Below are 80,998 nucleotides of genomic sequence, written 5' to 3'. Positions count from 1 at the left end.
GAGCTGATCGGGCACCTCATCAGCTGGGCGCTGCAAGTCGTGTTCACCCTCGGCATCGGCATGACCTGGGTCGTGCCACAAGTCATCAACGCCGTCGCCAAGACCGCCTCCAAGATCGCCGACCTGGTGAAGCGGCTGGTGACGGCGTTGAAGGCGCTGATTCCGCTGCTCAAACGCGCCGGGGACCTGTTCTCAGACGCGGCGAAAGCGCTGCGGAAGATCAAGCCGGGCAAAACCGCGCCACCGCCCAAGCACACCGACATCAAGAGCGGACCGAAGGACATCGGCGGGCCCAACGGCAAGGGCGGCCCGGACGCGCCGCCACCGAAGGGTGACGGCACCTCGCCGTCGGGGGCGAAGGGAGACGGCACCAGCACTTCCGGCGCCAAAGGCGACCCGCCGCCGAAGAGCGACCCGCCTCCCGGCTCCAAAGGCCCCGACGACAACCCGAAGGGCCCGGATTCCTCCCCCGGCGGCGGCTCGACCACGCCCTCCGGCGGCGGGAAGGGCGCCGGGAACGACGGCGGCAAGCCGCGCGGCGGCGGGCTCGCCGACCAGAACGGCTCCCCCAAGGAGAACTCGACCCCGACCGACTGCCGCCCGGGCAGCGGCGACCCGATCGACATGACCACCGGGCGGATGATGCTCGCCCAGACCGACGTCGAGATCGACGGCGTGCTGGCGCTCGTTCTGGACCGCGCCCACTTCTCCGGCTACCGCAGCGGCGTCCACTTCGGACGCTCCTGGGCGTCGACCGCGGACCAGCGCCTGGAAACCGGAACCGACCGGGTCGACTTCGCCGCCGAGGACGGCACCCTGCTGGTCTACCCCGTCCCGGGCGCCGCGGCCGTCAAACCGGTCGAAGGTCCCCTGTGGCCGTTGCGGCGGCTCGGGGACGAGTACGTCATGGAGCAGCCGGACCTCGGCCGCACCCTGCACTTCCCCGCCGGCGGGGACACCGGGTGGCTGGCGGCGATCTCCGACGCCGACGGCAACCGGATCGTCTTCGACCGCGACCCGCACGGGACGCTGCGCGAGGTGCGGCACTCCGCCGGGCACCGCGTCGCCGTCACCACGGCCGACGGCCGGATTACCGAGCTCACCTCCGTCGGCACCCGCGACGACGACCGCGTCACCCTCGCCCGGTTCGCCTACGACGAGCGGGCGAACCTGGTGGAGGTGCTCAACTCCTCGGGCCGGCCCTACCGCTTCGGCTACGACGACGCCGGCCGCATCACCAGCTGGCAGGACCGCAACGGCCGGGGCTACGCGTTCACCTACGACGAACTGGACCGCTGCATCCACGGCACCGGCCCGGGCGGGGTGCTCGCCTACACCTTCGCCTACGACCGGGAAAACCGCGTCAACCGCGCGACCGACTCGCTCGGGCACACCACCACCTTCGAGCTGAACGAGGAGTTCCAGCTCGTCCGCGAGACCGATCCGCTCGGCGGCGCGACGACCTACGACTGGGACCGCCACGACCGGCTGCTCGCCGTGACCGACCCGCTGGGCCGGACCACCCGGTACGGCTACGACGAGCACGGCAGGCGGACGTCGGAAACCCGCCCGGACGGGAGCGTGCACAGCGTCTCCTACGACGGGCGCGGCCGCCCGCAGGCCACCGTCGAACCGGACGGCGCGGTCTGGGCCCACGAGTACGACGAGACCGGCAGGCTCGTCGCGACCACCGACCCGATGGGCGGGGTCCGCCGCTACGGCTACGGCCCGGGCGGGGCGCTCAGCTCGTTCACCGACGAAGAAGGCCGCACGACCCGGATCGACTGCGACGGCCTCGGCAAGCCCCGGACGGTCCTCGACCCGGCCGGCGGGCGCACCGCCTACACCTACGACCGGCTCGGCCGCGTCGAGTCCGTCACCGACCCGGCGGGCCACACGACGACGTTCGCGTGGACGGTCGAGGGCGAGCTGTGGAAGCGCGTCGCCCCGGACGGTTCCGTGGAGCGCTTCACCTACGACGGCGAGCTCAACGCGACCGAGCGGACCGACGCCGCGGGTGCGGTGACCCGGACCGACTTCGGCCCCTTCGACCTGCCCGTCTGCGAAATCGCGCCGGACGGCAGCCGCACGCGGTTCAGCTACGACACCGAGCTGCGGCTCGTCGCGGTGACCAACGCCGCGGGCGCGCAGTGGCGGATCGACTACGACGCCGCCGGGCGGGTCGTGCGCGAGACCGATTTCGACGGGCGGGTCGTCACCTACCGGAGGGACGCCGCCGGCCACCTGCTCGAAAGCGCCACCGGCACCGGGGAACCGACGACCTACACCTGGGACGCGCTGGGCCGGCTGACCGGGAAACGCCGCGGGGACAGCGTCACGACCTACGCCTACGACGCCGCGGGCCGGCTGGTGCGCGCGACCAACGCCGACGCCGACCTCACCTTCGCCTACGACCGCCTCGGCCGGGTGGTGGCCGAGACGTGCAACGGCCGCGAAGTCCGCTCGGGATACGACCGCAGCGGGCTGCGGACCGCGCGCCGCACCGCCTCGGGCGTCACGAGCACCTGGACCTACGACGCGGCGAGCGCACCGGCCGAGCTGGGCACGGCGGGCCGGACGATCCGGTTCGCGCACGACCCCGCCGGCCGCGAGATCGGCCGCGTCTTCGGCACCACGACGCTGACCCAGACCTGGGACGCGAACGACCGGCTCGTCGAACAGGTCGTCGCGGGAGCCGACGGGCGGCCGCGGCAGCGGCGCGCCTACCGGCACCGGGCGGACGACGTCCTCGCGGGCGTGGACGACCTGCTCTCGGGCCGCCGCGAGTTCGCGCTGGACCGGCTGGGCCGGGTCACCGGGCTGCAGCGGCCCGGCGGCAGCGAGCGGTACGCCTACGACGCGGCGGGCAACATCGCCGTGGCGGAGTGGGCCGCCCACCCGGCCGCGGGCCCCCGCGAGTACACCGGGACGCTGGTGCGGCGGGCCGGCGACGTCGAGTACCGCTACGACGACCTCGGCCGCCTGACCTGGCGGCAGCAGCCGGGCGGCCCGGCCGGCTGGAGCTTCGCCTGGAACGCCGATGACCGCCTCGCGCAGGTGCGGACCCCGGACGGCCACGAGTGGCGCTACGCCTACGACGCGCTGGGGCGCCGGGTCGCCAAGCGCCTGCTCGGCCCGGACGGCACGGTCACCGCCGAGACGGTGTTCGTGTGGGACGGGATCGTCCCGGCCGAGGAGATCGTCACGACCGGCGGCGCGCCGGCCCGGATCACGACCTGGGACTGGGAGCCGGACCGGCCGGTGCCGGTCAGCGTGCTGGACCGCCGGACCCGCGCCGACGGTGGCCTCGACGAGCAGTTCCACGCCGTCGTCGCCGACCTGATCGGCAGCCCGGCGGAGCTGGTCGACGAAGCCGGCCGGATCACCTGGCACTCGGCGCAGACCCTGTGGGGCCTGGAAGCCGGCGGCCCGGCGCCGACGCCGCTGCGGTTCCCCGGCCAGTACTTCGACGCCGAGACGGGCCTGCACTACAACGTCAACCGGTACTACGAGCCGGAGACCGGGCGCTACATCAGCCCGGACCCGATCGGGCTCGGCGGCGGCACCAACCCGCACGCCTACGTCCGCAACCCCACCGGCTGGCTCGACCCGGTCGGCCTCAAGGGCGGCAAGGGCAAGTGCAAGGGCGGCAAGGCGAACAACCCGGTGCTGGCCAACAACCGCCCGGGCCAGCCGGTGTTCCACGGCAACGCGAACGTGCCGGTGACGGAGATCAGCGACAAGAAGTTCGTCGGCATCCTGGAGAACCTCGCCGCCGGCCGCGGCGAAGGCGCGCGCCGCGCGAAAGAACTGCTGAAGCAGATGCAGGAAGGCCGCGGCTGGCAGCAGACCGCCGGTATCCACCAGGGCGGTCTCGGCGGCGCGGCGGGCGGCGCCGACCCGCGGCCGCACATCACGGTGAACGTGGGCGGCCGCGGCTACCACGTCCACGTGGGCAGCTCCAACGGCAACCTCTTCGCCCAGGACATCACGCCCAACCCGATCCGCTGAGAGGAGCGGGCACCCACCGCGGGTGCCCGCTCCTCTCGATCCAGCGCGGTTGGATACCTCCTCACCGGTCTTGTCGGCGGCAAACGGTTTGCGCTACGGTGACCTGGGAGCGCTCCCAGTCAGGCGAAGTTCCGCACCCTGCTCGCAAGGAGGCGACGCATGGCTGTCTGCGCACGAAAGCCTGGCGGGCCGGCATCGCGCCGCGTCCGGACCGGCTCGGCTCCGCGAAGAAACCGCTCGGCCTTCCGAGCGCTGTGCACAGTGGTGCTCGCCGGCTTCGGCGTCGTGCTTCCGGCACCGGCCGCCTCGGCCGCCACTGTGGACACCAACGCCTCTTACGTGCTGGTCAACCGCAACAGCGGGAAGGCACTGGACGTCGCCGGGAGCGCCACCTACGAGGGCGCCCGGGTCACCCAGAGCACCCGCGACGACCGGGCCTCCCAGCAGTGGCAGTTCGTCGACTCCGGCGGGGGCAACTACCGCATCAAGTCCAAGCACAGCGCCAAGGTCCTGACCTTCCCGTCCACCGCCGACCGGGCCGGGCTGGTGCAGAACACCGACGCCGGGCGCGCCGGGCAGCAGTTCCGGCTGGCCGACTCCGCCGGCGGCGACGTGCGGCTGCTCAACCGGGCCAGCGGCAAGGCCGTGGACGTGCTCGGCTCCTCCACCGCCGACGGCGCTCGGGTCGTCCAGCTGCCCGATACCGGCGGCGCCAACCAGCGGTGGCAACTGATCAAGCTCGCCGCCGACACCACACCGCCGACCACGCCGGCCAACCCGCGCACCACGAACCTGACGTGCGCCACCGTGACGTTCTCGTGGTCGGCGTCGTCCGATGACACCGGGGTGGCTTTCTACGACATCTTCCACGACGGGCAGCTCATGACCTCGGTGCCGGGCACCGCGCTGTCGGCCGAGCTGACCGTCGCGCCGGGAGCCACCTGGGGCCTGTACGTCAACGCGCGCGACGCCGCGGGCAACGTCTCGCAGGCCAGTCCGACGGTCACCATCACGGTGCCGCAGTGCCAGGCCGACACCGAGCCGCCCAGCACCCCCACCGGCGTGACCGCGACGGCCTCGGGCACCACCGTCACCGTGCGCTGGTCGCCCGCCACCGACAACGTCGGCGTCACGGGCTACGAGGTGCTGCGCGACGGCACCGTGGCCGGCTCCACCAGCGGCTCGGCCACGACCTCGTTCACCGACAGCGGCCTCGCCGCGAACACCCGCTACCAGTACCAGGTGCGAGCGCGTGACGCCCAGGCCAACCGGTCGGCCCCGAGCTCACCGGTCGCGGTCACCACCGGCGCCTCCTGCGCCACGGCGGTCTGCTCGGTCACCAGGGTCACCACCGAAACCGACCTGCCGTGGGGGCTGACCACCCTGCCCGACGGACAGGTGCTCTACGGCCGCCGCGACGCCTTCGAAATCGTCCGGCTCGACCCCGCCACCGGCACGAAGACGGTGGCCGGGCGGATGCCGGACGTCGCGGGGACCGACGGCGAGGGCGGGGTGCTCGGTCTCGCCGTGGCCACCGACTTCGCGGCCGACCCGTGGCTGTACGTCATGCACACCAGCACGACCGACAACTGGGTGGTGCGCATCCGCTACACCGGCGGGGTCCTCAGCGGCACCCCGCAGGTGCTGCTCACCGGCATCCCGCGCAACAAGTACCACAACGGCGGCCGGCTGCGGTTCGGGCCCGACGGCAAGCTCTACATCGCCACCGGCGACGGCCAGAACGGCGACTGGGCCCAGGACCTCGCCAACCTGGCCGGCAAGGTGCTGCGGATCAACCGCGACGGCACCATCCCTTCGGACAACCCCTTCGGCACGCCGGTGTGGAGCTACGGCCACCGCAACCCCCAGGGCCTGGCCTTCGACGCCCAAGGCCGGCTGTGGGAACAGGAATTCGGCAACAACGTCATGGACGAGACCAACCTCATCGTCCGCGGCGGCAACTACGGCTGGCCCCGCTGCGAAGGCACCACGGGCAGCTGCGCCGAAGCCGGGTTCGTCGCGCCCAAGCGCACCTACCCCGTCGCCGAGGGTTCGTGCAGCGGCATCGCCGTGGTCCGCGACGCCCTCTACATCGCCTGCCTGCGCGGAACCCGGCTGTACCGGGCCGAAATCTCCGGCGACAGCCTGACGAACGTCCAGCAGTACCTCACCGGCACGTACGGGCGGCTGCGCACCGTGGAACCGTCCGCCGACGGCGGCCTGTGGCTGACCACCAGCAACTACGGCGACAAGGACAGCATCGCCAACAACAGCAACGAAAGCATCCTCAAGGTCGAGCTCGGCCGGTGAACCCCGGCGGCGGGCCGGGACCACCGGCCCGCCGCCGTCCCCCTTGCGAAAGGAGAGCCGGCATGGCTCACCGCAGGACATCCCGGCACCGTCGCGTGTGGACGGTGGCGGCGACGGCGATCATCACCGCGGGCGTGGTGGCGCCCGCGGCGTCCGGCACCACCGCGGCCGGACCGTGCACGCCGGGCGCGACCTACGGCTCGCCGTTGCCGAGCCAGGCGGTGACGGCCCGGCTCATCCGGAGCGGGTTCAACTTCCTCGAAGGACCCACCTGGGACCGGCGGACGGGCACCCTGCTGCTGTCGAACATGCAGAACGCCACCGGTCCCCAGGGCGTGCAGCCCTCGGCGATCCTCCGGTTCCGGCCGCCGGGCACCTTCGAGACCTTCATCGCCGGCTCCGGCAGCAACGGCCTGGCGATCAGCGCCGACGGGACGCGGGTGCTCGCCGCCACCCACGACAACCGCACCGTTTCGGCCTATAACCTGGCCGACCGCAGCCGGACGACCGTCGCCGCCGGCGCACCCGGCCACGCGTTCAACTCGCCGAACGACCTGACCACCGGCCAGGACGGCACCACCTACTTCAGCGACCCGAACTACCAGCGCGGCAACCGCGCCGACGAGCAGGGCGGCCGGACGAGCGTCTTCCGCGTCCGCGACGGGGTGGTCAGCCTCGTCGACGACACGCTGCCGCAGCCGAACGGCGTCGTCCTGTCCCCCGACGGCAAGACCCTCTACGTGGGGGCCACCGGCGCCGACACGATCGTGAAGTACACCGTCTTCCCCGACGGCAGCACCGGCAACCGCACGACGTTCGCGACCATGCGGACCCCCGACGGCGCGACCATCGACTGCGCGGGCAACCTGTACTGGGCCTCCTTCGACGAAGGCCTCGTCCACGTCTTCTCGCCGTCGGGTGCCCCGCTCGGCACCATCTCCGCCGGCCGCAACACCACCAACGCGGCGTTCGGCGGAGCGGACGGGAAGACCCTGTACCTCACCTCCGGGGTTTCGGGTGCGTTCGGCCTCTACCAGACGCGCCTCAACGTGCCGGGCAACCCTTACTGACGTGCCGAGTAGGCGCCCGCGTCGAGGTCTTCGATGAGGGTCGGCCCGGTGGGCGTCCAGCCGAGCAGCTCCCGCGTGCGCTCGCTGGTCGCCGCGAGGTCCATGGCGAAGAAGCCGCCGATCCAGCCGAAGTGGTCCTGGACGCCGGCCTCCGGGATCGAGGCGGTCGGCAGGTCGAGCGCACGGCCGATCGCCTCGGCGATCTCGCGGGTCGGCACGCCCTCCTCGGCGACGGCGTGCAGGCGCGCGCCGGCGGGTGCCTTTTCCAGGCCGAGGCGGACCATGCGGGCGGCGTCGGTCACGTGCACGGCGGCCCAGCGGTTGGTGCCGTCGCCCGGGTAGCCCGAGACGCCCTTCTCGCGGGCGATCGCGGCGAGGACGGCGATGAACCCGTGGTCGCCGGTGCCGTGCGTGGTCGGCGAGAACCGCAGGCTCACCGGGTGCACGCCGCGGGCGGCGAACTCGAGCGCGAGGTTCTCGGAGCCGCCGCGCGGGGAGTCCGGGCCGTGGAACGGGGAAGCGTCGGCTTCGGTGGCGGGCCGGCCCTTGGCGAGGGCGGCGATCCCCGAGGCCAGCAGGAACGAGCGGCCGCTGTTCGCGAGCGCCTCGCCGATCGTCTCCACGGCGGCCCGCTCGGCGGCGTTCGACACGGCCGGGTTGGCGAAGTCGTGCTTGTTCGCCAGGTGGATGACGGCTTCGGCCGCTTCCGCACCCGCGCGGAGGCTGCCGAGGTCGTCGAGGTCGCCGCGCCGGACGTGGGCGCCCTTGGCCTCGAGCTTCGCGGCGGACGCGGCCGACCGGGCCAGCCCGGTGACCTCGTGGCCGGTCGCGAGCAGCTCGTCGACGACGGCGGAGCCGATCCAGCCGGACGCTCCGGTGACGAAAACGCGCATTGCGTGACTCCTTCTCACGGTTGATGTCAGTGACCGACGTCAGTCGCTGACATCGCCACCGTACGCCTGTATGTCAGCTCCTGTCATCACTAGACTCGGCCGCATGGTGCGCTGGGAACCCGGAGCCGCGGAACGGCTGCAGAAGGCCGCGCTCGAGCTGTTCGCCACCCGCGGGTACGAGCAGACGACCGCGGCCGAGATCGCCGAGGCCGTCGGCCTGACCGAGCGGACCTTCTTCCGCCACTTCAGCGACAAGCGCGAAGTCCTCTTCGCCGGCCAAGAACGCCTCGAGCGGGCGTTCCTCGACGGCGTGACCGCCGCCCCGCCCGACGCGCCCCCGCTCGAGGTCGTCGCCTCCGCGCTGCGGTCGGCGTCGGCCTTCTTCCCGGACGAACGGCGCTCGCACTCCCGCACCCGGCAGTCGGTGATCGACCGGAACCCGGCGCTGCAGGAACGGGAACAGCACAAACTCACCGCGCTGGCCACCTCGGTCGCCGACGCGTTGCGCGCCCGGGGTGTCGGCGATCTCGCGGCCACCCTGGCGGCCGAGTCGGGAGCCACCGTCTTCGGGATCTCGTTCACCCGGTGGCTCCGCGACGGCGAGGAACGCTCCCTCGCCGCCATCGCGACCGAGGTGTTCGACGAACTGCTGGACCTGGCCGGGAAGGCTCAGGCCGGCCGGAAGCTGCCCAGGCAGGGGTAGCCCGGAAGACCGGCCTTCGCCGGTTTGCCCGCCGGCGGGTAGCCCAGCAGCCACAGCTGCCCGGTCACCGCGACGTTCGCGGCCAGCGAGACGTCGGCGACGAGCTTGAAGCGCGTCTGCCGCCCGTCCGGGTACCACGCCCAGCCCGTCAGCCGGACCGCGGTGCGCGCTCGCGGCACGAACGGCGTGTCGAGCGCGATCCGCAGTTCCACCCAGCCGTCCTCGGTGAGCGGACGGCGGATCCGCAGGCTGCCGACGGCCATCAGCACGCCCAGCATCAGGAAGACCGCGCTGCCGCCGGCGACGCCGCCCAACCCGGCCGCGTCCGCGATGCCACCGGATTCGTCCTCCAGCGACGACACGAGCGCGAGTCCCGCCGCGCCCAGCACCAGGAGCGTCACCCCGGTGACGGCCGACCGCCGGGCCTGGAACGCGCGGTGCGCGGCGAGCACCGGATCACGCGACGGCGGCGTCGGGTAGCGCGGGACGAACCCGGCAGGCACCGCCGCGGCGGGCGGGGCGTCCTCGATCCGCCCGGACCGCACCCACATCGCCCCCGGCGGGCGGACGAACACCCGCGGGCCCGTGCCGAGCACCCACAGCCGGCGCTCGCCGGCCAGCTGGACCCGCGGCCCGCCGGGCAGGCGGGTCCGCAGCCACCGGCCGTCCGGCAACCGCACCGAGACCCGCGAACCCTTGGTGCGCAACCCATCGGGAGCGACGTCGAGCCGGTGGTAGGGCTCGCCGAAGAGGCTCCGGATGCGCCGGTACAGGACCAGGACGTACGTCCACATCAGAAGCAGGCCACCGAACGTGCCGAAGTAGAGGTAGGGCAGCGCGCTTCCCCACCCTTCGACGACCACGAGCAGCACACCCAGCAGGACGAGCGCGCCGCTGAGTCCCATTCGGACAATGGTCAGCCCGGTCAATTCGCGGACAAACCCGGCAAACAGCGGTTCGGCCCCGGACGGCACATTCGGAAGGGGTTCGTGCACGCGGACTCCGCCCGCGCCGGAAGTGCCGTCCATGCCTTGTCCCCCATCGGTTCGTGTGCTCGGCCGCGGCAGCGTATCCGGCCACGGGCCGCTTACCGGAAACAGGTCGGGCAATTCCCGGAATGGGCGATCAGAGATCGTCGAGCCGCTGTTGCACGCGGCGGACGTCGTCGGTGCGGCCTTGCTCCCGGAACAGTTCCCGGGCCTCCCGCCAGATCGCCCGGGCCCGGTCGACGTCGCCGAGAGCGAGGTGCGGGTGGCCGGATGATTCCAGCACGCCCGGGGTTTCGTGCGTGTTGCCCAGATCGCGGAGCATGGTGATGGACCGCTCGTAGTGGGCGATGGCGCGCTCGTGGTGACCGCTGTGGTGCTCGATGTAGCCCAGGCTGTCCTCGGTGGCCGCCTCGCCGGTGGGGTCGTCCAGGCGCCGGTGCAGCGCCAAGGCGGCCCGGCAGTGCTCGCGGGCGGTTTCGTAGTCGCCGAGGCGGGCCGCGCGCCAGCCGACCGAGTTCAGCGCGTCGGCTTCTCCGATCGGCTGGTCGAGGCCGCGGTAGAGGTCGAGGGCCCGGCGCGCGTGGTCGAGGGCCTTGAGGTCGTCGCCCTGCCGGCTCCACGCCCGCGCGAGCAACCGGTGGGTGTGGGCCTGGTGGCCGGGGGCCCGGTGTTCCTCGGCGGCGGTGAGGGCCTGGTGCAAGTGGCGCAGGGCGTCCTCGTGGTGATCGAGGTGGCTGTGGGTCAGGCCGAGGGCCTGGTGGGTGACGATGACGAGGTCCGGGCCGGGCAGGTGCCCGGCGGCACCGGCGGCGGCCTGCCACGCGGCGAGGTGCTCGTGGCGGTGACCGCGCCGGTAGTGGAACGTGTGCAGGCCCCAGGCCAGGTGCCAAGCCGTGGCGTGCCAGTGGCGGCGGGCCGCGGTGTGCTGCGCGGCGAGCAGGTTCGCGTGCTCGGCGTCGCACCACGCCAGGGCCGCCGCCGCGTCGGCGTGCGGGTGCGCGTCGGCGTCGGGCAGGGCGAGCGGGATCGGGTCGCGGTGGGGGTTCAGCAGCCGGTCGGCGGCGTTCACCGTGCCGGTGTAGAAGTCCAGGATCCGGCGCAACGCCGTTTCCCGCACCTCGGCCGGCAGTTCGGCGGCGACGGTGGTGGCGTAGGCGCGCACGAGGTCGTGCATGCCGTACCGGCTGCCGGGGGTGCGCTCGAGGAGTGACGCGTCGGCCAGCGCACGCATCGTCGTGTGCGCTTCCCGCTCGGGCAGGCCGATGAGGCGGGCGGCGGCGGACAAGCCGATGTCGGGACCGGGCGCGATGCCCAGCAGGGCGAACGCGGTGCGCTGCTGCTCGGTGAGGTGCCGCAGCGACCACGACAGCACGGTCGGCAGGCTCGCCGTGGGGTCGGTGGGGTCTTCGGAGTCGAAGACCGCCAAGCCGAGGGCCCGGAGATCGGCGACGACGTCGTCGAGGGGCAGGCGCGGGTCGGCGACGGCGCGGGCGGCGACGAGCGCCAGCGCCAAGGGAAGGCCGCCGCACAGCTCGGCCAGCTCCGCGATCGCCGGCGCGGCCGTCCTCGCGCGGCCCGGACCGAGGGCGGTGGCGAGCAGGGTGCGTGCTTCGGCGTCGGTGAGCACGTCGAGGGGCACCGGACGGGCGCCGTGGCGGGCGATGAGCCCGCGCAGCCGGGTGCGGCCGGTGACGAGCACGGTGCAGCGGCGGCCGCCGGGCAGCAGCGCGGAGACCTGCTCGGTCGTGGCGGCGTTGTCGAGCACCACCAGCAGGCGCCGGTCGGCGACCAGCGTCCGGTACAGGCCGGCGCGGCGTTCGACGTCGGCGGGCTGCTGGTCCCGGCCGACCCCCAAGGCCTCGAGGAACCCGCCGAGCACGTCGACCGGGCGCGCCGGTTGCCCGGCCGGGCTGAACCCGTGCAGGTCGACGAACAACTGCCCGTCGGGGAACCGGTCGAGGTTGCGGTGCGCCCAGCGCAGGGCCAGCCAGGTCTTGCCGATCCCACCGGCACCGCCGATCGCGGAAATGAACGCCACGCCGTCGGCGGGCGCGAGGACGGCGTCGAGCCGGTCCAGCTCCTCCTGGCGACCGACGAACGGCGCGGGCGCGGCCGGCAGCTGCCGGGGAGGCAGCGGCGTCACCGCCACCCCGGGCCCGGGTGCCACGATCAGGCCGGGATCGGCGGCGAGGATCCGGCGGTGCAGCTCCTGCACCTCGCCACGCGGTTCGGTGCCCAGCTCCCCGATCAAGCGGTCCCGCAGCCGCCGGAAGTGGGCCAGGGCGTCGGCCGAACGACCGGCGCGGTGCAGCGCCAGCATGCACTGGCCGGCGACGCGCTCGTCGAGCGGATGCCGCGCGGCCCGGGCCAGCAGGCCGGCCACCAGCTCCTCCCCGTGGCCGGCGCGCAGCCGCGCGTCGACCAGATCCTGCTCGACCGCCCACAGCTCCTGCTGCCACCGGTCGCGCTCGGCCTCCACCCAATCGCCGCTCAGGCCGGTCAGCGGGGTTCCGCGCCAGAGCGCGACCGCCTCGGTCAGCAGAGCCACGGTGCGAGCGTCGTCGGCCTCGGCTTGGTCTCTCAGCGCGCGGAAGCGAAGCAGGTCGACCGCGGGTTCTTCCTGGTCGATTTCCAAGGCGTAGCCGCCGGAGCGGTGGGCGATGGTCAAGGCGCCGTCGAACGCCCCGCGCAGGCGGGAAAGGTGGCTGTGCAGCGTCGCACGGCCACGCCGCGGTGTGTCGGCGCCCCAGACCCGGCGCAGGAGGCGATCGGCCGGCACGAGCTGTCCGGCGTCGACGGCCAAGGCCGCCAGCACACACCGCTGCCGCGGGGTCCCGAGGTCGACCGGCCGGACACCGACCTGGGCCGTCACCTCGCCCAGCAAGGCGATCCGGATCGGTGCTCCCCCAGCAACAGCGCGGTGACCAGGCACATGCAGAAGTCTGGCAAGAGATCGACACGGGGGGCCGGGCAGGGTGACTTCCGAACCACCACCAGCGCAACGGAACCTTTCCCGCGTCCGGCGGTGTCCGTTCCCATGCGTGCCGCAACTGATTTCGCCGTTGACACAGGAGGAGATGCCGTGCCGCACCGGATCGACATGGGTCTGCCGCGGCGTGCCGCCAGGCCACCGGGGTCACCGGCAGGCGCCGGTGCCGGTGGCGTCGATCCAGACCGTGATGTCGTTCTCGCCGGTGCCGGCCGGGGTGGTTTCCACCACCCGCAGCGAATGCGCGCCGACGGTCAGAGCATCGGGTGCCATGATCGCGCCTTGCTGGAAAAGGTACGCCTCTTCGAAGTCGAAGAAGCCCGGGTCCAGGAACCGCTTGATCGACGTGCGCTGGGTGGCCAGCGGGGAGCCGTCGAGGAAGAACTCCAGCCGCACGGCGTTCAATTCCGCCTTGGCTTCCTGCATGGTGAGGGACTTGTCTCCCCCGGCGATTTCCGCCACCAGGATGACGTGCCAGTCGTCCTGGCAGAAGTGCCGGCCGTCGACCGGCGGCAATACGCGAATGGCCACCCGCCCGTCGATGTCGGCCGGAGAGCCTCTGCCGGCGGTGCCGTGGATCCGGCCGGCTGCCCCACCAGTGCCGCCGGCGTGCAGGACGGCTTCCGCGTCGCCACGGCTGGTGCGACCGGGAGCCGCCTGAGCGGGCGTACAATTCAGCACGCCGATCACCGCCGATCCGGCGACGATCGCGACCTTGAGAACAACGCCGATCCGACGATTCCGGTGGAAGAAGAACGGTTTCATCAGGCCTCCTCGGGACGTGAGTGCCATCCAAGTCGCCGGTCCCGGCGGATTGGTTACGGATAAAACGCCGACGGGGGGAGCGACGTGGCTCGGTTGCGCATTCACTTCACCGACTCCGACATCGCGCGGACCCGGCTGAAACTCGAGATCGACCTCATGTGGGAGATCGTCGGCAGCGTCCAGGTCCTGCAGCACGCGGACGGCGGGCTGTCCTTCGACTCCTGGCGCCGCCGGGTGTGCGGGGGCATGAGCCGGGACCGCGATCTGCGGGCGGCCGTGTCGACCCTGGTGACGGTGGCGCCGCACGCGGCCTACTTTCCGGATTTCCTCACTCCCGCCGTGGATGTGTGCGATATCGGCGAGAGTGTCGACGCGGTTCTGTCGACGCCGGCCGGCCGGCTCGGTGCCGAGATCCGCCGCCTCCGGCCGACCGGGAGTCCGGCGGCGCGGTGGCTGGGCGACCTCGGCCGCGGGAAGCCGGCAGCGCTGCGGCACCTGCGATGTGCCGTGCGCCTGTACTTCGAGGCTCTGGTCGAGCCGTACCTGCAGGTGATCGACCACGGGCTGCGAACGGAGTGCGCCGGCTGGATCCAGCGCTACCTGCGGGCCGGCCCCGAGGGACTGCTGGGGCGGCTCGGACCGGGCGCGAACTGGCAGCGGCCGGTCCTGACCGTCGACTACCCCGTCGATCGGGACCTGCACCTCGACGGCCGCGGCCTGCTGCTGATTCCCGGCTACTTCTGCCTCCACCACCCCGTGGCCCTCGCGGACCCGCTGCTGCGCCCGGTCCTCGTGGTGCCGCTCCGGACCGAGTCCCGGCTGCTGGCCGGCGCCTGCGGCGGTGATCACGTGAGCGCGCTGCTGGGCACCACCCGGGCCACGATTCTGCGCTCGGTCGTCGACGGCAGCACCACCACCACGCTGGCCCGGCGGATCGGCGTGACCCCGGCGACCGTCAGCCACCACACGACCGTGCTGCGGGACGCCGGGCTCATCACGACCGACCGGCACGAAAACTTCGCGACGCACTGCATCACACCGCTGGGGCTGGAGGTGCTGACGTCCGCCCGTGATCACGGTCGGGCGTGACCGGTGTTCACCGCCTTCGCAGCCGAGCCCGCATGCGCCGCCCGCCCACCAGGAGCGCCGCACCCAAGACCACCACGAGACCGGCGACCGTCAGCACCGCCCCCAGTGACGGCGGCGGGTCCGGCGTGGGTGCCGCGGCGACCGGGACATCCGGCTGCGCCTGCACCGCACCGCCGCCGTCCAGCGCGATCGCCGGGGGCCGGATCGCGCCCCACGGCTGCTTCTCGCCGGTGCCCATCGGGTCCGGTGGCGGGGTGACCACCAGCCTTCCGGGCAGCGTCAGCGTGCCGATTGCGTAGTCGGCGAAGACGCCCTGGCGGGCCGACACGCGCCAATCACCGTCGTGGGGCAGGGCGATCGCGGCCGCGTAGTGCGCCGGCTCGCGCAGGGCGACTCCGGGGAACGCGACGGGGTCGCCCTGCGCGGGCGTGAACACCAGCGCGGTCGCGCCCAGGTCTCCGTAGCTGGGGTGGGAACCGTGCTGCAGCACCCAATAGCCGACGGTGTAGGGCTGGCCGGCCCGGAAGGTGTCCGGCAGCGGGTCGAGGTAGGTGACCGCCCAGTTGCCCGCCACGGCCGCGGGCGCCGCCACCAGCATGGCCGTCAGAACGGCGGCCGGCACCGAGACTGCTCGTAGCTTCATGCCCGCTCTACACCGCGGAAGTCCCGCCGGTTCCGCGGGAACCTCCCGGCCGCGGCCGGTGTAGAGGAAGGTGGAACACCGGTAGGAAGGGGGCGGGTGACGGACGACGACGCAGTGGTGGCCCGGATCCGCGACGGCGATCCGGCGTCCTACGGGACGCTGGTCGACCGGTACACCGCGCTCGCCCACCGCACGGCCTACCTGCTGGGCGCCGGGCACGAGGCCGAGGACGTCGTCCAGGAAGCGTTCGTGAAGGCGTTCCGGGCGCTGCCGTCGTTTCGCGGCGGCGCGTCGTTCCGCGCCTGGCTGCTGCGCATCGTCGCGAACGAGACGCACAACCTCGTCCGCTCCCGGCGCCGGCGCGCCGCGACCGAACTGCGCGCCATGCGCCTGGAACTGGTCCGCGACGACGATCCGGCGGCCCGGGCGCTGACCGACGCCGCCGGCGAGGAGTTGCTGGAGGCGGTGCGGGCCCTGCCCGAGAAGCACCGGGCCGTGGTGATCTGCCGCTACTTCCTCGACCTCACGGAAGGGGAAACCGCGGAGGTGCTCGGCTGCCCGCGCGGTTCGGTGAAGTCGCGGGCGCACCGCGCGTTCGCCCGGCTGCGGGCGCAGCTGGCCGAGCCGGACAAGGAGGCGGTCGGTGACTGATCCCCGCGACGCCCGGCTCGCCGCCGCGCTGCGCGAGCTCGGCGACCGCCTCGACGTGCCGCCCGCACCCGATGTGCGCGCGGCCGTCCTGGCCCGGCTGCCCGCCCGGCCGCGACGCGCGATCCCGCGCTGGGCCACCGTCGCCGCGGTGCTCCTGCTGGTGTTCGCCGCCGCGGTCACGCTGTCGCCCGCGGTCCGCGCGACCGTGACCGACCTGCTGCGGTTCGCCGGCATCGAGCTGCGCAGCCAACCCGGCCCCGCCGTGCGCGGCCAGGGACTGCTCCCCGGTGAACGCTCGGTCGACCTCGCCGAAGCGCGCCGCCTGGCCCCGTTTCCGATCGGGGTTCCGGCCGCCGTCGGCGGGCCGGACGACGTCCGGATCGCCGACGACCCGGCGCGCGTCGTCTCACTGCTCTACCAGACCGGACCGGGCCGGCCGCCCGCCGCGGTCGAACCGGTCGCCGTCCGGCTCGACGAGTTCGACGGCCGGCTCGGCCCGGTCTTCGAGAAGTTCCTCGGCATGTCCGGCGGGCAGCGGGTCAGCGTCACCGGAGCACCGGCGATCTGGCTCGACCGGCCCCACGAGCTCATGTACGTCGACCGGGCCGGGCAGTGGCGCACCGAAACGGCCCGCCTCGCCGCCCAGTCGCTGATCTGGCAGCGCGGCACCGTCACCTACCGGCTCGAAGGCGCGTTCACCCTCGAGGACGCCCTGCGGATCGCGGCGACGGTGTCGTGAACCGGTCATCCGCCGGAGCCGGGCGGCCGGGCGCACGCGGCCAGCACGGTGCCGCCCATCTTGATCCGCAGCTGGGTCGAAGTGGCCTCGCCGAACAGCTGCCCGGTCGGTGTCAGTGGCGGCGGTCCGGGACAGAGGACGGTGCCGTTGTCACTGCGGTAGATGCCGAGCCCGGCGACCGCGGTGCCGGTGGACGCGAAGACGAAGAACGCGTCGCCGGTCCCGGTGCTGAACTGGACGCCCGGTGGGCTCACCGCCGCCGAGGGCGCGAGGACGGTGAGGATCGGCCGCTCGGTGGGCGGCGTGGTGGTGAAGTCCACCAGGGACACCGAGCGGCTGCCGGGGCCGCCGCCGGTCGAGGACTCCAGGATCAGGACGTGGTTGCGGGTGCCGATGAACATGTACCGCGACACGCCGAGGGTCTGGTGGAACACCGACCCGGTCGGGCCGCTGACGACCAGCCCCGCCAAGCCGGTGGTGGTCCTGGTGACGGTCCGGTCGGCCATCGTGGTGGCCGGCGCCGAGGACCAGGCCAGCGCGGCGCTGTTGGTGAACAGGCCGGGGGAAATGGTGATCGGGTCCGCGGCCGCCGCCGGTGTCCCGGCCGTGGCCGCGAACGTCAGGATGGTGCACGCCGCCAGGGCCACGCGACGGACCGGGCTCATTGGTGCGCCCAGGTGACCGCGAAGTTCTGCCCGTTCCGGCTGGCGTTTTCGGTCGTGGCGTAGGTGGTGGTCGCGTCCTGCTCCTGGATCTTCGTCCGCTGCCAGGTCGAGCTGGCGGTCATCGACCCGCCGTGTCCCGCGTCGTCGGAGGCGACCGCGTTGCCCATCAGCGCCCGGCCGTAGTTCGCCAGCGGGAACAGGTCGCTCGTCCCGAACCGGCCCGGGACCTCGACGATCCATTCGGCGCTGGTGCGGGCGCAGACGAGACCGGCGGCGCACGTCCGGGTGGTGGAGAAGCTCGTGTGCTTGGTGGCGTCGGCGACGGTGATGGTGAACTGCGCGGTCGCCGCGTCGTAGGCGACGTCGGCGCTGACGAGTCACCGGCGTCGATGGTCAGGACGGGCTGGATGGCGTTGGTGGGGAACATCTCCCACCACAGCTGGTAGACCGGGGTGCCGTTGACGCACCGGGCCGAGCTGCCGCCCTGTTCGACCGTGCCGTTGGTCCACCCGTCGAAGCCGGCCCAGAACACCGCCCAGGCGTCCGACGCCGGGCAGGTGACCGGCCGCTGCGTCCACGAGGCGTGCACGTGGGTGAACGTGGCAGCGGGGGTGGACAGCGAGGTGATGGCGTAACCGGCCCAGTTGCGCGAGGTGGCGTCGACCAGCGGGCCGGCGACCGAGGGAGACAGGCCGGAGTGCCGGGCCGGACCGGCGTATCCGAGGGGGGTGCTCGCGGCGCTCGCGGGTGCCGCGGCCCCGGCGCTGAACACGACCGCGACCGCCGCGAGGACGGTGAGCGGCCGGAGCCGTCGAAGTTTCATGGCGCCGACGGTCGCACGGCCCGTCGACAATCCGTCGACAGTCCGGTTTCAGGGCACGAGGACGGGTGGGCTGAGGGGCATCGCCCCCGAGCCGGGCGGGCCGACGGTGACCCCCGCGCGGTAGGTCCGGGTGACGCGGATGTCGTACACCGCCGATTTGAGGAACTTCTCGATCAGGCCCCGGTCGCGTAGAGCGTCGTCCGGATGATGTCGGTCAGGACCTCGACGACGTTCTCGTCGTGGTCCGGCTCGGTGCCGCGGACGAGGTGGCTGCCCGCACGTTCGACCATCCAGGTGAGGACGGCGGCGGTCTCGGCCGGGCGGACCGGCCGCATCACGCCGGCGGCCTGGCCGCGTTCGATCGCGTCCCGGGTGGCGTCGATGATCGCCTGCATCAGCGCCTGCACCTCGGCGGCGACGGCCGGGTCGTAGGCCGCGGTTTCGGAGATGACGGTGAAGGCGGCCGCGCGACGGCGGTAGACCGCCACGATCGCGGTGACGGCCTCCGCGAGACCGGCCTGGTCCGCCGTCTCCCACCAGGTGCTCGAGACCTCGCGCAGCTCGGTCAGCACGGAGCCGGCGAGCCGCCGGACCAGGTCGCCCTTGTCTTCGAAGTGGACGTAGAAGGTGGAGCGGGAGATCCCGGCCGCCGCGGCCAGCCGCTCGACGCTGAGCTCGGTGAAGCTCTCGCCTCGGCCGACGAGTTCCTCGGTGGCCGCGAAGAGCCGTCGTTCCAGCTCTTCGCGGCGGTCCTGCCGTTTGCGGCCGGCGGGCCGGGTGACTGAGGGCACGTCCGGATCATAGCGGGACAGGATATCCGGACATACTGTCCGGACACAGTGTCTTGACGGAGTGTCCGAGAAGGGCGCATGCTGGGCGGACGAGCCCGGGGAGGCGTTGTGAGAGTGTTGTGGATCTTGTGGGGTATCGCCGTGGTGAACGTCGTGGCGTTCTTCGTGAGCTTGGCCGAGTACCTGGTTCGGGCTCGCTTCACCAAGGTGGGTGTCCCGTCCGTGCCGCTGATCTCGCTCTTCTTCGCCGTCGGGACGACGCCGGTGGGTGGCGTCTGCGGTCTCCTGCTGATCGCGCTGACCGACGCCGGCGTCGGTCTCGTCGCGGGCACGGCGGTCGTGCTCGCCGGGCCCGCGCTCGTCCTCGCGTTGTTCGTCGACAAGTGGTGGCGTTCCTCCCGGCTCACGGTCGGCCGTGGGTCACCGCCGACCAGGCGTCGACCGCGCCGTGTCCGTAGAAGCCGTTGAAGGACGGGTCGCCCGCGCACGTTGCCGTGTACGAAGCGTCGCGGCCTTCGTCGAGGTAGTCGACCGTGCGCGGGACCGGGCAGGGGATCTTCGACGCCGTCCTCTCGAGGATCCGCTGCACGACGTCCGGGTCGAGGCCCAGTCCCCCGCCGCGGACCGGGTGGCCGTACTGCGACACGATCAGCGCCGCGACGCCGGCCGCGTGCGGGGCCGCCATCGACGTTCCCTGCAGCCACCGGAAGTAGCCGACCCGGCCGTCGGCGGCCGTCTGCTTCTCGATGCCGACCGAAGCACCCGCCGGGGTGATGTCGCCGGCGGCGTCGATGTAACCGGCCGCCAATCCGACACTGCGGGCGTAAGTCGAGAAGATCTCGTTGTCGCGGCTGTCGTACCACGGCGTCCCGAAGTAGTCGCGTTTGTACCCGCCGGGGGCGGACACCGAGATCCGTTCGAGGCCGTAGTTCGAGTAGTCCGCCTTCGCCTGGGACGGGCCGAACCCGGCCACACCGATCGTGTGCGGCCCCTCGAGCGGCAACGTCAAGCAGGTCGCGTTGTCCACCGTGCGCAGGTGCGCCCGGTTGGACGGGTAGTCGGGGCTCGTCGCGTCCGGCTGCGGCGCGCCCAGGTCGCTGTGCTGGTTGCCCAGGGCCACCACGATCGTGACGCCCTTGCGGTGGGCGTAGTCCAGCGCGCGCTTCGTCGCCTCGATGACGGTGCGCTGCTCGGCCTGCTCGGCGGGGGAATCCGCCGGGTTCGCCGGGCAGTTGAACAGCCACGGGTCGATGTAGAACGACATGTTCACGACGTCGATGCCCGCGTCGCCGGCGTAGGTCAGCGCGTCGACCGTCGGCTGCAGGAAGTAGAAGCCCGAGTCCTGGGCGGCGCGCAGGCTCACCAGGGTCACGTTCGGCGCGACCCCGGAGACCCCGAAGCCGTTCGCGGCCGCCGCGATGGTGCCCGCCAGGTGCGTCCCGTGCCCGGTGCCGTCGACGTCGACCGGGTCGACGCAGCCGCGGTACTCGCACGGCCCGTCGACCGGCACGCCGTTCTCGTCGGCGACGATGTCCTTGGTGAAGTTGCGCGAGCCGGCCAGGTCGAGGTTCGGCGCGAGGTCCGGGTGGGTGGCGTCGATCCCGGAGTCGATCACCCCGACCTTGACGCGCTTGTCGCCGGGCTGGACCGTGCGCGCCAGGTCCGAGCGCACGGACTTGAGGCCCCAGAGCCGGTCGTCGAGCGGGTCGAGACCGGCGGACGAGCCTTTCGGCTTGGTCACGCCGCGGCCGGCGTCCGGCTCGGCGACGTCGGGTTTCGGCGCGGTCCGCCCGGCTTTGGGCACGGTGCCGATCGACCTCGACCGGCCGGCGCCGAACACCGCGCGGTCGCCCGTGACCCGTTCGAGGAACCCACCGGCGGGCGCGCTCGCGGTGATCAGGCCGGCCGCGGCGTTGCTCGTGACGACCGTGCCGCCCGCCGCGCGGATGGCCTTCTCGGCCGCGGCCACGTCGTAGCCGCCGGCCTTCTCCCGGGCCAGGACGGAGAACTCGGTGGTGGGGCCGGACAACCGCGGCTGCGCCGAGCTGGGCACGGCGAGCGCGCCCAGCAGCGGCACCGCGAGGGCCAGTGCGAGAGATCTTTTCACGGCTGTTCTCCTGGATGACGCAATTCCAGCGTGCAGCACTTGACGCTGCCGCCCCCTTTGAGCAGTTCCGACAGGTCGGCGCCGATCGGCTCGAAGCCCCGCTCCCGCAGCTGCGCGCTCAGCCGCGTGGCGGCCTGGGGCAGGACGACGTGCTGCCCGTCGGAGACGGCGTTCAGGCCGAACGCCGCGGCGTCGGCGGCGGAAGCGATGACGGCGTCCGGGTACAGCCGCTCGAGCCGCCGCCGGCTGTCTTCGGCGAACGCCTCCGGCCAATAGGTGATCGTCTCGTCGTCGAGCACGGCCAGCGCGGTGTCCAGGTGGTAGTGCCGCGGATCGACCAGTGTCAGCCCGACCACCGGCAGGCCGAAGAACGCCGCGGCCTCTTCGTGGGCCCGGGGGTCGGTCCGGAATCCCGATCCGGCCAGGATCCGGGGTCCGGCGACCAGGAAGTCGCCTTCGCCTTCGTTGTGCCACCGCGCCTGGCGGACGTCGCGGTACCCGCGCCCGGCGAACCACTCCGCGTACGCCGCGGACTCCGGGCGCCGCTGCCGGTGGCGGAAGCGCGCGACCAGCACCCGGCCGTCGACGACGGTGGCCCCGTTGGCCGCGTACACCATGTCCGGCAGCCCGGGCCGCGGGTCGAGCAGGTCCACCCGGTGGCCCAGGTCGAGGTAGAGGTCACGCAGCCACTCCCACTGCGTGACCGCCAGCCCGGTGTCGGTCGGTTTGCCGGGGTCCATCCACGGGTTGATCGAGTACTCGACGTCGAAGTGGCCCGGTCTGACCATCAGGTAGTGCCGCACTGTTCTCCTCGGGTGATCAGGCCGTCTGCAACGACTTCGTGGTGCCCACCAGCCGCTTGACCAGCTGGTCGCGGATGCGGGGCGGGATGTCCGGGGCGAACCGCCGGAAGTAGCTCTCGGCGTGCGCCGGGCTGTCCATCAGGAACGGCAGGTCGAACACGACCAGCTTGCGCACGGCCAGCAGCGGGACCGGCGCGCGCAGCGCCTTGAACTCGTCGTTCCACAGGCCGGGCTGGTCGCAGACCGGGTGGAACTGCCCGATCATCAGCCCGTCGGCGACGAACCCGTCCTTGGCCTCGCGCTGCAGGTCGTCCAGCGGGGTCGCGTCGTGGTGGTCCAGCTGCGGCAGCACGAGCAGGATCGTCAGCAGCTCCCGGTGCTCCGGCGGGAAGCCGGCCGAAAGCCGCTCGTACCACGCGCGCAGGCTCTCGATCGCGGCGTGCGCGTCGACGTCGCCGCTCGGGGCGGTCAGCGCGGCCAGATGGAAGAGTCCTTTGTGGAGCGACGGCTGGGTGTAGGGGCACACCGGGCCGTTGCGGCCGAGATCCGGGTGGGCGGACACCAGGTACCGCCACGCCCAGGCGAGGATCTCGCGCAGGGGCGGGAGGTGCTCGGCCGGCACGGCACCGGTGCTCACCTCGGCCGCCGTCCAGATGCCCACCTTGTCGTCGCCGATCATGAGCCGATGCTTTGCGCGAAGGTGAAGAACCCGTCCGGATCGACCCGCTCCTTGATCTCCTTCAGCCGGGGGTAGTTCACGCCGTAGTAGGCGGTGCGCCAGTCCGCGAGGTCGGGGTCGGTGAAGTTCTGGAACGCGCGGCCGGACACGTGCGGCGCCATCGCCTCCCCCAGCTCGCCCAGCCAGCGGAGGTTGGCCTCGACCACGGCCGGTTCGTCGTCTTCGGCCCACGAGGTGTCCATGGCCAGCAGGAACATCGTGTCGCGGTGGACGAACGCGGTGTCCGTCGGGTCCACGCGGTTGATCGCGCCGCCCCAGGAGAACAGCGCGGCCCCGCCGCCGTCCGGGTTGCCACTGGCCGGACGGCGTTCGACGAACGACAGCATCGTGGCGATCGCCTCGTCGGGCAGCGGCCGGGTGGCGATGTTCGTCCGTGACGCGAACGCGCCCTCGGCGGTCTCGTGCCGCAGGTCGTCCTTGGCCTGCCAGAAGGTCCGGTCCGCGATGGCCGTGCGGGCCGGCGCGGCGACCGACAGCACGGGGTCGAGGATCTCGCGCAGTTCCGCGGCGGACCCGAAGTGCTGCCCGACGGCCGAGACGACCGGGTCGCCGCCGGCCTTGCTGACGCCGATCCGGGCCGCGAACTCGTCCGGGGCCTGCCGCACGGTGTCCTGGAGGACGGAGAAGACCTTCGCCGCGTCCGCGCTGTCCCACAGCAGGACGTAGGTGGCGCAGCCGGCCACCGGCCGCGCCTGGAAGGTGAAGGACACGTTGACGCCGAAGTTTCCGCCGCCTCCGCCGCGGCAAGCCCAGAACAGGTCGGCGTTGGTGTCGGCGTCGCAGTGCAGCAGCTGCCCGTCCGCGGTGACGATCGTGGTCGCGACGAGGGCGTCCGCGGTGAGCCCGTACACGCGTGAAGTGGCGCCGCACCCACCGCCGAGGGTGAGCCCGCCGATCCCGACCGTGTCGCTGTTGCCCAGTGCGAAGGCCATCTCGTGGGGTTCGATGGCGGCGTAGACGTCCGCCATCAGCGCGCCGCCCGCGGCGGTCACGAGCCCGGTCGAGCCGTCGGCGGTCACCGTGTTCAGGGCGCCGAGGTCGAGGACGAGCCCGGTGCCGACCGAGTGGCCCGCGAAGCTGTGCCCGCCACCGCGGGCGACGACGCCGACGCCGGTGTCGCGCGCCCACGCGATGGCGCGCTGCACGTCCGTCGCGTCGGCCACGGACACGACGCCGGCGGGGGTGATGCCGGCGAACCGTTTGTTGAAGGGCGTGCTCGCCGCGCGGAACCCGGCGTCGCCGGGCCGCCGGACGCGGCCGGTGACCGCGCGCTCGAGGCGTCGCCAGTCCTCGTCGGAGGGGCGCCGGGACACTAGCTCACCTCGTCGAGGTAGGAGACACCGGTGGCGGCGTGCGGGCCGTAGCGCTCCCACACCTCGCGCAGCCGGAGGTGACCGTCCTCGGCCACCTCCGGGGTGTTCACCGTGTGCCCGCAGATCACCTCGCCGGTGGCGAGCACCAGCGTGTACCCCAGGTGGAGGACGCCGTTCTCGCGCTGGGTGCCGGTGAGCGCGCCGCGCCGCACCTCTCCCCCGGCGAACTCCGCCCAGACGACGTCGTCCTCCTGCCGGTACACGGCCACGGCCTCGGCGCCGGGCTTGCGGAACTTCCGCCCGTCGTAGTCGATCACGCCGGTCCCGCCTCACCGGTGTCGTGCGCGACGAACTCGGCCGACATCTCGCGGTCCCACCAGATCGCGTAGTAGGAGAAGTCTTCGCCGTGGGCGGGGTCGTTGAAGAGGTGGTGTTCGAGGCCCGGCCGCAGGAACACGAGGTCCCCGGCGGCGAACGCGTGCCGCCGCCCGTCGCCGGTGACCACCTCGGCCCGCCCGGCCATGCCGATGAAGATCTCGTGTTCGTGGTGGGCGTGGGCGACCGAGGCGTCACCCGGGCGCAGCACGCACCAGGCCCCGCGGAAGGGGGCGGTCAGCCCGTCCCACGGGTACAGCAGCTTCATGTCCAGTCCGTAGGCCCGCGTCAGGTTCTCGGGTTCCAGCCTGCGGATGTCGAGGAGGGCAAGGTCTTGGTCAGTCACATCCCACTCCGATCAGCGTGGTCCGACGCCGACCGACGCTAGGTGCGGCCCGTTTCCCGGCGATAGGGGAACTGTTCCCGATCGCCGGTGAATTCGCCCCGCCCGAGGCCCGCGTCCCGCGCCAGCACTATCGCCTGTGCCCGATCGGCTACACCGAGTTTCGTGAAAATGGCCGACACACGATTGCTGATGGTCTTGGACGCGAGGCCGAGATCGCGGGCGATCACCGCATTCGAGCGGCCCGCGGCGATGCGATCGAGCACCTGCCGTTCCCGGGTCGTCAGTTGCGGAAAGGGATACGGTTCGGGACCGGCGGTGCGCACCAAAGTGCTGAACCGGGCGGCGATGGCCCGGCCGACGATCGCCTCGCCGGCCGCCACGACCCGCACCCCGCGCACGATCTGCTCGGCGTCGGCGCCCTTGACCAGGTACCCGCGCGCCCCGGCGTGGATGGCCGACCGGACGGCGGTGTCGTCGTCGGCCGCGCTCAGCACGAGGACTTTCGTTTCCGGCGACACCATGGCCACCCGGCCGATGACATCGACCGGCCCGGACCCGCCGAGCTGCGGATCGACCACCAGCACGTCCGGCCGGTGCCGGGCGGTTTCCGCGATCGCCCCGTTCGCCGTGGCCGCCTCGCCCACCACGAACACGCCGCCGGCGTGCTCGAGCGCGGCCCGGACCCAGTGGCGGACCGACGGCTGCGGGTCGGCGAGCAGCACGGTCAGCGGGGCGAGGTCGGGGTGTTCGACCGGCCACAGCCGGGCGGTGTAGCCGAAACCGGTGGCGTGACTCATCGTTCCCCCAAAGTGAACTGCTGCCGATCCGTCGCCGATCGGCTCCTCCGGTGAAAGCGCGCGCCGCGCCTTCCATATCCGACAGGAGAGTCTCTCCGTAAGGGATAATTGATCGCAATCAATTTCCTTGATCGCAATCAATTCGCCGGGGCCGGCGACCGGGACGCAAACGATCTCGGCGAGATTCCCGGAAGCCGGGGAAAGCCGTCCCTACCACCCGGGAAAGAGCGCTCCTTACGATCACCTCCGGCGGCACGCGGCACGCCGACCTATTCCCAGAAATCGGAGTGTATCTGTGACCGAAGTACAGGTGGGTTTGCTCGCGATCGGCGCCGGACCGGCGAACCTCGCGCTCGCGGTGGCCATCGAGGAGTCCGGGCACCCGGAACTCGCCCGGCAGACACTGCTGCTGGAGCAGGGACCGGACATCAAGTGGCAGCGCGACCTGCTGATGCCGTGGGCGCGCAGCCAGGTCTCCTTCCTCAAGGACCTGGTGACCCTGCGCAACCCGCGCAGCAAGTTCTCGTTCCTCAACTTCCTCCACGACCAGCGGCGCCTCGACGAGTTCGTCAACCTCGGGACGTTCCACCCCTTCCGGTGGGAGTTCTCCGACTACCTGCAGTGGGTTGCGAAGTCACTGGAGGAGGTGCGGATCCGGTACGACGCGAAGGTGCGGAGCATCGAGCCCGCGCGCGACGCCGACGGGTCCATCGTCGGCTGGGTCGCCACCCTCGCCGGCGGGGACACCATCCGCTGCCGCGACCTGGTCGTCGGCGGCGGCCGGGACACGCACGTGCCGGACGTCTTCGCCGACCTGCCGGAAGACCGGCTCATCCACAGCGCCCAGTACCGCCGCCGGATCGCGCAGCTGCCCGCGGACGCGCCGCTGCGCGCCGTCGTGGTGGGCGGGGCGCAGAGCGCGGCCGAGATGTTCATGGCGCTGCACGACAACCTGCCCAACAGCACCCGCACGATGATCGTGCGGTCGGTGGGCCCGCAGAACTACCAGACGAGCAAGTTCGTCAACGAGCTGTTCTTCCCGTCGTTCGTCGACCGGTTCTACGACAGCCCGCCCGAGGTCCGCCAGCAGGTGCTCGACGAGATGCGCCTGACCAACTACGCCGGCGCGGCCCCGCCGTTCCTCGACCACATGTACACCACGCTCTACCAGCAGCGCGGCATCGGGCAGCACCGGTCGGAGGTGCGGACCCTGACCGAGGTGGTCGGCGCCCGGGTGACCGGCGACGAGGTCGTGCTCGACCTGCGCGACCGCACCAGCGGCAAGGTGGAACCGCTGCACTGCGACCTGGTGCTGCTGGGCACCGGCTTCGACAGCCGGATGCCCGCGCTGGTGCGCGATCTGGCCGAACATGTGGGCCTGGCGGAGATCTCGGTCAGCCGCTGCTACCGGGTCGACCTCGGCGAGTCCGCCTGGGGCGCGGTGTACCTGCAGGGCGTCAACGAGGCCACGCACGGGATCGCGGACTCGCTGATCAGCGTGCTGGCCCACCGGTCCCACGACATCGTCGACGACCTGCTCGCCCGCCGCGGCGGCGGCGAGCGCGAGGCCGTCTGATGGACCGCCTCGTGGTGATCTCACCCGCGCCGACGGCGAACGGGGACCTGCACCTGGGCCACCTCGCGGGGCCGTTCCTGGCCGCGGACGTCTGTACCCGCTACGCCCGCGCGACCGGCCGGGAAGCCTTGTACGGCACCGGCATGCACTTCACGCAGAACTACGTCGTCGCCGCGGCCGAGCGCCTCGGCGTGGACCCGGAGGACCTGCGCGAGCGCTCGGCCGAGCAGGTCCGGCAGACGTTTTCCGCGATGGGCGTCGAGATCGACGGGTTCGGCTGCCTCGGCGACCGGTTCACCGCGATGGTGACCCGCTTCTACGAGCGCCTGCACGCCCGGGGCCTGCTGGAGCTGCGGACGGTGTCGTTCCCGTACCTGCCCAGCACGGGCGAGTACCTGATGGACGCCTACGTCACCGGCGGGTGCCCGTTCTGCCTCGCCGAGGGGTGCGCCGGGATCTGCGAAAGCTGCGGCCTGCCGATCGCGCCCGGAGAGCTGATCGGGCCGCGTTCGACCACGCGTCCGGACGAGCCGCTGGAGCGGCGCGAGGTGGCCATCCTCGTGTTCCCGGTGGAACGCTACCGCGCCGCGCTGGAGGCCTACTTCGCCCGGACGCCGATGCGGCCCGGCATGGCCCGGCTGATCGAGGCCGCACTGGCGCGGCCGCTGCCGGACTTCCCGATCACCCAGCCGGCGTCATGGGGCATCCCGGCGCCGTTCCCGGAGGTGGCCGGGCAGGTGTTCTACGCGCACATGGAAGGCATGCCGTGGAGCATGTTCACCACCGCGCTGGGCGCCGAGCGGCGCGGTGCGGTGCTGGCGGCCGACGACGAGCTCTGGCGGTCCGGCGCCGGCACGACGGTGGTGTACTTCCTCGGCCTGGACGCGACCTACCCGTTCGCGATCGTGGGCACGGCGTTGCTGACCGCGCTCGGCGAGCACGTGCTGCCGGCGCAGTACCTCACCAACGAGTTCTACGAGCTGGCGAGCGAGAAGTTCTCGACCAGCCGGGGGCACGTCGTGTCCGGCCGGGAGCTGGCCGCCGAGGTGCCGCGCGACCTGATCCGGTTCCACCTGTGCGCCACGAGCCCGGAGTACCAGCGCACGGACTTCACCCGCGAGGCGCTGCTGCGCGTCGGCGAGACGCGGCTGACGGGGCCGTGGAACCGGGTCGCGGCGGCGGTCGACCGGTGGGTGGACCGCGGTCCCCTGCCGGTGTCGGCCTCGGCGAGGCGGACGGCCCGGCGGATGGCGGAGCGGTTCGCCGACGGCTACGAGCTGCGGCGGTTCAGCCTGACGGCGGCGGCCTCGACGCTCGCCGAGCAGCTGGCCCGGTTGGACCGGCTGGCCGCGACGGTGACGTCGGAGACGGCCGGCGACCTGTGTCATCAGGTGGACGTGTTCCTGAGGTGCGCGGCGCCGATCCTGATCGACCTCGCGGCGGCGGCCCTGCCGGACACGATGCTGCCGGGCCACCCGGACGCGGACACGGTGACCCCGAAGCGGCTGCCGCGGCTGTCGGTGACGGTGAAGGCGGCCGAGGCGTCCGGCGTGACCGAGCCGGCCGGGCCGGTGATCGCGACCGGGCCGGCCGGAGTGGCCAGGGCGCGCACCGATCCGGCCGGGGCGACGGTGCGCTGATGGCCACGGTCGCCGTCGTCGGGGCCGGGGTCACCGGGCTCGTCACCGCGATCGGGTGCGCTCGGGACGGGCACCGCGTCGTCGTCTTCGACCGCGGTCCCGTCCCGAACCCCGCCGCCACCTCGTCCGACCAGCACCGGGCCTTGCGCGTCCTGCGCCCGGACGATCTCGACGGCACCGCGCGGATGGCCGAGGCCCGCCGCCGGTGGGCGGAGCTGGAGACGCTCCTGCGGGCCGGTTTCGTCCGGCCCGTCGGGGTCGTCACCGCGGGCACCCCGGACGAGCTCGAGCGGGCCTTCGACACCGCCCGCCAGGCCGGGGTCCCCGCCACCGCCCTCGCACCGGCAACCCTGCCGCCCGTGCTGTTCCCCCACGGGACCAGCGGCGTCTTCGACCCCGGTGGCGCCGTGCTGCTGGCCGACCGGTTCCTCCGCGCGGCCGTCGGCTGGCTCGCCGCGCACCCGGGCGTGACCCTGCGGCCGCGGTGCGCCGTCACCGGCGTCCAGGACCACCTCGTCATCGCCGACGGCGAAGAGTTCGGCGCGGACGTCATCCTGCTCGCGGGCGGGCCGTGGACCAGCGCCCTGGGCGGGCCGCCCGTCGTGCTGTACCGGCAGACCATGGCCTACCTGCGCCCGCCGCCGCACCTGGCGGCCTGGTGGGCGTCGGCGCCCGGGGTCGGCCGGATCGGGGCCGACCGCCGGGCCTGGCTGCTGCCGCCCGGGGGCGGGACCCTGCTCAAGATCAGTTCGGACGCGGTGTGCCGGGAAGTCGCCACCACCGAGGATCCCGACCGCGAACCGTGGACCGGCCGGCTGCTTTCGGAGCGGCTCCTCGCCGGGGACCACACCGTGGTGGCGACCAAGGACTGCCACTACGCGGCCGATGCCGTCACCGGCGGGCCCGTCCTCGCCCGGATCCGCCCGTCGGTGTGGGCCCGCTCCGCCTGCGGCGGCTCCGGGTTCGGCGCCGCTCCGCTCGTCGCCCGGGAAATCCTCGGCGCCATCGAAGAAGTGACCGACAAGGAGTGTGCGTAGTGGAGTTCACGATCGTGGGTGCCGGCATGGCCGGCGCGTTCCTCGCGCTCTCGCTGGGCAGGCAGGGACACGTCGTGACGGTGTACGACCGCCGGCCGGACCCGCGCGGGACGACCGTCGCGGCGACGTCGATGAACCTGGGCCTGTCCCGGCGCGGCCTGGCCGCCCTGGACCGCCTGGGGCTGCAGGACGAGGTGAAGCGGTTCGTCGTGCCGATGCGCGGGCGGCTGCTGCACAACACCGACGCCGGCCTGCGGTTCTCGCCCTACGGCGACGGCGGCATCCTCGCCATCCAGCGCCAGGACCTCAGTGCGGTGCTGGTGGACGCCGCCCTCCGGGAACCCGGGGTGCGGTTCGTCTTCGACACGCGGTGCACCGGCGTGGACCGCGACCGGCCGTCGGCGACCTTCGAAGGCCCGGACGGGAAGTCCTTCACGGTGGAACCGGACGTCGTGGTGGGCGCGGACGGCGCGTTCTCGGCCGTCCGCCGGTTCATGCACCACGAGCTGCGCGCGGAGTTCTCGCAGAGCTACCTGGAGTGGGGCTGGCGCGAACTGCACATCCCGGCCGCCGCCGACGGCAGCCACCGGATGGCCGACGACGTCTTCCACCTCTGGCCCCGCGGCGACACCATGATGTTCGCCCATCCCAACCGCGACGGGTCCTTCACCTGCTCGTGCGTCCTGCCGTTCCACGGCCCGGCCGGTTTCGACTCGCTGCGGACGGCGTCGGACGTGGAGGCGTTGTTCCGCCGGGAATTCCCCGACGTCCTGGCGCTGGTCCCCGACCTCGGCGAGGCCTTCCTGCGCCGGCCCACCTTCAACCTCGTCACCGTCAGCACCGCCCCGTGGACCTACGAAGGCAAGGTGGTGCTGATCGGCGACGCCTGCCACGCCGTCTACCCCTTCTTGGCCCAGGGCATGAACTCGGCCTTCGAGGACGCGCTGGAGCTGACCGACAGCCTGGCCGCGCACCCGGCCGATCCGGCGGCGGCACTGGCCCGGTACTACGCCCGCCGCAAGCCGAACACCGACGCGCTCGCCACCATGTCCCACCGCAACTTCGCCGAGCTCCGCGACACGGTCCGGTCCCCGGCGGTCCGCCTGGAGCGGGCCTGCGACACGCTGCTGGAGAAGCTGCTGCGCCACCGCTGGATGCCGTTGCACGCCATGGTCACCAACACCACGATCCCCTACCTGCAGGCCCAGCACCGGGCCGGCCGCCAGCACCGCCTCCTGACGTTCCTCGGCGCGACCGCCCTCTCGGCCGCCGCCCTCGCCGCGGGTCGCCGGCTCCGCCGCTGACCCACACCACGGAAAGAGGCCTTCGCCGAACCAGCGGCGAAGGCCTCTCTCCGTTTGCGGGAATGCCCTTACCCGGGACGGACCTCGATCCGCACCAGCCCGGCGGCTTTCTCCGCGCGCTGCAGGGCTTCGGCCGGGCTGTCCGCCTGGGCCATGACCAGGCCCGAGCGGTCCCAGGAGCTGCGCAGGCCGGCGAACCGGTGCCCGGGGCCGACCTGGAGGTCGACGAGGAACACGCCCTCCACCCGGCGGGCCTGCTCCAGTCCCACCACGGCCTCGATCACGCCGGGCTCCATCGGGACGAACCGGACCGCCGCACCGCCGGTCGCCCGCGCCGGCAGCTCGGGCGGGGTTTCGCCGCGCATCACGGCGAAGTACGCGCGCAGCAGCTCGATCGAGTAGGCGCGGTCGATGATCTCCATGATGCCGTCCCCGGCGATCCGGCCCGCGCACTCCACCAGGTACGGCACGCCGTCGGCGCCGACGATCCACTCGCAGTGGACGATCCCGTCGGCGAACCCGGTGGCCGTGACGACCCGGCGGGTCACCTCGGCCAGTGTTTCGGTGAGCTCGCCGGGGATGTCGGCCGGCACGATGTGGGCCAGCTCCACCGGGTACGGGCCGGGGTAGAGCTGCTTGCCCGTGACGTTGGCGAACAGCTGCCGGCCGCCGCGGACGAGCATCTCGACGCTGTACTCGGCGCCGGGCACGTACCGCTCGGCCAGCATCCGCAGGTCCATCGGCCGGTCCGGGACGAAGATGCCCTCGTCCTGCTCGACGCAGTTCGCCCAGGCCCGCTCGGCCTCGGCCGGGTCGCGGACGATCTGGGTCCCGACGGAGGCCTGCCGGTTCGCCGGCTTGAGCACCACCGGCCCCGGGCAGGCGCGCATGAACTCGAGCACGTCCGCCGGGCCGGTCACCGTGGTGCTCTCGGGGTTGGCCAGCCCGGCCGCCGCGCTGACCCGGCGCAGCACGGCCTTGTCCCGCAGGATGAGCGCGGCGCCGAGGCTCGCGCCCGGCAGGCCGTAGCGTTCGGCGAGCCGGGCGGCGAACGGCGTGGCGTATTCGATCAGCGGGATCACCGCGACCGGGTCCAGGTCCGGGTGGGCGGCGTGGAACTCGTCGGCCGAGCCGGGCCGGGCGTGTTCCCACTCGACCAGGTCCCGCACCAGCGCGGAGCCGGCCAGCCGCGCGCGCAGGTCGCGCTTGCGGACCACGTCCGGCTCTTCGACGAGGACCACCGAGCCGTCGGGTTCGGCGCCGGTGAGGGCCAGCAGCACCGGCGTCACGAACCCGACGACCAGGACGGGCCGCTCACGCATCGGCCTCGGACTCCGTCTTGGGCTTGTCCACGATGCCGAGCATGAACCGCATGGAGGGCCGGGCCCCGACCAGGTGCGCCCCGACCGTCTGGGTGACGCGGTCGCGCGCGGTCGGGTGCATGGCCATGGTCACCGCGTCGCGGAGCCACCGGTTCATCGGGTCACCGGAGCGGATCGCGGCGGTGCCGAGCAGGTCGCACAGCCGCAGCACGACCCGCTTGGCCATCTGGAACGCCTGCCAGCCGGTCAGGGCCGGGGCGACCCGCTCGTCGGGGGTGAGGTCGTCCAGCGTGCCGGTGCCGTCCGCGGTGACCTCCCACTGCCGCTCCAGGGCCCGGTACACCCCGGCCCGGGTGGTGCTGTAGTCGGCCTCGCACTCGGCCAGGGTGATCTGGATGTGCTCGTTGTCCTTCCAGGCGAGGCCGCTCATCCGCCACGGCGAGCCCTTCAGCATGTCGACGCGCTCGATGGTGAGGTCGCGGACGTAGTCCAGGGCGGCGCGCGCGACGCCGAGCGGGGCGCCGCACATGCTGCGCTGGATGACGTCGGGCTGCACCAGCGGCCCGTTGGGGACCTTCGGGTTGTCGAAGGTCAGGGTGTGGTTCTCCGGGACGAACACGTCGGTGATCGTGTAGTCGCTGCTGCCGGAGCCGCACAGGCCGAGGGTGTACCAGTTGTCGAGGGAGCGGATCTGCTCCTGCGGCACCATGAACAGGCGGGATTCGTGCGGGTTGCTGCCGTCGGGGCTGGCGTAGGGCTCGCCGTTCTCGAACACCATGGCGCCGGAGGCCACCCAGTCGGCGTGGGTCGAGCCGCTGCCGAAGCCCCACCGGCCGGTGAGCATGTAGCCGCCGGGGACGCGTTCGGCGTGCCCGGTCACCGGGAGCACCCCGGCGGAGTGCATGTCGATGCTGGTGAACATCCGGCGGGCTTCGTCCTGGTCGAGGAAGTTCGCGTGCAGGCCGATGTCCGAGCCGAGCTTGGCGCACCAGCCCACGGAGGCGTCGCCGTAGGACAGTGCCTCGATCACTTCGGTCTGCTCCATGGAGGTCATTTCGGGGCCGCCCCAGGCCCGGCTGAAGCCGATCCGGAAGACGCCGGCGTCGCGCAGCAGCTGCACGACGTCCTCGGGCAGGCTGCGGTTCGCCTCGATCTCGGCGGCCCGTTCGCGCAGGACCGGCGCGAGCGCCTTCGCGTTCTCGAGGATCTGCGCGCCGGTCAGCGGCACATCGGTGCGGGCGGGCTCGGTCATGGTCATGCGGAAACTCCCTCGTGTTCGTCGACGTCGAGCAGCCCGGCGGGCATTTCGAACGCGGTTCCGGGTTCCGGTGGGCCGACCGGGACGGCGTCGACCCGCACCGCGGCGGCGGCCGTGTCCAGGCGCCGGTCGCAGGTTTCGGGGTCGTCGGCCTCGCACACCACGAACGAGTGGCGGGCGAGGTAGCCGCCGGGTGGCAGCCGCAGGGTGGTGCCGGGTGCGGTCATCGGTGCCGCGAGGACCAGTCCGGGTACCTGCGCGCGATCGGTGGGGACGGTGATTTCGCGGACCCGGCAGTCGTGTTCCGGGTACCCGAACCGGATGCCGGCGACCGCGTTCCGGCTGCGGGTGATGACCGGCCGGTTCCCGGTGGCGACGGCGAAGAGGACTTCGCCGGGGTCGATGCCGGTGGCCGTCTTGCCGAGGAAGGGGATCAGGTCGCCGCCGAGGCGCCCGTTCACCTCGACGATCACCGGGCCGCGGTCGGTCAGCCGGACCTCGGTGTGGGTGATGCCGTCTTCCACGCCGAGCGCGCGGTGCGCCCGCACCAGGACGTCCAGCAGCTCGGGGTCGTGCAGCAGCGGGTCGCCGGCGTCGACGACGTGGCCGACCTCTTCGAAGTAGGGCTGGTCGCCGGTGCGCTTGCGGGCCACGAACATCGGCCGGTATTCGCCCTTGTGGACGGCGGCGTCGATGCTGATCTCCGGCCCGCGGACGAAACCTTCGACGATCGCCGCCCCGCCGTAGCGGCTCTGGTCGACGGTGGCCGCTCCCATCGCGACCGCGAACGCGGCGTCCAGCTCGGATTCGTCGCCGGCGAACACCACGCCGATGCTCGCGCCCATGGCCCGCGGCTTGAGCACGACCGGGTAGCCGATCCGGGCGGCCGCCGCGCGGGCTTCGTCGAGGCCGGTGGTCAGGGCGTACCCCGGCTGCGGCAGTCCTTCGGCGGTCAGCACGGTCCGGGTGCGGTTCTTGTCCCGGCAGCCGCGCACCCCGGCCACGCTCAGCCCGGGCACGCCCAGCTCGGCGGCGAGCTCACCGGCGGCGAGCACGACGGGTTCGTCCCAGCACATCAGGCCGACGACGTGGTGCCGGGCGGCGACCTCGCGGGCGGCGGCGAGCATCTCGCCGGCGTCGAACACGTCGACGTGGACGATGTCGTCGAAGTAGGCGCGCTGCCAGGTGGGCTTGAGGTTGTTCAGCAGCACCAGCCCGAGCCCGGCCCGGCGGGCGCACCGGTGGATCGACTCGACCAGGTATTCGCGGTAGGTCCGCAGTCCGCTGCCGATGACCAGCAGGACACTCTGGGGTTCGTTCATGCTCGCTCTCCCACGGCTTCCGGTTCGGGGACGGGCGCCGGCGCCGGGGGCGTCCGGAGACCGTAGATGTGCATCGAGCCGGCGGCGACGGACAGCAGCGCGCAGCAGGCCCAGAACACCGGGCCGCCGTAGCGGCTGAAGACGAACAGCCCGAGCACCGGGCCGGCCGTCGCGGCCAGGCCGGACAGCGTCTCCTTCGTCGCGATGTACCGGCTGCGCACCCGCGCCGGGAAGGTGGCCGGGTGCGCGGCCGTGCTCGGGCCGTGGATCATCAGCCCGGACACCGCGAACAGCGCGCCGGCGAGCACGAAGAACGGGGACTGCGCGATCAGCCCGTAGAGGGTGAACCCCAGCCCGCTGACCAGGTTGCCGGTCAGGCCGGCGACGTACTTCGGGATGCGGACGATGTAGGTGGTGATCTTCAGTTCGCAGGTGATCAGCACGACCGAGGAGATCACCAGCACCGTGCTGTACAGCCCGACCGGGTAGCCGGCGGAGACGATGTTCAGCGGCAGCACCGCGACCGAACCGGCGTAGACCATCATGCCGAACACGCCGGCCACCAGGTAGCAGAGGAACCGGGTGTCGCGCAGCATCGTCCCGTACACCGCACGGGCGCCCGCGGCCCTCGCCGGAGCGCTGCCGGGTTCGGTCCGGTGCCGGTCCGCGGTGCGCCGCGGGAGCAGGGTGAAGGCCAGCAGCGCCCACGCCGCCGCGGTCGCGCCGTCCAGCCAGAACAGCAGGTCCCAGTTCACCAGGATGAGCACGGCCGCCAGCAGCGGCGCCACGGCGGCGCCGATGTTCAGCGCGATGCGCATCATCGAGAAGCCCATGACCTTGTGCTCTTCGGGCATGGACTCCGCGAGCAGCACCGCGGCCGCCGGCCGGTACGCCTGGATGGCCAGCCCGGACAGAGCGACCACCGCGAGCAGGGCCGCGGGCACGCCTCGCACCAGCGGGATCGACGCGACGAGCGGCGCCGCGCAGGTCATCACGGCCACGATCGTCGTCCGGCCGCCGAACCGGTGGGTCAGCTCGCCGCCCAGCATGGCGCCGAAGATCGCGCCCACGCTGTAGGCGGCGAGGCAGACCCCGGCGAAACCGGGCGAGCCGCCCCGGAAGGTCAGGTACAGCACCAGGAACGTCTGGACGAACGCGCCCAGCTGGTTGACGAGCATGCCGGCCAGCAGGTACCTGACCGGGGCGGGGGTCGCCCGCAGCACCGCGAAGACGCCGGTCCGCGTACTGCCGGTCACCCGGCCACCTCCTTGGTCGGTCGCACAGTCACCTCCGTGGTCACGAACTCACGACGGCCGGCGGCGCGCGGGCGTCCAGTGAGTACACAGTGGACTGTGAGCGCCGCCGGCCCGGTGCACGAAGGCTAGGTTCGGCCGGTTCCCGGAGGGTAGGGGAACTATTCCCGGCGAACCGGGAATCTCGCCGTCGCTTCCGCGGCGAACACCTTGACCAGTTCGGGAATCGCGTAGCGACCGGCGGCGTCGGCACGCCGGATGAGCCCGGAGTCCACAATGGACTCCAACAGCTCGTCGGCGGTCTCGATGGTGACACCGATGGCCGCAGCGATGCGCGCCGGTGTCACGCTGTCGGTGGCAAAGTGGCGGACGGCCGCGCATCCTGCGGCGGGAAGGCTTTCGTACGCCGCGGTGAAGCGGTCGCGGACGTTGACGTCCCCGACGCTGAGGCTGTCCAGGAGCCGGTCCCGGCCGGTGGTGGCGGCGATCGCCCGTTCCGGGCGCGCGGCGATCCTGCGTCCGATGATGCTGACGGCCAGCGGCAGATCGCCGCAGCGCGCGGCGATGGCGTCGGCGGCGGCGTGTTCGGCGTGGATCCGGCGTTCGCCGGCGATCTTCCCGAGCAGCGCCAGCGATTCCGGGCGGGTGAACGCGGTCAGCTCGACCCGGTGGGCGTCCTCCAGGGCCGGCAGCCGGGCGCGGCTGGTCACGACGACCTGGCTGTGTGCCGACCGGCCGAGCAGGGGGCGCACCTGCGCCTCGGTGCCGGCGCCGGTGAGCAGGACGAACAGCCGGTGTTCGGCCAGCAGCGACCGGTACAGGTCGATCCGGTGCGCCGGGTCGTCGGGCACGAGGTGGGCCGCCACGCCCAGGGCGCGCAGGAAGCCCCGCACGATGCCGTCGGTCGAGCGGCCTTCACCGAGGTCGGCGTAGAGCTGCCCGTCCGGGAAGCCCGCGGTGATCTCTTCGGCCAGCCGCAGGGCGAAGGTGGCTTTGCCGGTTCCGATCGGCCCGGTGACGAGCACCGGCGCCGTCCCCGGTCCGCTCGCCGCGACGGCGTCCGCGAGCTCCGGTTGCCGGCCGACGAAGGTTCTCGAGCCGGGTGGTAGTTGCGCCGGCCGGACGGTTTTGCCGCGGGCCTTCGGTGGTTCGTCGTCTCCCTTCTGGCCGGCGATGCTCCGCCAGCGCTGTTCCCACGCGAGGCGGTCCCCGCCGCAGGCGGACACGAAGGCCAGTGTCACGGCCAGGGTCGGCAGCCGGCGGCCGCTGGCGGCACTGGACAACACGGACGGCGCGAAGTGCGCGGCCCTGGCGAGTTCCCGGTAACTGGCGTTCCCGGCCCGGCTCCGCAACGCCCGCAGTTCGTGAGCGAAGGCGGCGATCGGTCCGGCGGTGAGGTCCAGCGGGCGTTCCGGCCGACCCATGCCATCTCCCTCTGCCTGAGCTCATTGCTAAAGGGGCAACGAGCTTTACCACAGATACAAAGGGAAATCGGGCCGCCGCGGATGGCCCGATCGGCGTAACCCGGGTGGCAGGAAACGACGCCGTTTTTCCGGTCACCGCACGGGCCGCGCGGGGCTACGGTGGTGGCGCGGCCCGAAACGCCCGCCGGCTCAGGTGGATGTCTTCAACGGCCGGTGACATGTGCGCTGCCGACCGGGTGGCCTCCGCCGCGGCCGCGTGTATCAAGCGGTGGCCCGCCCGCTCCGGGAAGTGTGCCCAGGGAAATCCGGCCGCTCCGCGGCCAGCAGCGCGACGATCGCCGGCGTGTTGCGTACCCTCGCCAGGCACCGGGCGCGCGACGGGCCGATCGAGCCGACCGGAATCCCCAGCGTCGTGCTGATTTCCCGGTAGGACCTGGGTGGGTCGTCGAACAGCAGCGAGAGCAGTTCCCGGTCCTGCCGCGACAGCTGGGCGCAGGCGTTGCGGGCGGCGACCAGCCGCTCGGCTCCGATCACCGTGGCGTCGGGCGCGGGCCCCTCGGGGTCGGCGAACATCGTGCTCTCGGTGGGGATCTGCCGGTTCCGGTGGCGCAGCAGCCGCAGGCACTCGTGCCGGGCGGTGGTGCGCAGCCAGCCGGGCAGCGCGTCCGGTTCGCGGATCTGCGCCAGGTTGGCCACCAGCTGCAGCCACACCGCGCCGCTGATGTCCTGGGCGTCGGCATCGCCGATCCGGTGTTGCCGGCACACCGCGTGGATCAGCGAAGAATAGCGGGCGACCAGCTCCCGCCAAGCCCATTCCGCACCTCGGGCCGCATTTTCCAGCAATCGTCCCGGCGACTCGTCCCGCATGGTCCCTCCTCGAACTCGGCTGTTCCCGGGTTCACGATTCCGCCACGCCCTGGACGCCGACCTTGCAGAGACCTTGCGGTGCGGGCAGCATCGACGTGGCCGGTCCGGACGCGTCGAGCACGGGGAGTCCGCCGCATGGAGTTTCTGCTGTTCGGGGCGGTGCAGCTGCGCGTCGCGGGAGAGCCGCTGGACGTCGGGACCCCACGACAGCAGGCCATTCTCGCGGCATTGGCGGTCGATGCCGGGCGCCCGGTTCCGATGGAGACGCTGATCGATCGGGTTTGGGGTGAAAACCCGCCGGAAGAGGCGCGCAATGTCGTCTATTCCCACCTGAGCCGAATACGCCGGCTCCTCGATCGGGTGACGGAACTGACCGGCACGCCGGCCGGGGTCACCCGGAAAACCGCGGGTTACCTGCTGGAAATCGACCCCGGTGTCGTCGACCTGCACCGGTTCGCCCACCTGGTCGACCGGGGCAACGATCTTCGCGCCACCGACGCCGACCGGGCCGCCGCGTTGTCGGAGGCCCTGCGCGGCTGGCGGGGTGCGCCGCTGGCCGGCCTCCACGGTGATTGGGCCGAGCAGGTCCGCACGGCCTGGCACCGCCGCCGGCTCGACGCGGCCGTCGCCTGGGGCGAGCTGGAACTGCGGCTCGGCCGGCCCGGCGCGGTGATCGGCGCGCTGCCCGAGCTGGCCGCGGAGTACCCGCTCGCGGAGCCGCTCGAAGCGTTGCTCATGCGCGCGCTGCACGCCGCGGGACGGGACGCGGAGGCGATCGAGCGCTACGCCGCCGTCCGCACCCGGCTCGCCGACGCGCTCGGCACCGACCCCGGCGCCGAGCTGCGGGCCCTGCACGGCGAGATCCTGCGGGGCGAGCTGCCGCCCGGCCCGCCCGCCGCACCGGCTTCCATCCCCGCGCAGCTGCCCCCGGACACGCCGGGGTTCGCGGGCCGGGAGCGGGCGCTGCGCCGCCTCGGCGAGATCGAGAGCGAGCGGTCCCCCGCCCCGCGGATCGTCGTGCTGTCGGGCACCGCCGGCGTCGGCAAGACGGCCCTGGCGTTGCACTGGGCCCACTCGGTGGCCGACGAGTTCCCCGACGGCCAGCTGTACGTGAACCTGCGCGGTTTCGATCCGACCGGGTCGCCGGTGGCTCCGGCCGACGCGGTGCGCGGGTTCCTCGAAGCCCTCGACGTCCCCGACAACCGGATCCCCCGCACCCTCGACGCGCAGGCCGGCCTGTACCGGACGCTCCTGGCGAACCGGCGTGTCCTGGTCGTGCTGGACAACGCCCGGGACGCCGGGCAGGTGCGCCCGCTGCTGCCGGGCGCACCGGGCAGCGTGGTGCTGGTGACCAGCCGCGACCAGCTCACCGGTCTGGTCACGGCCGGCGCCCGTCCCCTCGCGGTCGACCTCCTGGACACCGCGGAGGCGCGGGCGCTGCTGCGCGGCCGGCTGGGCGCGGACCGGATCGCGGCCGAGCCCGCGGCGGCGGACGAGATCATCACCCTGTGCGCCCACTTGCCGCTGGCCCTGGCGGTGGTGGCGGCGCGCGCGGCGATCCACCCCGGGTTCGGGCTGGCCGCGCTGGCCGGCCAGCTGCGGGACGCGCGTGGCCTCGACGAGTTCGCCGCCGCCGACCCGGCGACCGATCCCCGGGCGGTGTTCTCCTGGTCGTACCTGCGCCTGGATCCCGCGGCGGCCCGGCTGTTCCGCCTCCTCGGCCTGCACCCCGGCCCGGACCTCGGCACACCGGCGGCGGCGAGCCTGGCCGGGCTGCCCGCGGGACGAACCCGGGTGCTGCTGACCGAGCTGGCGCACGCGCACCTGATCGCCGAGCCGGCCCCCGGCCGCTACACCCTGCACGACCTGCTGCGCGCCTACGCCGCGGAGCTGGCGTTCGAGGAGGAGTCCCCCGCCGGGCGGGCCGGGGCGGCGCACCGGCTGCTCGGCCACTACGCCCACACCGCCTACCTCGCCGACGGCTTCCTCGACCCGCGGCTGGAAGTGCCGCCCGAGCTGACCCCGCTGCCCGAGGGAGCCGAGCCGGACCGGATCACCGACCACCGGCGGGCGCTGGCGTGGTTCGAGGCCGAGCACCGGGTGCTGCTGCAGGCCGTCCACGCGGACGCGGAGTTCGACGCCCGGGTCTGGGAGCTCGCCTGGTCGATGCAGCGGTTCCTGAACATGCGCGGGTACTGGCACGACGAGAAGGAAGTGCTCACCACCGCACTGGCCGCCGCGCGCCGGCTCGGTGACCGGCGCAAGCAGGCCTTCGCCCACCTGCACCTGGGCGGCACGCACGCCAGGTTCGGCCGGCACGCCGAAGCCGGCACCGACCTCGGAGCGGCCCTCGAGCTGTACCGCGCGAGCGCCGACGTCGTCGGGCAAGCCCACGCCCACCGCCAGTTCGCCTGGCTGCTCGACAAGCAAGGCCTCGCCGCGGACGCGCTCCCGCACGCCGAACAGGCCCTCGAGCTGTTCCAGGCGGCCGGGCACCGAGCAGGCGAGGCGACGGCGCTCAACGCCGTCGGCTGGTTCCACACCCTGCTCGGCGCGCACGCCAAGGCCATCGAGTTCTGCCAGCGGGCCCTCGACCTGCAGACGCTGCTCGGCGACCAGATGGGCGCCACCCAGAGCTGGCACAGCATCGGCTACGCCCACAAGCAGCTCGGGGATCACCCCCGGGCGATCGCCTGCTACGAGCGGGCGCTGGAGATCGTGCACCGCAACGGAAACCTCGTGACGGAGGCGCGGGTGCTGATCGAGCTCGCCAACCTCCGCCACGAACTGGGCGAGGTCGAGGCCGCCCGGTCCGGCTGGCAACAGGCGCACGACATCCTCGTCCACCTCGCGCACCCGGAGGCGGACGAAGTACGGATGAGATTGGCCGAAGTACACAGTGGATAGACACCGAACCGGAGGAAGAAATGACCAAGAAGGACCCGTCGGCGGAACTCGCCGATTTCTGGCCGAATCTGAAGAAACTGGCCGAGGCGCTCCCGGAGAAGCAGCAGGAATTCCTGTCCGCGGTGCTCTGGTTCGCCTGGCTCGCGACGGCGAAAGAGGGCGCGGTCGAGCGCCGGATCACGGAGGCTTTCAGCTCCGAGTTCGACGAGTCCTTCACGCCGGAGCAGCAGGAGTTGCTGGTGAACTACCAATCCGACTCCTCGGCGGCGTTCGTGGTGCCGCGGTTCATCAAGGCATCGTTCATCCGGTAGCACCCGAAGCCGCCGCGTGCGGGGTTGGAGCCCGGCCATGACCACGTCACCCGTTGTCCTCGTTTCGATGCCGTTCCTCGACGCCGATCGGCCGTCCATCCAGCTCGGGCTGCTCAAGGCGATCGGGGAACGGCACGGGTTCCCCGTCCGCACGCTGCACCTGAACCTCGACTTCGCCGTCCGGATCGGCCTCGAGCGGTACCGGAAGCTCGCCGACCACCGCGGCCGGCAGCTCGGCGACTGGCTCTTCTCCGTCGCGGCCTTCGGCGACGCCGCACCGGACCCGGACGGAAAGCTGCTCGCCGGGCTCGGTGCCGAACTGTCCTACCTGGACGACCCCGCCGGGGCGGCACCGGACTGGCTGGCGGCCGTCCGGGACCGGGACGTGCCCGCGTTCCTCGACGCCGTCGCCGACGAGCTCGCCGGAGCCCGGATCGTCGGCTTCAGCTGCACCTTCCAGCAGAACGTGGCGTCGTTCGCGCTGGCCCGCCGGCTCAAGGAGCGCGATCCCGGGGTCGTCACCGTGTTCGGCGGGGCCAACTTCGACGGCGAGATGGGCCTGGAGCTGGTCCGGTCCGTCGACTGCATCGACTTCGCCGTGCTCGGCGAAGGGGACGTCGCGTTCCCGCGCCTGCTGGAGGCGCTGACGACCGGCACGGACCCGGCAACCGTCCCCGGGGTCGCCCGCCGGGCCGGCGGCTCCGGCGGCGAGGTCGTCTCGGCTCCCGGCGAGGCGCCGCACGAACGGCTCGACGACCTGCCGGTGCCGGACTACGACGAGTACTTCGAGCGAGCCGGCCGGCTGGGGCTGCCCACCGGGCACGTCGCCCTGCCGTTCGAGTCGGCGCGCGGGTGCTGGTGGGGCGCCAAGCACCACTGCACGTTCTGCGGGCTCAACGGCACCACCATGCGGTTCCGCGCCAAGTCGCCGTCCCGGGTGCTCGGCGAACTGGACCGGCAGGCGCGGCGATACCGGACGTTCCGGTTCGACGCGGTCGACAACATCATGGAGCCCGGCTACCTCAAGACGCTGGTCCCGGCCCTGGCCGAGGCCGGCCGGGAGTACCAGCTCTTCTACGAGGTCAAGGCGAACCTGTCCCGCGCCCAGCTGAAGCTGCTCGCCGCGGCCGGCGTCACGCAGCTGCAGCCCGGCCTGGAGTCGCTGAGCTCCGAAGTGCTCCGGCTGATGGACAAGGGGGTCCGGGCGGCGCAGAACGTCAACCTCCTGCGCTGGGCCCGCTACTACGGCATCTCCGTCGCCTGGAACATCCTCTGGGGGTTCCCGGGCGAACCGGCCGGGGCGTACGCCGAACAGGCGGCGGTCATCCCGCACCTGGTCCACCTCCAGCCACCCGCCGGCGCGTCCCGGCTCTGGCTCGAGCGGTTCAGCCCGCTGTTCACCCGGCCCGGCCGGTTCCCGCTGCGGGCGCGGGAACCCGAGCCCAGCTACCGGCAGGTCTACCCACCCGCGGTGGACGTCCGCCGGGTCGCCTACTTCTTCGAGTACGAACCCGAGGACGAGTTGCCCGCGGAGGTCTACGCGCCGCTGCAGGAGGCGGTTTCGGCGTGGTCGGCGGCCTGGCGGGCGGCCCCGGAACCGGTGCTGGTGTACCGCTGCGCCCCGGGGTTCCTGCAGATCTACGACGGCCGCCACCCCGGCAGCCGCGGCACCCACACCTTCCGCGACACGCTCGCCGAGCTCTACCTCGCCTGTGCGGACCGGCCCCGCACCGCCGCGGCCGTGCACCGCGAACTCGGCCTCACCGTGGGCGTGCCCGCGGTCGAAGCCGCCTTCCGGCAGTTCGGGGCGCGGGGGCTGATGTTCCTCGACGGGAACCTCGCCCTCTCCCTCGCCCTGCCCGCGACACCCGGCCGGTGACCCGTATCAAGCGCCTCCCCCGCGGCTCTGTCCGGCGGTAGCACTGCGCACGAGCGGAAAGGCACTCGACATGGACCCGTCGGTCATCATGGAGGCGGCGAACGCCTCAGCGAAACGGCTCAGCGGCTGGACGCCGTGGGAATTCACCTGGGGGCTGATCCGGAAGGGGGACTGCACGATGTTCGAGGGCGCCAAGTGGACCCTGTTCCCCGACGGGACCGCCGCCTTCGACGCCACGGTGACCAGCGGGGACGACGATGACGCCTGGGTCATCTGGCACGTCGACCTGCTCGACGCCAACCGGGCGATCCTGGGGTCGCTGGCCACCGAACACCCGGTCGGCGGCGACTGGCGCAAGTTCGTGCAGAACATGCCGAGCAGCGCCGAACGCTACCGGTTCCGGGCCTGGGCGACCTTCGACACCGGCCTCTGGGACGACATCGTCCACCTCAAGATGCATTCGAGCTGCTGACCGGCCGGTGGCCGGTTCCGCGGTGGCGGAACCGGCCCACGGGACCCGCCTTCTCAGCCGCGCACGTCCTGCCGGGACAGCTCGACCGGAGCCGGCGTGACCGCCAGCGCGTGCACCGCCACGCCCGCCGCCGTCGGCGCCAGGTCCGCCGGCAGCTCGTAGGCGTCCGCCGCGTCGATGTCGACCTGGTAGCCGAGGTCGCCGAGGGAAGCGACGGTGACCCGGCTGAGCGGGTTCGGGGCGTGGCCGACGAAACCGGTCATCAGCTCGTTGCCGAAGGTGCGGTCCCGCCAGTGCACGTCCCGGGTGCCCGGCCCGCCGGTGTCCTCCACCGGCACCCGCACCGGCTCGCCGGCCCCGAGCAGCAGCTTGTGGTACTCGGCCATCGCCGCCGGGCCGGCGAACACCGGGTCGCTGGTGCCCTTGCCGACCAGCAGGCCCTTGGGGCCCCAGAGTGAGCCGACGCCGAGGACGTGGCCCATCTCGTGGGTGATCACGTCCCCGAGAATGCCGGTGGCCTCCATCTTGGCCAGGTCGGCCCGGTCGAACGTCATTTCCCCGCGGACCGGCAGCAGCGCCCACGGTTCGGGGCCCGCCGGCCGCACGTGGGTGATGCGCGCCTGGCCGAGGATGTGGCCCTCGCCGTCGATGTCGGCGCCCTTGGCGACGATCAGCACGTCGTCGATCGGTTCGCCCTCGAACACGACGTCCGGCAGGTCGCCGACGATCACCGTCGCCCAGCGGTCGGCGGCCGCGGCGAAAGCGTCCTGCTGGACCTGGGTCAGCCCGCCGGCGAACTCGACGGTGATGGTGAACGGCGAGGTGGTGCCCGTCAGCAGCCGGGCGCGTTCGGCGTCGGCGCGGGCGTGGTGGGTCTTCGGTTCCGGCATGGTCGTTCCTTCCGCAGTGGGAGCTGTGCCGGACAGAGCCCGGAAACGTCCGGCAGATACACCGGCGTTCCCGGCGTATTTCCCCGGCGGCTCGCGGCTCCGTCTCGATGACGGAAGGGGACAAACCGTGAGCGTCCTGCTGATCCTTCTCGCGTTGTCGCTGGTGGCCGTGCTGCTCTGGCGACGACGCCGCCGCCGCGCGGACCGGCCCGCGGCGCTCCTCGCCGGCCCGCCCGGCGGGATCCCGGCGTTCCGGATCGTCACACTCGGGCTGCAGGGCTCGGGCAAGACGCTGCTGCTGACCGGGATCTACCGCCGGCTGCAGACCCCGGGTGACCGCGGCTTCTACCTGCGCGTGCCGCACGAGCAGCTGATCGAGCTGAACCGGTGGTACCGCAAGGCGGCCGACGTCCACGAAGAGTGGCCGCGCGGCACCACCCGCGGCGAACTGCGCGAGTTCGAGTTCAGCGTGCTGACCGACGTCGCCGGCGCGGCCGAACCCGTCGTCAAGCTCGGCTACCTCGAGTACCCGGGCGAACTGCTGACCGACCCGGACGCGCCGGGCTCGACCGCGCAGGCGACGCTGCTGGAAGCGATCGCCGACGCCGACGCGCTCGTCGGCATCATCGACGGCTTCCGCCTGCTGCAGGCCGAACAGGGCGACCAGCGGGGCATGCTGATGCTCGAGGCGTCCCTCGACGCGATGATCAACGCGATGCTGCCGGTGCGCAGCCCGATCGTCTTCGTCATCACCAAGTGGGACCTGCTCGACCACCTGCACCCGGACGAGAACGAGCGGCTGCGGATCGTCCGCGACCGGCTGATGCGGACGCCGGGGTTCGCCGACCTGGTCAAGGTGCACAGCGCCCGCCGGATCGTGCGGCTGATCCCGGTGACCGCGGTCGGGCACGACTTCGCCGTCTTCTCGGACGGCATGGTCCGGAAGAAGCCCGACGGGCACTTCCGGCCCGGCAACGTCGAAGCCGCGTTGTCGGTGGTCGTGCCGGACATCCTGCGCCAGACCGAACTCGCCCTCGACCGGGCCACCCGCGCGGAGCTGCTCGAGGCCGCGCAACGGCGGCTGCGGATGGGCCCGGCCGAGGCACTGCGAACCCTCGGCGGCTACCTCACCGCGCACGCCGCGCGGGTGCTGGCCTCCGCGGTCGGCGCGGGCCTGGTCGCCGAGTCGAGCCTGATGCTGCTGCTGGACACCCTGCGCCCGCACGACGACCCGGCCGAGCGCGGCGCCCGGATGGCCCGGCTCGGCGAGGCCGACCAGCTGGCCGAGCACTACGTCCAGGCCCGCCGGCGCGTGGTCGGCGAGCTGCAGCGGCAGGTCGCGGTGCTTGAAGCGAAACTGCCGGTGTCCCGCCTCGGCGGCGACCGCTGGGGCGACTGGTGACCGGCCGGGCGTGGCCGTTCCTGATCGCCCGCGGACGGCGGCGCGGCTACTCGGCCCTGCTGGTGCCGGGCTTCCTGCCGGAGCACGGGTTCCTCGAAGCCACCGCGACACCGCTGGACGACGTGCCATCGCGTGCCGCGCCGACACCGTACGGGGTGCTGGTCTGGGCCGAGCACGCCGTGACCGAGGTGGAATCCGGCGGCGAACCCCGCGACGAGTACGGCCGCCCGCTCGTGCTGCTGCACGGGTTCCTCTGCCCCGACGGCGATCCCGCGACGGTCACGGGCGCGTTGTCCCGGACGCGGGCCGTCGCGCTCACGGTGTACGGCCGGTTCCTCGCCGGCGAAGAGGACTTCCGGGCGGAGCGTTCGGAGCCGTTCGCGATCGACGTGGTGGCGCGCCCGCGCGTGTCGCCGGCCGAAGCGCCGGTGCGGTCCCGGCGCGGCCTCGCGTGGGCGGGCGCCGGCGGGCTGGTGGCGGCGGGCGCGGTGGCCGCGGTGGTGGGGTTCGCCTCCGGCGGTGCGGCGCCACCGCCGGTGTGCGGCGCCGACGTCGTTGCACTCACAGTCGCACCGACGTCTCCGGCGTCTCCGGCGGCGACTTGCGTGCGCGGGGGGACGACCGTGACGTACTCACCGTCGCCGTCCGGCCGCCCGCGGTGAACCGAGGTCAGGACGTCACGGCGAGGCCCTCGGGTTCGCTGCCGACGGGCACGGTCGCGACGACCGTGTTCGTCGCGATGTCGATCACCGACATCGAGCCCGACGCCGAATTCGTGACGAAGACGTAGCTGGTGTCGGGGGCCGCCGCCACGCCTTCGGGCTCGCCCTGCACCGGGATCGTCACCGGCGGGTTCCGGCCGAGCAGGGACACCGTGCCGGAGCCGGCGTTGGCGACGTAGACCTGCCCGCGCGGGGTGACCGCGACCCCCATCGGCACCTCCCCGACCGGTTGCGTCGTCATCAGCGTCGGCCCGGCGGCGTTGATGGCGTTCACGCTGTTGGCGCCGGTCGCGGCCACGTAGACGCGGTCGCCGGCCGGGCTGGTCGCGATCCCGGCCGGGAAGCGGCCCACCGGCAGCGTGGCCACGACCCGGTCGGTCCCGGCGTCGATGACCGACACAGTGGCCGCACCGTTGTTGGTGACGTACACCCGGCGCCCGTCCGGGCTGGCAGCCGGGCTGTGCGGGAACCGGCCCACCGGGATCTGCCGCACGACCGTGTTCGTCGCGGTGTCGAGCACCGAGACCGTGTCGGCCCCGAAGTTCGTCACGTAGGCGTGCGAACCGGCGACCGCCACACCGAACGGGTGCAGGCCCACCGGCACCGTGGCCACGGTGGAGTACGTGCGGGCGTCGATCACCGAAACGGTGTCGGAGAGCTCGTTGGTGACGTAGACCCGGTCCCCGCCGGGGGCCGCGCCGACGCCGACCGGTGACCGGCCGACCCGGACGGTGGCGACCACCTCCTGCATCCGGGTGTCGTACACGGTGACGTTGTCCGAACCGCTGTTGGCCACGAACACCTGCACCCGCGCGGGATAGGCGTGCGCGTCCGGGCCGAGCGAGGCGGCGGCCAGCAGCAGCGCCGCCAGTACCCCGCCGGCCCGCCCGGCGCGGGGGCGTCGCGCCCGCGGAATCGTCGTCGCGCCATTGCCGAATGACATAACCTTCTCCGGTTCAGCAGCCAACCCTGCCCTTGATCGAAAACGAAGGCTCTCGTGATCGGACGCCTTCGGGGAAGCCGGTCGGCGAAGCGCTTGTGGCGCGCCGTTTCCCGGGCCGGGATCACGCTAACCGACGGCTCGGCGAACCGGCCACCGGAACAAGATCATGATCGCCTTGACGAGTGAACCCGGCGCCGGGACCCGGTATTCGCCGCATAAACCTTTTCAACCCGACCGGGTGGCACGGACGTCGCGGAAAACGGGTCTCGGCGCCATTTCCGGTGATTCACGAAAACGAGGAGGAGCCCCAGCCGGTGCTCGGCTGGGGCTCCTCCTCGGATCACTCAGGTGCTAGCGCTGCAGCGTCAGCACGCCCGGGCGCCACGGGAGGCGGTTGTAGTCGCCGCCCGCTGCCGGGTCCTTGCCCTGGTAGAGGAACTGGAGGTTGCAGGGGTCGATGGTCTTGGTCTGGTCGGGGTTGGTGCGGACCAGGTCGCCGTGGCTGATGTCGTTGGTCCAGCTCGCACCGCTGTTGGCCTTGCCCGCGAACGGCCGGCTCTCACTGGCCGCCTGCGGGGTCCACGAACCGCTCAGGCTGTTCGAGGTGAACGACCGGAAGTAGCGGCCGCCCGAGCCCATCGCCTCGACGATCATCAGGTACTGGTTCTGGCCCTGGACCTTGTAGACCTCGACGGCCTCGAACAGGTTGGCCTGCGTGTCGCTCATGATCGTCGTGTAGTTCGACCCGAAGCTGCCCGGGAAGTTCCCGATCGGCATGCTCGCCCGGTAGATCTTGCCGTTGTCACCGGCGAAGAACAGGTACATGTTCGAGCCGTCGGCGATCAGGGTCTGGTCGATCGGGCCGGTGCCGGAGCCGGAGATGCTGCCGGTGAACAGCGGCTGCGGCGCGGACCACCCGTTGGGGTTGGTCGGGTCGCTCGACGTGCGGTAGATGAACGGCCACTGCCCCCACTGGTAGGCCAGCACCCAGATGTTCTTGGGCGCGAAGTAGAACAGCGTCGGGGCGACCGTGCCGGAGTTCATCCCGTTCTGGCCGGCCGAAGCCATGTCCGACCAGTTCGTGAAGGGGCTGAAGGCCATCGAGCCGTACGACCCGGACGAGTTGACCGTCGAGCCGTAGACCAGGTGCTTGCCGTTGTAGACGACGTTGGTGAAGTCCTTGAGCGACAGCCACCCGTTCTTCGGCTGCGCCAGCGCACCCGAGGAGGACCAGCGGTAGGTCGAGGGCAGGGAGCAGCCGGTGCCGCCGCCGGTCGTCGTCGTGGTGGTGGTCGGCGTGGTGCCGGACAGGCCGGTCCACTGCTGGTTGCTGCCGCCGTGGCAGGTCCACATGGCGACCGCGGTGCCGTTGGCCGTGCCGGCGCCGGTGACGTCCAGGCAGAGCCCGGACTGGACTCCGACGACCGAGCCGTCGGAGTTCACCCGCCACTGCTGGTTGGCCCCGCCGTGACAGGTCCAGATCTGCACCTTGGTACCGGCGGTGGTCCCGCTGCCGGCCACGTCCAGGCACTTGTTCCCGAACACCGTCAGCTGCCCGCTGGCGGTCGACGTCCACTGCTGGCCGGCACCGCCCGAGCAGTCGTAGATCTGTACCCCCGTGCCGTCGGCCTGGTTCGCGTTCTGGACGTCCAGGCAGCGGCCTGAACCGACGCCGCGCAGGGCGCCGGTGGCGTCGGCTTCCGCGGCGCCGGCCCCGAACAACGCCGTCACCGCGACCGTCGCCGCGGCGGCGGACACGGCCATCAGGTGCCGGCTCCTGCGGCTGATGCTTCTTCTGTTCATGACGATCTTCTCCCGGTCAGCTACCCGCCGTTGGACGGCCAGATCGGTATTCGTCCAAGCAAGACTGTTATCGCTAACATGCGTCGGGCAAGCCTGAACTTCCGGCAGCGTGATTGTCAATGCACGCGCACCGGCCCAGCCGCTTCCGGCGCCGGACCGGGCCGCTTTGCCTCCTCAGGACCACTGTCCGCGGTCCACAAAGGACAACCGAACCGTGAAACTTACACGGCTCGCCGCCCGTCGAAACTTTCGAGACCGCTGGTCACGGCCTCAGCGGCCGACCTTGCGATCGGCCCAGCCGATCACCGCCCGGAAGTAGTCCGGCGCGTTGGGCGCGTAGTTGATCGCGTGCCCGTAGCCCTGCAGCGCATACGTCGTCAGATCCACTCCGGCCGCGTAGTACGGCGCCTCCGACGTCTTGATCCCGCCCGCCGACGCACAATCGGTCGCCAGCAGCCCGCAGAACACCGTGTCCTGGCCCAGCACGACCATCACCGGGCGATTGATCAGCAGCGAATACGGCGCGATGATGCCGATCGGGAAGAGGTCGGCCGCCTGCTCGTAGGCCGAGGTGTCCTTGGTCGCCTCGTCGAAGGCGATCGCGCCGTCGACCTTGGGCCCCGGCGCGTGGAAGATCGCGTACCGGCTGCCCGGCGTCGTCGTCAGGTAACCGGGGTCGTAGCCGCCCGTGGCGAACCGCGGGTCGAGCAGGGCCGGATAGGTCGCGGCGAACACCGCCGCCGTCCCGGTCAGGTTCAGCTTGTGGGCCAGCCCGGTCACCAGCACCGCGTCGACGTCCCGGAACGTCCCCGCCTCGATGCTCGCGGTACCCGACCCGAACGAATGCCCGGCCAGGATCACCTTGCCGAACCGCGCCCCCTGCGAGCCGGACCGGACCGCCTGGATCACCTGGTGCACCACCGCGGCCTCGGTGACCGTCGTCAGCACCGCACTCGGCGGAGTCGTGCTGCCCCCGGTACCCAGCCGGTCGAGCGCCAGCGTGGCGTACCCGGCGTTGTTCATCGCCAGCCGGTACGACCGGATCTCCGGCTGGTACCCGATGTCCCAGTACGAACTGTTGTACGTGCCGCCGGGAATCAGCACCTGCACCGTGTTCGCACCCCCCGCGGGCACGCACAGGGTGCCGTGCATCGTCTGCGGGAGCGCCACGAGCGTCACCGGGAAAAACACGTCCCGGCAGCTCGCGCCCTCCGCTCTCGCGGAAACGGGCAGGAGCAGGAAGCCCAGAGCCACCAGCACGAGCACGATGCCCCGCCGGCGACGACCGGCGGCGCGCGTCATCCCACCACGGATTTCGGACACGGGAACATACCTCCGAAGGAAATCAGACGAACAAAACGATCGAAAAAACGGATCAGACCGCGCGCCGGGGCCGCACGGTCATCGGCATCCGATCGGGATAAGCCGCCGACGTCACCGTCAGGCGCACCGGCACCCCCGGCACCGGGAACAGCTCCCACCCGGCCAGCACGGTCGCCGCGACCAGCGTGATCTCGGTGTGCGCGAAAGCCTGCCCGAGGCACTGCCGGCCACCCGCACCGAACGGGATGTACGCCCCCCTCGGGACGCGCGCCGCCCGCTCGGGCAGCCAGCGATCGGGATCGAACCGCTCCGGGTCTTCGTGGAACCGCGGATCGAAGTGCAGCGAAAACGGGCTGAACATGACCTCCGTCCCGGCGGGCAGCCGCACCCCGCCGAGCTCGACGTCCCGCAGCGCCCGCCGCATCAGGATCCAGATCGGGTACATCCGCAGCACCTCGCCGACCACCCGGCGCAGGTACGGCAGCTTCCCGACGTCGGCGAACGTGGCCGCCCGGCCGGCCAGGACCTCGTCCACCTCGGCCCGCACCCGACCCGCCACCTCCGGGTGCCGCGCCAGCTCGTGGAACAGCCAGGTCAACGCCACGGCACTGGTCTCGCTGCCCGCGGTGAGCAGCGTGACCACCTCGTCGTAGACCTGGTCGTCGGTCATGCCCTCACCGGTGTCCGGATCCCGGGCCAGCATCAGCATGGACAACAGATCCCCGTGGTCCTCCCCGGTGACCCGCCACCCGGCGATGACCTCGTGCACGATCCCCCGGAGCCGGTCCACGGCCTGGTCGAACCGCCGGTTCGCGGGCACGACCGGCACGTGTTCGAGCACCCGCGGCGACAACGCCCGCACCATCCCCGCCTTGAGCACCACCGGGATCGACCGGCGGGCCTCCGCGACCGCCCTCCGCCCGAGCTCGGTCGCGAACAGCGTCTCCCCGACCACGGTGATGGCCAACCGCTGCATGTCGGCGTCCAGCCGGCGCACCTCACCCGCCCGCCAAGTACCGGTCAGCTCATCGGTGGCACGCACCATCGTGTCCGCATACGCCGCCAGCCGCGCCGCGTGGAAGGCGGGCTGCACCAGCCGTCGCTGCCGCAGGTGGAACGCACCTTCCGACATCACCAGCCCGTTTCCCATGAACGGCCGGAAACGGTCGAAGATGATCCCTTTCGAGAAGCTCGTCGCCTGGGTGACGAGAACGTGATTGACCAACTCCGGGCTCGTCAGGAAATACGTCTCCAGCGGACCGAGGAACAAGCGCACCATATCGCCGTGCGCACGCAGGGAAGACGTGAACCCGACGCGCCGCCGCAACAACGACGGAGTGTGTCCCAGCAGGAGCCGGCGGCCTGGTGCGACCGGGACGGTCATTTCCTCTCCTTGGCAGTCCGGAAGAGGACTGCCACCCTAGGCCCGATCGGCGGCACGCGACAGCACCCATCGGCTGAATTGCCGTCACACCTATGGCGTAATCGCGGACGCCGCGTGAGTGAGTATGTTCTTCGTTCGACGGTGAGCGAGGTGCACGATGACACAACATCAAGAAGAGGAATGGGTCCCTCCGGGTATCGATACGACGAAACCCAGCAGTTCCCGGACCTACGACTACCTGCTGGGCGGCGCCCACAATTTCCAGGCCGACCGCGCCGCCGCGGAACAGGCCGAAAAGATCATGCCCGGCATCCGGGACGTCGCCCGGCTCAACCGCGCGTTCCTCGGCCGGGTCGTGCGCACCCTGATGGACCTGGGCATCCGCCAGTTCCTCGACATCGGCTCGGGAATCCCGACCGTGGGCAACGTCCACCAGATCGCCGGCGAAATCGACCCGCGCTGCCGGGTCGTCTACGTCGACCGCGACCCGATCGCCGTCGCGCACAGCAAGATGCTCCTGCGCACCAGCGAAAACGCCACCATCGCGCACGCCGACTTCACCGGCCCCGACGACCTTTTCGCCGACCCGGACGTGCGCCGCCTCGACTTCACCGAACCGATCGGGCTGCTGATGGTCGCCATGCTGCACTGGATCCCCGACGCCAGCGACCCGCACACCCTGCTCGCCGAGTACCGCCGCCGCGTCCCGGCCGGCAGCTACCTGGCCATCTCGCACATGATCAGCGACCAGGAAGGCAACCGGATCAACACCGCCGTGGGCAACTTCAACCAGGCCCGCGGCCAGGACCAGGCGACCACCCGCACGTACGAGGAAGTCGAGACGATGTTCGGCGACTTCGAGCTCATCGAACCCGGCCTGGTCGGCTGCGCCTTGTGGCGCCCGGGCGGCCCGGGCGACATTTCGAATGATCCCTACACCAATACTCAGCTCTACGGCGGGGTGGCTCGAAAAATCGCGGATTGAACCGCCATATATGACGTTATACAGAAAGATTTGCTGCTCAGGCCGGGCCGAGCAACGCGATCGACGCGCGCACCGCGACCTCGGTGACGTCCCCGGCCCGGCCGCCGTCCTCCACCGTCGTGGCGATCAGCTCGCGCAACCCGCCCAGGAGCATGATCGACAGCTGCCGCGAAGGCGGGCTGATCCCCGCCGCGCGCAGTGCAGGTGTGTCGGTCAGCTGCTGGGTCATCGTGATGAACGCTTCCATCACGTCGCGCTGCAGTTCGCGGGCCGCGGCGCCCAGCGCCGGTACGTCGCGGATCCAGCTCAGCGTGATCGCCGGCTCGGCTTCGGCACAGGCGATCCACGTCTCGATCGCCTGGCGCACCTGGGCTTTCCACGGCGCCTGTGGATCCACCGCCTCGGAGATCTGCTGGATCATCGAGCGGTTCGCCTCCGCCAGGAGCGCGATCAGGCACTCTTCGCGGCTGGAGAAGTGCTCGTAGAACGTCCGGCGGGACGTGCGGGCGCGGCGGACGACGTCGGCGACCGTCGTGTCGCGGAAGCCCACCTCGGTGATCGACCCGGCCAGCCCGTCCAAGAGGCGCTGCCGGTGCCGGCGGGTGTCGACGTCCACGGAAGTCACGCTATACCCCTCCCTTGAAACGGGATGGTACACCGGCGTACCGTACCGACGGTACGTTCGCGTACCACCTTCCGGGAGGGTCGATGACGACCATGACACGCCCCGCGACGCTGCCACCGGGGCCCACCGCGCCACGCGCCGTCCAGGGCGCCTATGCGCTCACCCAGCCCCTGCGCGGCATGCGGCGGCTCAAGGACCGTTACGGGGACGCGTTCACGGTCAACGTGCCGATCTTCGGCAACGCCGTGGTGATCAGCAGCCCCGCGGAGATCAAGCAGCTGTTCACCTCCGGACCCGAACTCGTCGACAACCTCGAGGTCAACCTCGGGCGCGTGCTCGGGCCGCGGTCGATGTTCGCCCTCTCCGGTGACGAGCACAAACGGCAGCGCAAGCTCTTGGTCCCGCCCTTCCACGGCCGGCGGCTCGCCGCGTACGAGCGGATCGTCGAGGAAGAAACCGTGCGGGAACTGGCGAGCTGGCCCGAAAACCGCGCGTTCGCCACGCTGCCGTCGATGATGCGGATCACCCTCAACGCCATCCTCCGCGCGGTCTTCGGCGCCGAAGGGGCCGAGTTCGCCGAGCTGCGCGAACTGCTTCCGCCGTTTGTCACCCTCGGCTCGCGGCTGGCCGTGCTGCCCATCCCGAAGAAGGGCCGCTTCAACCCGTGGCGCCGGTTCGAACGGATGCGCCGCGAGTACGACGCCATCGTCGACCGGCTGATCGCCAAGGCGCGCGCCGAAGAAAAGGACGACGTCCTCTCGATGATGCTGCAGACCCGCTACGACGACGGGTCCGGGCTGAGCCGCGAAGAGATCTCCGACCAGCTCCTCACCCTCCTCACCGCCGGCCACGAAACGACCGCGACCACGCTGGCCTGGGCCGTGGAACGCCTCCGCCGCCACCCCGCGCTGCTCGCCGAGCTGTCCGAAGACCCGAAGCTCCTCGACGCCACCATCCTCGAGGTCCAGCGCACCCGCCCGGTCATCGACCTCACCGCCCGGCAGGTCAAGCAGGACGGCTTCCGGCTCGGCCGGTGGACCCTGCCGAAGGGGTACGCGGTCCTCGTCAGCATCGCCCTGATCCACGACGACGACGCCGTCTTCCCGCACGCGGCCGCCTTCGACCCGCACCGCTTCGAAGGCACGCGCCCGGACCTCTACCAGTGGATCCCGTTCGGCGGCGGCACCCGCCGCTGCCTCGGCGCCGCCTTCGCGACCATGGAGATGACCGTCGTGCTGCGGACCCTGCTGCGGGACTTCACGCTGGTACCGACGACCGAGCCCGGCGAACGCTGGCACTCGCGGGGTGTCGCCTACGCCCCGGCCAAGGGCGGCCGCGCGGTCGTGCGCCGCCGGACCACCATCGGAGGTGTTTCTTGACCGAGCAGATCGCCGAGGTCGGACGCGGGATTTCCCTGGCGTGCGAACGGATCGGGGACACCGGCGCCGAGCCGCTGGTCCTCGTCGCCGGGCTGGGCCAGCAGCTGCACAGCTGGCCGGACGCCTTCTGCGCGCGGCTCGCCGAGCGCGGGTACGAAGTCATCCGGTTCGACAACCGCGACGCCGGCCGCTCGACGCACCCGCGGTTCCGGCCGCCGAGCCTGCTCGGCATGCTCGCCGGCCGGTTCCCCGCACAGCAGTACGACCTGACGGACATGGCCGCCGACACCGCCGGCCTGTTCGACGCGCTGGACATCGAGACCGCCCACATCGCGGGCGTCTCGATGGGCGGCATGATCTCCCAGACCACCGCCGCGCTGTACCCCGAACGGATCCGCACCCTCACGTCGATCATGTCGACGACCGGGTCGCGCCTGCTCGGCCGGCCCGCGCTTTCGACGTTGCGGATGATGGGCGCGAAGCCGCCGAAGTCACGCGAAGAGGCGGTCGAGAGCGCCGTCCGGATGTTCCGGCACATCGGCTCGCACGGCTTCCCGTTCGACGAGGCGTTCGTGCGCGAGCTGGCCGGGACGGGCTGGGACCGCGATCCGACGTCCGGCGGCGTCGGCCGCCAGCTCGCCGCGATCATGAAGTCCGGCAACCGGACCCCGCTGCTGCGGAAGATCACCGCGCCGACGCTGGTGATCCACGGCGACCGCGACCGGATGGTGCACCCCACCGGCGGGGCCGCCACCGCCCGGGCCATCCGCGGCGCGCGGCTGGAGACCGTCCGCGGTATGGGCCACGACCTGCCCGAAGGCGCCTGGCCCACGATCCTCGACCTGATCGACCAGCACGCGAGGAGCAGCGATGTCACGACCTCGTAGTCTCACCGGCCGCCCGGTGGTCATCACCGGCGCGGCGTCCGGCATCGGCCGCGCGCTGGCCGGCCGGCTGTCCCGGCTCGGCTCGCCGGTCGCCCTCGCCGACGTCGACGAAGACGGCCTCAAGGCCACCGCGGCCGCGCTGCCCGGCAAGGTGCTGACCCGCGTCCTCGACGTCCGCGACGCGGCCGACCAGCTGCGGTTCGCCGCCGAGGTCCGCGACTGGCTCCCGGCGCCGCTGGCCGCGGTGTTCAACAACGCCGGCGTCGCGGTCACCTCGTCGGTGCTCGACGCGGTTCCCGAGGACGACGACTGGCTGCACGACATCAACTTCCACGGGGTCGTGCACGGCACGCGGGCGTTCCTGCCGATCCTCGTCGAGCAGGGCGAAGGCGCGATCGTGAACACCTCCAGCGTGTACGGCCTGCTCGGGGTGCCGTACCAGAGCGCGTACTGCGCGGCGAAGTTCGCCGTCCGCGGCTTCACCGAGTCGCTGCGGCAGGAGCTGCGCGGCACCGACGTCCGCGCGGTGACCGTCCACCCCGGCGGCATCACGACCAACATCGCCCGCAACGCCCGGGTGCGCCGCGATCCCGAGGGCCGGGGCCGCAGCCACGAGCAGATGGCCGCGCAGTTCGAGGCCATGACCATGACGTCGCCGGACAAGGCGGCGGCGATCATCCACGCCGGCGTCGACCGCGGGAAGGCCCGGATCCTCGTCGGCCCGGACGCCTACCTGTTCGACGCGCTCGCCCGGATCACCCCCACCCACTACAACGCCGTGCTGACCCGCGTGCTGCAGCGCGCCCGGCGGACGGAGACCGTCTGACATGACCGAACACCTCGACGTCCTCATCGTCGGCGCCGGGCTGTCCGGCGTCGGCGCCGCCCACCACCTGCGCACCGCGTTCCCGCGCAAGAGCTACGCGATCCTCGAAGCCCGTGCCGCGATCGGCGGCACCTGGGACCTGTTCCGCTACCCCGGCGTGCGGTCCGACTCGGACATGCAGACCCTCGGCTACCGGTTCCGCCCGTGGACCGACGCGAAGGCCATCGCGGACGGCCCGTCGATCCTCAAGTACGTCCGCGACACCGCGGCCGACGCGGGGATCGACCGGCACATCCGCTTCGGGCACAAAGTCGTCCGGGCCGCCTGGTCCACCGAGGACGCCTTGTGGACGGTCGAGGCCGAGCACGACGGGAAGCCGGTGGAGTTCACCGCGAAGTTCCTGTACCTGTGCAGCGGCTATTACGACTACGCGGCCGGGCACACGCCCGAGTTCCCCGGTCTGGAGGACTTCGGCGGCACGGTCGTCCACCCGCAGCACTGGCCCGAGGACCTCGACTACGCCGGCAAGAAGGTCGTCGTCATCGGCAGCGGCGCGACCGCGGTGACCCTCGTCCCGGCGATGACCAACCGCGCGGCGCACGTGACGATGCTGCAGCGCTCCCCCACCTACATCCTTTCGCTGCCATCGGAGGACGCACTGGCCAACCGGCTGCGCCGGCTGCTCGGCCCCCGGCTGGCGTACCCGATCGCGCGCTGGAAGAACGTCGCGGTCAGCACGCTGATCTACCAGCTCAGCCGGCGCCGCCCCGGCGTGGTGAAGAGGCTGATCCGCAAGGCCACGGTGAAGCAGCTGCCGCCCGGGTACGCCGTCGACACCCACTTCAAGCCGCGGTACCAGCCCTGGGACCAGCGGCTGTGCCTGGTCCCGGACGGCGACCTGTTCCGGTCCATCAAGCGCGGCGACGCCTCGATCGTCACCGACCGGATCGCGTCCTTCACCGAGCACGGCATCCGGCTCGAATCGGGCGGCGAGCTGGAGGCGGACGTCGTCGTCACCGCGACCGGGCTGCGGCTGCTGGCCTTCGGCGGCATCGAGCTGTCGGTGGACGGCGAACCGGTGAAGCTGCCGGAGACCATGGCCTACAAGGGCATGATGCTCAGCGGCGTGCCGAACTTCGCCTTCACGATCGGCTACACGAACGCGTCGTGGACGCTCAAGGCCGACCTGGTCGGCGAGTACGTCGTCCGGCTGCTGCGCCACCTCGACCGGAACGGCTACGACCAGGCCGTGCCGGTCAACGACGACCCGGCGGTCACCGAGCGGCCGCTGCTGGACTTCGACGCCGGGTACGTCCAGCGGTCGATCGACGAGTTCCCGAAGGCGGGTTCGCGGGCACCGTGGCAGCTGGGCATGAGCTACGCGCACGACGTCGTCAAGCTCCGGCACGGGCGGATCGACGACGGCGCGCTGCGCTTCTCGCGGCGACCGGCGGCGGGAGGGGGCAGACTGAGCGCATGACGCTCTCTTCGCCCGTCCGGGGCCGCTGACATGCACTCCGCGGGACTCGTGCTGCACCCCCGCCGCGACTCCGCGGCCGCCGTCGAAGCCGTGCTCGGCTGGGCGGGCAACCGGAACATCGAAATCCTCGGCATCGAAGACGAGATCGTGCGGCTCAACTGCGCGGCGGAGGGGGTGTCGGCCGAGGAGCTCGGGCGGCGGGCCGACCTGCTGGTCAGCCTGGGCGGCGACGGCACGATGCTGCGGGCCATGCGGCTGGCCGACGGGCAGCGCGCGCCGGTGCTGGGGGTGAACCTCGGCAAGCTCGGCTTCCTGGCCGAGGTCGACGTGCCCGACCTGCCCGGCGCGCTGTCCGCGATCGACGACCACGAGTTCACGGTGGAGCCGCGGCTGGCCGTGGACGCGGTGCTGCAGGGGCGGCGGATCACGGCGTTCAACGACATCGCGGTGGTGCGCGTGCCCGGCGACGGCAGCGCGGTGGTCGCGGTCCGGGTCGGCGGCCAGCCGTTCGTGAGCTACTCGGCCGACGCGGTGGTGGTGGCGACGCCGACCGGCTCGACGGCGTACAGCTTCTCCGCGGGCGGCCCGATCACCAGCCCGTCGGTGGAAGCCCTGCTGGTGACGCCGGCGGCGCCGCACTCGGCGTACAGCCGGGGCGTGGTGCTCTCGGTGCACGACGAGGTGACGCTGGAGCTGCTGCCGACCAGCGGCCGGCTGGCGGTGGAGGTCGACGGCCAGGTCGAGGGGTACGTCTCCCCCGGCGAGCGCCTCGACCTGCGCGCCCGGCCGAGCGCGGCGCGGGTGGTCCGGCTCGGGATGACGACGTTCTACCAGCGGGCCCGGCGCAAGCTGCGGCTCACGGACTCGGCCGAAATCCCCCAGGACGGCGACCACTGACGGTGTCCTGCGTCACAGCGCGGGCGCGTCGGCAATGGTCACGGAAAGGTCACGGGTAGCGTGCGCGGCTGCGCCTGAACCAGCCGAACCGCCCCGGAGTGTCTCCCTACATGCTGTGTCCCGCACCCGTCCGTCCCCGCCTGCGCGCCCGCCTGCTCGTCCCCGGGGCGCTCGCCGCCTTCGCCGGCGCCCTCGTCCTGCTCGCCGTGCTGCACGTCGACCGCAGGCTCGCGCCCCTCGACCCGGTCAGCACGATGCTCAGCGACTACGCGCTGAGCCCGGGCCGGTGGCTGTGGGACAGCGCGTTGCTGCTGACGAGCACGGGATCGGCGCTGCTGCTGGTCGCGCTCTACCGCCGTGGCCTCCTGGCCGATCCGGCGCTCGTCGCGGCGAAGGTGCTGTGGTGCGTGAGCCTGTTGGCGGTGGTGGTGTTCGCGAAGGACCCGCAGGGTGGCGCGATCACGGCGACGGGCAAGATCCACCTGTACGCCTCGGCGGTGACGTGCCTGAGCTTGCCGGTGGTCGGCTGGGCGCTGGGCCGCCGCCACCGCGACGACCCGCGCTGGCGCCGGTTCGCGACCTGGTCCCGGCGCCTGGCCCTGGGGGCGATCCCGTTCTACCTGCCGTTCATCGTCCCGTTCGCGGTGAACGTCGTGTTCGGCGGCCACCTGCCGACGGTGGCGACGGGCCTGGTCGAGCGGTTGATGATGCTCCTGGAGATCACGCTGCTGGGCGTGCTGGGGTATTGGGCCCACCGAGCGATGCACCCGGCGCGGCGGTCTTATGCCGGCCCCGGTGTTTCGCCCGCCTGACCGACCACGGGCGACGTCGTGCCGCCGGGTCGCTACGCCGCCTCACCCGGCTGGTCGCGGGTGCGGTGCAGGAGCCAGTCGCGGGCGGTGCGGATCAACGCGTACCGCACCGCCCCAGCCCGGCCGTGCAGCGTGAACAGGATGCGCTTGGCCGTCCGGTCGTGTTCCTCCCACCAGCCCGTGTCGGCGATCTTCTTCGTGTCGTCCTCGTACGCCAGGTGGTCGAGCGCGTGGTCGGGCACCGCCACCGCGAGCCGGTCGCTTCCCGGGTCCGGCGGGAGGCCGCGCGGGACGGCCCAGGACCGCAGCACGCCGTCCTCCTCCAGGCGGAGGTCGAAGTGGTGCCGGGGGCGGAAGTGCCCGTGGAGCACGAACGCCGGATGCCGATCGGTCACGGCGTCCACCCTGCCAGATCACCCGTCCTGGCCACGGCGGCTAGGCTCTCCGGTGATTCCAGGGGAGGCCGGGTGAACGTCGCCGGTGCGGTGCTGCCGGTTGCCGCCGGGGTGGCCCTCGTCGTGTTCGCGGTCCGGGTGGCGCGCGAGCCGCGGCGGCTGGGCAACGCCGTGTGGCTCGGCTTGGCGCTGCTGCTGACTTCGTTGTGGCTGCTGCGCGCCGCACTGCACCTCGAGTGGTTGATGCCGGTGCTGCTCGGGTTGCTCGGCGTCGTCGCGGTGCTCGTCGCCCTCGTGCTGCCGACCGCGCTCATCGCCAACGGGGTGCGGATGTGGCAGCGGGAAGGGCGCAGCGCGGGAAACCTGCTGTCGCTCGGCCTGGGCGCCGGGCTGGTCACGCTCGAAGCGCTGGCGTTCGCGCCACTGGGCCGGTGGGGTTCGGCGCTGGTGGCCGTCGCCGCCGTGCTGGCCGGGTACTTCGGCTTCCTCTTCCTGTCGCTGCTGGTCTACTCCGTGGTGTACAGCCGGATCGGGCGCCGCGGCGGGTTCGACGCGATCATCGTGCTCGGCTGCGGCCTGGACGGCGAGCGCGTGCCGCCGCTGCTCGCCGGGCGGCTCGACCGCGCGATCCGGCTCCACGCCCGGGAAGCGACGCCGCCGCTGCTCGTCGTCTCCGGCGGGCGGGGTCCCGGCGAGACCGTCACCGAAGCCGAAGCGATGGAGGCGTACCTACGCGACCGCGGTGTCCCCGACGACCGCATCCGGCGCGAGGACCAGGCCCGCACGACCGAGGAAAACCTCCGGTTCTCGGCGGAACTGCTCCCCGCCGACGCACGCCGGGTGGTGGCGGTGACCAGCAACTACCACGTGTTCCGGACGGCGGTCGAGTGCCGGCGGCTCGGCCTGCCGTTCCACGCGACGGGCTCCCCGACGGCCCGGTACTTCCTGCCGAGCGCGCTGCTGCGCGAGTTCGCGGCGCTGATCCTGCACTACCGCCGCACGACGATCGCGGCGTGCGTGCTGATCATCGGCACCGGCCTGCTCCTGGCCGTCTTCGCGACCGCCTAGCCCGCACGCAGCAGCGAGCACGCGCGGGCCACGCCGTCCTCGGCCCGCAGGCGTGCGCCGACGTACTGGGCGCCGCGCCGGAACAGCGGGTTTCCGGTCAGCTCCCGGAGTCGCGCGGTCAGGGTGTCGACGTCCAGCTCCCCGAGCGGCACGGGTTTCGGGCCGGCGCTCAGCTTCGACACCCGGTCGCCCCAGTAGGGCTGGTCGGAGAAGACGGGGCAGACGAGTGCCGGCACCCCGGCCCGCAGCCCGGCGGCGGTGGTCCCGGCGCCACCGTGGTGGACGACCGCGGCGGTGCGCGGGAACAGCCAATCGTGCGGGACATCGCCGACGACCAGCACGTCATCGGCGTCCGCCCCGGTACTGAGGACGCCGCGCAGCCGGGCCCGGCGCAACGCCGCGCGGACGACGTCGGACGTCCGCTCGGCGTCGGCGGGCCGCATGCTGCCGAAGCCGACGTAGACCGGTGGTGGGCCGGCGGCGAGGAAGTCACGCAGCCGCGGGTCCGGCCGCGGGGTGGCGGTGTCGAGGAACCAGTACCCGGTGAGGTGCACGCGGGCGGGCCAGTCGGGTGGCCGCGGCACGACGGCGTCGGAGAATCCGCACAGGACGGCCGACCGCCGCCGCGGGCCTCTTCGTCCGGTTCTGGGCAGGCCGAGCGTCTCGGCGCGCCAGCGGTCGATTTCCGGCCGGAGGACTTGCCAGGCGACGGCGTCGACGGCGGTGAAGCTGAGGTGCCGTGCCCAGGGGCCGAGCCGGGTGGCTTGGGGCAGGAGCGGGTGGGCGAAGGCACGCGTCGGCACGCTGGGCTGGTAGTGCAGTTCGGCGTCGGGGACGCCGAGGTGGGCGCCCAGGTGCGCGCCGAGGAAGCCGAGCGAAGGAGCGAGCACGAGGTCGGCGCCGGCAGCCCCGGCGTGGACGTCGGCGAGGAGCGTGTCGAGCACCGGCCGGAGGACGGCCCGCAGCCCGGAGAGGAACCGCCTGCCGCCGGTCCACGCTTGCCCGACGGCCGAGCCGAGCAGGGCGGCCGGGTCCGCCGAGAGGGGCGCGAAGCCGAGGCCGTGGGATTCGACGAGCTCCCGGAACGCGGAGGCGGCCAGGACGCGGACGCGATCGCCGTGCGCGGCAAGGCCCCGCCCGAGGGCGACGCACGGTTGGACGTCACCCCGCGAGCCGGGCGCGACGATCACGACCAGGCGGCTCATCGCTTCGCCGCCGTCAGGTGGTACCTCACCCGGAACGGCAAGTTCGCCAGCACCGCGGCCAGCCGGGCGTCCCGGCCCACCAGGTACCTCGGCGCCGGACGGCGGGTCGTCAGCGCGCGGACCACCGTCTCCGCCGCACGGCGCGGGGGTACTCCCGTCCGGGCCGACCGGGCCGCGCTCCTCTCCGCCGCGGCCAGCTGCTCCCCGTACCTCTCCAACGCCGCCGGCGACAATCCGGCCCTCACCTCCTCGGCCGCCGCGCGGGCCCGGGGCCAGATCGGCGTCGCCACCGCTCCCGGCTCGACCAGCACCACGCGGATCCCCTCCGGGGCCAGCTCCGCGCGCAGGCTGTCGGTCAACCCCACCAGCGCGAACTTCGACGTGTGGTACGGCCCGACCATCGGTCCCGCGATCCGGCCGCCGATCGAGCCGATCGTCACCACGCGCGCCGACTCCGTGCGCCGCAGCGCCGGCAGCATCGCGCGCGTCGCCGCCAGCTGGCCCGTCACGTTCACCTCCAGCTGCTCCCGGAACGCGGCCAGGGGCACGTGCTCGAGCGGTCCCGGCCGGGCCAGGCCGGCGTTGTTCACCAGTCCCCGCAACGGTCCGGCCGCCGCAACGCGCTCGCCGCAACGGGCGATCGACGCCTCGTCACGCAGGTCCATCCGCAGCACCGTGACCGCGTCGCCGTACGCGCGCCCGAGGTCCGCTTCGTCCGCGTCGGACCGCACGCTCGCCCACACGTGGGCGCCACGCCGGACCAGCTCCGCCACGCACGCGCGGCCGATGCCGCCCGCCGCGCCCGTGACCACATAGGACGGTTTCACGACGCCAGCACCTGCAGCATTCGCGGCCACGTCTTGTGCAGCTGCTCCTGCCAGTACGCCCACTGGTGCGTGCCCGGCCCGTAGAGGTCCACCGTCGCCGGGACGCCGAGGGCGCGCAGCCGGCCGGCCATCGCCGTCGTCTGGGCGCCGCAGAGGAACTCGAGGAGCATCGCGCCGGGCAGGACGTCGATCGGGAGCTTGGCGTCCAGCGGGCCCGGCAGCCCGTTGCCCGCCGAAAGGTACAGCTCGGTGCCGCGCAGGCGGTCCGCGTTCACCAGCGGGTCGTGCGCTTCCCAGCGCGCGGCCTCCCGGCGCCGGTCGCCCCACAGGGCTTCGGGGTCGAGGTGGGCCGACGTGACGATCGCGCTGGTCAGCAGGTCGCCGCCCGCTCCGGACGGGTTGAGGTTGCCGCTGAAGGAGGCCGCGTACCGGAACACGCCCGGCCGCCGGGCGGCGAGTTCGAACGCGCCGTAACCGCCGAGGGACAGCCCGGCGGCCGCGCGCCGGCCGTCGCCGCGGTAGCCGCGGTCGATCAGCTGCGGGAGTTCGACGGCGGTGAACGTCTCCCACTGGTTGAGCGCGATGTCCTTGCCGTAGTTCCACCAGTCGCTGAAGAACCCGGCGGAGCCCGAGCCGGGCATCACGACCAGGACGCCGGCGTCGTCGGCGAGCTGCCGGACGTCGGTGTTCGCGCTCCAGCCGCGGTAGTCCTGCAGCCGCGTCTCGCCGGCCAGCAGGTAGACCGCCGGCCAGCGGCCGCCGGCCCAGTTCTGCGGCAGGATCAGCCGGACCATCGCGTACGCCCCGACGCCGGTCGAGCGCACGGTCAGGTCGAGCACCCGCGCGTCACCGTCCACAGTGGTCTGGGCGACGACGTGCGAGCCGTCGTCGGCCCGGGCGTCCGGGACGTCGGCCGCGGCCGGCGCGGGGGTGCCGGGCAGCACGCACACCGCGGCCGCCAGGGCGGTGAACCACCTCACCGAAGGGCGCATGCGTTTCCTTTCCCCGATCGTCGAAGGTGCGGCCAAGCTAAAGGAATTGCGCCCACGAGCGCAATTGTCCTGCCCACTATGTGAGCGGACAATGTGAATGGCAGGAAAACAAACTCCCCCGCAGGGGTGAGGCGACGGTCGCGCAGCGTGACCAATCCCGGACGGCCGTGCCACAAGCGCTTGCCGAACTCGCCAGTAACCTGCAATCCAGCAGCTCACCCGCTGTGCACGACGATGTTTACGCCGTCTTGAGGTGCTTCCGGTAACCGATTTCCCGGCGTAGCCTTCGCCGTGCCGCCGGATCGGCCGTCGCTCGACGTGCTCCCGGCGAAGGGTTCCAGCGCAGGGGCCGCACCTCCCCCGAGAATGCTCCCGGAAGGGTTGTTCATGGCTGCCCGAATTCGCTTTCCCCCGGCCGCGCTGCTGATCGCCGCGGCCGCCGTGGTCACCATTTCCCCGGCCAAACCCGCGACGGCGGTCCCGGCTCCCCCGCCACCCGCCGTCCCGCCGGCCGCGCTCCTGCCCGCCGAGACGATCCCCGGACGGCCCGCGGCACGCGACGTGTTCGACCTCGCCACCGCACTGTCCACTTCGGACCGCAGCGACACCGGGGACTGCGCCGACGTCGTCCACGGCCGCCTGCTGCGCCCCGGCGCGGGCACCGGCCAGGGCTTCCAGACGGCGGTACCCGGCGGGCAGCTGTCCGAACTCGTCGCGCGCACCCCGCACCCACCCGACCTGACCGCCTGGGCCGCGCAGGCCCGCCGTTGCGCCCGCGTCACCGTCAACGACGGGGAGCTCCCCACGGAGTCGACCACCACCGTCGGGACCGGCCCTGCCGTCCCCGGCGCGCAATCCCTGTCCTACCAGCAGGTCCTGACCCTGCCCGGCCGGCCGGAACCCGGCCTGCGCCTGCGCACCGTCGCCATCGCCGCCGACGGCGTGCTGGTCCTCCTCCGCGACGCCGGAGCGACCGGCCTCGACCTCGACACCCTGGCCGTCGCCGCGTGGCAGCACGCCGCGCCACGGCTGGGCCGCTAGCAAGGAGAACCGATGACCCAGCAGAACTTCCCGGCGGTGGGCGGCGACACCCTGACCGCGTGCCTGCGCCACTGGGCGGCGACCACCCCCGACGCGCCCGCCCTCACCTTCGCCGACTTCGCCGCCGACCCCGCCGGACGGCGCCGCAGCCTGACCTGGGGGCAGCTGGCCGAGCGCGTCGACGCCGCCGCGGGCGCGCTGCCGGTGGCGCCGGGCGACCGGGTCGCCGTGCTCTGCCCGCAGGGCCCGGACTACGTCGTCGGGTTCCTGGCCGCGATCGCCGCGGGCGCGATCGCGGTGCCGCTGTTCGACCCGGACCTGCCGGGTCACGCGGGGCGGCTCGCCGCGGTCCTCGCCGACTGCGTGCCGTCGGCCGTCGTGACCACCGCGACCGCCCGCGCGGGTGTCGAAGCGTTCGTCGGCAACGACGTCACCGTCGTCGCGGTCGACCGCCCGGAACCGGCGCGGACCCGGCCGGTTCCGGCCGCGGCCTCGGGCGACGTCGCCTACCTGCAGTACACCTCCGGTTCGACCCGCAGCCCGGCCGGCGTGGTGCTGACCCACGCGAACGTGCTCGCCAACGTCACCCAGGCGGTGCGCGGGCTCGGCCTCGACCCGGCCGCGGCGACCACGGTTTCGTGGCTGCCGCTGTTCCACGACATGGGGCTGGTCCTCGGCCTGATCACGCCGCTGGCGCTCGGCCTGCGCTCGGTGCTGATGGACCCGCTGGCCTTCATCGAGCGGCCGGTCCGCTGGCTGGAACTGCTCGGCGACCACGCGGGCAGCTGGAGCGCGGCCCCGAACTTCGCCTTCCACTACTGCGCGAGCCGGATCCGCGACACCGACCGCGCGCGGCTGCGGCTCGGGCGGGTCACCGCGATCGTCAACGGCGCCGAGCCGATCAACCCGGACGTCCTCGACCGGTTCCACACCGCCTTCGCGGCCGCCGGGTACCGGCCGGAGATGACCCGCCCGGCGTACGGCCTGGCCGAGGCCACCGTGTTCGTCACCACCGGCCCCGCCGCGGCCCCGCGCGTCACCACGTTCGACCGCGACGCCCTTGCGACGGGCGCCGCGCGGCCGGCCGCGGACGGCGTCCGGCTCGTCGCCTGCGGCACCCCGGCCGGGCAGCTCGTCGCCCTCGTCGACCCGGACAACGCCGTCGTGCTGCCGGACGGCTCGGTCGGCGAAATCTGGGTGCACGGGCCGAACGTCGGCGACGGATACTGGCAGAAACCCCTGGAGAGCACCGAAACCTTCGGCGCCCGGCTGGCCGGCGGCCTGCCCGAGGGGCCCTGGCTGCGGACCGGCGACCTCGGCGTCCGCCACGACGGCGAGCTCTACATCGCGGGCCGGATCAAGGACCTGATCATCGTCGACGGCCGCAACCACTACCCGCAGGACGTCGAAGCGACCGCCGCGTCGACCGACCCCGGGATCCGCCCGGGCAGCGTCGCCGCCTTCGCCGTGGCGGGCACCGACACCGAGGCCGTCGTCGTGGTCGCCGAACACCGCGGCCACGCGGACCTGGCCGAGCCCGCCGAACGCGCGCTGGCCGCCGCGATCCGGCGGCTGGTCTCCGACGCGCACGGCCTCGCGCTGCGGGACGTGCTGCTCGTGCCCCCCGGGCGGGTCCCGCGCACGTCCAGCGGCAAGATCGCCCGCGCCGCCTGCCGCGACCGCTACCTCGCCGGGGACTACGGAAAGGCACTGGCGCGATGAGCGACACCCTCCGCCGTTGGCTCCTGGACACCGTCGCCGAGCACACCGGCGTCCCGGCCGAGCCCGACCGGCCGCTCGGCGACTACGGCCTGTCCTCCCGCCAGGCCGTCGGCATCGCCGCCGACCTCGAAGACCGGCTCGGCCGCCGGCTGCCGGCGACGCTGCTGTGGGAAAGCCCGACCATCGACCACCTCGTCCGCAGCCTCACCGGTGAGGCCGAGCCCGAGGCCCGGCCGAGCACCGACCGCCGTCGGACCGATCCGGTCGCCGTCATCGGCCTGGGCTGCCGGTTCCCCGGCGCGGACGGGCCCGAGGCGTTCTGGGACCTGCTCAGCAGCGGGCGGGACGCCGTCCGCACCGCGCCGCCCGGCCGCTGGAGCGCCGAGGCCGCGCCGGTGCTCGGCGGATTCCTCGACGACGTCGCCGGGTTCGACGCCGAGCACTTCGGCATCACCCCCCGCGAAGCGGCGACGATGGACCCGCAGCAGCGCATGCTCCTGGAGGTCACGTGGGCGGCGCTGGAGCACGCCGGCCTCGCCCCGGCGTCGCTGCGCGGCAGCCGGACCGGCGTGTTCACCGGGATTTCGACCCACGACTACGGCCACCTCACGATGACCGGCGGCGCGCCGGACCTGTGGACGGCCACGGGCGCGGCGGGCAGCATCGCGGCCAACCGGCTGTCGTACGTCTACGACCTGCGCGGGCCGAGCATGGCGGTGGACACGGCGTGCTCGTCGTCGCTGGTCGCGGTGCACCACGCGGTGCGCGCCCTGCGCGACGGCGACGCGGACCTGGCGCTGGCGGCGGGGGTCAACCTCATGCTGCTCCCCGGCCCGACGGCGGCGTTCGCGGCGGCGGGCCTGCTCGCGGGCGACGGCCGCTGCAAGACGTTCTCGGCGGCCGCGGACGGCATCGCGCGAGCGGAGGGCTGCGGCGTCGTGGTGCTCAAGCGCCTGGCGGACGCCGAATGCGACGGCGACCGCGTGCTCGCGGTGATCCGCGCCTCGGCGGTCAACTCCGACGGCCGGTCCCACGGCATGGCCGCACCGAACCCGCTGGCGCAGCAGGCGATGCTGCGGGACGCCTACCGCGGCGTCGAGCCGTCCACTGTGGACTACGTGGAGGCGCACGGGACGGGGACGCTGCTGGGCGACCCGATCGAGGCGGGTGCGCTGGGTGCGGTGCTGGGCGCGGGCCGCGCGGCGGGTGCGCCGCTGCTGATCGGCTCGGTGAAGACGAACATCGCCCACGCCGAGGCGGCGGCGGGGATCGCCGGGCTGATCAAAGTGGTCCTGGCGATGACGCACGGGGTGCTGCCGCCGCAGTTGCACTTCGGCGCGCCGAACCCGCACATCGCGTTCGGCCCGTTGGGGTTGAAGGTGGTCACGGAGCCGACACCGTGGCCCCGCCACACCGGCCGCGCGACGGCGGGGGTGTCGGCGTTCGGGTTCGGCGGGACGAACGCGCACGTGGTGCTCGAAGAGGCGGCGGGTCCGGCTCGCGAAAGTGGTGGTGCCGCGACCCGGCGCGGCCACGAGCCAGCGAGCGCCGGTTCCGCGACGGACGGGCGCTCGTTCGGCAGCGGCGGTGTCCGGATCGGGCTGCTGTCGGCCCGGACCGGCGACCGGCTCACCGAGCGGGCCACCCAGCTCGCCTCCTGGCTGGACTCCCCCTCCGGACGGCGGAGCTCCCTGGCCGACGTCACCCACACCCTCTTCCGGCGTGACAACTCCGGACCGCACCGGGCCGCCTTCGTCGCCGCCGGTCACGGGGAACTCGCGGCGTTGCTGCGGGCCGTCGGGGACGGGGCCGATCCGCTGCCCGCCGGCGCCTTCGCCGGTTGCGCCGTCGGCGGGGAGGGGCCGGTCTTCGTCTTCTCCGGGCACGGGTCCCAGTGGGCCGGGATGGGCCGCCGGCTGCTGGCCGCCGAACCCGCCTTCGCCGCCCAGGTCGACAAGCTCGGCGATCCCTTCACCGAACACGCCGGGCGATCGCTGCGGTCGCTGCTCGCCGGCGCCGCCCCGGCGTCCCTCGCCGAGACGCAGCTGGCCATCTTCGGGACGCAGGTCGCGCTGGCCGCGCGGTGGGAGGCGCTCGGGGTGCGGCCCGGCGCCGTCCTCGGGCACTCGCTCGGGTCCGCCGCGGCCGCCGTCGTGGGTGGGGTGCTGACCGCCGACGAGGCCGTCCACCTGGTCGCCACCCGCGCCCGCCTGCTGGGCACGATCGGCTCCGGCGGCGCGATGGCCGCGGTCGAGCTGACGCCCGGCGAGCTCGCCTCGCACCCCGGCGTCGAACTGGCCGTGGATTCCGCTCCGGGGCAGGTGACGGTCGCCGGGGACGCGGTGGTGCTCGATCGGCTCGTCGCCGACCTCGAGGCCGCCGGGCGGAGCGCGCGGCGGCTGCCGGTCGGGGTCGCCGGGCATTCGGCGGGGGTCGAGCCCGTCCTCGGCGCCCTGCGTGCCGCACTCGCCGAGCTGGGCGGACGGCGGCCGTTGGTGCCCTGGTACGACACGGTGCTGACGGACCCGCGCGAGCTCCCGGACTTCGACGCCGGCTACTGGGCCGCGCACCTGCGCCGCCCGGTCCGCTTCCGGCAGGCGGTCGCCGCGGCGGCCGCGGACGGGCACCGCGTGTTCGTCGAGGTCTCCCCACACCCGATCCTGCGGGGTTCGCTGGCGAAGACGCTCGAAGCGGGCGGAATCCCCGACGCGGTGGTGACCGGCACCCTGCGCCGCGGCCAGGACGAGGTCCGGGCGTTCGCGGCCGCGGCGGCAAGGCTGTACTGCGCGGGCACCCGCATCACGCTGACCACCCCGGACGACGACGCCCGCCTCACGGACGTCCCGCCGATCCCCTGGCGCCACGAGCGGCACTGGTACACCGACGGGGACGAGCACCCCGCCCCGGCCGGGGAGTCCCGGCCCGCGGCAACGCCCGACGGGACACCAACCGCCGGCCCAGCGGCCAGAACCGCCGCCGCAACGCCCGACGAGGCCCGACCCGCCGGCCCAGCCACCCAGCCGCCGGCCGGACCCGAAGCCGCCGGTGGTCGGCTCACCCGGATCGTCGCGGCCGTCATGGGGCTCGCCCCCGACCGCCTCGACCCCGATGTGCCGCTCGTCGACCTCGGGCTCGACTCGCTCATGGCGAACCGGATCCGCGAAGCCGTCCGCCGGGAGCTCGGCACCGAACCCGACGCCGCCGCCGTGCTGCGCGGGGCCACCCTCGCCGACCTCACCCGGGACCTCGTCCCGCGGGGCGACGAACCTCCGGCCCGCGGCCGGGCCTGGGACGCCGCCGATCGGCTCGTCCTGCGGCTCTGGCGGCAGCACACCGGCACCGACGCCGGCCCGCACGTCCGCCTCACCGGGACCGCCGACCCGCACCGCCTCGCGCGGCTGCTCGCCGGCAGCCTCGCCACCGAACTCGACACCCCCGTCGACGCCGCGGAGCTCCTCCGGCACGACTCGCTCGCCGCCGTCGCCGACGTCGCGCGGGCCCTGCTCGACACGCGCGAAGACGTGCACCTGCTCAAGCCCGGCGACGCCGGCACCGCCCCTCTCCTGCTGTTCCACCCCGGCGGCAGCACCTGCACCGTCTACCGCCCGCTGCTGGACCGGCTCCCCGCCGGGATCCCCTGCCTCGGCTTCGAACGCGTGCCCGGCACCAGCATCGAAGACCGCGTCGACCGGCTCCTCCCGCTCGTCCGGGCCCGCCTCCCCCACGGGCCGTACCGCCTCGCCGGCTGGTCCTTCGGCGGTGCCCTCGCCTACGGCCTCGCCGCCCGGCTCGCCGACGAGGGCGAACCGGTCGAGCTCGTCGCCCTCATCGACACCATGCTGCCGCTGCCCGAACCGGACTTCGACCCGCGCGCGTCGTCGGCCCGGCGGTTCCTGCGCTTCACCGGCTACGTCGAAGGTACCTACGGCCGGACCGTCCGGCTCGGCCACGACGAACTCGCGCCCCTGCCCGAAGAAGAGCAGATCGAACTCACCATGCAGCGTGTGGCCGAAGCCGGGTTGCTGAGCCCCGGCGTCCTCCGCCACCAGCGACAGTCCTTTTTGGACACCCTGGCCGCCGAACGCGGGACACCGCCGCCCTACGCCGGCCGCGTGGTGCTGTACCGGGCCACCGAACCGTACGCCGCCGGGCTCGCGATGGAACCGCGCTATTCCCGCACCGACCCCGACGCCGGGTGGGGCGGGCTGTGCCCGCGGCTCGAGATCGTCCCCGTCCCGGCACACCACCTCTCGATCGTCGATCCGCCGCACGTCGACGTCGTCGCACGGCACCTGGCGGACGAGCTGTGGCCGTGACCCGGACCGCGGCGCTGCTGGCCGTGCTCGGCGCCGGCCTCTTCCTGGTCGCGGTGGACGCGACCGTGCTGCACGTCGCGCTGCCCGACCTCGTCCGGCAACTGCGGCCCGGCGCGGCCGCCCAGGTGTGGATCGTGGCGATCTACCCCCTCACCGCGGCCCCGCTGCTCCTGCCGTCCGGCACGCTCGGCGACCGATTCGGACGACGGCGCGTGCTCGTCACCGGCTACGCGGTGTTCGGGGTGGCGTCGCTCGGCTGTGCCCTCGCCCCCGGCGTCCCGGCCCTGCTCGCCGCCCGCGCCGCGCTCGGCGTCGGCGGCGCGCTGATCATGCCGGTGACGATGTCGCTGCTGCGGGAACTGTTCCCGGACCGACGGCGGCGGCGCACGGCGATCGCGGTGTGCAGCGGCATCGCCGGGACCGGCTCGGTGTTCGGGCCGGTCCTCGGCGGGCTGCTCGTCGAAGCGTGGGGGTGGCGGGCGACGTTCCTGGTCAACCCGCCGGTCATCCTGGCCGCCCTGGTGGCGGCGCTGCGGTGGCTGCCGCGCAGCCCGCCCGGGCGCGAGCCGTGGGACGCGCTCAGCGCGGTGCTCGCGGCCGGTGGCGTGCTCGGCATCGCCTTCGCCGTCGGGCCGTCGGGGGGCGGCTTCGTCGCGGGGGCGGCCGGGTGCGTCCTCCTCGTGCTCTTCGTGCGCCGCCAGCGGCGTGCGGCCACTCCCCTGCTGGACCTGACCCTGTTCCGGCGGCCGGGCGTACCCGGCGCGGTCGGCGGGGTGCTGCTGGTGATGAGCACCCTCGTCGGGCTGGGCCTGCTGCTCGCCCAGTACCTCCAGGTGGTGCTCGGCCTCTCCCCGACGGCCGCGGCGGCGCGGCTGCTGCTCGTCCTCGGCGCGTCGGCGGCCGGCAGCGTGGTGGCGCCGGCCCTGCTGGAGCGGTACGGCAACGCCCAGGTCCGCACGGCGGGATTCGCCCTGGCGGCAGCGTCCCTCGGCATCCCGGCGGTGGGCGGGCTGCCGTCGCCCTGGTGGCTCGGCAGTGCGCTCGTCGGCTCGGGGTTGGGCATGGCGCTCGCGCTGACGTCGAGCACGGACACGCTGCTGTCCGCCGCGCCCCCTGACCGGGCCGGAGGCGCGGCCGCGGTCGAGAAGACCGGCTACGAGCTGGGGGCAGGCCTGGGCACGACGGCGTTCGGCTCCCTGGCGGCCGCCGTCTACGCGGCGCACCTGGTGGTGCCACCCGGCGTGCCGGAAGCGGTGACGCGCCTGGCCTCCGCCGGACCGGCTCAAGCGCAAACGGCGTCGCACGGCCTGGCGCAAGCTGCCGAGCTTCTCGCGGCCGCTCGGGCAGCCTGCACCGAGAGCGTGCAGGCTGCCGCGCTCGTTGCGTGTGGTCTGTTCACCCTCGCGACGATGGTTTCGATCGTCCCTCGCCGTATAGGTCGTTATACGATCAGAAGTGTTCGCGGCCGGCCTCGTGGGCGACGACCTCGGCGCGATCGGCGAGCCGTTCGAGCCCGCCGAGGGCCTGGCGCATCCGGTGGTTGCCGCGCAGCCGCTCGGCGTTCCGGTCCAGGAACGCCCAGTACCCCGCGGTGAACGGGCACGCGTCCGGCCCGGTCCGCTTCTTCGGGTCGAAGACGCAGCCGCCGCAGTGGTCGCTCATCCGGCTGATGTAGGCGCCGCCGGCGGCGTACGGCTTGGTCGCGACGAGCCCGCCGTCGGCGTACTGGCTCATGCCGATCACGTTCGCCGGCATCACCCAGGGGAAGCCGTCGACGAAGGCCGTCGCGAACCAGCGGGTCAGCGCGGCCGGGTCGTAGCCGCGCTGGAGCCCGTGGTTGCCGAGCACCATCAGGCGTTCGATGTGGTGGGCGTAGCCGCGGTCGCGGACCCCGGCCAGCGCGGTGCGCAGGCACGCCGCTTCGACCGCGTCGGCGTCGAGCGAGCGCCACCACTGCGGCAGGGCGCGGCGGGCTTGCAGCGCGTTGCGGCGCAGGTAGTCCGGCCCTTGGTGCCAGTAGAGGTGCCACACCCATTCGCGCCAGCCGAGCACCTGCCGGACGAACCCCTCGACGCTGCTCAGCGGCGCCTCCCCCGCCCGGTACCGGTCCTCGGCCCGCCGGACGACGTCGCGCGGGTCGAGCAGCCCGAGGTTCAGCGGCACCGACAGCAGGGCGTGCGCCATCGCCCAGTCGTGGGTGAGCATCGCGTCCTGATGTGGCCCGAAGAACGACAGCCGGTGGTCGAGGAACCGGCGCAGCGCCCGGTTCGCCTCGTCGTGCCCGACGGCGAACTGCCGTGGCCCGTCCACGCCGACCGGCCGGATCTTGCCGGCGCGCTCGGCCGCGTCGAGCTCGGCGCGGACCCGGTCGTCGAGCTCGTTTTCGCGCGGGTGCCACGGCGCCGGGACGCCGAGCCGGGTGGTCTTCGGCGGCGGCTGCCGGTTGTCGTGGTCGTAGTTCCAGTGCCCGCCTTCGGGTTCGCCGTCGGCTTCGAGCAGCACGCCGAACTTCCGGCGCTGGTCGCGGTAGAAGTCCTCCATGACGAACCGCGTCCGCCCGGCCGCCCAGGCGGCGAAGTCCTCTTTGGACAGCAAGAAGCCGGGCGTGGGCACGATCTCCGTGACGACGCCTTCGTCGCGCAGCCGCCGGACGAAGGCGTCGGCCGCGTGCGACGTCGGCTCGTGCACCACGACCGGCCGCCCGAAGCGCCGCAGACCGGTGCGGTAGTCGGGCGCGTCGATCAGGGTGACTCGGTCGCCGAGGTCGGCCGCGAGCCGGTACAGCGCCGCCTGGACCAGGTGCAGTTTCTGCCGGTGGAACGGTTTCGCGGCGAAGGCGGCGGCCGACCGGATCAGCAGCACGTCACGACCGCGGTGCTCGGGTGTGCTGTGGAAGTGGGGCCCGAGCTGGTCGGCGAACAGCCACAGCGCGGGCTCGTCTCGCATGCGCGGAACGCTAACCCGCCTCCGGCGGCTCCGCAGCGTAAGCACGGAGGATCTCCGTGGTGTCCCCGAGGAACTGCGCCACGACCTCCGCCTGCCCGGGTGGCAGGCCGTCCGTCAACCGGGTGATGGCGTCGACGAGCGGCGCCAGCGCGGCCCGGACTTCGGCTCGGGCCGCCTCGCTGACGACGAGGGTGACCCGCCGCCCGTCGCGCGGGTGCGGGCCGCGACGGACGTGACCGGCCGCTTCGAGCCGGTCGACCAGCACGGTCGCCGACGCGGACCGGATCTTCAGCGCGTGCGCGAGGTCGACCGTGCCCATCGGCGTGCCGGCGGACAGGTGCTGCAGCGCCTGGACGTCGGTCGCGCCGAGACCGAGCCGCCGGGCCAGGGCGATCTGCACGTCGTGGGCGAGCGCGAGGAGCTCGCGCAGCGCGAGGTTCACCCGGAGCGCGACGGGGATGTCTTCCACCTGGTCATTCTAATTTAGCTAGACAATCTAGCTAGTTTTGCTACCGTGGAAACGTGGATGTCCGAGCGATGAACGCCGAAATGACCGCGAAGCTGATCGACGCCCCCGCCGAGGCCCCACCGGACGGCGGGTACGCCCTGCGCGTCGTCGAGACGCGCGGCCGCCGCACCGGCGAGCCGAGGCGCGTCCCCCTCGCCGTGGTCGCGCACGACGGCGCGCAGTACCTCGTCTCCCCCGTCCGCGACCGCGACTGGGTGGAGAACCTCCTGGCCACGCCGGTGTGCGCGCTGCTGTCCCACGGCCACCGCGAAGACCGGCGAGCCGACGAGACCGGCGGCGAGGAAGCGGCCGCGGTCGTCGCCGCCTACCTGGCCGCGATGTCGGTGCCGTGGGCGATCCGGGCGTTCCCGGTCCCCCAGGACGCGACCCCGGCCCGGATCCTGGAGCACCTGCCCACCATGGCGGTGTTCCGTCTCTCCACTGTGGACACGGCATGAGCGTGGCGATCGCCGGCGGCGGGCCCGGCGGGCTGTTGCTCGGCTACCTCCTGGCCCGGGCCGGGATCGAGGTCACCGTGCTCGAATCGCGGTCCGACTTCGACCGCGACTTCCGCGGCGACTCGCTGCACCCCTACACCCTCGAACTGCTCGACCGCCTCGGCCTGGCCGGCGACCTGCTGGAGCTCGACCACTTCAAGGCGCGCTCGTTCCGCTTCCACACCCCGGACGGCGTCTACCGCGCCGCCGACTACGACCGCCTCCGGACGCCGTTCGGCTACATCGCCCTGATGCCCCAGGTGCGGTTCCTCGACTTCCTCGCCGAGCGGGCGAGCGCGCTGCCGTCCTTCACGTTGCGCACCGGCGCCAAGGTCACCGGGCTGCTCGAGGCCGACGGCGTGGTGACCGGCGTCCGCCACCGCGGCGGCGAGCTCGCCGCGTCCGTCGTCGTCGGCGCCGACGGCCGGTTTTCCACCGTGCGGCGCCTGGCCGGGCTCGAAGCCCGGTCGCTCGGCGCGACCACCGACCTGCTGTGGTTCCGGCTGCCCCGCTCCCCCGGCGACCCGCCGGACGCGGACCTCGACCTGTACTTCGGCCGCGCCGCCTACGTCGGAGTCCTCGGCGGCGTCCACGACTGGCAGGTCGGCTACAGCATCGAAAAGGGCTCGTACCCGGCGTTGCGCGAACGCGGGGTGGAGCCGATCCGGGCGTTCGTGCGCGAGCGCGTCCCGTGGCTGGCCGACCGCGCCCACCTGCTCACGGACTTCGCGCAGACGACGCTCCTGTCGGTCGACATCTCGCGGGTGGACCACTGGTCCCGGCCGGGCCTGCTGCTGCTCGGCGACGCCGCGCACGTCATCTCGCCGGTCGGCGGCAACGGTATCCTGATGGCGATCCAGGACGCCGTCGCCGCGGCGAACCGGCTGGTTCCCGCCTTCCGCCGCGGTGGTGTCACGCCCGCGGACCTGGCGGGAGTCCAGGCCGACCGGATCCGGGCGATCGAGCGGGTGCAGGCCGACCAGGTGCGCGTCGAGCGGCGGGCGGCCGCCGCGCGGGCCCGCGGGCGCGGCGCCGCCCCGCCGAAGCTGCTCAAGTACCTGTTCGCCGTGCCTGCAGTGCGCACCCGCGGCGCCCGCGGCAACGCCTACGGGCCGTTCCCGCCTCAGCTGGACGTGTCCCTCTTGTCGTCGTAGGAGGTCCAGCCGCCCTGGCCTTCGGCGGCTTCGACGTCGGCGTCGGACGACGCGGCGTGCGTCATCGCCGCGATCGTGCGTTCCAGGCCCTGCTGGACCTCGTCGCCGTCGGCTTCGCGGACGCTGTGCAGCGTCACCGTGATCTCCGAGGACGCCGGGCCGTCGTCGCGGATGCGGAGTTCGCCGTGGTAGTCGTCGGGGCCCTCGGCACCCCACGTCAGCGACCTCGTCGCCGGGTCGGTGTGCAGCCACGCCTCGCTGGCCACCCGTTCGCCGTGCACCTCGGCCTCGACGTGGACGCTGTCGCCGCCCTTCGGCTCGGCGACCTTCATCTCCGGGAAGTACCGGGGCAGGTTCTCCGGGTGGCTCAGGAAGGCGAACAGCTCGTCCGCGGGGATGTCGGCGGTCGCGCTGTGGCGGTACTCGGTCATCGTGTCACTCCTCGTCGGCGTCCGGATCGTGCCCGGATACCCCGGATGCGGTGCATTAAAAGGGTGCGCGCGGGGAACCCCGGAAACATGACGGCCACCGAACCCGAGACCCGGGCACCCCGGCGGGGCCCCGCCCCCGTGCAGGGCATGGGCATGCTGATCGGCCTGCTGTTCCTCGTCCTCGCCGCGCTGGAGCTGATGGCCGGGGTCGCGGACGGCGGCGGGCCGCGCGTGCTGTTCGGTGTGCTCGCCGTCTCCGGGGTGTGGACGCTGGTGCACCTGCTGACCGGCGCCGCCGCGGTGTTCTGTACGCGCTCGTCGCGCTGGGCCGCGCGGTTCCTGGTCACCGCCGGTGTCGGCTACGTCGTGGCCGGCTTCGCCGGGCTGCTCCCGCTGCCGTCCGCGGTCACCGACACGCTGCCGTGGAACACCGCCGGCATCTGCTTCGACCTGGCGCTCGGCACGGCGATGCTCATCCTGGGAGCGGGCTGGCTCCGGCGTGGGCCGGCACGACGTCGCTGACGAGGCCGTCCCGGCGCGGGAACCGCACCAGCACCGCGATGAGCAGCACCGCCAGTCCGAACAGGACATAGCCGTTGCCGGTGAGCTGCTGGACGAAGTTCCAGTGCCGCTCCACCTCCCCGCCACGCGGCCACCACCACTGCGGCCCGGCGACGAAGAGCACCGCGCCCGTCCCGGCCAGGACCGCGAACCCCCGCCGCCGGGTGCGGCGGGCCAGCTCCGCCCAGCCGAGCAGGACCACCACGGCCCACACCCAGTGGTGGGTCCACGAAATGGGCGAGACCAGCAGCCCGCCGAGCGCGTTCAGGCCGAGCGCGATCGTCGGCTCCCCCGCCGCGAGCGCGCGTCGCACGCCCCACACCGTCAGCACGAGCACCACCGCCACCAGCGGCAGCCACCACGCCGTCCGCGCCTCCGGCGGCACCCCGGCCCTGGCCAGCAGCCCGAGCAGCGACTGGTCGCCGGCGTAGGTCGGCTCGCCGACGCGGCCGGTGTCCCACAGCGCACCCGTCCAGTACCGCACCGAGTCGGTGCCGGCGAGCAGGAACCCCAGCGCCGTCGCGGCCAGGAAGGTCACCCCGGCGGTCACCGCGGCCCGGGTGTCGCGGCGGAGCAGGAAGTACAGGAGGAACACCGCCGGGGTCAGCTTGACCGCGGCGGCGAGGCCGATCAGCAGGCCACGCGGCCAGCGCGGGTGGTCCACCAGGACGTCCAGCACGACCAGCGCGAGCAGCAGCAGGTCGATCTGACCGGCGTACAGCGTGCGCAACACCGGCTCCAGCACTTCGGCGGCCAGCAGCAGCGTCACCACGCGCCGCCAGTCGCAGCGCGCGCCGAGGGCACGCAGCACGGTCACCAGGACCACCGCCAGGACCCCGAGGGTCAGCAGGGTGAGCGCGAGGCAGGCGGCCCAGTACGGCAGCACCGCCAGCGGGGCCAGCACGATCGCCGCGAACGGCGGGTAGGTGAAGAGCAGCAACTGGCCGTCACCGGTGGGCGGCAGCGTGCCGTACAGCGCCTGGCCGTGCAGCAGCGCCGACGAGCCGAGCCGGTAGACGTCGAGGTCGACGCGGTAGGCGGGGAACCGCCACCGGCCGCCGTTGTACGACACGAGCACCGCCACCAGCACGAGCACTTGCGCGCCGAGCAGCACGTACCTGTTCCCCAGCCGGGCCCGCAGCCCCGCTCCCCCTCCGGTCATCCTCGCATTCTGTCGGCTCCGGGCCCGGGCACCATCCGGGAACCCCCCGGATCCGACCCGGGGAAAACCGGTTGCCGCCCGTGTCACCCTGGGGCGCATGGGGACACCGGAGGGCTTCGCCTACCGCGACGAGCACGGCACCGTGACCATCACGCACCACGGCCGGCCCGCGGGGACACTGCGCGGGACCGCGGCCGCCCGCTTCCTGGCCGCGGTGGCCCGCGGCGATGATCAGCAGCTGCTGATGGCCAAGGTGACGGGCAACTACAAGCACGGCAACGAACGCCGGGCGCGTGAGCACCCGCGCAACCGGGGGCGCTGACTTCCCGACCAGGGGATCTTGAGGCCGGTGGCCGCCGTTCGGCATGCTGGCGGCGTGACCTACGACGTTCAGACCATCCGAGCGCACTTCCCCGCCCTCGACGGCGGCGCGGCCCACTTCGACGGACCGGGTGGTTCGCAGGTCCCCGCCGTCGTCGGGGAAGCGGTGGCCGGCACGCTGTGCGCGGCGATCGCCAACCGCGGCGTCGTCACCGCGGCCGAGCGGCGAGCGAGCTCGGTCGTCGCCGAAGCCCGCGAAGCCGTCGCCGACCTGCTCGCCGCCGACCCGGCGGGCGTCGTCTTCGGCCGGAGCATGACGCAGCTGACGTACGACTTCTCCCGGACGCTGTCCCAGAAGTGGGGCCCCGGCGACGAAGTCGTGGTGACCCGCCTCGACCACGACGCCAACATCCGCCCGTGGGTCCAGGCCGCGGCGGCGGCCGGGGCCACCGTGCGCTGGGCGGATTTCGACCCGGCCACCGGAGAACTCGCACCGATCGGCGCGCTGCTGTCGGAGCGGACGCGGCTGGTCGCGGTGACGGCGGCGTCGAACCTGCTCGGCACCCGGCCGGACATCCCGGCGATCGCGGCCCAGGTGCACGACGCCGGTGCGCTGCTCTACGTCGACGGCGTCCACCTGACCCCGCACGCTCTGGTGGACATCACGGCGCTCGGGGCTGACTTCTACGCCTGCTCGCCGTACAAGTTCCTCGGGCCGCACCTCGGCGTGGTCGCGGCGGCGCCGACGTTGCTCGAGACGCTGCACCCGGACAAGCTGCTGCCCTCGACCAACGCCGTCCCGGAGCGGTTCGAGCTGGGCACGCTGCCCTATGAGCTGTTGGCGGGCACGACCGCGGCGATCGGTTTCCTCGCCGGGCTGGTGCCGGGGACAGGGACGCGCCGGGCGCGGCTGCAGGAGTCGATGGCGCGGCTGGAGGAGCACGAGAATACGCTGCTGGCCCGGCTCGACGCCGGTCTGGCCGCGCTTCCGGGCGTCACCCGGTACGGGGCACCGGAGCGGCACCGGACTCCGACGGTGCTGTTCTCGGTGGCCGGGGTGGCGTCGCAGGCGGTGTACGAGCACCTCGGCGCGCACGGGGTGAACGCTCCGGCGGGGAGTTTCTACGCGCTGGAGTGCTCACGGCACCTGGGGCTGGGTGACACGGGAGCGGTCCGGGCCGGGATCGCGCCGTACACCACGGAGGACGACGTCGACCGGCTGCTGGCCGGGGTGGCGTCGCTCCCGCGCGGCTGACCGGCGCCCCGCGGCGTGCCGCGAATGACTCATTCGGGACCTCTGGTGTCCCGAAT

Annotated in this window: 67 protein-coding genes and 3 pseudogenes; 35 read left to right on the top strand and 35 right to left on the bottom strand. The window is 73.0% G+C overall.

Annotated elements, in window-relative coordinates:
- The 3 genes from ACWDN5_RS16030 to ACWDN5_RS16020 form a co-directional block, all read left to right on the top strand.
- A partial coding sequence (locus tag ACWDN5_RS16030) for an RHS repeat-associated core domain-containing protein (RefSeq protein WP_449676836.1) occupies window positions 1–4,011 on the top strand: 4,011 nt, incomplete at its 5' end.
- Window positions 4,012–4,263: 252 nt separating this feature from the next.
- Window positions 4,264–6,321, top strand: a complete 2,058-nt coding sequence (locus ACWDN5_RS16025) for a PQQ-dependent sugar dehydrogenase (RefSeq protein WP_449676837.1) — start codon at window positions 4,264–4,266, stop codon at window positions 6,319–6,321.
- Between the two features lie 62 nt (window positions 6,322–6,383).
- On the top strand, window positions 6,384–7,391 hold the full coding sequence (locus tag ACWDN5_RS16020; RefSeq protein ID WP_449676835.1) for an SMP-30/gluconolactonase/LRE family protein: 1,008 nt from the start codon (window positions 6,384–6,386) through the stop codon (window positions 7,389–7,391).
- Here ACWDN5_RS16020 and ACWDN5_RS16015 read toward each other — a convergent pair.
- Window positions 7,385–8,284: an SDR family oxidoreductase gene (locus ACWDN5_RS16015; protein ID WP_449676834.1), complete on the bottom strand. Its 900-nt coding sequence runs from the start codon at window positions 8,282–8,284 to the stop codon at window positions 7,385–7,387. The genes ACWDN5_RS16020 and ACWDN5_RS16015 overlap by 7 nt on opposite strands.
- A 103-nt stretch (window positions 8,285–8,387) precedes the next feature.
- Between ACWDN5_RS16015 and ACWDN5_RS16010 the strand changes: the two genes are divergently transcribed.
- Window positions 8,388–8,987 (top strand): TetR/AcrR family transcriptional regulator, encoded by a 600-nt coding sequence (locus ACWDN5_RS16010; RefSeq protein ID WP_449676833.1) that lies wholly within the window; start codon window positions 8,388–8,390, stop codon window positions 8,985–8,987.
- Here the strand turns inward: ACWDN5_RS16010 and ACWDN5_RS16005 are convergent.
- The 3 genes from ACWDN5_RS16005 to ACWDN5_RS15995 form a co-directional block, all read right to left on the bottom strand.
- Complete coding sequence (locus ACWDN5_RS16005) at window positions 8,954–9,892, bottom strand: hypothetical protein (protein ID WP_449676832.1); 939 nt, start codon at window positions 9,890–9,892, stop codon at window positions 8,954–8,956. The two genes, ACWDN5_RS16010 and ACWDN5_RS16005, sit on opposite strands and share 34 nt — an antisense overlap.
- 220 nt (window positions 9,893–10,112) lie before the next feature.
- A complete protein-coding gene (locus ACWDN5_RS16000) occupies window positions 10,113–12,908 on the bottom strand; it encodes a BTAD domain-containing putative transcriptional regulator (protein ID WP_449676831.1) in 2,796 nt (931 codons plus the stop codon).
- Between the two features lie 204 nt (window positions 12,909–13,112).
- Window positions 13,113–13,730, bottom strand: coding sequence for a hypothetical protein (locus ACWDN5_RS15995; protein WP_449676830.1), 618 nt, complete (start codon window positions 13,728–13,730; stop codon window positions 13,113–13,115).
- An 84-nt stretch (window positions 13,731–13,814) separates the two neighbouring features.
- On the opposite strand from ACWDN5_RS15995, the gene ACWDN5_RS15990 reads away from it, so the two are divergent.
- A complete protein-coding gene (locus ACWDN5_RS15990; RefSeq protein WP_449676829.1) occupies window positions 13,815–14,819 on the top strand; it encodes an ArsR/SmtB family transcription factor in 1,005 nt (334 codons plus the stop codon).
- 7 nt (window positions 14,820–14,826) lie between these two features.
- Here the strand turns inward: ACWDN5_RS15990 and ACWDN5_RS15985 are convergent, their stop codons facing one another.
- Window positions 14,827–15,462, bottom strand: coding sequence for a hypothetical protein (locus ACWDN5_RS15985; RefSeq protein ID WP_449676828.1), 636 nt, complete (start codon window positions 15,460–15,462; stop codon window positions 14,827–14,829).
- 96 nt (window positions 15,463–15,558) lie between these two features.
- Between ACWDN5_RS15985 and ACWDN5_RS15980 the strand changes: the two genes are divergently transcribed.
- Together ACWDN5_RS15980 and ACWDN5_RS15975 are read left to right on the top strand one after the other, a co-directional pair.
- The gene (locus tag ACWDN5_RS15980) at window positions 15,559–16,113 is read left to right on the top strand and encodes an RNA polymerase sigma factor (protein ID WP_449676827.1); all 555 of its coding nucleotides are present in this window, start codon (window positions 15,559–15,561) and stop codon (window positions 16,111–16,113) included.
- Window positions 16,106–16,852: a hypothetical protein gene (locus ACWDN5_RS15975; protein ID WP_449676826.1), complete on the top strand. Its 747-nt coding sequence runs from the start codon at window positions 16,106–16,108 to the stop codon at window positions 16,850–16,852. The genes ACWDN5_RS15980 and ACWDN5_RS15975 overlap by 8 nt, the downstream gene beginning before the upstream one ends.
- 5 nt (window positions 16,853–16,857) lie before the next feature.
- Here the strand turns inward: ACWDN5_RS15975 and ACWDN5_RS15970 are convergent, their stop codons facing one another.
- The 3 genes and pseudogenes from ACWDN5_RS15970 to ACWDN5_RS15960 form a co-directional block, all read right to left on the bottom strand.
- Window positions 16,858–17,517 carry a hypothetical protein gene (locus ACWDN5_RS15970; RefSeq protein ID WP_449676825.1) on the bottom strand — a complete coding sequence of 220 codons (660 nt, stop codon included), beginning with the start codon at window positions 17,515–17,517 and terminating at the stop codon, window positions 16,858–16,860.
- Window positions 17,514–18,340: pseudogene (locus ACWDN5_RS15965) on the bottom strand (G1 family glutamic endopeptidase). Before ACWDN5_RS15965 ends, ACWDN5_RS15970 begins: the two are co-directional and overlap by 4 nt.
- Window positions 18,341–18,513: 173 nt before the next feature.
- Window positions 18,514–19,131, bottom strand: a complete 618-nt coding sequence (locus ACWDN5_RS15960; RefSeq protein WP_449676824.1) for a TetR/AcrR family transcriptional regulator — start codon at window positions 19,129–19,131, stop codon at window positions 18,514–18,516.
- Between the two features lie 108 nt (window positions 19,132–19,239).
- Here ACWDN5_RS15960 and ACWDN5_RS15955 point away from each other — a divergent pair, with 108 nt between their 5' ends.
- Window positions 19,240–19,599, top strand: a complete 360-nt coding sequence (locus ACWDN5_RS15955; protein ID WP_310976115.1) for a hypothetical protein — start codon at window positions 19,240–19,242, stop codon at window positions 19,597–19,599.
- Here ACWDN5_RS15955 and ACWDN5_RS15950 read toward each other — a convergent pair.
- The 7 genes and pseudogenes from ACWDN5_RS15950 to ACWDN5_RS15920 form a co-directional block, all read right to left on the bottom strand.
- Window positions 19,535–21,238 carry a S8 family serine peptidase gene (locus ACWDN5_RS15950; RefSeq protein WP_449676823.1) on the bottom strand — a complete coding sequence of 568 codons (1,704 nt, stop codon included), beginning with the start codon at window positions 21,236–21,238 and terminating at the stop codon, window positions 19,535–19,537. The two genes, ACWDN5_RS15955 and ACWDN5_RS15950, sit on opposite strands and share 65 nt — an antisense overlap.
- A pseudogene (gene ddaH, locus ACWDN5_RS15945) lies at window positions 21,235–22,044 on the bottom strand (dimethylargininase); the annotation flags it as partial. The gene ACWDN5_RS15950 and the pseudogene ddaH, both read right to left, overlap by 4 nt.
- 13 nt (window positions 22,045–22,057) lie before the next feature.
- Window positions 22,058–22,720, bottom strand: a complete 663-nt coding sequence (locus tag ACWDN5_RS15940) for a DUF6875 domain-containing protein (RefSeq protein WP_310976117.1) — start codon at window positions 22,718–22,720, stop codon at window positions 22,058–22,060.
- Window positions 22,717–24,093 (bottom strand): FAD-binding oxidoreductase, encoded by a 1,377-nt coding sequence (locus ACWDN5_RS15935; RefSeq protein WP_449676822.1) that lies wholly within the window; start codon window positions 24,091–24,093, stop codon window positions 22,717–22,719. The genes ACWDN5_RS15940 and ACWDN5_RS15935 overlap by 4 nt, the downstream gene beginning before the upstream one ends.
- The gene (locus ACWDN5_RS15930) at window positions 24,093–24,410 is read right to left on the bottom strand and encodes a hypothetical protein (RefSeq protein WP_086837841.1); all 318 of its coding nucleotides are present in this window, start codon (window positions 24,408–24,410) and stop codon (window positions 24,093–24,095) included. The genes ACWDN5_RS15935 and ACWDN5_RS15930 overlap by 1 nt, the downstream gene beginning before the upstream one ends.
- The gene (locus tag ACWDN5_RS15925; RefSeq protein ID WP_310976119.1) at window positions 24,407–24,814 is read right to left on the bottom strand and encodes a cupin domain-containing protein; all 408 of its coding nucleotides are present in this window, start codon (window positions 24,812–24,814) and stop codon (window positions 24,407–24,409) included. Before ACWDN5_RS15925 ends, ACWDN5_RS15930 begins: the two co-directional genes overlap by 4 nt.
- Window positions 24,815–24,852: 38 nt before the next feature.
- On the bottom strand, window positions 24,853–25,752 hold the full coding sequence (locus ACWDN5_RS15920; protein WP_449676821.1) for a LuxR C-terminal-related transcriptional regulator: 900 nt from the start codon (window positions 25,750–25,752) through the stop codon (window positions 24,853–24,855).
- Between the two features lie 154 nt (window positions 25,753–25,906).
- Between ACWDN5_RS15920 and ACWDN5_RS15915 the strand changes: the two genes are divergently transcribed.
- The 4 genes from ACWDN5_RS15915 to ACWDN5_RS15900 are packed head-to-tail and all read left to right on the top strand — an operon-like array spanning window position 25,907 to window position 31,168.
- On the top strand, window positions 25,907–27,187 hold the full coding sequence (locus tag ACWDN5_RS15915) for a SidA/IucD/PvdA family monooxygenase (protein ID WP_310976121.1): 1,281 nt from the start codon (window positions 25,907–25,909) through the stop codon (window positions 27,185–27,187).
- Window positions 27,187–28,827, top strand: a complete 1,641-nt coding sequence (locus ACWDN5_RS15910; protein WP_449676820.1) for a class I tRNA ligase family protein — start codon at window positions 27,187–27,189, stop codon at window positions 28,825–28,827. Before ACWDN5_RS15915 ends, ACWDN5_RS15910 begins: the two co-directional genes overlap by 1 nt.
- A complete protein-coding gene (locus tag ACWDN5_RS15905; protein WP_449676819.1) occupies window positions 28,827–29,864 on the top strand; it encodes an NAD(P)/FAD-dependent oxidoreductase in 1,038 nt (345 codons plus the stop codon). Before ACWDN5_RS15910 ends, ACWDN5_RS15905 begins: the two co-directional genes overlap by 1 nt.
- Entirely contained in the window at window positions 29,864–31,168 is a 1,305-nt protein-coding gene (locus ACWDN5_RS15900) for an FAD-dependent oxidoreductase (protein ID WP_310976124.1), read from the top strand. Before ACWDN5_RS15905 ends, ACWDN5_RS15900 begins: the two co-directional genes overlap by 1 nt.
- 68 nt (window positions 31,169–31,236) lie before the next feature.
- Here the strand turns inward: ACWDN5_RS15900 and ACWDN5_RS15895 are convergent, their stop codons facing one another.
- The 6 genes from ACWDN5_RS15895 to ACWDN5_RS15870 all read right to left on the bottom strand — a co-directional run bounded on the left by ACWDN5_RS15895 (window position 31,237) and on the right by ACWDN5_RS15870 (window position 38,614).
- Entirely contained in the window at window positions 31,237–32,490 is a 1,254-nt protein-coding gene (locus ACWDN5_RS15895) for an ATP-grasp domain-containing protein (protein ID WP_449676818.1), read from the bottom strand.
- Window positions 32,483–33,748 (bottom strand): acyl-CoA dehydrogenase family protein, encoded by a 1,266-nt coding sequence (locus ACWDN5_RS15890; protein ID WP_449676817.1) that lies wholly within the window; start codon window positions 33,746–33,748, stop codon window positions 32,483–32,485. The genes ACWDN5_RS15895 and ACWDN5_RS15890 overlap by 8 nt, the downstream gene beginning before the upstream one ends.
- Window positions 33,745–35,070 carry an ATP-grasp domain-containing protein gene (locus tag ACWDN5_RS15885; RefSeq protein WP_449676816.1) on the bottom strand — a complete coding sequence of 442 codons (1,326 nt, stop codon included), beginning with the start codon at window positions 35,068–35,070 and terminating at the stop codon, window positions 33,745–33,747. Before ACWDN5_RS15885 ends, ACWDN5_RS15890 begins: the two co-directional genes overlap by 4 nt.
- Entirely contained in the window at window positions 35,067–36,326 is a 1,260-nt protein-coding gene (locus ACWDN5_RS15880) for an MFS transporter (RefSeq protein WP_449676815.1), read from the bottom strand. The genes ACWDN5_RS15885 and ACWDN5_RS15880 overlap by 4 nt, the downstream gene beginning before the upstream one ends.
- Window positions 36,327–36,484: 158 nt before the next feature.
- Window positions 36,485–37,747, bottom strand: a complete 1,263-nt coding sequence (locus tag ACWDN5_RS15875; protein WP_449676814.1) for a helix-turn-helix domain-containing protein — start codon at window positions 37,745–37,747, stop codon at window positions 36,485–36,487.
- Between the two features lie 261 nt (window positions 37,748–38,008).
- Window positions 38,009–38,614: an RNA polymerase sigma factor gene (locus ACWDN5_RS15870; protein ID WP_310976130.1), complete on the bottom strand. Its 606-nt coding sequence runs from the start codon at window positions 38,612–38,614 to the stop codon at window positions 38,009–38,011.
- A gap of 135 nt (window positions 38,615–38,749) precedes the next feature.
- Between ACWDN5_RS15870 and ACWDN5_RS15865 the strand changes: the two genes are divergently transcribed.
- The 4 genes from ACWDN5_RS15865 to ACWDN5_RS15850 all read left to right on the top strand — a co-directional run bounded on the left by ACWDN5_RS15865 (window position 38,750) and on the right by ACWDN5_RS15850 (window position 44,183).
- A complete protein-coding gene (locus tag ACWDN5_RS15865; RefSeq protein ID WP_449676813.1) occupies window positions 38,750–41,521 on the top strand; it encodes a BTAD domain-containing putative transcriptional regulator in 2,772 nt (923 codons plus the stop codon).
- A 20-nt stretch (window positions 41,522–41,541) separates the two neighbouring features.
- On the top strand, window positions 41,542–41,832 hold the full coding sequence (locus ACWDN5_RS15860; RefSeq protein WP_449676812.1) for a hypothetical protein: 291 nt from the start codon (window positions 41,542–41,544) through the stop codon (window positions 41,830–41,832).
- A gap of 37 nt (window positions 41,833–41,869) precedes the next feature.
- Window positions 41,870–43,711 carry a RiPP maturation radical SAM C-methyltransferase gene (locus ACWDN5_RS15855; RefSeq protein WP_449676811.1) on the top strand — a complete coding sequence of 614 codons (1,842 nt, stop codon included), beginning with the start codon at window positions 41,870–41,872 and terminating at the stop codon, window positions 43,709–43,711.
- Between the two features lie 70 nt (window positions 43,712–43,781).
- Window positions 43,782–44,183, top strand: a complete 402-nt coding sequence (locus ACWDN5_RS15850; protein WP_310976134.1) for a DUF6294 family protein — start codon at window positions 43,782–43,784, stop codon at window positions 44,181–44,183.
- 53 nt (window positions 44,184–44,236) lie between these two features.
- Here ACWDN5_RS15850 and ACWDN5_RS15845 read toward each other — a convergent pair whose 3' ends face one another.
- Window positions 44,237–45,073 carry a leishmanolysin-related zinc metalloendopeptidase gene (locus ACWDN5_RS15845; RefSeq protein ID WP_449676810.1) on the bottom strand — a complete coding sequence of 279 codons (837 nt, stop codon included), beginning with the start codon at window positions 45,071–45,073 and terminating at the stop codon, window positions 44,237–44,239.
- A 127-nt stretch (window positions 45,074–45,200) separates the two neighbouring features.
- Here ACWDN5_RS15845 and ACWDN5_RS15840 point away from each other — a divergent pair, with 127 nt between their 5' ends.
- Window positions 45,201–46,475: a hypothetical protein gene (locus ACWDN5_RS15840; RefSeq protein ID WP_449676809.1), complete on the top strand. Its 1,275-nt coding sequence runs from the start codon at window positions 45,201–45,203 to the stop codon at window positions 46,473–46,475.
- Window positions 46,472–47,137, top strand: a complete 666-nt coding sequence (locus ACWDN5_RS15835; RefSeq protein ID WP_449676808.1) for a hypothetical protein — start codon at window positions 46,472–46,474, stop codon at window positions 47,135–47,137. The genes ACWDN5_RS15840 and ACWDN5_RS15835 overlap by 4 nt, the downstream gene beginning before the upstream one ends.
- A gap of 7 nt (window positions 47,138–47,144) precedes the next feature.
- Here the strand turns inward: ACWDN5_RS15835 and ACWDN5_RS15830 are convergent, their stop codons facing one another.
- The 4 genes from ACWDN5_RS15830 to ACWDN5_RS15815 all read right to left on the bottom strand — a co-directional run bounded on the left by ACWDN5_RS15830 (window position 47,145) and on the right by ACWDN5_RS15815 (window position 52,650).
- Entirely contained in the window at window positions 47,145–48,140 is a 996-nt protein-coding gene (locus tag ACWDN5_RS15830) for a YVTN family beta-propeller repeat protein (protein ID WP_449676807.1), read from the bottom strand.
- Window positions 48,141–48,491: 351 nt separating this feature from the next.
- Window positions 48,492–49,943 (bottom strand): non-reducing end alpha-L-arabinofuranosidase family hydrolase, encoded by a 1,452-nt coding sequence (locus tag ACWDN5_RS15825; RefSeq protein ID WP_310976139.1) that lies wholly within the window; start codon window positions 49,941–49,943, stop codon window positions 48,492–48,494.
- A 270-nt stretch (window positions 49,944–50,213) separates the two neighbouring features.
- Entirely contained in the window at window positions 50,214–51,266 is a 1,053-nt protein-coding gene (locus tag ACWDN5_RS15820) for an alpha/beta hydrolase (RefSeq protein ID WP_310976140.1), read from the bottom strand.
- Between the two features lie 52 nt (window positions 51,267–51,318).
- Window positions 51,319–52,650: a cytochrome P450 gene (locus ACWDN5_RS15815; protein WP_310976141.1), complete on the bottom strand. Its 1,332-nt coding sequence runs from the start codon at window positions 52,648–52,650 to the stop codon at window positions 51,319–51,321.
- A 157-nt stretch (window positions 52,651–52,807) separates the two neighbouring features.
- Here ACWDN5_RS15815 and ACWDN5_RS15810 point away from each other — a divergent pair, with 157 nt between their 5' ends.
- Window positions 52,808–53,635: an SAM-dependent methyltransferase gene (locus tag ACWDN5_RS15810; RefSeq protein ID WP_449676806.1), complete on the top strand. Its 828-nt coding sequence runs from the start codon at window positions 52,808–52,810 to the stop codon at window positions 53,633–53,635.
- Between the two features lie 37 nt (window positions 53,636–53,672).
- Here the strand turns inward: ACWDN5_RS15810 and ACWDN5_RS15805 are convergent, their stop codons facing one another.
- The gene (locus ACWDN5_RS15805; RefSeq protein WP_310976143.1) at window positions 53,673–54,260 is read right to left on the bottom strand and encodes a TetR/AcrR family transcriptional regulator; all 588 of its coding nucleotides are present in this window, start codon (window positions 54,258–54,260) and stop codon (window positions 53,673–53,675) included.
- A gap of 83 nt (window positions 54,261–54,343) precedes the next feature.
- Here ACWDN5_RS15805 and ACWDN5_RS15800 point away from each other — a divergent pair, with 83 nt between their 5' ends.
- The 6 genes from ACWDN5_RS15800 to ACWDN5_RS15775 all read left to right on the top strand — a co-directional run bounded on the left by ACWDN5_RS15800 (window position 54,344) and on the right by ACWDN5_RS15775 (window position 60,541).
- Window positions 54,344–55,639, top strand: coding sequence for a cytochrome P450 (locus ACWDN5_RS15800; RefSeq protein ID WP_449676805.1), 1,296 nt, complete (start codon window positions 54,344–54,346; stop codon window positions 55,637–55,639).
- On the top strand, window positions 55,636–56,526 hold the full coding sequence (locus ACWDN5_RS15795) for an alpha/beta fold hydrolase (RefSeq protein ID WP_310976145.1): 891 nt from the start codon (window positions 55,636–55,638) through the stop codon (window positions 56,524–56,526). The genes ACWDN5_RS15800 and ACWDN5_RS15795 overlap by 4 nt, the downstream gene beginning before the upstream one ends.
- Complete coding sequence (locus ACWDN5_RS15790; RefSeq protein WP_449676804.1) at window positions 56,510–57,352, top strand: SDR family NAD(P)-dependent oxidoreductase; 843 nt, start codon at window positions 56,510–56,512, stop codon at window positions 57,350–57,352. Before ACWDN5_RS15795 ends, ACWDN5_RS15790 begins: the two co-directional genes overlap by 17 nt.
- Window position 57,353: 1 nt before the next feature.
- Window positions 57,354–58,832, top strand: coding sequence for a flavin-containing monooxygenase (locus ACWDN5_RS15785; protein ID WP_449676803.1), 1,479 nt, complete (start codon window positions 57,354–57,356; stop codon window positions 58,830–58,832).
- 30 nt (window positions 58,833–58,862) lie between these two features.
- Window positions 58,863–59,729, top strand: coding sequence for an NAD(+)/NADH kinase (locus ACWDN5_RS15780; protein ID WP_449676802.1), 867 nt, complete (start codon window positions 58,863–58,865; stop codon window positions 59,727–59,729).
- 110 nt (window positions 59,730–59,839) lie between these two features.
- On the top strand, window positions 59,840–60,541 hold the full coding sequence (locus ACWDN5_RS15775; RefSeq protein WP_449676801.1) for a DUF998 domain-containing protein: 702 nt from the start codon (window positions 59,840–59,842) through the stop codon (window positions 60,539–60,541).
- Window positions 60,542–60,573: 32 nt separating this feature from the next.
- On the opposite strand, the gene ACWDN5_RS15770 is transcribed toward ACWDN5_RS15775, so the two are convergent.
- The gene (locus ACWDN5_RS15770) at window positions 60,574–60,936 is read right to left on the bottom strand and encodes a DNA polymerase ligase N-terminal domain-containing protein (protein ID WP_449676800.1); all 363 of its coding nucleotides are present in this window, start codon (window positions 60,934–60,936) and stop codon (window positions 60,574–60,576) included.
- 72 nt (window positions 60,937–61,008) lie between these two features.
- Between ACWDN5_RS15770 and ACWDN5_RS15765 the strand changes: the two genes are divergently transcribed.
- A complete protein-coding gene (locus ACWDN5_RS15765; RefSeq protein ID WP_449676799.1) occupies window positions 61,009–62,004 on the top strand; it encodes a YdcF family protein in 996 nt (331 codons plus the stop codon).
- Here the strand turns inward: ACWDN5_RS15765 and ACWDN5_RS15760 are convergent.
- Genes ACWDN5_RS15760 through ACWDN5_RS15750 form a run of 3 tightly spaced genes read right to left on the bottom strand, consistent with a single transcriptional unit; the run spans window position 62,001 to window position 65,028 of the window.
- Complete coding sequence (locus ACWDN5_RS15760) at window positions 62,001–63,209, bottom strand: glycosyltransferase (RefSeq protein WP_449676798.1); 1,209 nt, start codon at window positions 63,207–63,209, stop codon at window positions 62,001–62,003. The two genes, ACWDN5_RS15765 and ACWDN5_RS15760, sit on opposite strands and share 4 nt — an antisense overlap.
- Window positions 63,206–64,036, bottom strand: coding sequence for an SDR family NAD(P)-dependent oxidoreductase (locus ACWDN5_RS15755; RefSeq protein ID WP_449676797.1), 831 nt, complete (start codon window positions 64,034–64,036; stop codon window positions 63,206–63,208). The genes ACWDN5_RS15760 and ACWDN5_RS15755 overlap by 4 nt, the downstream gene beginning before the upstream one ends.
- Window positions 64,033–65,028 carry an alpha/beta hydrolase gene (locus ACWDN5_RS15750; RefSeq protein ID WP_449676796.1) on the bottom strand — a complete coding sequence of 332 codons (996 nt, stop codon included), beginning with the start codon at window positions 65,026–65,028 and terminating at the stop codon, window positions 64,033–64,035. Before ACWDN5_RS15750 ends, ACWDN5_RS15755 begins: the two co-directional genes overlap by 4 nt.
- Before the next feature lie 387 nt (window positions 65,029–65,415).
- Here ACWDN5_RS15750 and ACWDN5_RS15745 point away from each other — a divergent pair, with 387 nt between their 5' ends.
- From ACWDN5_RS15745 to ACWDN5_RS15730, 4 genes are read left to right on the top strand one after another with little or no spacing between them, the layout of a single operon-like run.
- Window positions 65,416–66,069, top strand: a complete 654-nt coding sequence (locus ACWDN5_RS15745) for a hypothetical protein (protein WP_449676795.1) — start codon at window positions 65,416–65,418, stop codon at window positions 66,067–66,069.
- Between the two features lie 12 nt (window positions 66,070–66,081).
- Window positions 66,082–67,791: a fatty acyl-AMP ligase gene (locus ACWDN5_RS15740; protein ID WP_449676794.1), complete on the top strand. Its 1,710-nt coding sequence runs from the start codon at window positions 66,082–66,084 to the stop codon at window positions 67,789–67,791.
- Complete coding sequence (locus ACWDN5_RS15735) at window positions 67,788–72,107, top strand: beta-ketoacyl synthase N-terminal-like domain-containing protein (protein ID WP_449676793.1); 4,320 nt, start codon at window positions 67,788–67,790, stop codon at window positions 72,105–72,107. Before ACWDN5_RS15740 ends, ACWDN5_RS15735 begins: the two co-directional genes overlap by 4 nt.
- The gene (locus ACWDN5_RS15730) at window positions 72,098–73,702 is read left to right on the top strand and encodes an MFS transporter (RefSeq protein ID WP_449676792.1); all 1,605 of its coding nucleotides are present in this window, start codon (window positions 72,098–72,100) and stop codon (window positions 73,700–73,702) included. Before ACWDN5_RS15735 ends, ACWDN5_RS15730 begins: the two co-directional genes overlap by 10 nt.
- A gap of 757 nt (window positions 73,703–74,459) precedes the next feature.
- On the opposite strand, the pseudogene ACWDN5_RS15725 reads toward ACWDN5_RS15730, so the two are convergent.
- Window positions 74,460–75,053: pseudogene (locus ACWDN5_RS15725) on the bottom strand (cryptochrome/photolyase family protein); the annotation flags it as partial.
- 10 nt (window positions 75,054–75,063) lie between these two features.
- Window positions 75,064–75,522, bottom strand: coding sequence for a MarR family winged helix-turn-helix transcriptional regulator (locus ACWDN5_RS15720; RefSeq protein ID WP_310976161.1), 459 nt, complete (start codon window positions 75,520–75,522; stop codon window positions 75,064–75,066).
- A gap of 53 nt (window positions 75,523–75,575) precedes the next feature.
- On the opposite strand from ACWDN5_RS15720, the gene ACWDN5_RS15715 reads away from it, so the two are divergent.
- A complete protein-coding gene (locus tag ACWDN5_RS15715) occupies window positions 75,576–76,019 on the top strand; it encodes a nitroreductase family deazaflavin-dependent oxidoreductase (RefSeq protein ID WP_449676791.1) in 444 nt (147 codons plus the stop codon).
- Window positions 76,016–77,212 carry an FAD-dependent oxidoreductase gene (locus ACWDN5_RS15710; protein WP_449676790.1) on the top strand — a complete coding sequence of 399 codons (1,197 nt, stop codon included), beginning with the start codon at window positions 76,016–76,018 and terminating at the stop codon, window positions 77,210–77,212. The genes ACWDN5_RS15715 and ACWDN5_RS15710 overlap by 4 nt, the downstream gene beginning before the upstream one ends.
- On the opposite strand, the gene ACWDN5_RS15705 is transcribed toward ACWDN5_RS15710, so the two are convergent.
- A complete protein-coding gene (locus ACWDN5_RS15705; RefSeq protein ID WP_310976164.1) occupies window positions 77,182–77,643 on the bottom strand; it encodes an SRPBCC family protein in 462 nt (153 codons plus the stop codon). The two genes, ACWDN5_RS15710 and ACWDN5_RS15705, sit on opposite strands and share 31 nt — an antisense overlap.
- An 87-nt stretch (window positions 77,644–77,730) precedes the next feature.
- Here ACWDN5_RS15705 and ACWDN5_RS15700 point away from each other — a divergent pair, with 87 nt between their 5' ends.
- Complete coding sequence (locus ACWDN5_RS15700; RefSeq protein WP_310976165.1) at window positions 77,731–78,165, top strand: DUF4383 domain-containing protein; 435 nt, start codon at window positions 77,731–77,733, stop codon at window positions 78,163–78,165.
- Here ACWDN5_RS15700 and ACWDN5_RS15695 read toward each other — a convergent pair.
- A complete protein-coding gene (locus tag ACWDN5_RS15695; RefSeq protein ID WP_449676789.1) occupies window positions 78,116–79,366 on the bottom strand; it encodes a glycosyltransferase 87 family protein in 1,251 nt (416 codons plus the stop codon). The two genes, ACWDN5_RS15700 and ACWDN5_RS15695, sit on opposite strands and share 50 nt — an antisense overlap.
- A 97-nt stretch (window positions 79,367–79,463) precedes the next feature.
- Between ACWDN5_RS15695 and ACWDN5_RS15690 the strand changes: the two genes are divergently transcribed.
- Together ACWDN5_RS15690 and ACWDN5_RS15685 are read left to right on the top strand one after the other, a co-directional pair.
- Window positions 79,464–79,688 carry a hypothetical protein gene (locus ACWDN5_RS15690; protein WP_310976167.1) on the top strand — a complete coding sequence of 75 codons (225 nt, stop codon included), beginning with the start codon at window positions 79,464–79,466 and terminating at the stop codon, window positions 79,686–79,688.
- 54 nt (window positions 79,689–79,742) lie between these two features.
- A complete protein-coding gene (locus ACWDN5_RS15685) occupies window positions 79,743–80,942 on the top strand; it encodes a cysteine desulfurase-like protein (RefSeq protein WP_449676788.1) in 1,200 nt (399 codons plus the stop codon).
- The last annotated feature ends 56 nt before the right edge of the window (window positions 80,943–80,998 follow it).

The organism is Amycolatopsis sp. NPDC003731, assembly GCF_053586895.1.
This window is presented reverse-complemented; position numbering and strand designations above follow the sequence as displayed.

Excerpts from the sequence above, each read along its gene's own strand:
- ACWDN5_RS16020 (WP_449676835.1), top strand. The coding sequence starts at position 6,384 with ATGGCTCACCGCAGGACATCCCGGCACCGTCGCGTGTGGACGGTGGCG.
- ACWDN5_RS16015 (WP_449676834.1), bottom strand. The coding sequence starts at position 8,284 with ATGCGCGTTTTCGTCACCGGAGCGTCCGGCTGGATCGGCTCCGCCGTC.
- ACWDN5_RS16010 (WP_449676833.1), top strand. The coding sequence starts at position 8,388 with ATGGTGCGCTGGGAACCCGGAGCCGCGGAACGGCTGCAGAAGGCCGCG.
- ACWDN5_RS16005 (WP_449676832.1), bottom strand. The coding sequence starts at position 9,892 with ATGGGACTCAGCGGCGCGCTCGTCCTGCTGGGTGTGCTGCTCGTGGTC.
- ACWDN5_RS15995 (WP_449676830.1), bottom strand. The coding sequence starts at position 13,730 with ATGAAACCGTTCTTCTTCCACCGGAATCGTCGGATCGGCGTTGTTCTC.
- ACWDN5_RS15985 (WP_449676828.1), bottom strand. The coding sequence starts at position 15,462 with ATGAAGCTACGAGCAGTCTCGGTGCCGGCCGCCGTTCTGACGGCCATG.
- ACWDN5_RS15970 (WP_449676825.1), bottom strand. The coding sequence starts at position 17,517 with ATGAGCCCGGTCCGTCGCGTGGCCCTGGCGGCGTGCACCATCCTGACG.
- ACWDN5_RS15940 (WP_310976117.1), bottom strand. The coding sequence starts at position 22,720 with ATGATCGGCGACGACAAGGTGGGCATCTGGACGGCGGCCGAGGTGAGC.
- ACWDN5_RS15910 (WP_449676820.1), top strand. The coding sequence starts at position 27,187 with ATGGACCGCCTCGTGGTGATCTCACCCGCGCCGACGGCGAACGGGGAC.
- ACWDN5_RS15905 (WP_449676819.1), top strand. The coding sequence starts at position 28,827 with ATGGCCACGGTCGCCGTCGTCGGGGCCGGGGTCACCGGGCTCGTCACC.
- ACWDN5_RS15895 (WP_449676818.1), bottom strand. The coding sequence starts at position 32,490 with ATGCGTGAGCGGCCCGTCCTGGTCGTCGGGTTCGTGACGCCGGTGCTG.
- ACWDN5_RS15890 (WP_449676817.1), bottom strand. The coding sequence starts at position 33,748 with ATGACCATGACCGAGCCCGCCCGCACCGATGTGCCGCTGACCGGCGCG.
- ACWDN5_RS15885 (WP_449676816.1), bottom strand. The coding sequence starts at position 35,070 with ATGAACGAACCCCAGAGTGTCCTGCTGGTCATCGGCAGCGGACTGCGG.
- ACWDN5_RS15875 (WP_449676814.1), bottom strand. The coding sequence starts at position 37,747 with ATGGGTCGGCCGGAACGCCCGCTGGACCTCACCGCCGGACCGATCGCC.
- ACWDN5_RS15870 (WP_310976130.1), bottom strand. The coding sequence starts at position 38,614 with ATGCGGGACGAGTCGCCGGGACGATTGCTGGAAAATGCGGCCCGAGGT.
- ACWDN5_RS15865 (WP_449676813.1), top strand. The coding sequence starts at position 38,750 with ATGGAGTTTCTGCTGTTCGGGGCGGTGCAGCTGCGCGTCGCGGGAGAG.
- ACWDN5_RS15860 (WP_449676812.1), top strand. The coding sequence starts at position 41,542 with ATGACCAAGAAGGACCCGTCGGCGGAACTCGCCGATTTCTGGCCGAAT.
- ACWDN5_RS15855 (WP_449676811.1), top strand. The coding sequence starts at position 41,870 with ATGACCACGTCACCCGTTGTCCTCGTTTCGATGCCGTTCCTCGACGCC.
- ACWDN5_RS15850 (WP_310976134.1), top strand. The coding sequence starts at position 43,782 with ATGGACCCGTCGGTCATCATGGAGGCGGCGAACGCCTCAGCGAAACGG.
- ACWDN5_RS15845 (WP_449676810.1), bottom strand. The coding sequence starts at position 45,073 with ATGCCGGAACCGAAGACCCACCACGCCCGCGCCGACGCCGAACGCGCC.
- ACWDN5_RS15830 (WP_449676807.1), bottom strand. The coding sequence starts at position 48,140 with ATGTCATTCGGCAATGGCGCGACGACGATTCCGCGGGCGCGACGCCCC.
- ACWDN5_RS15825 (WP_310976139.1), bottom strand. The coding sequence starts at position 49,943 with ATGAACAGAAGAAGCATCAGCCGCAGGAGCCGGCACCTGATGGCCGTG.
- ACWDN5_RS15815 (WP_310976141.1), bottom strand. The coding sequence starts at position 52,650 with ATGACCGTCCCGGTCGCACCAGGCCGCCGGCTCCTGCTGGGACACACT.
- ACWDN5_RS15810 (WP_449676806.1), top strand. The coding sequence starts at position 52,808 with ATGACACAACATCAAGAAGAGGAATGGGTCCCTCCGGGTATCGATACG.
- ACWDN5_RS15800 (WP_449676805.1), top strand. The coding sequence starts at position 54,344 with ATGACGACCATGACACGCCCCGCGACGCTGCCACCGGGGCCCACCGCG.
- ACWDN5_RS15790 (WP_449676804.1), top strand. The coding sequence starts at position 56,510 with ATGTCACGACCTCGTAGTCTCACCGGCCGCCCGGTGGTCATCACCGGC.
- ACWDN5_RS15785 (WP_449676803.1), top strand. The coding sequence starts at position 57,354 with ATGACCGAACACCTCGACGTCCTCATCGTCGGCGCCGGGCTGTCCGGC.
- ACWDN5_RS15780 (WP_449676802.1), top strand. The coding sequence starts at position 58,863 with ATGCACTCCGCGGGACTCGTGCTGCACCCCCGCCGCGACTCCGCGGCC.
- ACWDN5_RS15775 (WP_449676801.1), top strand. The coding sequence starts at position 59,840 with ATGCTGTGTCCCGCACCCGTCCGTCCCCGCCTGCGCGCCCGCCTGCTC.
- ACWDN5_RS15760 (WP_449676798.1), bottom strand. The coding sequence starts at position 63,209 with ATGAGCCGCCTGGTCGTGATCGTCGCGCCCGGCTCGCGGGGTGACGTC.
- ACWDN5_RS15750 (WP_449676796.1), bottom strand. The coding sequence starts at position 65,028 with ATGCGCCCTTCGGTGAGGTGGTTCACCGCCCTGGCGGCCGCGGTGTGC.
- ACWDN5_RS15745 (WP_449676795.1), top strand. The coding sequence starts at position 65,416 with ATGGCTGCCCGAATTCGCTTTCCCCCGGCCGCGCTGCTGATCGCCGCG.
- ACWDN5_RS15740 (WP_449676794.1), top strand. The coding sequence starts at position 66,082 with ATGACCCAGCAGAACTTCCCGGCGGTGGGCGGCGACACCCTGACCGCG.
- ACWDN5_RS15735 (WP_449676793.1), top strand. The coding sequence starts at position 67,788 with ATGAGCGACACCCTCCGCCGTTGGCTCCTGGACACCGTCGCCGAGCAC.
- ACWDN5_RS15710 (WP_449676790.1), top strand. The coding sequence starts at position 76,016 with ATGAGCGTGGCGATCGCCGGCGGCGGGCCCGGCGGGCTGTTGCTCGGC.
- ACWDN5_RS15705 (WP_310976164.1), bottom strand. The coding sequence starts at position 77,643 with ATGACCGAGTACCGCCACAGCGCGACCGCCGACATCCCCGCGGACGAG.
- ACWDN5_RS15700 (WP_310976165.1), top strand. The coding sequence starts at position 77,731 with ATGACGGCCACCGAACCCGAGACCCGGGCACCCCGGCGGGGCCCCGCC.
- ACWDN5_RS15695 (WP_449676789.1), bottom strand. The coding sequence starts at position 79,366 with ATGACCGGAGGGGGAGCGGGGCTGCGGGCCCGGCTGGGGAACAGGTAC.
- ACWDN5_RS15690 (WP_310976167.1), top strand. The coding sequence starts at position 79,464 with ATGGGGACACCGGAGGGCTTCGCCTACCGCGACGAGCACGGCACCGTG.